The 111,825-nt window shown below is 72.6% G+C and carries 110 protein-coding genes, 3 pseudogenes and 1 riboswitch (1 of these 114 only partly in view); of the genes and pseudogenes, 72 read left to right on the forward strand and 41 right to left on the reverse strand.

Annotated features, from left to right (window positions below; genetic code table 11):
• Positions 1-182 precede the first annotated feature (182 nt).
• Positions 183-860, reverse strand: coding sequence for a hypothetical protein (locus ACFYML_RS29095; RefSeq protein ID WP_387423661.1), 678 nt, complete (start codon positions 858-860; stop codon positions 183-185).
• Between the two features lie 69 nt (positions 861-929).
• On the opposite strand from ACFYML_RS29095, the gene ACFYML_RS29100 reads away from it, so the two are divergent.
• From ACFYML_RS29100 to ACFYML_RS29110, 3 genes are read left to right on the forward strand one after another with little or no spacing between them, the layout of a single operon-like run.
• Complete coding sequence (locus ACFYML_RS29100) at positions 930-3,548, forward strand: valine--tRNA ligase (RefSeq protein ID WP_387423662.1); 2,619 nt, start codon at positions 930-932, stop codon at positions 3,546-3,548.
• Entirely contained in the window at positions 3,545-4,879 is a 1,335-nt protein-coding gene (locus ACFYML_RS29105; RefSeq protein WP_387423663.1) for a bifunctional folylpolyglutamate synthase/dihydrofolate synthase, read from the forward strand. Before ACFYML_RS29100 ends, ACFYML_RS29105 begins: the two co-directional genes overlap by 4 nt.
• Entirely contained in the window at positions 4,876-5,316 is a 441-nt protein-coding gene (locus ACFYML_RS29110) for a DUF4233 domain-containing protein (RefSeq protein WP_387423664.1), read from the forward strand. The genes ACFYML_RS29105 and ACFYML_RS29110 overlap by 4 nt, the downstream gene beginning before the upstream one ends.
• A gap of 30 nt (positions 5,317-5,346) precedes the next feature.
• Here the strand turns inward: ACFYML_RS29110 and ACFYML_RS29115 are convergent, their stop codons facing one another.
• Entirely contained in the window at positions 5,347-6,591 is a 1,245-nt protein-coding gene (locus tag ACFYML_RS29115; protein WP_387423665.1) for a VOC family protein, read from the reverse strand.
• A gap of 142 nt (positions 6,592-6,733) precedes the next feature.
• Here ACFYML_RS29115 and ndk point away from each other — a divergent pair, with 142 nt between their 5' ends.
• The gene (gene ndk / locus ACFYML_RS29120) at positions 6,734-7,159 is read left to right on the forward strand and encodes a nucleoside-diphosphate kinase (protein WP_357444014.1); all 426 of its coding nucleotides are present in this window, start codon (positions 6,734-6,736) and stop codon (positions 7,157-7,159) included.
• Between the two features lie 52 nt (positions 7,160-7,211).
• Here ndk and sigJ read toward each other — a convergent pair whose 3' ends face one another.
• Positions 7,212-8,099 carry an RNA polymerase sigma factor SigJ gene (gene sigJ / locus ACFYML_RS29125; protein WP_387423666.1) on the reverse strand — a complete coding sequence of 296 codons (888 nt, stop codon included), beginning with the start codon at positions 8,097-8,099 and terminating at the stop codon, positions 7,212-7,214.
• The gene (locus ACFYML_RS29130) at positions 8,096-8,536 is read right to left on the reverse strand and encodes a carboxymuconolactone decarboxylase family protein (protein ID WP_387272759.1); all 441 of its coding nucleotides are present in this window, start codon (positions 8,534-8,536) and stop codon (positions 8,096-8,098) included. Before ACFYML_RS29130 ends, sigJ begins: the two co-directional genes overlap by 4 nt.
• 468 nt (positions 8,537-9,004) lie before the next feature.
• Between ACFYML_RS29130 and ileS the strand changes: the two genes are divergently transcribed.
• Positions 9,005-12,193 carry an isoleucine--tRNA ligase gene (ileS, locus tag ACFYML_RS29135; RefSeq protein ID WP_387423667.1) on the forward strand — a complete coding sequence of 1,063 codons (3,189 nt, stop codon included), beginning with the start codon at positions 9,005-9,007 and terminating at the stop codon, positions 12,191-12,193.
• Between the two features lie 133 nt (positions 12,194-12,326).
• Positions 12,327-13,025 (forward strand): lysophospholipid acyltransferase family protein, encoded by a 699-nt coding sequence (locus ACFYML_RS29140; RefSeq protein ID WP_357444006.1) that lies wholly within the window; start codon positions 12,327-12,329, stop codon positions 13,023-13,025.
• A gap of 17 nt (positions 13,026-13,042) precedes the next feature.
• On the opposite strand, the gene ACFYML_RS29145 is transcribed toward ACFYML_RS29140, so the two are convergent.
• Positions 13,043-14,512 carry a cryptochrome/photolyase family protein gene (locus ACFYML_RS29145; RefSeq protein ID WP_387423668.1) on the reverse strand — a complete coding sequence of 490 codons (1,470 nt, stop codon included), beginning with the start codon at positions 14,510-14,512 and terminating at the stop codon, positions 13,043-13,045.
• 83 nt (positions 14,513-14,595) lie between these two features.
• Positions 14,596-16,395, reverse strand: a complete 1,800-nt coding sequence (locus ACFYML_RS29150; protein WP_387423669.1) for a hypothetical protein — start codon at positions 16,393-16,395, stop codon at positions 14,596-14,598.
• Between the two features lie 205 nt (positions 16,396-16,600).
• Between ACFYML_RS29150 and ACFYML_RS29155 the strand changes: the two genes are divergently transcribed.
• The 10 genes from ACFYML_RS29155 (at position 16,601) to ACFYML_RS29200 (ending at position 29,185) form a co-directional block, all read left to right on the forward strand.
• Positions 16,601-18,586: a TIGR03960 family B12-binding radical SAM protein gene (locus tag ACFYML_RS29155; RefSeq protein WP_387423670.1), complete on the forward strand. Its 1,986-nt coding sequence runs from the start codon at positions 16,601-16,603 to the stop codon at positions 18,584-18,586.
• A gap of 200 nt (positions 18,587-18,786) precedes the next feature.
• Complete coding sequence (locus ACFYML_RS29160) at positions 18,787-19,230, forward strand: hypothetical protein (RefSeq protein WP_357443998.1); 444 nt, start codon at positions 18,787-18,789, stop codon at positions 19,228-19,230.
• A gap of 11 nt (positions 19,231-19,241) precedes the next feature.
• Positions 19,242-20,672, forward strand: a complete 1,431-nt coding sequence (locus ACFYML_RS29165) for a hypothetical protein (RefSeq protein ID WP_387423671.1) — start codon at positions 19,242-19,244, stop codon at positions 20,670-20,672.
• 10 nt (positions 20,673-20,682) lie between these two features.
• On the forward strand, positions 20,683-22,092 hold the full coding sequence (gene mycP, locus ACFYML_RS29170; protein WP_387423672.1) for a type VII secretion-associated serine protease mycosin: 1,410 nt from the start codon (positions 20,683-20,685) through the stop codon (positions 22,090-22,092).
• 255 nt (positions 22,093-22,347) lie between these two features.
• Entirely contained in the window at positions 22,348-23,067 is a 720-nt protein-coding gene (locus tag ACFYML_RS29175) for a TIGR03936 family radical SAM-associated protein (protein ID WP_387423756.1), read from the forward strand.
• A gap of 129 nt (positions 23,068-23,196) precedes the next feature.
• The gene (locus ACFYML_RS29180) at positions 23,197-26,220 is read left to right on the forward strand and encodes an Rne/Rng family ribonuclease (protein WP_387423673.1); all 3,024 of its coding nucleotides are present in this window, start codon (positions 23,197-23,199) and stop codon (positions 26,218-26,220) included.
• Positions 26,221-26,536: 316 nt separating this feature from the next.
• Positions 26,537-26,851, forward strand: coding sequence for a 50S ribosomal protein L21 (gene rplU / locus ACFYML_RS29185; protein ID WP_073838296.1), 315 nt, complete (start codon positions 26,537-26,539; stop codon positions 26,849-26,851).
• An 11-nt stretch (positions 26,852-26,862) separates the two neighbouring features.
• Complete coding sequence (gene rpmA, locus ACFYML_RS29190; protein ID WP_073838295.1) at positions 26,863-27,117, forward strand: 50S ribosomal protein L27; 255 nt, start codon at positions 26,863-26,865, stop codon at positions 27,115-27,117.
• An 87-nt stretch (positions 27,118-27,204) separates the two neighbouring features.
• Complete coding sequence (gene obgE / locus ACFYML_RS29195) at positions 27,205-28,665, forward strand: GTPase ObgE (protein WP_387423674.1); 1,461 nt, start codon at positions 27,205-27,207, stop codon at positions 28,663-28,665.
• 70 nt (positions 28,666-28,735) lie between these two features.
• The gene (locus ACFYML_RS29200) at positions 28,736-29,185 is read left to right on the forward strand and encodes a GNAT family N-acetyltransferase (protein ID WP_387423676.1); all 450 of its coding nucleotides are present in this window, start codon (positions 28,736-28,738) and stop codon (positions 29,183-29,185) included.
• Positions 29,186-29,237: 52 nt separating this feature from the next.
• Here ACFYML_RS29200 and ACFYML_RS29205 read toward each other — a convergent pair whose 3' ends face one another.
• Together ACFYML_RS29205 and ACFYML_RS29210 are read right to left on the reverse strand one after the other, a co-directional pair.
• Positions 29,238-29,897: a DUF6766 family protein gene (locus ACFYML_RS29205; protein WP_387423677.1), complete on the reverse strand. Its 660-nt coding sequence runs from the start codon at positions 29,895-29,897 to the stop codon at positions 29,238-29,240.
• 122 nt (positions 29,898-30,019) lie between these two features.
• Positions 30,020-30,502, reverse strand: coding sequence for a DUF4383 domain-containing protein (locus tag ACFYML_RS29210; protein ID WP_387423678.1), 483 nt, complete (start codon positions 30,500-30,502; stop codon positions 30,020-30,022).
• Positions 30,503-30,713: 211 nt separating this feature from the next.
• Between ACFYML_RS29210 and ACFYML_RS29215 the strand changes: the two genes are divergently transcribed.
• The 3 genes from ACFYML_RS29215 to ACFYML_RS29225 all read left to right on the forward strand — a co-directional run bounded on the left by ACFYML_RS29215 (position 30,714) and on the right by ACFYML_RS29225 (position 34,937).
• The gene (locus tag ACFYML_RS29215; protein WP_387423679.1) at positions 30,714-31,352 is read left to right on the forward strand and encodes a cyclase; all 639 of its coding nucleotides are present in this window, start codon (positions 30,714-30,716) and stop codon (positions 31,350-31,352) included.
• A complete protein-coding gene (locus tag ACFYML_RS29220) occupies positions 31,349-32,527 on the forward strand; it encodes a zinc-dependent alcohol dehydrogenase (RefSeq protein WP_387423680.1) in 1,179 nt (392 codons plus the stop codon). The genes ACFYML_RS29215 and ACFYML_RS29220 overlap by 4 nt, the downstream gene beginning before the upstream one ends.
• A 187-nt stretch (positions 32,528-32,714) precedes the next feature.
• On the forward strand, positions 32,715-34,937 hold the full coding sequence (locus tag ACFYML_RS29225; RefSeq protein WP_387423681.1) for an NACHT domain-containing protein: 2,223 nt from the start codon (positions 32,715-32,717) through the stop codon (positions 34,935-34,937).
• Here the strand turns inward: ACFYML_RS29225 and ACFYML_RS29230 are convergent.
• Together ACFYML_RS29230 and ACFYML_RS29235 are read right to left on the reverse strand one after the other, a co-directional pair.
• A pseudogene (locus ACFYML_RS29230) lies at positions 34,934-35,173 on the reverse strand (response regulator transcription factor); the annotation flags it as partial. The gene ACFYML_RS29225 and the pseudogene ACFYML_RS29230 overlap by 4 nt on opposite strands.
• Before the next feature lie 85 nt (positions 35,174-35,258).
• Entirely contained in the window at positions 35,259-36,506 is a 1,248-nt protein-coding gene (locus ACFYML_RS29235; RefSeq protein WP_387423682.1) for a cytochrome P450, read from the reverse strand.
• A gap of 243 nt (positions 36,507-36,749) precedes the next feature.
• Between ACFYML_RS29235 and ACFYML_RS29240 the strand changes: the two genes are divergently transcribed.
• Positions 36,750-37,145, forward strand: a complete 396-nt coding sequence (locus ACFYML_RS29240; protein ID WP_387423683.1) for a hypothetical protein — start codon at positions 36,750-36,752, stop codon at positions 37,143-37,145.
• Between the two features lie 10 nt (positions 37,146-37,155).
• On the opposite strand, the gene ACFYML_RS29245 is transcribed toward ACFYML_RS29240, so the two are convergent.
• Positions 37,156-37,374, reverse strand: a complete 219-nt coding sequence (locus tag ACFYML_RS29245; protein WP_387423684.1) for a DUF397 domain-containing protein — start codon at positions 37,372-37,374, stop codon at positions 37,156-37,158.
• A gap of 66 nt (positions 37,375-37,440) precedes the next feature.
• On the opposite strand from ACFYML_RS29245, the gene pepN reads away from it, so the two are divergent.
• Entirely contained in the window at positions 37,441-39,957 is a 2,517-nt protein-coding gene (gene pepN / locus ACFYML_RS29250; RefSeq protein WP_387423685.1) for an aminopeptidase N, read from the forward strand.
• 50 nt (positions 39,958-40,007) lie between these two features.
• On the opposite strand, the gene ACFYML_RS29255 is transcribed toward pepN, so the two are convergent.
• A complete protein-coding gene (locus ACFYML_RS29255; RefSeq protein ID WP_387423686.1) occupies positions 40,008-41,207 on the reverse strand; it encodes an FAD-dependent monooxygenase in 1,200 nt (399 codons plus the stop codon).
• A gap of 157 nt (positions 41,208-41,364) precedes the next feature.
• The gene (locus ACFYML_RS29260; protein ID WP_387423687.1) at positions 41,365-42,012 is read right to left on the reverse strand and encodes a PadR family transcriptional regulator; all 648 of its coding nucleotides are present in this window, start codon (positions 42,010-42,012) and stop codon (positions 41,365-41,367) included.
• Between the two features lie 152 nt (positions 42,013-42,164).
• Here ACFYML_RS29260 and nadD point away from each other — a divergent pair, with 152 nt between their 5' ends.
• The 9 genes and pseudogenes from nadD to ACFYML_RS29305 all read left to right on the forward strand — a co-directional run bounded on the left by nadD (position 42,165) and on the right by ACFYML_RS29305 (position 49,722).
• Positions 42,165-42,761, forward strand: a complete 597-nt coding sequence (gene nadD / locus ACFYML_RS29265; RefSeq protein WP_073838284.1) for a nicotinate-nucleotide adenylyltransferase — start codon at positions 42,165-42,167, stop codon at positions 42,759-42,761.
• 110 nt (positions 42,762-42,871) lie between these two features.
• Positions 42,872-43,276 (forward strand): ribosome silencing factor, encoded by a 405-nt coding sequence (rsfS, locus tag ACFYML_RS29270; protein WP_073838283.1) that lies wholly within the window; start codon positions 42,872-42,874, stop codon positions 43,274-43,276.
• Positions 43,273-43,902 (forward strand): histidine phosphatase family protein, encoded by a 630-nt coding sequence (locus ACFYML_RS29275; RefSeq protein WP_387423688.1) that lies wholly within the window; start codon positions 43,273-43,275, stop codon positions 43,900-43,902. The genes rsfS and ACFYML_RS29275 overlap by 4 nt, the downstream gene beginning before the upstream one ends.
• Positions 43,903-43,950: 48 nt before the next feature.
• Entirely contained in the window at positions 43,951-44,802 is an 852-nt protein-coding gene (locus tag ACFYML_RS29280) for a DegV family protein (protein ID WP_387423689.1), read from the forward strand.
• Positions 44,803-44,948: 146 nt separating this feature from the next.
• The gene (locus tag ACFYML_RS29285) at positions 44,949-45,710 is read left to right on the forward strand and encodes an SDR family NAD(P)-dependent oxidoreductase (RefSeq protein WP_387423690.1); all 762 of its coding nucleotides are present in this window, start codon (positions 44,949-44,951) and stop codon (positions 45,708-45,710) included.
• Positions 45,711-45,712: 2 nt separating this feature from the next.
• Positions 45,713-46,459, forward strand: a complete 747-nt coding sequence (locus tag ACFYML_RS29290; RefSeq protein WP_387423691.1) for an alpha/beta fold hydrolase — start codon at positions 45,713-45,715, stop codon at positions 46,457-46,459.
• 88 nt (positions 46,460-46,547) lie between these two features.
• Positions 46,548-47,426: a helix-hairpin-helix domain-containing protein gene (locus tag ACFYML_RS29295; protein ID WP_387423692.1), complete on the forward strand. Its 879-nt coding sequence runs from the start codon at positions 46,548-46,550 to the stop codon at positions 47,424-47,426.
• Positions 47,423-48,232, forward strand: a pseudogene (locus ACFYML_RS29300) (ComEC/Rec2 family competence protein); the annotation flags it as partial. The gene ACFYML_RS29295 and the pseudogene ACFYML_RS29300, both read left to right, overlap by 4 nt.
• A 29-nt stretch (positions 48,233-48,261) precedes the next feature.
• A complete protein-coding gene (locus tag ACFYML_RS29305; protein WP_387423694.1) occupies positions 48,262-49,722 on the forward strand; it encodes a recombinase family protein in 1,461 nt (486 codons plus the stop codon).
• 10 nt (positions 49,723-49,732) lie between these two features.
• On the opposite strand, the gene ACFYML_RS29310 is transcribed toward ACFYML_RS29305, so the two are convergent.
• The gene (locus ACFYML_RS29310; RefSeq protein WP_387423695.1) at positions 49,733-50,203 is read right to left on the reverse strand and encodes a hypothetical protein; all 471 of its coding nucleotides are present in this window, start codon (positions 50,201-50,203) and stop codon (positions 49,733-49,735) included.
• A 388-nt stretch (positions 50,204-50,591) separates the two neighbouring features.
• On the opposite strand from ACFYML_RS29310, the gene ACFYML_RS29315 reads away from it, so the two are divergent.
• The 3 genes from ACFYML_RS29315 to ACFYML_RS29325 all read left to right on the forward strand — a co-directional run bounded on the left by ACFYML_RS29315 (position 50,592) and on the right by ACFYML_RS29325 (position 53,924).
• Positions 50,592-50,996 (forward strand): hypothetical protein, encoded by a 405-nt coding sequence (locus ACFYML_RS29315; RefSeq protein ID WP_387423696.1) that lies wholly within the window; start codon positions 50,592-50,594, stop codon positions 50,994-50,996.
• Between the two features lie 722 nt (positions 50,997-51,718).
• Positions 51,719-52,810 (forward strand): hypothetical protein, encoded by a 1,092-nt coding sequence (locus ACFYML_RS29320; protein WP_387423697.1) that lies wholly within the window; start codon positions 51,719-51,721, stop codon positions 52,808-52,810.
• A gap of 154 nt (positions 52,811-52,964) precedes the next feature.
• Positions 52,965-53,924, forward strand: a complete 960-nt coding sequence (locus ACFYML_RS29325; RefSeq protein WP_387423698.1) for a hypothetical protein — start codon at positions 52,965-52,967, stop codon at positions 53,922-53,924.
• Positions 53,925-54,179: 255 nt separating this feature from the next.
• Here ACFYML_RS29325 and ACFYML_RS29330 read toward each other — a convergent pair whose 3' ends face one another.
• From ACFYML_RS29330 to ACFYML_RS29340, 3 genes are read right to left on the reverse strand one after another with little or no spacing between them, the layout of a single operon-like run.
• Entirely contained in the window at positions 54,180-54,485 is a 306-nt protein-coding gene (locus tag ACFYML_RS29330; protein WP_387423700.1) for a hypothetical protein, read from the reverse strand.
• 5 nt (positions 54,486-54,490) lie between these two features.
• Positions 54,491-54,694, reverse strand: a complete 204-nt coding sequence (locus ACFYML_RS29335) for a hypothetical protein (RefSeq protein ID WP_387423701.1) — start codon at positions 54,692-54,694, stop codon at positions 54,491-54,493.
• A 22-nt stretch (positions 54,695-54,716) separates the two neighbouring features.
• On the reverse strand, positions 54,717-56,369 hold the full coding sequence (locus ACFYML_RS29340) for a DNA methyltransferase (protein WP_387423702.1): 1,653 nt from the start codon (positions 56,367-56,369) through the stop codon (positions 54,717-54,719).
• Between the two features lie 241 nt (positions 56,370-56,610).
• Here ACFYML_RS29340 and ACFYML_RS29345 point away from each other — a divergent pair, with 241 nt between their 5' ends.
• The 3 genes from ACFYML_RS29345 to ACFYML_RS29355 are packed head-to-tail and all read left to right on the forward strand — an operon-like array spanning position 56,611 to position 58,324.
• Positions 56,611-57,717, forward strand: a complete 1,107-nt coding sequence (locus ACFYML_RS29345; RefSeq protein ID WP_387423703.1) for a hypothetical protein — start codon at positions 56,611-56,613, stop codon at positions 57,715-57,717.
• Positions 57,714-58,046, forward strand: a complete 333-nt coding sequence (locus tag ACFYML_RS29350; RefSeq protein ID WP_387423704.1) for a hypothetical protein — start codon at positions 57,714-57,716, stop codon at positions 58,044-58,046. Before ACFYML_RS29345 ends, ACFYML_RS29350 begins: the two co-directional genes overlap by 4 nt.
• A complete protein-coding gene (locus ACFYML_RS29355) occupies positions 58,043-58,324 on the forward strand; it encodes a hypothetical protein (protein WP_387423705.1) in 282 nt (93 codons plus the stop codon). The genes ACFYML_RS29350 and ACFYML_RS29355 overlap by 4 nt, the downstream gene beginning before the upstream one ends.
• 43 nt (positions 58,325-58,367) lie before the next feature.
• Here ACFYML_RS29355 and ACFYML_RS29360 read toward each other — a convergent pair whose 3' ends face one another.
• The 4 genes from ACFYML_RS29360 to ACFYML_RS29375 are packed head-to-tail and all read right to left on the reverse strand — an operon-like array spanning position 58,368 to position 61,572.
• Entirely contained in the window at positions 58,368-60,107 is a 1,740-nt protein-coding gene (locus ACFYML_RS29360) for a helicase HerA domain-containing protein (RefSeq protein ID WP_387423706.1), read from the reverse strand.
• Positions 60,104-60,847 (reverse strand): DUF2637 domain-containing protein, encoded by a 744-nt coding sequence (locus ACFYML_RS29365; RefSeq protein ID WP_387423707.1) that lies wholly within the window; start codon positions 60,845-60,847, stop codon positions 60,104-60,106. The genes ACFYML_RS29360 and ACFYML_RS29365 overlap by 4 nt, the downstream gene beginning before the upstream one ends.
• 12 nt (positions 60,848-60,859) lie before the next feature.
• The gene (locus ACFYML_RS29370) at positions 60,860-61,027 is read right to left on the reverse strand and encodes a hypothetical protein (protein ID WP_387423708.1); all 168 of its coding nucleotides are present in this window, start codon (positions 61,025-61,027) and stop codon (positions 60,860-60,862) included.
• A complete protein-coding gene (locus ACFYML_RS29375) occupies positions 61,024-61,572 on the reverse strand; it encodes a helix-turn-helix domain-containing protein (protein ID WP_387423709.1) in 549 nt (182 codons plus the stop codon). The genes ACFYML_RS29370 and ACFYML_RS29375 overlap by 4 nt, the downstream gene beginning before the upstream one ends.
• A gap of 113 nt (positions 61,573-61,685) precedes the next feature.
• Between ACFYML_RS29375 and ACFYML_RS29380 the strand changes: the two are divergent.
• From ACFYML_RS29380 to ACFYML_RS29390, 3 genes and pseudogenes are all read left to right on the forward strand, one after another.
• A pseudogene (locus ACFYML_RS29380) lies at positions 61,686-63,287 on the forward strand (ComEC/Rec2 family competence protein); the annotation flags it as partial.
• Positions 63,288-63,416: 129 nt separating this feature from the next.
• Positions 63,417-64,397: a DNA polymerase III subunit delta gene (gene holA / locus ACFYML_RS29385; RefSeq protein WP_387423710.1), complete on the forward strand. Its 981-nt coding sequence runs from the start codon at positions 63,417-63,419 to the stop codon at positions 64,395-64,397.
• Positions 64,398-64,420: 23 nt separating this feature from the next.
• The gene (locus ACFYML_RS29390) at positions 64,421-64,888 is read left to right on the forward strand and encodes a hypothetical protein (RefSeq protein WP_387423757.1); all 468 of its coding nucleotides are present in this window, start codon (positions 64,421-64,423) and stop codon (positions 64,886-64,888) included.
• Between the two features lie 294 nt (positions 64,889-65,182).
• Here the strand turns inward: ACFYML_RS29390 and rpsT are convergent, their stop codons facing one another.
• Positions 65,183-65,449, reverse strand: coding sequence for a 30S ribosomal protein S20 (gene rpsT, locus ACFYML_RS29395; protein WP_357443940.1), 267 nt, complete (start codon positions 65,447-65,449; stop codon positions 65,183-65,185).
• A gap of 113 nt (positions 65,450-65,562) precedes the next feature.
• Positions 65,563-66,540 carry a phosphotransferase family protein gene (locus tag ACFYML_RS29400; protein ID WP_387423711.1) on the reverse strand — a complete coding sequence of 326 codons (978 nt, stop codon included), beginning with the start codon at positions 66,538-66,540 and terminating at the stop codon, positions 65,563-65,565.
• A gap of 51 nt (positions 66,541-66,591) precedes the next feature.
• Between ACFYML_RS29400 and ACFYML_RS29405 the strand changes: the two genes are divergently transcribed.
• From ACFYML_RS29405 to ACFYML_RS29440, 8 genes are all read left to right on the forward strand, one after another.
• A complete protein-coding gene (locus tag ACFYML_RS29405; RefSeq protein WP_387423712.1) occupies positions 66,592-67,203 on the forward strand; it encodes a DUF4240 domain-containing protein in 612 nt (203 codons plus the stop codon).
• Positions 67,200-67,736 (forward strand): DUF4240 domain-containing protein, encoded by a 537-nt coding sequence (locus ACFYML_RS29410; protein WP_387423713.1) that lies wholly within the window; start codon positions 67,200-67,202, stop codon positions 67,734-67,736. Before ACFYML_RS29405 ends, ACFYML_RS29410 begins: the two co-directional genes overlap by 4 nt.
• 93 nt (positions 67,737-67,829) lie before the next feature.
• Positions 67,830-69,707: a translation elongation factor 4 gene (gene lepA, locus ACFYML_RS29415; protein WP_357443935.1), complete on the forward strand. Its 1,878-nt coding sequence runs from the start codon at positions 67,830-67,832 to the stop codon at positions 69,705-69,707.
• Positions 69,708-70,021: 314 nt separating this feature from the next.
• The gene (locus tag ACFYML_RS29420) at positions 70,022-70,303 is read left to right on the forward strand and encodes a GlsB/YeaQ/YmgE family stress response membrane protein (protein WP_073839853.1); all 282 of its coding nucleotides are present in this window, start codon (positions 70,022-70,024) and stop codon (positions 70,301-70,303) included.
• Positions 70,304-70,532: 229 nt separating this feature from the next.
• Complete coding sequence (locus ACFYML_RS29425; protein WP_387272690.1) at positions 70,533-71,825, forward strand: sugar ABC transporter substrate-binding protein; 1,293 nt, start codon at positions 70,533-70,535, stop codon at positions 71,823-71,825.
• Entirely contained in the window at positions 71,822-72,805 is a 984-nt protein-coding gene (locus tag ACFYML_RS29430; RefSeq protein WP_387423714.1) for a carbohydrate ABC transporter permease, read from the forward strand. Before ACFYML_RS29425 ends, ACFYML_RS29430 begins: the two co-directional genes overlap by 4 nt.
• On the forward strand, positions 72,805-73,635 hold the full coding sequence (locus tag ACFYML_RS29435; protein ID WP_387423715.1) for a carbohydrate ABC transporter permease: 831 nt from the start codon (positions 72,805-72,807) through the stop codon (positions 73,633-73,635). The genes ACFYML_RS29430 and ACFYML_RS29435 overlap by 1 nt, the downstream gene beginning before the upstream one ends.
• A gap of 97 nt (positions 73,636-73,732) precedes the next feature.
• Positions 73,733-74,377 (forward strand): MOSC domain-containing protein, encoded by a 645-nt coding sequence (locus ACFYML_RS29440; protein WP_387423716.1) that lies wholly within the window; start codon positions 73,733-73,735, stop codon positions 74,375-74,377.
• Positions 74,378-74,476: 99 nt separating this feature from the next.
• On the opposite strand, the gene ACFYML_RS29445 is transcribed toward ACFYML_RS29440, so the two are convergent.
• Positions 74,477-75,343, reverse strand: a complete 867-nt coding sequence (locus tag ACFYML_RS29445) for a hypothetical protein (RefSeq protein WP_387423717.1) — start codon at positions 75,341-75,343, stop codon at positions 74,477-74,479.
• Positions 75,344-75,474: 131 nt separating this feature from the next.
• Positions 75,475-76,260, reverse strand: coding sequence for an enoyl-CoA hydratase-related protein (locus tag ACFYML_RS29450; RefSeq protein ID WP_387423718.1), 786 nt, complete (start codon positions 76,258-76,260; stop codon positions 75,475-75,477).
• A 19-nt stretch (positions 76,261-76,279) separates the two neighbouring features.
• Between ACFYML_RS29450 and hemW the strand changes: the two genes are divergently transcribed.
• The gene (hemW, locus tag ACFYML_RS29455) at positions 76,280-77,503 is read left to right on the forward strand and encodes a radical SAM family heme chaperone HemW (RefSeq protein ID WP_387423719.1); all 1,224 of its coding nucleotides are present in this window, start codon (positions 76,280-76,282) and stop codon (positions 77,501-77,503) included.
• Positions 77,504-77,546: 43 nt separating this feature from the next.
• On the opposite strand, the gene ACFYML_RS29460 is transcribed toward hemW, so the two are convergent.
• Positions 77,547-78,185, reverse strand: coding sequence for a DUF4870 domain-containing protein (locus ACFYML_RS29460; protein ID WP_387423720.1), 639 nt, complete (start codon positions 78,183-78,185; stop codon positions 77,547-77,549).
• Positions 78,186-78,444: 259 nt separating this feature from the next.
• On the opposite strand from ACFYML_RS29460, the gene hrcA reads away from it, so the two are divergent.
• The 3 genes from hrcA (at position 78,445) to ACFYML_RS29475 (ending at position 81,419) form a co-directional block, all read left to right on the forward strand.
• Positions 78,445-79,467: a heat-inducible transcriptional repressor HrcA gene (gene hrcA, locus ACFYML_RS29465; RefSeq protein ID WP_387423721.1), complete on the forward strand. Its 1,023-nt coding sequence runs from the start codon at positions 78,445-78,447 to the stop codon at positions 79,465-79,467.
• 73 nt (positions 79,468-79,540) lie between these two features.
• Positions 79,541-80,683, forward strand: a complete 1,143-nt coding sequence (gene dnaJ / locus ACFYML_RS29470; RefSeq protein WP_387423758.1) for a molecular chaperone DnaJ — start codon at positions 79,541-79,543, stop codon at positions 80,681-80,683.
• A 1-nt stretch (position 80,684) separates the two neighbouring features.
• The gene (locus ACFYML_RS29475; RefSeq protein ID WP_387423759.1) at positions 80,685-81,419 is read left to right on the forward strand and encodes a 16S rRNA (uracil(1498)-N(3))-methyltransferase; all 735 of its coding nucleotides are present in this window, start codon (positions 80,685-80,687) and stop codon (positions 81,417-81,419) included.
• Between the two features lie 24 nt (positions 81,420-81,443).
• Here the strand turns inward: ACFYML_RS29475 and ACFYML_RS29480 are convergent, their stop codons facing one another.
• Complete coding sequence (locus ACFYML_RS29480; protein ID WP_387423722.1) at positions 81,444-82,205, reverse strand: SDR family NAD(P)-dependent oxidoreductase; 762 nt, start codon at positions 82,203-82,205, stop codon at positions 81,444-81,446.
• 92 nt (positions 82,206-82,297) lie between these two features.
• Here ACFYML_RS29480 and ACFYML_RS29485 point away from each other — a divergent pair, with 92 nt between their 5' ends.
• The 8 genes from ACFYML_RS29485 (at position 82,298) to ACFYML_RS29520 (ending at position 89,855) form a co-directional block, all read left to right on the forward strand.
• On the forward strand, positions 82,298-82,648 hold the full coding sequence (locus ACFYML_RS29485; RefSeq protein ID WP_387423723.1) for a histidine triad nucleotide-binding protein: 351 nt from the start codon (positions 82,298-82,300) through the stop codon (positions 82,646-82,648).
• 21 nt (positions 82,649-82,669) lie between these two features.
• Positions 82,670-84,040, forward strand: a complete 1,371-nt coding sequence (locus tag ACFYML_RS29490; RefSeq protein WP_387423724.1) for a serine hydrolase domain-containing protein — start codon at positions 82,670-82,672, stop codon at positions 84,038-84,040.
• 138 nt (positions 84,041-84,178) lie between these two features.
• Entirely contained in the window at positions 84,179-85,237 is a 1,059-nt protein-coding gene (locus ACFYML_RS29495) for a PhoH family protein (RefSeq protein ID WP_387423725.1), read from the forward strand.
• Between the two features lie 18 nt (positions 85,238-85,255).
• Positions 85,256-85,729: an rRNA maturation RNase YbeY gene (ybeY, locus tag ACFYML_RS29500; RefSeq protein ID WP_357443910.1), complete on the forward strand. Its 474-nt coding sequence runs from the start codon at positions 85,256-85,258 to the stop codon at positions 85,727-85,729.
• Positions 85,705-87,111 carry a hemolysin family protein gene (locus ACFYML_RS29505; RefSeq protein WP_357444030.1) on the forward strand — a complete coding sequence of 469 codons (1,407 nt, stop codon included), beginning with the start codon at positions 85,705-85,707 and terminating at the stop codon, positions 87,109-87,111. The genes ybeY and ACFYML_RS29505 overlap by 25 nt, the downstream gene beginning before the upstream one ends.
• Entirely contained in the window at positions 87,104-87,490 is a 387-nt protein-coding gene (locus ACFYML_RS29510) for a cytidine deaminase (protein WP_387423726.1), read from the forward strand. The genes ACFYML_RS29505 and ACFYML_RS29510 overlap by 8 nt, the downstream gene beginning before the upstream one ends.
• Before the next feature lie 91 nt (positions 87,491-87,581).
• Positions 87,582-88,481 carry a GTPase Era gene (gene era, locus ACFYML_RS29515; RefSeq protein ID WP_357444028.1) on the forward strand — a complete coding sequence of 300 codons (900 nt, stop codon included), beginning with the start codon at positions 87,582-87,584 and terminating at the stop codon, positions 88,479-88,481.
• A 207-nt stretch (positions 88,482-88,688) separates the two neighbouring features.
• The gene (locus tag ACFYML_RS29520; RefSeq protein ID WP_387423727.1) at positions 88,689-89,855 is read left to right on the forward strand and encodes an acyltransferase; all 1,167 of its coding nucleotides are present in this window, start codon (positions 88,689-88,691) and stop codon (positions 89,853-89,855) included.
• 109 nt (positions 89,856-89,964) lie between these two features.
• On the opposite strand, the gene ACFYML_RS29525 is transcribed toward ACFYML_RS29520, so the two are convergent.
• On the reverse strand, positions 89,965-90,738 hold the full coding sequence (locus ACFYML_RS29525; protein ID WP_387423728.1) for a DUF4097 domain-containing protein: 774 nt from the start codon (positions 90,736-90,738) through the stop codon (positions 89,965-89,967).
• A 102-nt stretch (positions 90,739-90,840) separates the two neighbouring features.
• Here ACFYML_RS29525 and recO point away from each other — a divergent pair, with 102 nt between their 5' ends.
• The 4 genes from recO (at position 90,841) to ACFYML_RS29545 (ending at position 93,249) form a co-directional block, all read left to right on the forward strand.
• The gene (recO, locus tag ACFYML_RS29530) at positions 90,841-91,713 is read left to right on the forward strand and encodes a DNA repair protein RecO (RefSeq protein WP_387423729.1); all 873 of its coding nucleotides are present in this window, start codon (positions 90,841-90,843) and stop codon (positions 91,711-91,713) included.
• A gap of 8 nt (positions 91,714-91,721) precedes the next feature.
• The gene (locus ACFYML_RS29535) at positions 91,722-92,522 is read left to right on the forward strand and encodes an isoprenyl transferase (protein WP_387423730.1); all 801 of its coding nucleotides are present in this window, start codon (positions 91,722-91,724) and stop codon (positions 92,520-92,522) included.
• A gap of 68 nt (positions 92,523-92,590) precedes the next feature.
• A complete protein-coding gene (locus ACFYML_RS29540) occupies positions 92,591-92,776 on the forward strand; it encodes a hypothetical protein (RefSeq protein ID WP_357443898.1) in 186 nt (61 codons plus the stop codon).
• Positions 92,777-92,964: 188 nt separating this feature from the next.
• Positions 92,965-93,249, forward strand: coding sequence for a thioredoxin reductase (locus tag ACFYML_RS29545; RefSeq protein WP_387423731.1), 285 nt, complete (start codon positions 92,965-92,967; stop codon positions 93,247-93,249).
• An 81-nt stretch (positions 93,250-93,330) separates the two neighbouring features.
• On the opposite strand, the gene gndA is transcribed toward ACFYML_RS29545, so the two are convergent.
• Positions 93,331-94,773: an NADP-dependent phosphogluconate dehydrogenase gene (gene gndA / locus ACFYML_RS29550; protein WP_387423732.1), complete on the reverse strand. Its 1,443-nt coding sequence runs from the start codon at positions 94,771-94,773 to the stop codon at positions 93,331-93,333.
• Between the two features lie 395 nt (positions 94,774-95,168).
• Here gndA and ACFYML_RS29555 point away from each other — a divergent pair, with 395 nt between their 5' ends.
• Positions 95,169-95,411 carry a hypothetical protein gene (locus tag ACFYML_RS29555; RefSeq protein WP_387423733.1) on the forward strand — a complete coding sequence of 81 codons (243 nt, stop codon included), beginning with the start codon at positions 95,169-95,171 and terminating at the stop codon, positions 95,409-95,411.
• Between the two features lie 190 nt (positions 95,412-95,601).
• Here ACFYML_RS29555 and ACFYML_RS29560 read toward each other — a convergent pair whose 3' ends face one another.
• Positions 95,602-96,297 (reverse strand): hypothetical protein, encoded by a 696-nt coding sequence (locus tag ACFYML_RS29560; protein ID WP_387423734.1) that lies wholly within the window; start codon positions 96,295-96,297, stop codon positions 95,602-95,604.
• A gap of 154 nt (positions 96,298-96,451) precedes the next feature.
• Here ACFYML_RS29560 and ACFYML_RS29565 point away from each other — a divergent pair, with 154 nt between their 5' ends.
• Positions 96,452-97,651, forward strand: coding sequence for a sensor histidine kinase (locus ACFYML_RS29565; protein WP_387423735.1), 1,200 nt, complete (start codon positions 96,452-96,454; stop codon positions 97,649-97,651).
• Positions 97,648-98,298, forward strand: coding sequence for a response regulator (locus tag ACFYML_RS29570; protein ID WP_387423737.1), 651 nt, complete (start codon positions 97,648-97,650; stop codon positions 98,296-98,298). The genes ACFYML_RS29565 and ACFYML_RS29570 overlap by 4 nt, the downstream gene beginning before the upstream one ends.
• A 9-nt stretch (positions 98,299-98,307) precedes the next feature.
• On the opposite strand, the gene ACFYML_RS29575 is transcribed toward ACFYML_RS29570, so the two are convergent.
• The 3 genes from ACFYML_RS29575 to ACFYML_RS29585 all read right to left on the reverse strand — a co-directional run bounded on the left by ACFYML_RS29575 (position 98,308) and on the right by ACFYML_RS29585 (position 101,271).
• Positions 98,308-99,108, reverse strand: coding sequence for an energy-coupling factor transporter transmembrane component T family protein (locus tag ACFYML_RS29575; protein ID WP_387423738.1), 801 nt, complete (start codon positions 99,106-99,108; stop codon positions 98,308-98,310).
• A 34-nt stretch (positions 99,109-99,142) separates the two neighbouring features.
• The gene (locus tag ACFYML_RS29580) at positions 99,143-100,558 is read right to left on the reverse strand and encodes an ABC transporter ATP-binding protein (protein ID WP_387423739.1); all 1,416 of its coding nucleotides are present in this window, start codon (positions 100,556-100,558) and stop codon (positions 99,143-99,145) included.
• 128 nt (positions 100,559-100,686) lie between these two features.
• The gene (locus ACFYML_RS29585) at positions 100,687-101,271 is read right to left on the reverse strand and encodes an ECF transporter S component (protein WP_387423740.1); all 585 of its coding nucleotides are present in this window, start codon (positions 101,269-101,271) and stop codon (positions 100,687-100,689) included.
• Positions 101,272-101,344: 73 nt separating this feature from the next.
• Positions 101,345-101,451, reverse strand: a riboswitch (TPP riboswitch).
• Positions 101,452-101,539: 88 nt separating this feature from the next.
• Between ACFYML_RS29585 and ACFYML_RS29590 the strand changes: the two genes are divergently transcribed.
• From ACFYML_RS29590 to ACFYML_RS29610, 5 genes are all read left to right on the forward strand, one after another.
• Positions 101,540-102,364: an alpha/beta fold hydrolase gene (locus ACFYML_RS29590; protein WP_387423741.1), complete on the forward strand. Its 825-nt coding sequence runs from the start codon at positions 101,540-101,542 to the stop codon at positions 102,362-102,364.
• The gene (locus ACFYML_RS29595) at positions 102,361-103,173 is read left to right on the forward strand and encodes an aminoglycoside N(3)-acetyltransferase (RefSeq protein WP_387423742.1); all 813 of its coding nucleotides are present in this window, start codon (positions 102,361-102,363) and stop codon (positions 103,171-103,173) included. Before ACFYML_RS29590 ends, ACFYML_RS29595 begins: the two co-directional genes overlap by 4 nt.
• A gap of 82 nt (positions 103,174-103,255) precedes the next feature.
• Entirely contained in the window at positions 103,256-103,999 is a 744-nt protein-coding gene (locus tag ACFYML_RS29600; RefSeq protein WP_387423743.1) for a sugar isomerase domain-containing protein, read from the forward strand.
• A 228-nt stretch (positions 104,000-104,227) separates the two neighbouring features.
• The gene (locus tag ACFYML_RS29605; protein ID WP_387423744.1) at positions 104,228-104,731 is read left to right on the forward strand and encodes a DUF6328 family protein; all 504 of its coding nucleotides are present in this window, start codon (positions 104,228-104,230) and stop codon (positions 104,729-104,731) included.
• 120 nt (positions 104,732-104,851) lie between these two features.
• Positions 104,852-106,900 carry an acyl-CoA dehydrogenase family protein gene (locus ACFYML_RS29610; protein ID WP_387423746.1) on the forward strand — a complete coding sequence of 683 codons (2,049 nt, stop codon included), beginning with the start codon at positions 104,852-104,854 and terminating at the stop codon, positions 106,898-106,900.
• A 199-nt stretch (positions 106,901-107,099) separates the two neighbouring features.
• Here the strand turns inward: ACFYML_RS29610 and ACFYML_RS29615 are convergent, their stop codons facing one another.
• The 8 genes from ACFYML_RS29615 to ACFYML_RS29650 all read right to left on the reverse strand — a co-directional run bounded on the left by ACFYML_RS29615 (position 107,100) and on the right by ACFYML_RS29650 (position 111,755).
• Positions 107,100-107,270: a hypothetical protein gene (locus ACFYML_RS29615; RefSeq protein ID WP_357443870.1), complete on the reverse strand. Its 171-nt coding sequence runs from the start codon at positions 107,268-107,270 to the stop codon at positions 107,100-107,102.
• A 9-nt stretch (positions 107,271-107,279) separates the two neighbouring features.
• Complete coding sequence (locus ACFYML_RS29620; protein WP_387423747.1) at positions 107,280-107,885, reverse strand: hypothetical protein; 606 nt, start codon at positions 107,883-107,885, stop codon at positions 107,280-107,282.
• Positions 107,886-108,096: 211 nt separating this feature from the next.
• Positions 108,097-108,489 (reverse strand): Fur family transcriptional regulator, encoded by a 393-nt coding sequence (locus ACFYML_RS29625; RefSeq protein ID WP_387423748.1) that lies wholly within the window; start codon positions 108,487-108,489, stop codon positions 108,097-108,099.
• Positions 108,490-108,532: 43 nt separating this feature from the next.
• Complete coding sequence (locus tag ACFYML_RS29630) at positions 108,533-108,835, reverse strand: metalloregulator ArsR/SmtB family transcription factor (RefSeq protein WP_073839383.1); 303 nt, start codon at positions 108,833-108,835, stop codon at positions 108,533-108,535.
• Positions 108,836-108,878: 43 nt separating this feature from the next.
• Positions 108,879-109,751: a metal ABC transporter permease gene (locus ACFYML_RS29635; RefSeq protein ID WP_387272632.1), complete on the reverse strand. Its 873-nt coding sequence runs from the start codon at positions 109,749-109,751 to the stop codon at positions 108,879-108,881.
• A gap of 1 nt (position 109,752) precedes the next feature.
• Complete coding sequence (locus ACFYML_RS29640; protein ID WP_387423749.1) at positions 109,753-110,517, reverse strand: metal ABC transporter ATP-binding protein; 765 nt, start codon at positions 110,515-110,517, stop codon at positions 109,753-109,755.
• Positions 110,514-111,452, reverse strand: coding sequence for a metal ABC transporter substrate-binding protein (locus ACFYML_RS29645; RefSeq protein WP_387423750.1), 939 nt, complete (start codon positions 111,450-111,452; stop codon positions 110,514-110,516). The genes ACFYML_RS29640 and ACFYML_RS29645 overlap by 4 nt, the downstream gene beginning before the upstream one ends.
• A gap of 54 nt (positions 111,453-111,506) precedes the next feature.
• Positions 111,507-111,755, reverse strand: a complete 249-nt coding sequence (locus tag ACFYML_RS29650) for a DUF6703 family protein (RefSeq protein ID WP_387423751.1) — start codon at positions 111,753-111,755, stop codon at positions 111,507-111,509.
• A gap of 27 nt (positions 111,756-111,782) precedes the next feature.
• On the opposite strand from ACFYML_RS29650, the gene ACFYML_RS29655 reads away from it, so the two are divergent.
• Positions 111,783-111,825: the 5' end (the start) of an antibiotic biosynthesis monooxygenase gene (locus tag ACFYML_RS29655; RefSeq protein ID WP_073839388.1), read on the forward strand. The gene runs 299 nt beyond the window's last position; the window shows 43 of its 342 coding nt (coding positions 1-43); it begins with the start codon at positions 111,783-111,785; the stop codon falls past the right edge of the window.

Below are 111,825 nucleotides of genomic sequence, written 5' to 3' on the forward strand. Positions count from 1 at the left end.
CGGAAGCTAAGCCCTCCAGCGCCGATGGTACTGCACTCGGGAGGGTGTGGGAGAGTAGGACACCGCCGGACAAACATTCCAGTCAGGGTCACCCGATTTCGGGTGACCCTGACTGCGTTTTCGGCGCGGGAATCGCCGTGCCGCCGGACGCCCGCCGTGAACGGTGTCCCGCAGCGCCCTGGTCAGCGGCTCTGCATACCCTCGCGCAGCTGCCGGAACAGCACGGCCGAATCGTCCACCGGACGGCCCGCGAACATCGCCATCACCACGCTGCCGTGGTCGGCCCAGCCGCAGACCGCGAAGTCACCGCCGTCGCCGCTGGTCGAACCGCACTTCATCACCCCGCCCAGGCGGCCGGCGTCCACCTCGTGCAGCCTGCTCACCTTGCCGGTCTCGTCGGCCATCAGCCCGAAGAGGGTGTCCAGGTCCCGCTCCGGCTGCCAGAGCAACGTGGTGCCGCCGAACACGAGCACCGCCCGCTTGGCGTCGGCCGGGTCGCTGTAGACGGTGCCGAAGCTCCGGTCCAGGTCGATGTCGGCGGCGAAGCCGTTGCGGAGGTAGTCCGCGGTGGTGCGGGCGCCCTCGCTGTCGTCTCGGGTCAGCCCGGCGACCTTCGCCGGCGTATCCAGCGTGGTGTCCTTCTGGGCCAGCACCCGCCAGCCGCCGACGCCGAGCGCCCCAAGACCGGCCAACCCGACGGCCAGCGCCGCGCCCAGCACGATCCGGCGCCGGCGCGAGGCGGGACGCCGTTCGGGCTCCATCGCCGGATCCCGGCGGCTCAGCTGGATCGGCTCGTCGGTCAGGTCGACCGGCTCGGACCCGTCGTCCACCGGGCGCTCGGTGAGATGTGCGTCGGACATGTCCGCCACCGTACGCGAACAAGAGGTGGCGCACGTCAGGTCTCCAGAAGCGCTCCGTAGACTTTCAGGGTGACCGAGAGACTGGATGCCCGACGCCCCGACGCCCCTGCCCTTGCCGGCCAGTACCAGCCCGGCGAGGTAGAGCAGCGACGGTACGAGCAGTGGGTAGCCGCCGGCCACTTCCGGGCGTCGGCGGAGAGCGACAAGCCGCCCTTCACCATCGTCATCCCGCCGCCGAACGTCACCGGCTCGCTGCACATGGGCCACGCGTTCGAGCACACGCTGATGGACGCCCTCACCCGCCGCAAGAAGATGCAGGGCTTCGAGGCGCTCTGGCTGCCCGGCATGGACCACGCCGGCATCGCCACCCAGAACCTGGTCGAGCGGCAGCTCGCCACGCAGGGCCTGTCCCGCCACGACCTGGGCCGGGAGAAGTTCGTCGAGCGGGTCTGGCAGTGGAAGGCGGAGTCCGGCGGCGCCATCCTGGGCCAGATGCGCCGGCTCGGCGACGCGGTCGACTGGGACCGCGAGCGCTTCACCATGGACGCGGGCCTGTCCCGGGCCGTGCAGACCATGTTCAAGAAGCTCTTCGACGCCGGGCTGATCTACCGGGCGAACCGGATCATCAACTGGTGCCCGCGCTGCCTCACTGCGCTGTCCGACATCGAGGTGGAGCACACCGACGACGAGGGTGAACTGATCTCGATCCGCTACAGCGACGAGGTCGTGGTGGCCACCACCCGGGCGGAGACCATGCTCGGCGACACCGCGGTCGCGGTGCACCCGGAGGACGAGCGCTACCGGCACCTGATCGGCACGACCGTGGCGCTGCCGCTCACCGACCGGCGGATCCCGATCGTCGCCGACGAGCACGTCGACCCCAGCTTCGGCACCGGCATGGTCAAGGTGACCCCGGCGCACGACCCGAACGACTTCGAGATCGGGCAGCGGCACGACCTGCCGGCGCTGACGATCATGGACGAGCGGGGCATCATCACCGCGCCGGGCCCGTTCCAGGGACTCGACCGGTACGAGGCCCGCCCGGCGATCGTCGCCGCGCTGCGCGAGCAGGGGCTGATCGTGGCCGAGAAGCGGCCGTACCTGCACGCGGTGGGGCACTGCTCGCGGTGCAAGACCACGGTCGAGCCGCGGCTGTCGCTGCAGTGGTTCGTCAACACCGCCCCGCTGGCCAAGGCCGCCGGCGACGCGGTCCGCGACGGCCGGGTGCGGATCGAGCCGGCCGAGCTGGCCAAGCGTTACTTCGCCTGGGTCGACAACATGCACGACTGGTGCATCTCCCGGCAGCTCTGGTGGGGCCACCGCATCCCCGTCTGGTACGGCCCGGCCGGCGAGATCGTCTGTGTCGGCCCCGACGAGGAGCCGCCAACCGGCGAGGGCTGGCGGCAGGACGAGGACGTCCTGGACACCTGGTTCTCCAGCGGCCTGTGGCCGTTCTCCACCCTCGGCTGGCCGGAGCAGACCCCTGACCTGGCGAAGTTCTACCCGACCAGCGTGCTGGTCACCGGGTACGACATCCTCTTCTTCTGGGTCGCCCGGATGATGATGTTCGGCCTGTACGCGATGGACGGCGTGCAGCCCTTCGACGTCGTCGCGCTGCACGGCATGGTCCGCGACGAGCACGGCAAGAAGATGTCCAAGTCGTTCGGGAACGTGGTCGACCCGCTGGACTGGATCGACCGGTTCGGCGCCGACGCCACCCGGTTCACCCTGGCCCGGGGCGCCAATCCGGGTCAGGACGTGCCGGTCAGCGAGGAGTGGTGCCAGGGCTCCCGCAACTTCTGCAACAAGCTCTGGAACGCCACCCGGTTCGCCCTGCTGAACGGCGCACACACCGAGGGGCCGCTGCCGGCGGCGAGCGGGCTGTCGACGGTCGACCGGTGGATCCTGTCCCGCCTGGCGCACGTGACCGCCGAGGTGGACGAGCAGTTCGAGGCGTACGAGTTCGCCAAGGTGTGCGACCTGCTCTACCACTTCGCCTGGGACGACGTCTGCGACTGGTACGTGGAGCTCAGCAAGCCGGTGCTCGCCGAGGGCGGGCCGGCGGCCGACGCCACCCGCCGGGTGCTCGGGCACGTGCTGGACCAGCTGCTGCGCCTGCTGCACCCGGTGATCCCGTTCGTCACCGACGAGCTGTGGAGCGCGCTGACCGGCGGGGAGACGGTGCTCACCGCGACCTGGCCGGTGGCCGACCGTACCGGAGTCGACGACGCCGCGGAGAGCGAGGTCGGTACCCTGCAGCGGGTGGTGACCGAGATCCGGCGGTTCCGCTCCGACCAGGGGCTGCGCCCGACGCAGCGGGTGGCGGCCCGGCTCGACGGCCTCGGGCCGGCGGGCCTTGCCGCGCACGAGCCGCTGATGCGGTCGCTGGTGCGGCTGGACGCCCCCGGCGACGAATTCCAGGCCAGCGCCACCCTCGCCATGCCCGGCGAGGTGAGTGTCGCGCTGGACACCCGGGGCTCGATCGACGTGGCCGCCGAGCGGGCGCGGCTCACCAAGGACCGGGCGGCCGCCGAGAAGGAGGTCGCCCAGGCGCGGGCGAAGCTGGACAACCCGGCGTTCGTCGGCAAGGCGCCCGAGCCCGTGGTCGCCAAGATCCGTGAGCGGCTCGCGGTGGCCGAGGCGGACCTGGTCCGGATCGACGCCGCGCTGGAGGCGCTTCCCTCGTGACCGACCGTACCGAATTCGCCGCGGTGGAAGCCGCGCTCGGCGAGCGCGGCTTCACCCGCATGCATTTCGAGCTGGAGAAGATCGAGAGCCTGCTCGACCTGCTCGGCAGCCCGCAGCGGGCGTACCCGTCGATCCACCTGACGGGCACGAACGGCAAGACCTCGACGGCCCGGATGATCGACTCGCTGCTGCGGGCGTTCGGGCTGCACACCGGCCGCTACACCAGCCCGCACCTGGAGACCGTCCGGGAGCGGATCAGCCTGGACGGGGAGCCGGTCAGCGAGGAGCGGTTCGTCGCCACGTACCGGGAGGTGGCGCCGCTGGCCGAGCTGGTCGACCAGCGCGCCGCCGAGCCGCTGACCTACTTCGACATGACCACGGCGCTGGCGTTCGCCACGTTCGCCGACGCGCCGGTCGACGTCGCGGTGGTGGAGGTGGGGCTCGGCGGCGCCGAGGACTCGACCAACGTGATCCAGGCCGGGGTCGCGGTGATCACCCCGATCGGGCTGGACCACACCGAGTGGCTCGGCGACACCGTCGAGGACATCGCGCTGCACAAGGCGGGCATCATCCACAAGGGGGCCACCGTGATCGCGGCGGCGCAGGAGGAGGAGGCCGCCCGGCCGATCCTGGAGCGCTGCGCCGAGGTCGGCGCGACCGTCGCCCGTGAGGGCGCCGAGTTCGGCGTGCTCCGCCGGGCGGTGGCGGTCGGCGGCCAGGTGCTCACCATCCAGGGCCTCGGCGGGGTGTACGAGGAGATCTTCATCCCGCTGCACGGCGCGCACCAGGCACAGAACGCGGCCGTGGCGCTCGCCGCGGTCGAGGCGTTCCTCGGCGCGGGCGCCAAGCGGCAGCTCGACATCGAGGCCGTCCGGGAGGGCTTCGCCTCGGCCACCTCGCCGGGACGGCTGGAGAAGGTGCGTACCGCCCCGACGATCCTGCTCGACGGCGCGCACAACCCGCACGGGATGGCCGCCACGGTCACCGCGCTGCAGGAGGAGTTCGCGTTCAGCAAGCTGGTCGGCGTGCTCGCCGTGCTCGGCGACAAGGACGTGGCCAGCCTGCTGGAACTGCTGGAGCCGGTGCTCGACTCGCTCGTGGTCACCCGCAACAGCTCGCCCCGGGCCATGCCCGCCGACGCGTTGGCCGCGCTGGCCCGGGAGGTCTTCGGACCGGACCGGGTGCAGGTCGCCGAGGAGATGCCGGACGCCATCGAGTCGGCCGTCGCCGAGGCCGAGTCCGACGTACCGGGCGAGCTGGCCGGGGTCGGCGTGCTGATCACGGGATCGGTGGTGACCGTGGCCGACGCCCGCCGGCTGCTCAAGCGATGACCGGCCCGGTGGAGGAGCGCCCCGGCGCCGAGGACCACCCGGCCAGGCCTGCCCCGTCCTCGCCCGGTCCGGGTGACGGCGAGCCGGGCCCGGGGGAGCGGCGGTCCGGGTTGCGGAACCCGGACAAGGCCGTCCGCGGGCTCGGCGCGGGGACGCTGGCGCTGGAGGCGTTGGTGCTGCTGCTGGCCATCCAGCCGATCCGGGTGGTCGGCGGGCACCTCGGCGGCACCGCGGTCGGGGTGATCGTGGCGCTGGCGGTGGCCTGCGTGGTGCTGGCCGGACAGATGAAACGGTCGTGGGCCTGGCACGCCGGGACCGTGCTCCAGGGGTTGCTGATGCTGTCCGGGCTGCTGCACTGGTCGCTGCTCGTGCTGGGGGTCATCTTCGCCCTGGTCTGGGCGTACGCCCTGCACGTGCGGCGGGTCGTCCTCGGCTGAGCGCCCCGGCCGGACCCCGCTCGGCGCGACTCAGGCGTCGGCGAGGGTGCGCCACTGGGTGAGGGCGACGCCGTGGCCGTCCGGGTCGCGGAAGGCCGCCGCCCACACCTCCAGCTTCGTGCCCCGGTTGACCACCCGTGGGGCGTACGTGAAGCGCACGCCGGACCCGCGCAGCCGCTCGTACGCGGCCTGGATGTCGTCGACCTCCAGGTTGACGTGGACCAGCCGGCGGCTGATCGGCGCGGCCCCGCTCACCTGGCGCAGCACCAGGCGGGTCGCCCCGGAGGAGAGGACCGCGTTGCCGGTGCCGCGGTCGAGCTCCTCGAAGCCGAGGCGTCGGTAGAAGTCCAGCGACCGGTCCAGGTCGGTGACGAGCAGGGTGATCCCGACCCCGCTGATCGGGGTGGCCAGCTCGGCCGGCTCGTCCCCGGCCGGGCCGAAGATGGCCTCGTCCAGCTCCTCCGGGGTGGGCGGCACCTCGGCGGCCGGCTCGTCCAGCGGGACGTCGATCGGGTCGACCGGCACGGTGTCGAACCGCTCATCGGCCGGCGTGCGCGGGGCCGGGGTGGCCCGGCGCGGCAGCGGGCCGCCGGCCGTCGGCTCGACGAGTTGGCCTTCTAGCACCACCGGGCCGCCCGGGCGCTGCTGCACCACCACCGGCTCGCGCGGCTCCGGCGGCGCCGTGACGTCGTCGAGGACCGGGTCCGGCGCGGGCGGGAAGTCATCCCGGAAGTCCTCCTCCGGGCGGTCCGCCCACGGCGGGGCCTCCTGCGCGATCAGCACCTCGTCGACCGGGTCGGGACCGGCGTACTCGGGCGGGAGGTCGGCGACCGCGGCGGCCGTCTCGGCGTGGGTGGGCACCTCGTCCCACAGCACGCGGACGTGTCGCTGGTCGTCGAGGGCGACGCGGACCGGCAGGGCCTGGCCCAGGGAGGGCCACTTGGCGACCGGGACCCGCGGCTCGATGATCTTCTTGGACCGGGGTGGCAGCCCGGGCGCGTCGATCACCAGCTGGAGCTCGCAGCGGCCGAACGCGTACTGGGTGGGCGGCTCGGAGGCGCTGTGCACGTGGCCCAGGCCGACCACCCAGGTGCGCCCGCCACCACGGACGGTGGCCAGGGCGATCGCCAGCACGAGCAGCGCGATGCCGAGCGCCACGATCGCCCAGCTCGTCATGCCCAGACCGAACAGCACGATGAAGGTCGCCACGGTGCCCAGCACCGCGCCGATCAGCTTGCGCACCGGCGCGATGGGTCGGTTCCCGCCATTCGCCACAGTGGACCTCCCGGGGTCTAGGGCCAGGCTAGGCCGTGTCGGCGACCGGGGGAAAGAGCGGCCGCCGCGTCGGTGCCGGGACCGGGTCGCTACGCTGACCGTACCCAGCCCGACCCGCTTCCGCGCACAGGAGGAACCCAGCGTGTCCAGCAGCAGCCCGGACGAGCGCACGCTCGTACTGATCAAGCCGGACGCGGTGCGCCGCGGTCTGGTGGGCGAGATCCTCGGCCGTTTCGAGCGCAAGGGCCTGCGGATCGACGCGTTGGTCTCCCGGACGATGGACGGCGACTTTGCCGACCAGCACTACGCCGAGCACGTGGACAAGCCGTTCTACCCGCCGCTGAAGACGTTCATGACCGGTGGTCCGCTGGTGGCCCTGGTGCTCTCCGGCGACCAGGTGATCGAGGTGGTGCGCGGGATGATCGGCAGCACGGACGGCCGCAAGGCCGCCGCCGGCACCATCCGCGGCGACTTCTCCCTCTCCAACCGGGAGAACCTGGTGCACGCCTCCGACTCGGTCGACAGCGCCAAGCGGGAGATCGCCCTCTGGTTCCCCGAGCTGGGCTGACGTCCTCGCCGACGGCCCTCGTCCCCGCTGGGACGGGGGCCGTCGCGTGTGTTCAGCCGGGGACGCGGGTCAGCTTGTCGGGGTTGCCGACCAGGTAGACGCCGGTGATCCGGCCGTCGGCGGCGGCCACCGCGAGCGTGTAGCGGGTCCCGGCCGGCCAGCGCAGCAGCAGCGCCGGCGCGCCGTTCAGCTCGGCCGGCGTCGTCCGGATGCCGGGGGCGCGATCGCGGGCGTAGATGCCGGCGAAGAAGCGGGCGATCCGGTCCGCGCCGTGTACCGGGTTGCGCGCCGCGCGGACCCGGCCGCCACCGTCGGACCAGGCGGTGGCGTCGGCGGCGACGAGGTCGGTCAGGCGGGCCAGGTCGCCGTCGCGCGCCGCGGCGAGGAACGCCTCCAGCAGCCGCCGCTGCTCGGCCGCGCCCGCGGTGAACCGGCGCCGGTCGTCGGCGATCCGCGCCACGGCCCGGTGGTGCAGTTGCCGGCAGTCCGCGGCCGACCGGCCGAGCAGGTCGGCGATCTCGGCGTACGGCAGAGCGAACGCGGTGTGCAGCACGTACACCGCCCGCTCCGGCGGGGTGAGCCGCTCCAGCAGGTGCAGCAGCGCGGTGGAGAGGGTGTCCCGCAGTTCGACGGTGTCCAGCGGCCCGAACGGCGACGGTGCGGTCGGCACCGGCTCGGGCAGCCACGGACCGACGTACGTCTCCCGGGCCGCCTGCCGGGCGCGTAGCCGGTCCAGCGCCAGCCGGGTCACCACCCGGGACAGGTAGCGGCGCGGCTCGGCGACCGACTCCCGGTCGACGTCCAGCCAGCGCAGGTACGTCTCCTGCAGCACGTCCTCGGCGTCGTGCAGGCTGCCGAGCAGCCGGTACGCCAGCCCGAGCAGCATCGGCCGGTGCGCGGTGAGCGCACCGGCCGCCTCCGCCGCCCCGGTCGTGGTCACACCTCGAGCGGGGGTTCGTTCCGGGTGCTCACCGAGATTCGGTTCCACACGTTGATTGTGGCGATCGCGACGAGCAGGTCGGCCAGTTCCTTCTCCGACCAGACCTTCGCGGCGGCGTCCCACACGTCGTCCGGCACGCCGTGCTCGCCGAGCCGGGTGACCGCGTCGGTCAGCGCCAGCGCGGTCCGCTCCCGCTCGTCGAAGAACGGCGCGTCCCGCCACGCGGCGACCGCGAACAGCCGCCGGCTGGACTCGCCGGCGGCGAGCGCGTCGCGGCTGTGCATGTCGACGCAGTACGCGCAGCCGTTGAGCATCGACGCCCGCAGCTTCACCAGTTCCAGCACGGTGTGGTCCAGGTTCTCCCGGACGTACTTCTCCAGCCCGAGCACCGCCTGGTACGCCCCCGGCGCCACCGCTGGCATGTTGATCCGACTCATCCCGGCCTCCTCGTGTCGTCGATTCGCCTACCCGACGGATACGGCGCCGGCCGGCGTGACGACGCGGCCCTGTGACGCTGCTCATGCGAGCTGCGCCGGGCCGGCTGACCCTCGTCGATCATGAGGTTGGCGGCGGTGACGATCTCGGGATCCGCCGCCAACCTCATGATCACTGGGGGTGGGGTGATACTCGGGGGCGGAGCGGCCGCGGGGTCGAGTACGCTTGTCGGGACACAGGCGACGACCCGGCCATCACCGGCGAGCCTCCGGAAGAACGGCCGGGTGACCGGCCCAGTAGAACCGGACGGGACCGGCCCGTCACAGCCGGCCAACGAGCGGGCGGTCGCACCTTGACCGCCAAGCGGGGTGGTACCGCGGGCCTTGCCCGGCACGCCGGTGACGGCGTATCGGAAGGGTTCGTCCTCGCAGACCACACGACGAGTGAGCTGCTGAGGAGAGCGACCCCCGATGGCCTATCCGTTGCACGACCCGACCGCCGCCGGTGTCCCGGCGAGCCCGGACCTGCCCGCGGTGGAGCGCCGGGTCCTGGAGCACTGGACGGCCGACAAGACCTTCGAGGCCTCCGTCGAGGCAAGGCCGGCCTCCGGCCGGCAATCGGAAACGGCGGCGGGCTCCGCCGGCGGCGGCGGAGCCGCCGACAACGAGTACGTCTTCTACGACGGCCCGCCGTTCGCCAACGGCCTGCCGCACTACGGCCACCTCTTCACCGGGTACGTCAAGGACGTGGTGCCGCGCTACCAGACCATGCGCGGCCGCCGGGTGGAGCGGCGCTTCGGCTGGGACTGCCACGGCCTGCCGGCCGAGGTGGTGGCCGAGAAGCAGCTCGGCATCACCAGCAAGGCCGAGATCCTCGACCTGGGCGTGGCCCGGTTCAACGAGGCGTGCCGCACCTCGGTGCTGGAGTTCACCCAGGACTGGGAGCGGTACGTCACCCGGCAGGCCCGTTGGGTGGACTTCGCCAACGACTACAAGACGCTCGACCTGGACTACATGGAGAGCGTCATGTGGGCCTTCAAGACCCTGCACGACAAGGGTCTGGTCTACGAGGGCTTCCGGGTGCTGGCGTACTGCTGGCGGTGCGAGACGCCGCTGTCGAACACCGAGACCCGGATGGACGACGTCTACAAGGACCGGCACGACCCGACCGTGTCGGTGTGGTTCGAGCTGACCCCCGACGAGGGCGCGCCGGAGTTGCTGCGCGGCCCGGTCCGGGTGGGCGTCTGGACCACCACGCCGTGGACCCTCCCGTCGAACCTGGCGCTCGCCGTCGGCCCCGACATCGAGTACGCGGTGCTGGAGCGCGACGGCGCGCGGTACGTCGTCGGCGCCGCCCGGCTCGGCGCGTACGCCAAGGAGCTGGAGGGGTACGCGCAGGTCGGCACGGTGTCCGGCCGCGATCTGGTCGGGCGCCGCTACGTGCCGCTCTACGACTTCCTGGTCGAGCAGGCCGGGCCGAACGCGTACCAGGTGCTCGGCGCGGAGTTCGTCACGACCGAGGACGGCACCGGGATCGTCCACCTGGCCCCGGCCTTCGGTGAGGACGACCAGAACGTCTGCAACGCGGCCGGCATCCCGACCGTCGTCACCGTGGACGACCACACCCGGTTCACCGCGCTGGTCCCGCCGTACCAGGGCGAGCAGGTCTTCGACGTGAACAAGTCGGTGATCCGGGAGCTGAAGGAACGGGGGGTGCTGCTCCGGCAGGACACCTACACCCACTCGTACCCGCACTGCTGGCGCTGCGACACCCCGCTGGTCTACAAGGCGGTGTCGTCCTGGTTCGTGGCGGTGACCCAGTTCAAGGACCGGATGGTCGAGCTCAACCAGCAGATCAACTGGACGCCGGGGCACATCAAGGACGGCTCGTTCGGCAAGTGGCTGGCCAACGCCCGCGACTGGTCGATCAGCCGGAACCGGTTCTGGGGCTCGCCGATCCCGGTGTGGAAGTCCGACGACCCGAACTACCCGCGGGTGGACGTGTACGGCTCGCTGGCCGACCTCGAGCGGGACTTCGGCGTACGCCTGACCGACCTGCACCGGCCGGCGGTGGACGACCTGGTCCGCCCCAACCCGGACGACCCTACCGGTGCGTCGATGATGCGCCGGGTGCCGGAGGTGCTGGACTGCTGGTTCGAGTCCGGCTCGATGCCGTTCGCCCAGGTGCACTACCCGTTCGAGAACCGCGAGTGGTTCGAGCACCACTACCCGGGCGACTTCATCGTGGAATACATCGGGCAGACCCGCGGCTGGTTCTACACCATGCACGTGCTGGCCACCGCGCTGTTCGACCGGCCGGCGTTCCGCAACTGCCTCAGCCATGGCATCCTGCTCGGCTCGGACGGGCGCAAGATGTCCAAGAGCCTGCGCAACTACCCGGACGTGTACCACGTCTTCGACTCGTACGGGTCGGACGCGATGCGCTGGATGCTGATGTCCTCGCCGGTGCTGCGCGGCGGCGACATGTCGGTCACCGAGGCCGGCATCCGGGACGCGGTACGCCAGGTGCTGCTGCCGTTGTGGAACGTCTGGTACTTCTTCTCGCTCTACGCGAACGCGGAGGGCTACCAGGCGAAGCGGCGGGTGGATTCCACCCACCTGCTCGACCGGTACGTGCTGGCGAAGACGAACGAGCTGGTGTCGACGGTCCAGACGCAGATGGACGCGTACGACATCTCCGGCGCGTGCGCCACCGTCCGGTCCTACCTGGACGCGCTGACCAACTGGTACGTGCGTCGCTCGCGGGACCGGTTCTGGTCCGGTGACGCGGAGGCGTTCGACACGCTGTGGACGGTGCTGGAGACGCTCTGCCGGGTGGTGGCGCCGCTGGCGCCGCTGACCGCCGAGGAGATCTGGCGCGGCCTCACCGGCGAGCGGTCGGTGCACCTGACCGACTGGCCGGCGGCGGCCGAGTTCCCGGCCGACCACGAGCTGGTGACCGCGATGGACGCCACCCGGGCGGTCGCCTCGGCGACCCTGTCGCTGCGCAAGGCCAAGGGGCTGCGGGTGCGGCTGCCGCTGTCGAAGCTGACCGTGGCCTCGTCGCGGGCGGACCAGTTGCGGCCGTTCGCCGACCTGGTCGCCGACGAGGTGAACGTCAAGCAGGTGCAGTTCACCGACGAGGTGTCCGCGTACTGCCAGCAGGTGCTGACGGTGGTGCCCCGCGCGCTCGGCCCGCGGGTCGGCAAGGCGGTCCAGCAGGTGATCAAGGCGGTCAAGGCGGGGGAGTGGGAACTGGTCGACGCCACCCCGGTCGCCGCCGGGGTCACCCTCGCCGAGGGCGAGTACGAGCTGCGCCTGGTCGCCGCCGACGCCGAGCACTCCGCGCCGCTGCCCGGCGGCGAGGGCGTGGTCGTGCTGGACACCGAGGTCACCCCGGAGCTGGCCGCCGAGGGGCTGGCCCGGGACGTGGTCCGGGTCGTCCAGCAGGCTCGCCGGGACGCCGACCTGGACGTCTCGGACCGGATCGTGGTGGCGCTGTCGGCGTCCGACGAGGTGCGCGCGGCGGTGTCCGCGTACACCGACTTCGTTGCCCGGGAGGTGCTGGCCGACACGGTCGACTTCGCCGAGGGGGTCGAGGGCTTCGCCGGCGAGGTCGGCGAGGGCGAGCGGGTGACGGTCGCCGTGCGGCGGGTATGACCTGCTGAGGGTGGTGGTCCGGCGGGCTGAGATCCGGCGGACCACCACCCGGGCGGCCGGCCACCCGAGAGGGCCGGCATGGGGCCGTCCGCTACCGTGACACCGCCTGTCCCGTACGACCGCCGGAGGACCCGTGCCCCTGCTCTACACCATCGGCAAGCTCGCCGTGGCGCCCACGATCCGGTTGGCCTTCCGTCCAACCGTCGAAGGGCTGGAGCACATCCCGGCGACCGGTGGCGCCATCTTCGCGGGCAACCACCTGTCGGTTGCCGACGAGCTGCTCCTCGGCACGGTGGTGCCGCGGCACCTGGCCTTCTGGGCGAAGTCGGAGTACTTCAAGGGCACCGGCGTGAAGGGTGCGTTCTCCAAGTTCGTGCTCACCGGGCTGGGCGCCATCCCGGTGGAGCGGGCCGGCGGCCGGGCGGCGCTGTCCGCGTTCGACGCCGCCATCCCGGTGCTCAAGGCCGGTGACCTGGTCGCCGTCTACCCGGAGGGGACCCGCTCCCCGGACGGTCGGCTCTACCGGGGCCGCACCGGCGCCGCCCGGCTGGCGGTGGCGGCCGGCGTGCCGATCATCCCGGTCGGCGTGACCGGCACCGACAAGGCGCAGCCCATCGGCACGCGGGTGCCCCGGCCCGGCCGGGCCGAGATCGCCATCCGGTTCGGCAAGCCGCTGGACGTCACCGGCCGGTCGGACGACCGGACCTCGCTGCGCGCCATCACCGACGAGCTGATGAGCGAGATCCAGAAGCTCACCGGCCAGGAGTACGTGCCCCGCTACGCCCCGCCCCGCGCCCAGCCGGCGGTCAGCGGCGAGCCGCCGACCGCCTGAGCCGTCCGGCGGGGCCGTCACGGCGGGTCGTTGCCGCGGCGCTTCTCCTGAACGACCACGGCGGCCAGGTCGCTGAGGCCTTCCAACTGCTTGATGGTCCGGGCCAGCCGGGCGTTGGCCGGGATCCGGGGGCGGTTGGTGGACAGGAACGCCCAGTAGCCGGCGGTGAACGGGCATGCATTCTCGCCGAGCCGCTCACTCGGGTCGTAGCGGCAGCCGCCGCAGTAGTCGCTCGTCCGGTTGAGGTACGCGCCCCCGGCGACGTACGGCTTGGTGGTCATCCGGCCCAGGTCGGCGTACTGGCTCAGGCCGATCACGTTGCCGGTCATCACCCACTCGTAGCCGTCCACGAACCGGGTGTGGAACCACTCGGCCAGCTCCGCCGGGCGCCAGCCGCGCTGCAGGGCGTAGTTGCCGAGCACCATCAGCCGGGGGAGGTGATCCGCCCAGCCGCGGTCGCGGACGCCGGTGAGCACGTCGGACAGGCAGTGCGCGTCGACCACGTCGGCGTCCAGCTCGTTCCACCAGGCCGGCAGCGACCGCCGCGTGGCCAGCTCGTGGCGGTTGCGCCGGGCCGGCTCGAAATACCAGTACATGTGCCAGACGTAGTCCCGCCAGCCCATGATCTGCCGGACGAAGCCCTCCACGCCGGCCAGCGGCGCGCCCTCCGTGCGGTACGCCTGCTCGGCACCCCGGACCGCCTCCATCGGGTCCAGCAGGCCGAGGTTGAACGCGGCGGACAGCACGCTGTGCGCCTGCCAGGGGTCGCCGGCGAGCATCGCGTCCTCGTACCGGCCGAACGCGGCGAGCCGGTGCCGGAGGAAGTGCCGCAGCCGGGCCTCCGCCTCCTTCGCGGTGGCCGGGAAGTGGCGGGGACCGTCCCGGCCGACGAACCGGATGCCCTCCCGCTCCCAGCGGTCCAGGTCGGCCCGGACCTCCGCGTCGATGTCGTCCTCCCTCGGTCTCGGCGGAGCCGGTACGCCCAGCGCGCCGCCCTTCGGCGGCGGCTCGCGGTGCTCCGGGTCCAGGCTCCACCGGCCGCCCACCGGGTCGCCGCCGGTCATGAGCACCCCGTGCCGCTCCCGGGCGAAGCGGTAGAACGCCTCCATCCGCAACGCGCCCCGGCGGCCGTCGGCCCAGTCGGCGAAGTCCGCCAGGCTGGTCACGTAACCCCGGGCCGGCAGCACCGTGACCCGGTCCAGGTTGCGGACGAACCCCAGCGCCCGACGGGAGGTCGGGTGGCACACCTCCAGCGGCTCGCGGACCTTGCTGAGCGCCTGCCCGTACGTCTCGGCCCGCAGGAAGATCGCCTGGTCACCCAGCTCGGCGGCCCGGTGCCGCAGCGCGGAGAGGATCAGATGGGCCTTCTGCCGGTGGTAGACGCGACGCCGGAAGACCGCCTTCGACTCGATCAGCAGGACGGGTTGCTTCCGGTCGTCGAGGAAGTGCGGCCCCAGCTGATCGGCGAAGAGCCAACGGCGCGACATGTCGCGATTGTGAGTCAATCACCCATTGTGAGCGGCGCGACGCGAGGAGCTTTATGTGATCGATACCTTGCGCAGCGTGAGACTCACTGCTTCGGGGTCACCACCTGCTGTCGTAGGTCGTTCAGCAGGCGGCCGCTGTCGTCCACGGAGAGCCGGGTGAAGACACCGGTGGTCAGGCTGCCGTGATCGACCGAGGTGCACACCACCACCGCGTCGCCGTCCGACCGGCCGACCGCGCAGCGCTCGTACCGGCCCCGGACACCGGTCTCCACCGTCACGGCGTCGCCCAGCGCGTACCGGTCCCGGAGGCGGTCGATCTCGGCGTCGGCGTCCGCCTCGGGGCTCAGCCGGAACCCGGTGCCGCCGAAGAGGGTCACCCGCTTGCCGTCCTTGTTGGTGTAGATCCCGGCGAACGTGTCCTCGGCGAGCAGGTGCGCCTGGCGTACCTGGGTCTCCAACTCGGCCGCGTCGGCCTGGCTGCGCTGGTCCTGCCGCAGCCGCAGGTCCCTGATCTGGTCCGGCAGGGCCGCGCTGGCCGGGTACTGGGTGCGGAGCGGCTGGGCCCACCAGAGGGGCAGGCCGCAACAGCAGGCGACGGTCAGCAGCAGCACCCAGGGCCAGCGGCGCCGGCGGCGGACCGGGACGGGCACGTACCCCTTGGGTGGTTGGAATCCGGGCGGCGGCGCGGCCGGCGGTGCGGCCGGGCGGCGGCGCTGCTTCGGCGGCGCGGGCCGGGGCGGCGACACCGGGGCCGGCGACGGCGACACCGGGCGGGCGGCGACCGGCGGCAGCGGGATGACCGGCGGGCGGGCCTGCGGGTACGGGGCGTGCGGGTGCGCGACCGGTGGGTACGGGGCGTGCGGGTGGGCGACCGGCGGCGCCGGACTGGCCGGCGGCGCGGCCGGATAGGGCAGGGTGTGGGCCGGCGGCGGGTAGGACAGGGTCGGCGGCAGCGCCGGGAAGTCGGCCGAGTGCAGGTCCCAGCCGGTGGTGTCGACACCCTCCCAGGGGTCCACCGGGACCAGGTGTTCGGGCGAGTCCACCGGCGGCGGCGGGGTGGGCTCGGCGGACTCGCCCCAGGACCGCCTGCGCGGCGGCGGGGCCGGCACCGGCGCGGACCCGCTCCACCGGGGCGCGGGCGGCTCGGCGCGGGTCTCCATCCGGGTCGGGTCCGGTCGGTCCGCCTCCCGCGCCGGGTCGGGGCGGTCCGTCTGCCGCGTGGCGTCGAGGCGGCCGGGGACCGCTGCCGAGCCGGCCGGCCGGTTCGCAGTGGCCGGGCGGGGCGGTACGGCGGCCGAGCCACGCGCCGGGGAGACCGGCGCGTCGGCCGGCGGCGCCGGTGCGTCCTCGGCGCCCGCCGACGCGTCCTCGCTGCTCGTCGGCGCCCCGGCGGCCCGGTCGTCGGTGTCCGGGTCGCTCGACGCGGGCCCGTGCGGGTCGGCCGGCGCCGGTTCGTCGGTGGCCGGTGCCGGTTCATGGGAAGCTGCCGGCGGCATTCCTGGCCCCGGCTCGGACCGGTCGCCGACCGGGCCGGTCGTGGCCGGTTCGTTGGTGGCCGCCGGGGTGGCGGTCGGTGCCGGTTCGCGGGGGGCCGCGGGCGGCTCGCCGGGCCCCGGCTCGGCAGGATCGCCGGCCGGGCCGGTCGGTGCCGGTTCGCCGGTGGTCGTGGCCGGGTCGGTCGGGGCCGGTTCGTCGGTGGCCGGGGGCGGCTCGTCGGCGGGCGTGCCGCCGTCCGGTGCCGGCGCCGGCGGCGCGACCGGATCGGTGGCCGGGGTGGCCGCCGGTACGGGGGCTCGGCTCGGCCCGTCGGTGCCCGGATCCCCGCCGGTGGCCGGGGTGCTCCCGTCGGCCGGCCGGTCGGTGCCCGGCTGCGGCTCCGGCATCGCGGCTGTCTCCTCTCGCGCCGGTTGCGAGGCTAGTACCGGCGTGCCACCGCCGACGAATCCGCTCGTCAGCCCGTCCCGTCGCCGATCTCGGACGGCTGCCGTGCGCTGCGGACGGGACGTATCCAAGATCCAGAAGAGCCGAGCGGTGGGCTGCTGTGGTGCGCCGTGGTGTCCGGTGGCCCACCGCGTACCCTTGGGCATCATGAGTGCCCCGTCCACGGCGCCGCGTCCCGTCGCGGCTCATTCCGTTTGGCCCCGGCTGGAGCCGCTGCTGCCGCAGGTGACCAAGCCCATCCAGTACGTCGGTGGCGAGCTGGGTGCGGTGATCAAGGACTGGGACGCCGCGGTCGTCCGGTGGGCGCTGATGTACCCGGACGCGTACGAGGTGGGCCTGCCCAACCAGGGCGTGCAGATCCTCTACGAGGTGCTCAACGAGCTGCCCGACGTGCTCGCCGAGCGGACGTACGCGGTCTGGCCGGACCTGGAGAAGCTGATGCGCGCCCACGGCGTGCCGCAGTTCACCGTTGACGCGCACCGCTCGGTGCGCGACTTCGACGTGTTCGGCGTCTCCTTCGCCACCGAGCTGGGCTACACCAACCTGCTCACCGCGATCGACCTGGCCGGCATCCCGCTGCTCGCCGCCGACCGCACCGACACCGACCCGGTGATCGTGGCCGGCGGGCACGCCGCGTTCAACCCGGAGCCGATCGCCGACTTCGTCGACGCCGCCGTGCTCGGCGACGGTGAGGAGGCGGTGCTGGAGATCACCGGCATCGTCCGGGAGTGGAAGGCCGAGGGCTGCCCGGGCGGGCGGGACGAGCTGCTGCTGCGGCTGGCCCGCACCGAGAGCGTCTACGTGCCGCGCTTCTACGACGTGGACTACCTGCCCGACGGCCGGATCCAGCGGGTCGTGCCGAACCGCCCCGACGTGCCGTTCCGGGTGCACAAGCGCACGACCATGGACCTGGACGCCTGGCCGTACCCGAAGAAGCCGCTGGTCCCGCTCGCCGAGACGGTCCACGAGCGGTACGCGGTGGAGATCTTCCGGGGTTGCACCCGCGGCTGCCGGTTCTGCCAGGCCGGCATGATCACCCGCCCGGTGCGGGAGCGCTCGATCACCACGGTCGGCCAGATGGTGCAGCAGGGGCTGGAGTTCTCCGGCTTCCACGAGGTGGGCCTGCTGTCGCTGTCGTCGGCCGACCACTCCGAGATCGGCGACATGTGCTCCGGCCTCGCCCAGCAGTACGAGGGCACCAACGTCTCGCTGTCGCTGCCCTCGACGCGGGTGGACGCGTTCAACATCGACCTGGCGCAGGAGCTGTCCCGCAACGGCCGGCGTACCGGGCTGACCTTCGCCCCCGAGGGCGGGTCGGAGCGGATCCGCAAGGTGATCAACAAGATGGTGTCGGAGGACGACCTCATCCGCACCGTGGTCACCGCGTACACCAACGGCTGGCGGCAGGTGAAGCTCTACTTCATGTGCGGCCTGCCGACGGAGACCGACGAGGACGTGCTGCAGATCGCCCGGATGGCCCACGAGGTGATCAAGGCCGGCCGGGCGGCGACCGGGTCCAAGGACATCCGGTGCACGGTCTCCATCGGCGGGTTCGTGCCGAAGCCGCACACCCCGTTCCAGTGGGCGGCGATGGAGCGGCCGGAGGTCATCGACGCCCGGCTCAAGCTGCTCAAGCAGGCGATCAACGCCGACCGTTCGCTGGGCCGGGCGATCGGCTTCCGCTACCACGACGGCGAGCCGTCGCTGATCGAGGGCCTGCTGTCCCGAGGTGACCGCCGGGTCGGCGCGGTGATCCGCAAGGTCTGGGCGGACGGCGGCCGGTTCGACGGCTGGAGCGAGCACTTCTCCTACCAGCGGTGGGTGGACGCCGCCGCCGAGGTGCTGCCGGCCTTCGGGGTGGACCTCGACTGGTACACCACCCGGGAGCGCGACGAACTGGAGGTCCTGCCCTGGGACCACCTGGACTCGGGCCTGGACAAGGACTGGCTCTGGCAGGACTGGCAGGACGCCCTGTCCGAGTACGAGCAGGACGACTGCCGGTGGACCCCGTGCTTCGACTGCGGGGTCTGCCCGGCCATGGACACCGAGATCCAGATCGGCCCGACCGGCCGAAAGCTGCTGCCGCTGACCCCGGTCAACGGCCTGAAGCTGCCCACCGGCGCCCCGCAGTAGCGCCGCCGACGCGTCCGGAGCGCCGGGACCTCACCAAGGTCCCGGCGCTCCGCCGTTTCCGGCACCGGTCAGCAGGCCCGTCGCCGGCGATCCCATCTGGTGCCGTGACCCCGGGGTGGGGGTGCCTGGATTGGCGGCGACTCGATACGCTGCGTCCGACATGGACCGATCGGCGGGTCGGCAACGGGGAGGACAGCAACATGGGTGACATCAGGCCGCCGGCCACCGGCGACCTCCACGTCAGTGTCGAGGACCTGGACGCCGCGGCGGAGTACGTCGAGCGCTTGAAGCAGTACGTCGACGACACCATCGGCTACGAGATGGAGCGCATCAAGGAGCGGATGAAGGGCGACAGCAACAACGCCCAGACCGTCCCGAACGGCACCCCCTTCGGCGCGTACGAGGACGCTCGCATGCAGTGGCAGGCCCTGACCAGGTCGACGGCCAACATGGAGCTCCATCTCAAGGCGATCTCCAACAAGCTGGCCGGGCTCAAGAAGGGCACCGAGGACATCGCCAAGGCGTTCCGGGACGCCGAGGCGCGCAACGCGGCCAACGGCAAGGAGATCGAGCGGATGCTGGAGTCCGCCACGCCGCCGCCCGCGCCCGGCGGCACGCCCACCACCTACCCGTACACGGCCTGAGGGGAACGGTCATGGCAGGAGGAACCTGGGAGCGCTGCGTCCGCGAGGTGACGCTGTCCGCGGACCCGGAGACGGTCGGCTCGGTGAGCGTGGGGTGGAACAACCTCTCCACGGCGCTGGGCCACCTGCGGGACTCGCTGGTCGGGCGGTCGTTCGTCGGCCCGATCGCGCCGGGCACCGAACGCCCGCACGTCGACGGTCTGCCCGCGATGCTCGCGGGTTGGAAGGGCAGCGGGGGTGACGCCTACCGGGAGCACCTGGGTGACATCGGCAAGGACATCGAGAAGCTGATCACCGACGCGAGCAACGTCAGCGGCGCGCTGTCCCGGATCGAGGGCGACATCCGCAAGTCGGTCGCCAGCATCCCGATCCCGCTGATGGACGACTTCGGCTGGAACGAGTGGAGCCTGCCGAACGGCACCGAACTCGACGACGCCCGGGACGGCGAGAGCGCGTCCGGCTTCCTCGCCGCGCTGCGCAAGGACTACCAGAACAACCCCGCCTCCTACGCCGACGGCGCGTTCCGCGACAAGGCCGACGACCTCGAGGCGACCATGAAGATCGACGGCAACGCCAACGACAACAAGCGGGGCGGCTGGTGGGACACCAAGTCCCACCTGGACAACTGGTACCGCGACAACCAGCAGGCCGCCAACACCGCGATGTCGCCGCTGCCCACCGCGGTGGAGACCGAGCGGCCCAGGCTGGTCGTGTCGGCGCCCGAGGAGACCGGTTCGGACGGCTACACGCCCGACGACCGGAAGACCCCGTCCAGGTACCCCGGTGGGGGTGGCGGCGGAGGTGGCGGCGGCTTCGGTGGCGGCGGCCCCTCCATCGGCAGCACGGGCATCGGCGGCGGTGGCGGCGGTTCGTACGGTGGCGGCACCTCGTCCATCGCGCCGCCCACCGGTGGCGGCTTCGGGGGCGGGGGAGGCGCGGGCTCCCTGACGCCGCCGTCGACCGGCTCCGGCTACCCGGGCACCGGCAGCCCCGACTACGGCAGCGGCCTGGCCGGCGCCGGTGGCCCGACCACCACCGCCGGCAGCGGGTACGGCGGCCCGAGTGGCCTGGGCAACCCGGCGCTCGGCGGTGGCAGCGGCTTCAGCGGAGGCGGACCGGGCTCGGCCGGCGGCTTCGGTGGTGGCGGCGTCGGCGCGGCCGGCGGGATCGGCATGGGCGGCATCCCGGGCATGGTCGGCGGTGGCAACGGCAAGGTGCCGCCGATGACCAGCGCGGCCAGCGCGCTGCGCAACGCGGCCGGCGCCGGCGGCGCGGGTGGCCCGCGGGGCGCGGGGATGATGGGCGGCGGCATGATGGGCGGCGGCATGGGCGGCCATGGTGCCGGCGGGCATGGTAGCGGTGCGGAGCACTCGTCGTGGTTGACTGAGGACGACGATCCGTGGGGCACCGGCGACGCCGGGTCCCCGGGCATCCTGCGGTGAGGACGGACGGATGAGGTTGCACGTCGGCGCGCTCCGGCCGGCCGTGGCCGGCCTGCTGGCCGGGCTGATGGTGCTGGGGGCCGCCCAACCGGCGGCCGCCGCGCCGCGCCGGGCCGAGCAGTGGTATCTGGACGAGCTGCGGATCGAGCAGGTGCACAAGCTCTCCACCGGGCGGGGCGTCATCGTCGGGGTGGTGGACAGCGGTGTGGACGCCACCCACCCGGACATCCGGGGTCAGGTGCTGCCCGGTGGCCGCAGCTACGGCGCCTCCGGCGAGGGGCGCGCCGACGAGGAGGGTCACGGCACCCACATGGCCGGCATCATCGCGGCCACGAACGCCAGCCGCGACGGCGTGGACGGCGTCGCCCCGGGCGCGAAGATCCTGCCCATCAAGCTCAAGGCGGGTAAAGGCGCCAACCCCACAGGTGCGTCGGCCCGCGGCATCCGGATGGCCGTCGACGGCGGCGCCAAGGTGGTCAACCTCTCCTACGGCGGGCCGGGCTACGCCGAACCGGACGTGGAGAGCGCGATCAAGTACGCGCTGGACCGGGACGTGGTCGTGGTGGCCGCCGCGGGCAACACCGCCAAGGGGAGCGTCGACGTCGACCAGCCCGCCAACGTCCCCGGCGTGATCGCGGTGACCGGCACGACCCGGGGCGGCGCCTTCTGGAGCGGCTCGGTCCGCGGACCGGAGGCGGTGATCGCCGCGCCCGGCGACGGCATCTACAACATCGGTCCCGAGCACGGCTACGGCTGGGGTGACGGCACCTCGGACGCCAGCGCGATCGTCTCCGGCATCGCGGCGCTGATCCGGTCGAAGTACCCGAACCTCGACGCGCCCAACGTGATCAACCGGATCATCCGTACCGCCCGGGACGCCGGCCCGCCCGGTCGCGACCCGCAGTACGGCTTCGGGCGGATCGACCCGGTCGCCGCGCTGACCGCGAACGTGCCGACCGTCTCCGCGAACCCGCTGCTCGAGGCGGCCGCCCCGACCAGCCAGGCCCCCGCCCAGGCGGCCGAGGACGACAACTTCGACGTGACCAAGTACGGCGACCGGGGTGGCCCCACCGACCAGCAGGTGATGGTGATCGGCATCGGCATCGCCGTGGTGCTGGTGGTCCTGCTGGCGCTGGCGATCTTCCTGATCTGGAATCGGCGCCGGTACCGGCGCGACGCGGCTCGCGCGGCCGGCGCGGCGGACGAACCGCACGACGGGATCCCGCCCGGCGGCGGCTACGGCCCGCCCGGCGCCCCGCCGGTTCCGGCCGGCTACCACCCGCCGGGCGCTACGGCCGCCCCCGGCTACCCACAGCCGGGTGGCGCGCCCGCCCCGGGCGGCTACGCCCCGCCCCCCGGCAACATCCCGCCACCGGGACCCGGGACGTACCCGCCGCCCGGGGGCGGCAACCGCTCCTGATCGGCGCACCTTGTCGTGGCCGGCCGGGTGACCTGCGCGTCACCGGCCGGCCACCGGCGTGTCCGGGCTGGGCGGTAGGGGCCCGGCTGCCCGGTTCGGACCGGCCTTCCGGACTCCTCCGGCCGCCCCGGCTGCGTGCCGCCCGCGGGGCTGCGCCAGGATGGGACGGACACGCAGGCAGCACCCGAGGAGTTCACGATCGCCAGAAAGCCTCAACCCGAGGGCGGCCAGGCGCCGGTCGTCCAGCGGGTCCGGATCCGGTACGCCAAGCGCGGGCCGCTGCGGTTCACCTCGCACCGGGACTTCGCCCGAGCCTTCGAGCGCGCGCTGCGCCGGGCCGGCGTACCGATCGCCTTCTCCCAGGGCTTCACCCCGCACCCGAAGATCTCGTACGCCTCGGCCGCGCCGACCGGCGTCGCCAGCGAGGCCGAGTACCTGGAGATCGGCCTGCGCGAGCCGGTCGATCCGGAGCAGCTGCGGATCGCCCTGGACGCCGCGCTCTCGCCCGGGCTCGACGTGCTCGACGCGGTGGCGGCCACCGGCGGCAGCCTGCCCGACCGGATCGAGGCGTCGCGCTGGCGGATCGAGCTGCCCGAGGTCGACCCGGCCGAGCTGGAGCGGGCGGTGGCAACCTTCACCGCCGCCGGGGAGATCCAGGTCGAGCGGATGACCAAGCAGGGCCGGCGGACCTTCGACACGCGGGGCGCCGTCATCAGCATCGATGTGCTGGCCCCGTCCGAGACGCCTTCCGGGGCGACGGCCGTACCGTGTGCGATACTCGAAGTGGTCGTACGGCAGGTCACCCCGTCCGTGCGACCCGATGACGTCCTTTCCGGCCTCCGCGTGGTGGCCGACCTGGAGCCGCCGGTCTCACCGAGGGTGATCCGGCTGGCACAGGGCACGCTGACCGCGCAGGGCGAGATCGTCGATCCGTTGGATGCGGATCGCGACGGGGCAGCCATCGGAGAGCGCTGACCGACGGTCGGCGCTCTGGCAGGCAGACTTCGGCGGTCGCGCACCTGCGCCCGGCGGAAACACCTTTTGCGGCGACCCTGCGTGGCAGCGCTCACCCGCGCCCGGGGTAGCCAGAACTGGAGAACGTCCATGCTCGAGAACGAGCCCGAGGGCGGCGAGCGGACCGGTTCGGAACCGGCCGAGGCAACCGCCAACAGCACCGACAGCACTCCCGAGGCCAAGCCGGCGCGCAAGCGGACCAGCCGGCGCAAGGCCGCCCCGCTCAACCAGCCGGAGCAGACCGATGCGCCGGCCGAGGCCCCGACCGCCGCCGGCACCACCAGCGGGGAGGCTCCGCAGGCCGAGGTCTTCGCCCCGGTCGCCGGCGAACTGGACGCCACGCCCAAGACCACCCGGCGGCGCCGCAAGGCGACCAGCGCGAAGGCGGTCGAGGAGCCGATGGTCGCCACCGGCGTGGAGGCGACCTCCGACGAGGTCGTCCCGCCGGTCAAGGTGACCCGCAGCCGTCGACGGAAGGCCACCCCGCCGCCCGCCGAGACCCTCGAGGAGTCGCCCACCGAGGCGCCGGCCGAGGCCGCCGAACCCGAGCCGCAGCGGGACGAGGAGGGCGGCGAGCCCGCCGAGCCCTCGGCCGTCGCCACACCGGCCGAGGAGGCCGAGGACGAGGAGGTCGAGGGCGAGCCGGCCCCGGCCCGCGAGCTGGCCGGCGCACCCACCCCGACTGCGGAGGGCGTGGCCGAGGTGCCGCCGGCCGCCGAGGCGACGCTGGCCCGCGCCGGTGGGCCGGAGGACCGGACCGGCGAGATCGCGCCAGGTGCCGCCGTACCGGGGGCCGGGCAGCCGGCCGAGGAGGAGCCCGCGCCGACCACGCGTCGCCGCCGGGCCGCGCTGTCCGCGCCGACCGTCCTGTTCATGGCGCCGCAGCCCGAGGAGGCGCCGGTCGTCCGGACCACCGCCCCGGCCGTCGAGGAGCCGGCCGAGGAGCCGGTGGAGACCGGCCGGCGGCGCCGGCGCGGCCGCCGCGAGGCGGAGCCGGTCGAGGTCGAGGCCGAGGTCGAGGAGGAGCCGACCGCCGAGGCCGAGGAGGCCGTCGAGGCGGAGGAGGACGAGGAGGAGACGGCCGCGGGCCGTCGCCGCCGCCGTCGGGGCCGCCGCGGCCGGGGCCGGGGCAAGGGCGGCGTGGAGGACCTCGAGGAGGAAGAGGCCGAGGAGGCCGTCCAGGCCGAGAGCGCCGAGGCCGAGGCGGACGAGGCCGAGGAGGAGGAGACCGAGGGCGACGGGATGACCCGGCGCCGGCGTCGCCGTCGCCGCCGTGGCGCGGGCGACGTCGAGGTCGCCGCCGAGGACGGCGTCCCCACGGTCGTCAAGATCCGCGAGCCGCGCCGCCCCGTGGACGAGGTGCAGGGCGTCTCCGGCTCGACCCGGCTGGAGGCCAAGCGGCAGCGCCGCCGGGACGGCCGGGAGCAGCGGCGTACCCGGCCGCCGATCCTCAGCGAGTCGGAGTTCCTGGCCCGCCGGGAGGCGGTCGACCGGGTGATGGCGGTCCGCCAGCGCGGCGACCGGACCCAGATCGCCGTCCTCGAGGACGGCGTGCTGGTCGAGCACTACGTCACCCGGAACTCCGCCGGCACCATGGCCGGCAACGTCTACCTGGGCAAGGTGCAGAACGTCCTGCCCAGCATGGAGGCGGCGTTCGTCGACATCGGGCGCGGCCGCAACGCCGTGCTGTACGCCGGCGAGGTCAACTGGGACACCACGGGCCTGGAGGGCCGGGCCCGCTCGATCGAGCAGGCGCTCAAGTCCGGCGACTCGGTGCTGGTGCAGGTCACCAAGGACCCGATCGGGCACAAGGGCGCGCGGCTGACCAGCCACATCGCGCTCTCCGGCCGGCACCTCGTGTACGTGCCCAACGGCAACGCCTCCGGCATCAGCCGGAAGCTGCCGGACACCGAGCGCAAGCGGCTGCGGGACATCCTCAAGAAGCTGGTGCCGGACGGTGCCGGGGTGATCGTGCGGACCGCCGCCGAGGGCGCCAGCGAGGACGAGCTGGCCCGGGACGTCAAGCGGCTCCAGGCGCAGTGGGAGGACATCCAGGCCAAGTCGGCCGAGGGCGGCGCCCCGGTGCTGCTCTACGAGGAGCCGGACCTGGTCATCCGGGTGGTCCGGGACCTGTTCAACGAGGACTTCCGCGATCTGGTCATCGAGGGTGAGCAGGCGTACGGCATGGTCGAGTCGTACCTGTCGCACGTCTCGCCGGACCTGGTCGCCCGGCTGCGCCGGCACGCCGGCACCACCGACGTCTTCGCCGAGTACCGGATCGACGAGCAGATCCTCAAGGGGCTGGACCGCAAGGTCTTCCTCCCCTCGGGCGGGTCGCTGGTGATCGACCGGACCGAGGCGATGACCGTCATCGATGTCAACACCGGCAAGTACACCGGCTCCGGCGGCAACCTGGAGGAGACGGTCACCCGCAACAACCTGGAGGCGGCCGAGGAGATCGTGCGCCAGCTGCGGCTGCGCGACCTCGGCGGCATCGTGGTCATCGACTTCATCGACATGGTGCTGGAGTCGAACCGGGAGCTGGTGCTGCGCCGGCTCACCGAGTGCCTCGGCCGGGACCGGACCAAGCACCAGGTCACCGAGATCACCTCGCTGGGCCTGGTGCAGATGACCCGAAAGCGGATCGGCGCCGGCCTGCTCGAGGCGTTCAGCGAGACCTGCGAGTGCTGCAAGGGCCGCGGCGTGATCATCCACACCGAGCCGGTGCCGGAGAAGCCGCGCGGCGGCGGTGCGGGGGAGAAGGTCAAGGCGGTGGCCTCGGCCGTCACCACCCCGGCCACCGAGGAGAAGGGCGGGCCCTCCCGGCGCCGGGGCCGCAAGGCCGCGCCGGAGAAGACCGTCGCCGAGGTGACCGACGCCCAGGCGGACGCCGACTACCACGACACGATGGGCTACGACCTGTCCCGGTACGAGACCGAGATGCCGGCCGCCCCGGCGGTGGCGGACAGCCAGGAGGGCGACTCGGCCCGGCTGGCCGCGCCGGACGACCCGGACGCGCTCGGCGAGGGCGAGACCGACGAGGAGGGCGCCGAGACCGGCCTCGGCCGGCGGCGCTCCCGGCGGGGCGGTGCCCGGCGGCGTACCCGCCCGTGAGGCGCTGACCAGCGCGGCGTACGGCAGGGCCCCTTTCCCGGCGACGAGAGCCCGGGAGAGGGGCCCTGCCGTTCCGTCGGCCCGGTCCGGACGGCGCCGAGGTGCGTTCGACCGGCTCCGGCAGCGCCGCGACGAGCTGTGTGCGGGCTGACGGGCGGCCCGGTTTGGGTGCCGGGCCTGGTATGGCGTACGCTGGCCTGCGGCGCACTTTGGTGTGCCGAGTTCCCGCGTGCCCGCGCCGCCGGTGTCACAGCTACCCGGCGAGTCGCCGTGGGAACGACCGCCAGCAGCCTCAACGACAGGGAGTCCGCCTCCGATGTACGCGATCGTCAAGACCGGCGGCAAGCAGTACAAGGTCGCCGAGGGCGACGTGATCGAGGTCGAGAAGCTCGCCGGTGTCCCCGGCGACGCGGTGAAGCTCACCGCGGTGCTCCTCGTCGACGGTGACGACCTGGTGACCGACGCGGCGCAGCTTGCCAAGGTTGCGGTGTCCGGCGAGATCGCCGCGCACACCAAGGGCCCGAAGATCCGGATCCACAAGTTCAAGAACAAGACCGGCTACCACAAGCGCCAGGGTCACCGCCAGCCGCTGACCCAGGTCAAGGTGACCGGCATCTCCAGCGGGAAGTAGGTCGTCCTCCAATGGCTCACAAAAAGGGTGCGTCCAGCTCGCGTAACGGTCGTGACTCCGCGGCCCAGCGGCTCGGCGTGAAGCGCTTCGGTGGTCAGGTCGTCAACGCCGGCGAGATCATCATCCGCCAGCGTGGCACCAAGTTCCACCCCGGTGACCTGGTCGGGCGCGGCGGCGACGACACGCTCTTCGCGCTGGCCGCCGGTGCGGTCCAGTTCGGCACCAAGCGCGGTCGCAAGACCGTCAGCATCGTGCCGCAGCAGTAGTTCGCAGGCGTCGCGGGCCGTGGACCTCGGGTCCCGGCCCGCTTCGCTTTTCTCATGCGGGGTGGCCCCGCTGGAAGGATTGAGATCGTGGCGATGTTCGTTGACCGGGTCGTCCTGCACCTGCAGGCCGGCGACGGCGGGCACGGCTGTGTCTCGATCCACCGGGAGAAGTTCAAGCCCTTCGGTGGCCCGGACGGCGGCAACGGCGGCCACGGCGGCAGCATCTCGCTGGTCGTCGACCCGCAGGTGCACACGCTGCTCGACTTCCACTTCCGGCCGCACGTGAAGGCCGAGAACGGCAGGGGCGGCGCCGGCTCGAACCGGGACGGCGCCAACGGCCAGGACCTGGTCATCAAGGTGCCGAACGGCACCGTCGTGCAGACCCCCGACGGTGCGGTGCTGGCCGATCTGGTCGGCGCGGGGACCACCTTCGAGGCGGCCCGGGGTGGCCGGGGTGGCCGGGGCAACGCCTCGCTGGCCAACGCCCGGCGCAAGGCACCCGGCTTCGCCGAGCTGGGCGAGCCCGGCGACCGGCTGGACGTGGTGCTGGAGCTGAAGAGCGTGGCCGACGTCGGCCTGGTCGGCTTCCCGTCGGCCGGCAAGTCGTCGCTGATCTCGGTGATCTCCGCCGCCAAGCCGAAGATCGCCGACTACCCGTTCACCACCCTGGTGCCGAACCTGGGCGTGGTCCGGGTGGACAACCACACCTTCACCGTCGCCGACGTGCCGGGCCTGATCCCCGGTGCGGCCACCGGCAAGGGGCTGGGCCTGGAGTTCCTCCGCCACATCGAGCGCTGCGCCGTGCTGGTGCACGTGATCGACACCGCGACGCTGGAGCCGGGCCGGGATCCCCTCGCGGACATCGACGCCATCGAGGCCGAGCTGGCCGAGTACGGCGGCCTCGCCGACCGGCCCCGCCTCGTCGCGCTCAACAAGATCGACGTACCGGACGGCCGGGACCTCGCCGAGATCGTCCGGCCCGACCTGGAGGCGCGCGGCCTGCCGGTCTTCGAGGTCTCCTCGGCCACCCGCGAGGGGCTCAAGGAGTTGACGTACGCGGTGGCCGAAGTGGTCGAGCAGGCCCGCAGCGCGGCGCCGCCGGCCGAGCCCACCCGGATCGTGATCCGCCCCAAGGCGGTCGACGACGCCGGCTTCACCATCGAGGCGGAGGAGGACGGCTCGTTCACCGTCCGCGGCACCCGCCCCGAGCGGTGGGTCCGGCAGACCAACTTCGACAACGACGAGGCGGTGGGCTACCTGGCCGACCGGCTGGCCCGGCTGGGCGTCGAGGAGAAGCTGGCCAAGGCCGGCGCCAACCCCGGCGACCTGGTCCGCATCGGCGACCGGGAGTTCGACTGGCAGCCGACCCTCTACGCCGGCGTCGACTTCGTCCCGGGCAACCGGGGCACCGACATCCGGCTGGAGGAGAAGTCGACCCGCGCGTCGGCGGCCGAGCGGCTGGAGGCTCGCAAGGCCCGCCGGCGGCGCCCGGCCGACGAGATCGAGGCGGCGGCGCAGGACGCGGACGACGACGAGGACTGGGAGTAGTCCCTTTCCGTCCGTGATCGGGTCGTTGGCCGGAAACCTCCGCGAAAGCCGGCCGACCTACCGTGACGGAATGCTGATCGAAGCCCGTCCCGCCAACGATCCCGAGCTTGCCGCCCTGGTCGCCGCCCAGCAGCGTGAACTGCGGGACGTCGACGGGGGGCCGACCGGCCGGGTGACGGTCACTCACGACGACATCCGTTACCTGGTGGTGGTGGCCGGCGGGCGGGCAGTCGCCTGCGGCGGGATCCAGTCGCTGGATGCCGAGACCGGCGAGCTGAAGCGGATGTACGTCCGGCCGGCGTACCGGGGGCGGGGCATCGGGCGGCAGTTGCTGGCCGCCCTGGAGGAGTTGGCCTTCCGGCAGGGGCACACCACGCTGTGCCTGCAGACCGGCACCCACCTCCCGGCCGCCATCGGCCTCTACCGGTCCTGCGGCTACCAGCCCATCCCGGGGTACGGGGAGTACGTCCACAACCCGTACCGCGTGTGCTTCGCCAAGCAACTGCCGGTGGCTGCCTGACGGCTGGCGGCGGTGGCCGCCGGACGGCTGGCGGACCCGCGCGGCGGCCCGGTCAGGCGCCCGTCTCGGCGTGCGCGGCGGTGACCGGCTTCGACTCGGGGCTGGCGTGCTGGCGCAGGACGACGCTCAGCAGGATCAGCACGCCCACGGCGAGGAACTCGCTCTGCCAGTTCTGCATGGACTGGAACCAGAAGTCGCTGGTGCCGAGGAACTGCCAGGCGCTGATCGGGGCGGCCCCGCTCTGCAACGCCTGCTCCTCGTTGTACTGGGCCACGCCGCCGAACAGGTGGCCGAGGAACGAGCCGACGAAGATCAGCAGCAGGGCGAGGGACAGGCTGTTGCGGTAGACCACGAGTGGGAGGCCCCCGGCGCGGACCGGCCAGGGCGAGTCGGGCGTGGCCCGGCGCTCGTCGTCCTCCGGGCGGTCGCCCTGGTCCTCCGGCTTCGACTCGGCCGACCCCTTCTGCACCAGGTACGCGGTGAGCAGCACGTAGCCGCCCATCTGGAGGAACTCCGACTCCCAGTTCTCGAAGACCGCCTCGGCGAAGTGCCCGGTGCCCAGGTACGCCCACCAGCTCAGCGGCGCCGCCCCGTACTGGGTCAGCTCCTCGTTGTGCGTCTGCCAGCCGAACACGCTCTGCAACAGCAGGAAGATCAGGAACGCGCCGAGCATGGCGACTGTGAGCGAGTTCTCCCGCAACCACCGCGGCATCGCTGGACCTCCTCGTCCCGGGGGCACTCCCCGTGGCGGTCCTCCTGCCCCGGCCGATGGCCGCGCAAACCCCGCGGAGGGTGTCGCGCCAGCCGCCGTCCCCAATCGGGTGAACGCACAGGTCAGGGCTGGTCGAACGGGGTGTCCAGCCGGCCGCCGGTGCCCGCGCGGGGGGACAGCAGCAGCCCCAGGAGCAGCATGCCGAAACCGAGGAACAGGTGCAGCCAGTTGTCGGCGTCGTTGAACGGCACGAAGTTCGCCGGGCTCTCCCGGTCGACGCCGAAGCCGTACAGCCAGACCACCAGATAGACGGCGCCGCCACCGGCGAGGAACAGCCGCGCCCCGCCGACCCGGCGGGCCAGCACCAGCCCGACCAGGCCGAAGACCAGATGGATGAGGTTGTGCAGGATCGACACCTGGAACAGGTAGAACAGCTTCGCCTGGGAGTGGTGGCCGGCGAACGCCAGGTCGCCGGAGCGCTCGGTGACACCGGGGATGAAGCCGAGCACGCCGACCAGCACGAAGACGGCGGCCACCAGGAGGGCGACCTTCTGGATCGCCGGCCGCTGCCGGGCCGGGGCGCGTCCGCGCGCGTCACGTGCCATCGCTGTCACCTCCGTTGCTCAGCCGCCGCCCGCGCGGGGCAGACCCACCATTGTGAGATCGGGGCGGGGCGGCTCCGCAGAGAAATGACGAATCAGGCAGGGGCCGGACGCCGGGTAGGTCGATGGCACATCGCCCGCCGTTTCGACGCCTTCTCGCCGGGTAGCGCTGCGGGACGCGGGCGCGCTCCGGCGCCCGGGTGGAGGAGGCGTGATGACCAGCAGTGGGATGAGGTGGGTGCTCGGCGGCGCCGCCACCGTGACCGGGTTCGGGGTCGGCCGGATGGTGGCCCGGCGGCGGCGCCGACACCAACCCGACCGGGAGGGGGGCTGGTACGTCGTCCACCGGGGGATCACCGTGCACCGGCCGAGGGATGCGGTGATCGGCTTCTGGACGGATCAGGAACGGCTGGACCGCGGGCTGGCCGAGTGGGCGACCCTGGAGCGGCTCGACGACAACCGGTGGCGCTGCGTGGCCAGCGACCCGGCGGGCGGCGGCACCGAGTGGCGCGCCGAGCTCACCGTCGACGGTCCGGGCCGGCTGACCTGGCGGGTGACGGCGGGGCCGGTCGCCCAGCGGGGCCGGGTCGAGCTGGTCCCGGCGCCGCAGGACCGGGGCACCGAGATCCGCGCCGAGCTGCGCTGGCGGTCCGGCCGGATACGCAGAGTGCTCGGCCTGGCCAGCCGGCACGATCCCGACCTGGCCCTGCGCAGCGCACTACGCCGGATCAAGTCGCTGATCGAGACCGGCCAGGTGCTCGACACCCGGCACGACCCGTCGGGACGCAGCCCGAAGCAGGAGCAGGCGACGGACCGGATCCGGGAGACGCTGATGGTGGGGGGCCGACCGTGAAGGCGCTGTGCTGGGAGGGCGTCCGCAAGCTGGCCGTACGCGACGTGCCGGAACCGACGATCCGCTCGACCGGTGACATCATCGTCAGGGTCCGGGCGAGCAGCGTCTGCGGTTCGGACCTGCACCTGATCAACGGCTACCTGCCGGCGATGCGGGAGGGCGACATCCTCGGCCACGAGTTCATGGGCGAGGTGGTGGAGACCGGCCCGGACGTACGCCGGATCAAGGTCGGTGACCGGGTCGTGGTTGGCTCGGTGGTGGCCTGTGGCGGCTGCTGGTACTGCCGTACCGAGCAGTACTCGCTCTGTGACAACTCCAACCCGCAGCCGGTCTTCAGCGAGAAGCTGTGGGGCCACGCGCCGGCCGGCATCCTCGGCTACTCGCACGCGGCCGGCGGCTACTCGGGCAGCCATGCCGAGTACATCCGGGTGCCGTTCGGCGATGTCGGGGCGTTCACCGTCCCCGAGGGGGTGCCGGACGATTCGGTGGTGTTCGCCTCCGACGCCATGCCGACCGGCTGGATGGGGGCCGATTTCTGTGGCCTGAAGGGCGGCGAGGTGGTCGCGGTCTGGGGTGCCGGCGGGGTGGGCCAGATGGCCGCCCGGTCGGCGCAGATCCTCGGCGCCGAGCGGGTGATCGTCATCGACCGGCTGCCGGATCGGCTCGCCGCCGCGGCGCGACGGTGGGGCGTCGAGACGATCAACTACGCGGAGACCGACGTGCTGGAGGCGCTGCGCGAGCTGACCGCCGGGCGGGGGCCGGACGCCTGCATCGAGGCGGTTGGCATGGAGTCGCACGATGTGGGGCCGAGCTACGCGTACGACAAGGGGAAGCAGGCGACCCGGCTGACCACCGACCGGCCGACCGCGGTCCGGCAGGCGATCATGGCCTGCCGCAAGGGCGGCACGGTGAGCATCGTCGGGGTGTACGGCGGTCTGGTCGACAAGTTCCCGCTCGGCGCGGCCATGAACAAGGCGCTGGTGCTGCGGATGGGGCAGATGCACGCCCAGCGCTACATCCCGATGCTGCTGGACCGGATCGCGGTCGGCGAGGTCGATCCGGGGTATCTGGCCACCCATCCGATGTCCCTGGAGCAGGGGGCCCGGGGCTACGAGATCTTCGAGAAGAAGGAGGACGGCTGCCTGCGTACCGTCCTGCACCCGCAGGCGGCCTGAGCATTTCTCTCGGTTCGATCAGGTACCGGCGGGTTGCGCAGGCGGCATGCTCGCCCAGGCCATCCCCCAAGGAGCAGACCCCTCCCACGTCGACCCCCTGGCGGGCCGATCGATCGCCCGCGCGCATGGGCAGCCCGGAGGGCAGCCCGCGTCGATACAGTTAGGGTCCGCTGACCGGGAGATGCGCATGCGGCGATTCCTTCTCGCTCTGGCCGCGGCCTCGCTGTCCGCCGTGCTCGCCGTCGTAGTCAACCTAGCCACCGCGGCGGTTCGCCTACCGTCCTGGTTGGACAAGGCCATCTGGATCCCGTGCGGCCTCGTGGTACTCGCCTATGGGGTGGTGGAGTGGCGGCGCGGTTCTGACGAGCCGCAGCTACCGGCGGCAGAGCAGCTCGTGGCGGCAGCCGACGTACTGGCCCGGGCCACCCTGTCGCTGTGGTCGGCGCAGTCCGATGCCTGGGGCATCGGGACGACCGCCGACCCGGTTCGGGTCACCTGGCACTGGGACCACGAACGGTCGCTGCCGATACACGAGGTGTTCGACCGTCTCAGTGGGAAAGATCGGCGGACTTCGCGCCGTCGAAGCGCTGGCCGCCGGAACCGGGCCGAAGACAGTCGGGGCGAACAGGGCGTGGTCAGCGACCTACATGCAGACCTCTACCGGCGGATCCAGCGCCAGCAACTGGTCCTGCTCGGTCCGGCGGGTAGCGGGAAGACCGCGGCGATGCTGATGCTACTGGTCAAGGCGGCCGAGGAGAGCGTCAAACCGATCTTGACAGGGGGGCATGCCGGCACGCCGGTGCCGGTCTGGGTCACCCTCGGCGGCTGGATCCCGGACGAGAGGTCGCTGGTTGACCACCTGGTCAGAGAGATGGAAGCAAACTTCCCGGCCCTGCGGCACCCGCGTTACGGCGCGCACGCCGCACGCCGCCTGATCGAGGAGAAACGGGTGGCGCTCTTCCTCGACGGCCTCGACGAGATGCCGGCGGCGGGGCAGCGGGACGCGCTCGCCGCGATCGCGCGCGAGGCAGCCGGGCTGCGGGTCGTACTCACCTCCCGGATCGAGGGGTACGACCGTGCGCGCGCCGGCGGGCGGTTGCCGCGCCCGGTCGTTCTCCAGCTCGACCCGGTTGAGCCAGACACTGCCGCCGAGTACCTGCGCCGTGGCCATGACAGCGACCGGCAACGTCGGCTCTGGCGGCGGCTCACCGACCAGCTGCGCAGCCAACGTGACTCGCCGGCCGCGGAAGCATTCGCCACCCCGCTGATCCTGAGTTTGGCCCGGGACGCGTTCGACGGGCCGGACGGTGCGGCATCCGACCCGGCGGAGCTGATCGAGCTCTCCTCGGTGGCGGAGGTGAAGGCGCGCGTGATCGGCCAGTTCCTGGAGCGGGCCTACCCGTCTGATTCCGGCCCGCGCGGTAGGCGCGACCGGCGGCGGAACCGGCGTCACCTGTTCTACCTGTCCTGGGTCGCCTACCACCTGCGGGGGCGCCGCGACCTGCGTTGGTGGGAGCTCCCGACCTGGGTTCCCGTCGGGCCCCTGTCGATCGCGGTCGGAATCGGATTCGGACTGCCGACGGCCGTGCTGGCTGGGGCATGCGTGGCGTTGGCCCACGGGGCTGGGTCCGACCTGTTGTGGGCGCTGCTGGGCGCGTTTCTCGCGGCCGTCGGCACCGCCGCCGTGTTCGCCCTACCGTCTACCCCTCCCGGCTCGGCGCCGGCGCCGGCCCAACCGATCGGCATGGACCTGCGGTGGCCGACCCGGGCGGAGATGCGGACGCTGTTGGTGGTCGGGTCGGGACCGCCGCTGACCATCGGCGTAGCCACCGGACTCCTCCTCGGCCCGTTCGCCGGGGTGCTGGTCGGGTCGAGTCTGATGGGCCTCTTGATCGTCGGTACGTCGATCGGCCGAGCCAACGTGGCGTCCGGTCTGCTCGGCATCTGGCTGAAGCCATTGGCCGACTCACCAGCGAGCACCCCGGACGGTACGTTCCGGGCCGACCGCCGCCGGACGGTGGTGACGGTCACGTCTGGTGTCGTCCTCGGTGGAGTCCTGTTCGCGCTGTTCAACGTCGTGGATCCGCCTCGGCCCGGGATGTGGTCGGTCGGGCCGGAGTTCGGCATCGTGGCCGGCATGATGTACGGCATCGCCAGCGGCCTCGGCCCGGCGGTCTTGACCAGCTTCGCCCAGGTTGTGCTGCTGCCGGGGCGTCCGCCGGTACGGTTTCCGGTGCTGTTCCGGGAGGCGCTGCGGCGGCAGGTGCTGCGCCAGGCTGGCGTGGTCTACCAGTTCCGGCACGCCGAACTCCAGGACCATCTAGCCGCCGCCTACCAGCGACGGCAGGATGCGGGACCGGCCCGCCGGATGACGCAGGCGGCCCCGCAGGCGCTGGTGGTGGCCGACTAGCTGTTCTGCCCAGTGCGGTTGGGGACGCGGCCGGCGGGTGGTTGGCCGCGCAGGTAGGCGAGGACTCGCCGGTTGTCCTCCTCGGTCGGTGGCAGGTCGAGCTTGGTGAAGATGCTGGTGATGTGTTTGCCGATCGCCGCCTCGCTGACCACCAGCGTCCGCGCGATCGCCGCGTTCGACCGGCCCTCCGCCATGAGCGCCAGCACGTCACGCTCCCGTTCGCTGAGCCGCTGCAACGTACTGGCTCAGCACGAGCACCGCGAGATCCGGGTACGTCGTGCGCAGGGCGATCGCCGCGCGCCGGCTCCCGCGCGCGGAGGTTCACTCCGCCCGGCGTACCCCGTCGATGAGGAACCCGCTGGGCGGCTGGGCGGGCATCCGGGTCAGGTCGAGCGCCAGGTCCTGCGGCGGGACCCGGTAGCTCATCGCACAGGTCAGGTTGATGACCGCCCGCTTCATCAGCTCGATGGTGAGCCACTCGCCGGGGCAGCGGTGGCCGGTGAAATGGTCGCCACCGCCCTGCGGGATGAAGCTGAACGGGTCGCCCCGCCAGCCGGTGAACCGCTCCGGCCGGAACTGTTCCGGCTCCGGCCACAGCTGCGGGTGGTGGTTGGTGGCATACAGGTCGAGCACCACCCGGCGACCCTGCGGGAAGTGGTGCCCCTGCCACTCGAAGGAGCGCCGGACCCGGGCGATCACCACCGGGAAGAAGGGGTAGTAGCGCCGTACCTCCTGCACGAAGTTCTCGGTGGCCGTGTCGTCGCCGCGGACCCGTTCCCGCCATTGCGGATGGTCGTGCAGGGCCAGCGCGGCGAACATCACGAAACGCCCGACCGCGACGGTCGGGCGGAGGACGTTCAGCAGCTCCACCGCGGCGATCCGGCGGGGCAGCGGCTGCCCCTGCGCGTCGCGGTGCCCGGCGACCATCCGCAGCGCGCTGCCCTCCGGCGCGGGCAGGGCCCCCGACCGGGTCCGCTCGATCAGGTCGCCGATCCAGCGTTCGGCGCGACCGCGGCCCAGCAGACCCCGCCAGTGCCGGGGACCGACCGCGGCCGGCGCCTCGATCATCGCGTGCAGGTCGGCGCTGCGGCGCACCACGTCGGCGCCGGCCAGCGGCACGCCCGTCCAGGCGCAGACCGCCCGGGTCAGCATCCGGCCGGCCTCCTCGCAGAGCGCCACCGGGCCGGCTTCCGCCCAGACCGGGATCCGGGCCCGCCACTCGTCGTCGAAGAGCTGCCCGAGTTGCCGGATGGCGGCGGACGTCATCATCGACATGAGCATCGCCTTGCGCGCCTGGTGCGCCGCACCGTCGAGCCCCTGGACGCCGCCGACCCCGGTGAGGGTGAGCTGGCCCCGCATCGGCATGGCCCCCCGGCGGACGAACCGGTCGTTGTCGTAGAACAGCTCGGCGGCCGGGCGGCCGCGCAGGCAGATGGTGGGTTCCAGCAGCAGCCGGGTCTGGAAGATGTCGCTGCCGTATTGCTCGCAGCGGTCGCCGACGAACCGGTAACCCTCGCGGAGAAAGGCCAGCGTGCTGTCCGGACTGCGGTCGGTGGGGATGGTGCTCATCTGCTGCTCCTGACGCGGCTCGGCGACGGTGCCCGTCTACCCGTGCCGGGGCGGGTGAATCCGCCCGTTCGGGCGTTGGTGTAGCAGCTGCGGCGGGCCCTGGGAGGGGCCAGCCGAGAGCACCGGAGCTGGCCCCTCCCAGGGCGCGGAAAAGCTGGTTGGCTCAGCCCGGAGACCGGCGGCGGGCCGGTCGCGGATCCGCCGGGCGCGACCGGCGGTGGTCACCGGCGACGGGGAGGACGGATGCGGGACAACAGGGCGGCGCACTGGCGGCAGCGGCGGGCGGTGACCGGGCTGAGCGGGCGCCCCGGCGACCGCGAGGAGTCACTGGTCGCACCGCCCCGGCGGTCCGGGGCCAGACCGCCCCGGTTCTTCACCGTGCACCTCGGCTTCGAGGCCGTCGATCCGGCTGTCGCCCGGGAGTTGGCCGTCGCCTACGCCGAGGCGCTGGGGCTGCTCCGCCCGGAGTTGGCGCTCGGCGCCGCGGCGCTCTCCCCGGCCGACGCCTGGCACCGCGCGGAGCGGCTGTTCTGCGGGGCGCTCGGGCCCGACGGCGAGCGGTGCGCGGACGTGGCCGGCCATCCGGGCTTTCACCACGCGCCCGGCCCCGGCGGTCTGGGTTGGGGCGACGGTGACTGAGCGCCGGGGCTCACTCCAGGTCGAACTCGCCGTCCCGGGCACCCGCGACGAAGGCGTCCCACTCGCCCTGGGTGAAGACCAGCACCGGCCCGTCCGGCTCGGCCGAGTTGCGCATCCCGATCAGGTCGTCGACGAAGGCCACCTCGACCGCGCCTTCGGAGGCGTCACCCTCGGCCCGCTGCCAGATCGCCCGGGAGAGGTCGAAGTCGCCCTTGGGGTGCTGACCCATGTCGTTCCTCCATCGCCACGCGTCACCGGGGAGCCCGTCCGGATCCCCATCGGGCAGGATAAGCGGATGCCGAGCCTGACCCGTGTAGAGGCGACCGCGCGTGGCGCGTTGATTACCGTCGAGTCCTACCAGGTGGACCTCGACCTGACCGGTGCCGGCGAGCGGTTCCGCTCGACGGTCACGATCCGGTTCCGGGCGACCCCCGGCGCCGACACCTTCGCCGAGGTGAAACCCGTGAACCTCCTCGGCGTACGCCTCAACGGCCGGGACCTCGACCCGGCCGTCCTCGACGACAACCGGTTGCCGCTGATCGGGCTGGCCGCGGAGAACACCCTGACGGTCAGCGCCGAGATGGCGTACTCGAACACCGGCGAGGGCCTGCACCGGTTCGTCGATCCGGCCGACGGCGAGACGTACCTCTACGCCATGTCCTTCCTCGACGACGTGCAGCGCATCTTCGCCGCGTTCGACCAGCCCGACCTGAAGGCGCCGGTGACCCTCTCGGTCACCGCCCCGCCGGAGTGGACCGTGGCCGCCAACGGGCGGCTCGCCGAGCGGCCGGCGCCCGGGCGCTGGGAGTTCGCCCCCACCGAACCCCTGGCCACCTACTTCTTCACGCTGATCGCGGGCCCCTGGCACGTCCGCCAGGACGAGCACGACGGCATCCCGCTCGGCCTCTACTGCCGGCGGTCGCTGGCCGCCCACCTGGACGCCGACGCCGACGAGATCTTCACGGTCACCCGGCAGTGCTTCGACCGGTTCCACCAGCTCTTCGCCGAGCGCTACCCGTTCGGCAAGTACGACCAGGCGTTCATGCCGGAGTTCAACGCCGGAGCGATGGAGAACCCGGGTCTGGTCACCCTGCGCGACGACTACATCTTCCGCTCCGCGGTCACCGACACCCAGCGGGAGCTGCGGGCCACCACGATCGCGCACGAGATGGCGCACATGTGGTTCGGCGATCTGGTCACCATGCGCTGGTGGGACGACCTCTGGCTGAACGAGTCCTTCGCCGAATACCTGGGCACCCGGGTCACCGCCGAGGCCACCCGGTTCGACCGGGCGTGGACCACGTTCGCGATGCGCCGCAAGGCGTGGGGGTACGCGGCCGACCAGCGCCCCTCCACCCACCCGGTGGCCCCGGCGGAGGTGGCCGACGCCGCCCAGGCCCTGCTCAACTTCGACGGCATCTCCTACGCCAAGGGCGCCAGCGTGCTGCGCCAGCTCGTCGCCTGGGTCGGCGACGACGCCTTCCTCACCGGCTTGAACGCGCACTTCGCCAAGCACCGGTTCGGCAACGCCACCCTCACCGACCTGCTGGAGAGCCTGAGCACGGCGAGCGGGCGGGACCTGGCCGACTGGGCCGCCCGCTGGCTGCGCCGCCCGCAGGTGAACACGCTGCGGATGGTGACCGCGGTGGACGCCGACGGCCGGTGGAGCGAGGCGGCGGTGGTGCAGACCGCGCCGGAGGCGTACCCGGTGCTGCGTCCGCACCGCATCGGCGTGGCGCGCTACGCTCCCGACGCCCCGGTGCACCGCCTCGAGGTGGACCTGGACCCGGACGCCGACGGCGGCCGCACCGAGCTGACCGAGCTGATCGGGCAGCCGGCCGCCGGCCTGCTGCTGCCCAACGCCGGTGACCTCACCTTCGCCAAGATCCGGCTCGACCCCGCCTCCGCGGACGCGGTGCCGATGCTGCTCGCCGGGCTGGACGACCCGCTGGCCCGGGCGCTGCTGTGGGGCGAGGCCCTGGACGCCGCCACCGACGGCGAGCGTCCGGTGGCCTCGGTGGTCTCGCTCATCGCGGCGGCGCTGCCGGCCGAGACCGAGGTGATCATCGCCGAGGACGTGCTCACCCTCAGCCGTGGCCTGGTCGACCGCTACCTGGAGCCGCTGGCCCGGGACGCGGCCCTGCTCCGGATCGCGGAGGCGTGCGCCGCGCTGCTGGCCGGCGCTCCGGCCGGGGGCTCGCTGCAGCTCGCCGCGGCCCGGGGCCTGATCGGCGCCACCGCCGACGCCGGGCTGCTCGCCGGTTGGCTGGCCGGCGACGGCGTGCCGGAGGGGCTGGCCGTGGACGCCGACCTGCGCTGGGCGCTCCTGCACCGGCTGGTCGTGCTCGGCGCGGCCGGCGAGCCAGAGATCGCCGCCGAGGCAGCCGCCGACCGCAGCGCCACCGGCGCCGAGCGGGCCGCGAGCTGCCGGGCCGCGCTGCCCGACGCCGACGCCAAGCGGGCCGCCTGGGAGATCATCACCAGCAACATCGAGCTCTCCAACCGGCTCGTCGAGGCGACCGCGGAGGGCTTCTGGCAGCCGGAGCAGGCCGAGCTGACCGCCGGATACGTCGAGCGGTACTTCGCCGACATGCCGGCGGCGGCGCGGCTGCGTACCCCCTGGATGGCCGACCGGGTCGCCACCCTGGCCTTCCCCCGCTACGCCGTGGCGCGGTCCACCCGGGACCTGGCCGCGGCGCTGCTGGCCCGCGACGACCTGACGCCGGGCCTGCGCCGGCAGGTCGTCGACCGGGACGACGATCTGCGCCGCGCGCTGGTGGCGCGCACGGCGGTGGCCGCCGCCTCGGCCTGACCGGTTCGTGGGCGGCGCGCCGAAACGGGCGCGCCACCCACGGCGCGGGTTCAGCGTGCGGCCGTCGTCACGGGGGCGTCCCAGTCGATGACGTACCGCTGCTCGGGGCCGAGCGTCTTCTCCGGGTTCATCGCGATCCGCATCAGCATCGGCATGAGCACCGGCATCAGCGCCCGGGCCACCGGGCCCGGCGCCTTCGTGCGGTTGATCTTCGCCGCTCGCGCGGCGACCGCTTCCACCCGGCCGCGGCGCAGCTGCTCGTAGGCGGCGAACGCGGACGGGATGTCGGGCAGGTCGCGCAGGCAGCGGGCCAGCTGCACGGCGCTCTCGATGGCCAGCGAGGCACCCTGGCCGGAGCTGTTCGACGGCGCGTGCGCCGCGTCGCCGACCAGCACCATCCGCCCGCGGTGCCAGTGCCGCACCGGCGGCATGATGTGCAGCGAGCCCACCACCTGCAGTTCGTCCTCGCGGCTGGTGAGCATGAGCTCGCGACCCGGGTCGTCGTCGGCGTACGCGGCCCGCAGCGTCCGCATCCAGTCGGCCGGTGGCAGGGCGCGGGCCTCGGTGAGGCTCATCGGCCGTTGCTGCGGCAGGTTGACGCCCCACCGGGTGCCGCCGCCCGGCTCCGGCCAGTAGAGGTAGTAGCCGCCCCGGCCGAAGGCGAAGGTCATGGTGCCTGGTTCCACCTCGACCTCGTGCCGGGCCACCGCCTCGAAGCCGAGCAGCCCGGTGAACTTCGGTCCGACGGCGTCCGGGTCGATCAGGGCGCGCACCGCCGACCGGATGCCGTCGGCGCCGATGAGGACGTCCGCCGTCGCCGTGCTGCCGTCGGCGAACCGGGCGGTGATGCCGCTGCCCGTCTCCCGCACGTCGACCAGGCGCTTCCCGTGCTCGATGACCACCCCGTCGGCGTGGGCGCGGTCGTGCAACACGCGGTGCAGTTCGTTGCGGTGCACCACCTGCAACGGCGGCACACCCGCCAGCCCCGGCAGGGCGATGCGCTTGCGCCCTACCGCCATCACCATTCGAACCATCGGATTACCGTTCGCGGTCACAGCCCGGTCCGCGTCGACGGCGCGCAGCGCGGCGACGCCGTTGGGCGCGAGCCCGAGCGTGCCGCCGGCGCCGTCGGTGGTGCTCGGGTACGCCTCGTACACGGTCGCGGTGATGCCCGCCCGGTGCAGCGCCAATGCCGTCACCGGGCCGGCGATGCCGCCGCCGATCACGATCGCTGTTCGCACTGTGGTCACGGTTCCCTCCCAGGGATCGTCGGTTGCGATGCGTACGAACCGACTGGGAGGGAGCCCAGCTATCCTCGTGGTTGCCGCTTCGGGCCGGGCACCTTCGGGTGTCGGTTCGAGGTAAGGGCCCCGGCCTGGTGTTGGCGCACCGTGCCGGGGCCGTCCATCACGGTGCGGAGCCGCTCCTCTCGCCGGGCCCGTCCGGCTCGGCCGGCAGCACGCCGGTCTCGTGGAAGGCCCGCCACTCGGCCAGGCCCGGGTAGCTGCCCGAGCCGAGCTCGGCCAGCAGGGCGCGGACCCAGGCCACCTCCGCCTCCCGGATGGCCAGGTCGTATTCCGACTCGACCAGGAACAGGCGTGGCAGGGTGCGCAGGTGCTCCGCGAGGGCGGCGCGTTCGGCCCCGACCTCCTCCTCCAGCAGCGCCAGCCGCCGGCGCAGCAGGGCCGTCGCCTCCTCGGGATGCAGCACGGCGAGCACCGACAGGCCGGCGCGGAAGCGGGACTGCTCGGCGACCGGGGTCGAAACGAGCTCGCGGGTCCAGTCGACCAGCTCCGCCCGGCCGGCGTCGGTGATGCGGTAGACGGTGCGCTCAGGGCGCCGCCCCGCGCGGACGCTCTCCACGGCCGCGATCAGGCCGTGCCGCTCCAGGTTGCGGACCACGGTGTAGAAGGACCCCCACTTGATGCCCATGTCGTGGTCCTTGCCCCAGCCGCGGAGCGTGGTGGCGATCTCGTACGGGTGCATGGGCCGCTGGACGAGGGCGGACAGCACGGCCAGCGCCAGCAGGTTGCCGACCTTTCGCCGCCCCGACATGCCGCCCTCCCACGATGCTCGCTTCCGATTACTCGCAGGCGAGTATATGGCCAACCGGACGATCGGGGAACCCCCGGCCGGAACCGCCCCGAAGCGCGGGCGCCGGCAAGGGGCGAGACTGCCGACGTCCCGCACCGGCCTACGATCGCGGGGTGGAGGAAGACATCAGGCGGATCGGGATCATGGGCGGCACCTTCGACCCGATCCACCACGGTCACCTGGTGGCGGCCAGCGAGGTGGCGGACCGGTTCGGCCTGGACGAGGTGGTCTTCGTCCCCACCGGCCAGCCCTGGCAGAAGGCGGACGAGGTGGTCAGCTCCGCCGAGGACCGCTACCTCATGACGGTGATCGCCACCGCCTCCAACCCCCGCTTCCAGGTGAGCCGGGTCGACATCGACCGCGGCGGCCCGACGTACACCGTCGACACCCTGCGCGACCTGCACGCCGAGTACGGCCCGAAGGTCCAGCTCTTCTTCATCACCGGCGCGGACGCGCTGGAGCGCATCCTGTCCTGGAAGGAAGTGGACCGGATGTTCGAGCTGGCCCACTTCATCGGGGTGACCCGCCCCGGGTTCGAGCTCTCCGACAAGCACCTCCCGGCGGACACGGTCAGCCTGGTGCAGGTCCCGGCGATGGCCATCTCCTCGACCGACTGCCGTGCCCGGGTGGCCCGGGGTGAGCCGGTCTGGTACCTGGTGCCGGACGGTGTGGTGCAGTACATCGCCAAGCGGCGCCTCTATCAGCGGTGAAATCTCCCCGAACGCGAGCGTTTGTCTGGGTAATCGGCCAGAACTGACAAGTCGTCGCGCGGCCCGGTGTGAGAGGCTTGGAGGGTCGCACGGTTGATCGAAGGAGAACGGTGACAGTTTCCGAACGCGCTCACGAGCTGGCGATGGCCGCCGCACAGGCCGCGGCCGACAAGAAGGCGCAGGACATCGTCATCATCGATGTGGGCGACCAGCTCGCCATCACCGACGCGTTCCTGCTGGCCGCCGCTCCGAACGAGCGCCAGGTGCTCGCCATCGTCGACGCCATCGAGGAGCGCCTGCTGGAGCTGCCGGAGAAGGCCAAGCCGGTCCGGCGCGAGGGCGAGCGGGGTGGCCGCTGGGTGCTGCTCGACTACGTCGACATCGTGGTGCACGTCCAGCACACCGAGGAGCGCGAGTTCTACGCCCTCGACCGGCTCTGGAAGGACTGCCCGCAGATCCCGTTCGTGGACCGGGACCTGGCCGACTCCACCGCCGGCACCGCCAGCGCGGAATGACCCGCCTGATCATCTGGCGGCACGGCAACACCGACTGGAACGCCGCCGACCGGGTCCAGGGGCAGACCGACGTCCCGCTCAACGACCTCGGTCGCGAGCAGGCCCGCGCCGCCGCGCCCGTGCTGGCCGCGCTGCGTCCCGACGCCATCGTCGCCAGCGACCTGCGCCGGGCCGCCGACACGGCCGCCGCCCTCGCCGCGCTGACCGGGCTGCCGGTACGCACCGACGCCCGGCTGCGGGAGCGCCACTTCGGCCAGTGGCAGGGGCTCGCCCTCGCCGAGGTCGCCGAGCGCTTCCCCGACGAGTACGCGCGCTGGCGCGCCGGCGACCCCGACCCCGGCGCCGGCATCGAGCACCTCGACGACCTGGGCAGGCGCCTCGGCGCCGCCATGCAGGACGCGGCCGACCTGGCCCTCGGCGGCACCGTCGTGGTGACCACGCACGGCGGCGGCGCCCGGCAGGGCGTCGGCCACCTGCTCGGCTGGGACCATGCCGTGCTGCGCAGCGTCGGTTCGCTGGCCAACTGCCACTGGACCGAGCTGCGCAACAACGACGTCCGGGGCTGGCACCTGCGCGCGCACAACGTCGGGCTCGTCACGCAGCCGGCGCTGACCGACGCGGTCTGACTCATCCGGCCCGGGCGTGCCGGGCCGGTATCGGCTAGCGTGCCGGTCATGCCCGTCGCGGTCGTCACCGACTCCACCGCCTACCTCCCGCCCGAACTGGTGCGCGCGCACCAGCTCACCCTGGTCCCGCTGACCGTCGTGCTCAACGGCGCCGAAGGGCGGGAGGGGGTCGAGACGTTCCCGGACGACGCCGCCCGGGCACTGAGCGGCCGGCGGGTCTCGGCCAGCACCTCCCGCCCGGCCCCGGAGCAGTTCGCGCAGGTCTATCGCGAACGGCTCGCCGCCGGCGCCGACGGCGTGCTCTCGGTGCACCTGTCAGCCGAGCTGTCCGGCACGGTGGAGGCCGCCCGGCTGGCCGCCGCCGAGTTCGGCGACCGGGTCGCCGTGGTCGACAGTCGCTCGACGGGGATGGGCCTGGGCTTCCCGGCGCTCGCCGCCGCCGCGGCCGCCGCCGAGGGCGCGGACCTGGCCGGGGTACGCCAGGCGGCGGTCGACGCCATCGCCCGGACCACCATCTTCTTCTACGTGGACACCCTGGAGTTCCTGCGTCGGGGTGGCCGGATCAACGCGGCCGAGGCCCTGCTCGGTACCGCCCTGTCGGTGAAGCCGATCATGCACATGCCGGACGGCACGATCGCGCTCCGGGACAAGGTCCGTACCGCCAGCCGGGGCGTGGCCCGCCTGGTCGACCTGGCCGTCGAGGCGGCCGGCGACGCCGAGGTGGACCTGGCGGTGCACCACCTCGCCGCCCCGCAGCGCGCCGAGCAACTGGTCGCGGCGCTGACCGAGCGCCTCGGCGCCCGCCTGCACGACACGTACGTCACCGAGGCCGGGGCGGTCGTGGCGGCGCACGCCGGACCGGGACTGGCCTGCGTGGTCATCCATCGCCGCCCGTCCTGACCGACGCCGCCTCGACCGGGTGCCGGCGCCACCCGGCGGGTGCGCGGCTTCGGCGAGGTGGCGGCATCCAGTGCGCCCGGACACCGCAGTTCCGCCGATGCGGCTCCGGATGGCGCGCGGCCGTCCGGGCCCGGGAGAATGATGTCGTGTCGTACGTGGTGACCGGCGGGGGCCGGGGCGTCGGGCGGGCCATCGTGGAGCGGCTCGCCGCCGACGACGGCACCGTGGTGGTCGTCGAGCAGGACCCGGACGCGCTGCGCTGGCTGGCCGAGCATCCCGCCGCCGACCGGCTGCGGCCGGTGCTCGGCGACGCCGCCGACGAGGAGGTCGCCGGGCGGGCCGCCGACCTGGCCGAGGCGGCCGAGCCGCTGGCCGGCTGGGTCAACAACGCCGCCGTGTTCCGGGACGCCGCCCTGCACACCGCGCGCGCAGCCGAGGTGTTCGAGCTGATCGCGCGGAACCTGCGCCCCGCCGTGGTCGGCGCCGGCACCGCGGTACGCCGGTACCTGGCCGCCGGCACCGGTGGCGCGATCGTCAACGTCTCCTCCCACCAGGCCCGCCGGGCGGTGCCGGGCGCCCTGCCGTACGCCACGGCGAAGGCCGCCCTCGAAGGGCTCACCCGCTCACTCGCCGTCGAGTACGGCGTCCGGGGCGTACGGACCAACGCCGTCGCGCTCGGCTTGACCGAGCGGCACGCCGCCTTCCTCACCGCACGGGAGCCGGCCGAGGCGGAGTGGATCACCGCGGAGCTGGCCCGGCTGCACCCGCTGGGCCGGATCGGGCGTACCGGGGAGGTGGCCGAGGTGGTGGCGTTCCTGCTGTCGGAGCGGGCCAGCTTCGTCAACGGGGCGACGGTGCCGGTGGACGGCGGCCGGGCGGTGTTCGGCATCGACCCCGAGGCGAGGTGAGCATGGACCGACCACCGGTCGTCCTGGTGCACGGCACCCGCTTCGCGCGGGGCCAGTGGCAGCCGCAACTGGCCGCGCTCGCCGCGGAGTTCCCGGTGGCCGCGATCGACCTGCCCGGGCACGGCCGCCGGTCGGCCGAGCCGTGGGACCTCGACCGGGCCGCCGACGTGGTGGCCGAGGCGGTCCACGACCTCGACGCCGGTCCCGCCCTGGTGGTGGGTCACTCGCTCGGCGGGTACGTCTCGCTGCACGTCGCCCGACGGCACCCGGACCTGCTGGCCGGGCTGGTGCTGATGGGCGCGAGCGTGGCCACCACCGGACCGCTGACCGTGCCGTACCGGCTGATGGCGGCACTGGTCGCGCGGCTTCCGGCGGCCCGGCTCACCGCCTGGAACGACCGGCTGCTGCGCCGCCTGTACCCGCCGGAGGTCGTCGGGGCCACCATCGCCGACGGCTACGCCTTCCACACCCTGCCGGTGGCCTGGCGGGACGTCATGGGCCGGTTCGACGCGACCAGCCTGGCTGCCGTGCGCGCCCCGGTGCTCATCCTCAACGGGGAACGGGACCGGCTGTTCCGCGCCGGGGAGCAGGAGTTCGCCCGAGCCCGCCCCGGCACCCGGATCGAACTGGTCCCGGGCGCCGGGCACCTGGCCAACTTCGACGCCCCGGCGGCGGTCACCGAGGCGATACGCCGGTTCGCCCGCGAACTGTCGCCTGCCGCCCCGCCCGATAGCACGGTTCGGGCATGATCAGGTCGTCGTCCACAGGGGATCCGCCTGTCCACAGCCTGCCTGGTCCTTCCTGAACACCGCCCGTCGTGCGACCTAGCCTCGCGCCGTGTCAGACGACGACGAGAGCGCGGTGCGCCGGCGGCTGTCCCGGCTGTTCACCCGGGACGCCCGCCGCGAGCCGGACTGGCCGACCTTCGACCTGCTCCCGGCGGCACCCGCCGCGCCCCGACCGCGCGTACCCGGGGAGCCGGGCCGGCGTCCCGATGCGGTCGTGCCGCCGGTCACCGGCTCCGCCGAGGCTGACGGGCCGGAGCCCAGCCCGGACCCGCCGTCGCGGCTCTCCCGGCTGCCCGGGCCGGGCGCGTTCGATCCCGGTCGACGGGGCGTCCGGGCGCTGGCCGTCGTCGCCGTCGTCGTGGTGCTGGTGGCCGGGGTCTGGGCCTGGCGGTCCCGCCCGCACGCCGAGCCGGTCCGGCCGGTGTCGACGGTCGCCGCCGCGGACGAGCCACCGCCGTCCCCGGTCGCCTCGTCGGGGGCGAGCGGCGAGGTGGTGGTCGCGGTCGCCGGCAAGGTACGCCGACCGGGCCTGGTCCGGCTGCCCGCCGGCTCGCGGGTCGGCGACGCCCTCGAGGCGGCCGGTGGCGCGCTGCCCGGTGTGGACGTGGCCCTGCTCAACCCGGCCCGCAAGGTCACCGACGGCGAGCTGATCCTGGTCGGCGTGGCCGCACCGCCCGGCCAGCCGGCGCAGCCCGGCCAGGCGGCGAGGCCGGCGGCCCCCGGTGGGGCGCCCGCCGGTCCGGTCAACCTGAACACGGCCACGCTGGCCCAGCTCGACGCGCTGCCCGGCGTCGGACCGGTGCTCGCCCAGCGGATCCTCGACCACCGGGAGCGGCACGGCGGCTTCCGGTCGGTCTCCGACCTGCGCCAGGTCGAGGGCATCGGCGACGCCCGGTACGAGCAGCTCAAAGAACTGGTGACGGTGTGAACCCCGCGACCCACACCGAGGCTCGCGAGATACCCGATCTGCGGCTGGCCGGGCTGGCGGTGGCCGCCTGGCTGGCCGCCCTGGCCGGCCTGCACCTCACCGCGGCGGCGACGGCCACCGTGGCCGCCGTCGCCGGCGGCCTGGCCACCCTCCTCGGTCTCCACCTGTGCGGCCTGCTGGGCCGGCCGGCCGCCCCGGTCCGCCGGCTCGGCTGGCTCGCGGTGGCCGTGCTGCTCGGGGTGGTCTGCGGCGCGACCGCCACCGCGGCCCGGGTCGCGGTCCGCGACGCCGCGCCGGTGCGGGCGCTCGTGCAGGAGCGGCCCCTGGTCACCGTCGAGCTGGTGGTCCGGGACGACCCGCGCCCGATCCGGGGCGTCGCCGGCCGGCCGGCCATCGTGCTCCTCCGCGCCGACCTGCTCCGTCTGACCGACTCCACCGACCGGCAGGTGGCCGGATCGGTGCGGGGCCTGGTGCTGGCGAGCGATCCGGCCTGGCGGACGCTGCTGCCGGGGCAGCGGGCGACCGCGCGGGGACGGCTGATGGCCCCGCGCGGCGGGGACCTGACCGCAGCGGTGCTCTCGGCGACCGGGGCGCCCACCCTGCACGGCCCGCCGCCCTGGGTGCAGCGGGCCGCCGGCGCCCTCCGGGCCGGGCTGCAACGCGCGTGCGAGCCGCTCCCCGACGAGCCGGGCGGGTTGCTGCCCGGCCTGGTCGTGGGCGACACCAGCCGCCTGCCGCCGGCGGTGGAGGAGGACTTCCAGACCACCGGGATGACCCATCTGAATGCGGTGTCCGGTGCGAACGTGTGATAGGGGTAGTGATACTCTACCACGCCATGAGCGGGGTGAAGCCAGGTCTGCGAGCCGTCGTCAACGCGGTCATCTATGCCCGAGTGAGCGAAGACGACAAGAAGCAGCGTCGCTCTGTTGGCGAGCAAGAGCAGGAGTGCCGCGAGGCTGCGACCGAACAGACCTGGACTGTCGCCAAGGTGTTCGTCGACAACGACCGGTCGGCAAGTCGGTACGCCAAGAAGACGCGCGAAGAGTACGTCAAGCTACTCGACTACCTCGCCACTGAGCACGTGGATGTGCTGATCCTGTGGGAGTCATCTCGTGGCGGTCGAGAACTCGAAGGTTGGGCAGGTCTGCTCAACCTGTGCCGGCGGCGCGGCGTCCGCATACACGTCGTCACCCATCGCCGGACCTACGATCTCGACAACCCGCGTGACTGGCGCACCTTGGCAGAGGACGGGGTTGACTCAGCGTACGAGAGCGAGAAGACCCGAGAGCGCATCCTGCGGTCTGTGCGCGCCAAGGCGGCGAGCGGTAAGCCACACGGGAAGCTGCTCTACGGGTACCGGCGGACGTACGACGACCGAGGCAACTTCATCGCCCAGGTGCTACACGACGAGCAGGCGGCTGTGGTCCGCGAGGCAGCCAAGCGGGTTGCAGGTGGGGAGGCCTGCTACTCGATCGCTCGGGACTTCAACGCCCGGAGCATCCCCACACCGCGCGGTGGCGAGAAGGGGTGGACGCTCAGCCAGATCAGCCGCATGTTGCAGAACCCTGGATACATCGGGAAGCGCGTACACAACGGCAAGATCGTGGGTCAGGCTGACTGGCCGGCGATTCTTGATGACGAGACGTACGCGGTCTGCCGGTCGATCCTGACCGACCCACGGCGGAAGACTCAGAGAGACACCGCCGTGCGCTACCTGCTGTCCGGTGTCGCTGTCTGCGACGTGTGCAACGGACGGATGAGAGTGCAGAAGAACCGCACCCACTACGCCTACCTGTGCGCCGATCGGTTCTGCGTGAGCGTGAAGACGACGGTTCTCGAAGACTTCGTGACGGCCGTTCTGATGGCTCGGCTTGCTCGCCCCGACGCTCTCGACCTGCTCAACCCTGAGCAAGATGCGAACAGCCGTGCCCAGGCAGAGCAGGAAGCCAAGGAGAAGCGGGCACAACTCGCTGCCTGGTACGCCGCTGCGGCACAGAACAAGCTGACGCCAGACGGGCTGGCAGCCATCGAGGGTCCGTTGCTTGCTCAGATCGAGGATGCCGAGCGACGGGCAGAGCACGTTGATGTGCCCCCGCTGGTGCGGGACCTCGTCGGGCCCGGCGTAGAGCAGAGGTGGGAGCGGCTGACCATCGGCCAACGGCGCGAGGTGGTGGCACTCGTGCTCGACTTGCGGGTGGGGAAGACGTACCGGGGCGCGCGCACACTCGACCCTCGCCGGCTCGGCAACTCCCGCTGGCGGGGCGACAGCAAGACGTGGGGCGAGGGCGGGCTGTAGGCCGTCCAGGTCAACCCTGCCTCTGCCTGCGCCGGGCGGTTGCGAGCTGAGTTCGCACGGTGTTCTTGGGTAGCTTGAGCCGCTCGGCAAGCCAGTTGATGGGTTCGCCAACCCCCGCCTCTTCAAGCCGCTTGAACGTGGCGAGCAGTCCCCCGTAGTAGGCGTCTGGCTGCTCACGTGGTGATTCCGGCATGGCGCTGAGTGTCTCCTTCAAGGCTCGGGCGCTGATGCCGGACAGGTGGTGCGCCTGCTGCTTGCCCCGCACCTCCTCCTGCATCTCGACGAGGTGCCGCTCGATCCGGCGCATGATGCCGGACGTCATGCCGCGAACTCGCGTCCTTGGGTCGGCATCGTCGGCGAGCCTCAGAAGCACCTCGCTGGGTCCTTGGGAGATCGGCTGACCCTCATCGAGGTGCCAGCGAGCCGTGATTACCCAACCCGCTTCGGCGCGGTTGCGCTCGATCATGTGCTTGTCGGTCATGGAGTCCATCGTTTCAACCGCAGCGACGAGACGTCAAGTCCGGGTCTGACAATCCAGGGTTGACAAGATGGGACTGATTCCCCTAACCTGTGCTCCTGCCGCTGGTGCGGCGAACAGCGACGGCTGCGCCCAGCGGTAGGGCAGCGGCGAAGGACAACAGGAAGGAAGCGATGAAGAGCCCGACCGGCGGGCTCACCTCAACGAAGGGGGATGGTCCCCATCTCCAGCAAGACCGAGACGCCGCGCCCCAAGGAGTGGCAGGACTACATCGACAGGATCGTGGCGGAAGCGCCTCCACTCTCGCCGGAGGTACGCGCCCGACTGCGTCGTCTGCTTGCACCTGCATGAGGGCGAGGACTGCGCTCGGCGGTGCGGCCGGCGAGGGCTGATGGCGCGCAAGCTATGGGAGGGCGGTGAGCAGTTCCTCATGCTTGGTATCGAGATGTGTGACGAGCTTGCCGTCAACCCAGCGATCAGACCGCTCTACGTTCGCCTCGTCTTCGGGGCGTACGCCAGGGCGAACGACATCGGGCACGCCGAGTTCGACCCAGGGGAGATGTCGCGCGTACTTGGCGACGTCACCCAGCAAGGCGAGCTGATCCCGGCGAACCGGCAGACGTTGTACTCGGCTCTCCGTCAGGCTGAGTCGTTCGGGATGATCCTGCCCGGCTCCGGCGTGCGCTGCGTCGTTCTGCCTACAGGGTTCAGGCGGGGTGGTGCCGGGCGAAGCTGCCACTGGCACAAGGTCGGCCTCGACCGTCGCAGGCGACGAGTATCGCCACGGCATACATAACTACGGCAGTTCGTATGCCGCTGACGTACCTCACGCCATCAGTTGTATGACTCGGTCGGCAACGCAACTCACTGAGCTGCGACGTTGCCGGCTCCTCTTGATCTATCTCAGGCGAAGTCGCCATAGCTGCGTGCGTCATGCGCTGGCAACGGCGAGCCCGAGCTGTCAACTGATCTCGCTCGCCGGCCGGAGGCCGGCTCCCATCACTGCCATCAACACAAGCCGGCCGGAGGCCGGCTCCTTCCTCATGCCTTCAAGGAGGCAAGAACCAGTGAACGTCCTAACCCCTGCCGGTGCTCGGCAGGCTCGGGAGCTTGCTGAACAACGGTTCGCCCTAGCGTTCGACGCCAAGGCGGACGCCGCTGCTCGGCTCGCTCGGGCCCACCAAGCCGGCGAGCCTGACGACGTCATCGCCGCTGCCCGCACGGACGTCGTCAGAACCAAGCGGCTCTACGCCGGCGCTCGGGCAGCGCTCGACCAAGCGATCAGGGCCGAGCGCGATGTCCTTGCCAGGCACCGCATCACCTGGCGGGAGCCTCGCCCGTGAGTCTGCTCGCCATCCTGCCGGCGCTTGCCCAGGCAAGTCCGCCTCGTGCGCTCTGACGGCTTGCCCCACCCCTACTCCTCGCCTTGACCGCTGCCCATAGCGGTCTCAGCACCAGTAACCCACTCCGTGGCCGGATGCCCGGCCGACGACCCATCAGAGAGAAGGTTCACCACCCGTGGCTACTGCCAAGAAGAACACCACGCCCAACCCCGTCGAGGCCCTGGCCCAGGCTCGCGCTCTAGTCAGCCAGTGGGAGGCCGAGCACGAGCAGGCCAAGGAGGCTGCCGAAGATCTGTTCGCTCGGCTCGACGGCGGCGACGAGACCGTGACCGGACTCGATCTGGCCACCGCTGAGGCGGAGATCAAGCGCACGGAGCACCTGCTCGGCATGGCTCGCAAGCGCATCCCGGCGGCGGAGCGCGCCGTCAAGCTGTACGAGGGCCGCACCAACCCGGTGCTCGCCGAGTACCTGCACGGGATCATCGAGGAGCACCGGTTCAGTTTCGGCCTCTTCGGCATCCCGGTCGAGGTGGTACCGCAGCGGCCGGAGAAGGTGACCGCCCCGGCGGCGTACCTGTGGCAGACCGAGGGAGCCGACTACGACTACAAGACCGGCAGGCAGACCGGCATGGTCAACCTCCTGGTCGCTGTGCCCTCCGATGGGCTCGACCATGTCCGGCAGGCTTGCAGCGCGGCCGTCCACAAGCTGATCCGCGATGCCGGCCGCGCCGACGTGCGGGATTCGGTGGCGACATACCCGGACCACTTCATCCTGAGCGTCCACCTGGTGGACCTTGAGCCCTTCATGCCCGTGATCAGCGAGGGGTCGACCACGACCGGCAACGACCTCGCGCGGGAGGTAGGCGGACTCGCGGCCGTGCGGAGCAAGCAGTGGATCGATGACCCGCGCACTGGTCGCATGGCGAACACCCACACGATCATGTACCGGAAGCCATCGGGTGAGGTCATCGCTCAGACGCGCGACGGCGACACGGTGCGGCGCAAGGTGCGAGTGAACTTCACGGTGCACGGCATCCATCGCAACATCGACGCTGGCGAGCTGGCCAAGTTCGTTGACGACGCGATCGAAGACGTGAAGGGCACCTTCTCCGCCGGCCTCGGTCGGGTCGAGTCGGCCAAGGTGACTGACCGAGAGTTGACCAAGGTGAACGCCGAGGTGGTGGCCATCGTGAGCGGCGGCTACGTCGCGCGTCCCGCCCTGGCGGTGACGGCTGAGCTGATCCTGATCAGCAAGGCCGCTGCCTGACGGAGGCAGTGCGGGCAGGGGCACCGCGGAGTGCCCCTGCCCGGCCCCGTAGGCGCCACCCCTAGCCCCAGCCATCCCTGATCAACAACAGGCGCTCTCCGTGGCTCTCAGCGGGCTACGGGGAGCGCCCTAGCTCTGTATGGAGACAGACCGAGTGAGCGAGACTATCGAGCAACAGCGCCGCCAGCGAGGCGAGTGCATCGAGTGTGGCAACCAGCTCCCCGAGGACCGGAGCGGCAAGCGGCTCTACTGCGACGAGGCGTGCCGACGCCGGCAGGATCGAGCGGAGCGCCGAGCGGAAGCGGCCAAGGCGGACCGGCGGAAGTGCGAGCACTGCGGCGGCGCGATGACCGGCAAGCGGGCGGGAGCCCGCTACTGCTCCAAGCGATGCACGGGCTCAGCCGCGCGTCTCCGCCAGCCGGCGGCAGAGCCAGCCGGCGCGTGCGGGCACTGCGGCGCGACGCTGCCGCCCAAGCCTCGCGGCAGGCGTGGGCCGGCACCGGCCTACTGCGGGCCGACCTGCAAGGGCAAGGCCAGGCATGTCCGCACGTACGTCCCGACCCCACGGCAGACAAGCAGGCCGCAGGCGCAGAAGTACAAGCCGGGGCACCGGTTCGACGACCTGGTCCTGATCGAGCGGCGGGGCAAGGTCAACGGTTCCTGCCGAGTCATCTGCCGATGCGAGTGCGGCAACGTCAGGGACTACAACCTGAGCAACCTCCGCAACGGCGTGACGACCAACTGCGCCGACCGAAACCGCCACCCTGACCCGAGAGCCAGGCAGGCACCACCGGCTGACTACGACTCTGCGCACAAGCTGGTGCGCCGGCTCAACGGCCGCGCCTCGGCGCATCTCTGTCGGTGTGGCAAGCAGGCTGAGCAGTGGGCGTACTCGCATGCCGACCCGGACGTGATGCGCGACGGCGAGGGGCGAGAGCATGGCCAGCCGTTCAGCACTGATCCCGCCCACTACTCGCCGATGTGCCGTAGCTGTCACGCGCGATTCGACCGGGCGCACGCCCGGCACTTCGGAGACCGGCTCTCGCTGTTCCATCACGCGCTCTGGCTGGCCACAACCACCGATGCGACGTCGTACGACACCATCGAATCCTGATCGATAAACGCCGATTGACCCTGAAGCCGTGGCACCAGATATCTCGGGGACTATCCCTGGTCATGCCTGGGAATCAGGGTCGATAGGCGTCCTGATCACATGTACACCGTGGCGCGATGGCTCCTGCTATCACACGGCGGTCGGGGCGACGGGTCGAGGGGGTCGTACCCCCAGGTACCGTGCCGCCCGACGAGCCGCACGCGGGCAGGACGGCGGGCGCTCGGAGAAGCCTCAAGGAAAAGCCATATGAGCGGGCTACTCGTCGTCCTTGCTCTCAGGCGGATCTGCCAGTCTCCAGATGAACTGCGGGATGCGAGCGCCGCCCCACAGCGCCACGCCGTATGTCACGCGCGGACTGAGTTCATAGAGTCGATCGCGGATGTACGTCATGCTCCAACGGTCGTAAATGGTGACGTGCTCGTTGCTGGCGAGTACCCTGCGCCCGGTCGTGACTAAAGAACACACTTTCCAGGTCGGCATCTCGCCGTGCTGGTCGAGTAGTTCGAGGATTTCGCGCTCGACGGCCTCTTGCATCTCGATTGCCGATCGTCTCTTGCCCACGGTTGTTAGTCTTCCCCGGCCTCTCCCGTCGCCTGCTCGCGACGCGTGACCTTGATGCCGACGATGGCATTAATACTCTCCCACCGCTCCCACGTCATCGGTGGGGACTCGGCGAGTTGGCGCTCAACCCACGCATCCACGGCTGCATCCAAGGCTGCATTCTCGGCTGCCTCCCGCTCTTCGCGGCGTCGCTCCTTGGCGGTGCTCATGGTTGCACTCCTTGCCAGTTGGTTAGCCGAACAGCGTCCCTTGATCGCCCTTGTTGACTCGCTTCTGCGCCTGGAAGTAGGGCAGCAGGGTGTTGGGCAGGTTGGGGCGCTTGCCTTGAAGCAGCTCCTCAACGGTGATTAGTTGCACCCTCGGGAACTTCTGGCCGTTGGCAGGGTGGGAGTAGAGGCCGCTATGGTTCGCAGCTTCGATCATCGCCTTGGTGGGCTTCTGCATGCAGATGAAGACACCCATCCCCGCCCGCTGGGACTGCACGGTTCCGATCAGGTCCCGTACATGTGCCGGGTTGGTCGCGCCGCCCTTCACTGAAACGAGGATCTTGTCAGAGTTGCCCTTGCCGTCGATCGGGAACCTGATCACGCCATCGATGCCGCGATCCCCCACCTGCTTCTCGTTCGGCTGACCGTCGATGGTCATCACGCACCAGCGCTCGAACTCGAACGGCGAGCGCTTGAAGAGGGCTTGGGCCCCTGCCAGGTCTCGGGGGATGCCGAGGACCTCGTAGGTCTTGCGGACTCCCTCGCCGTAGGTATGGCGCAGCCGGGCATCGATCAAGTCGATAGCAAGCGTTGTCACGTCGATGCCGACCCATCGGCGGCCGAGCTTCTGGGCGGCATCGATAGTCGTGCCGCAGCCTGCGAAGGGGTCTAGGACAACGCTCCCCTCGCTCGACGCCATGGCGAGGATGCGCTCTAGAAGGGCTAGAGGCTTCTGGGTGGGATAGCCGAGACGTTCTGCTGCCCGCGAATTGATCGGCAGGATGTCGGTCCAGATGTCGCCGATGGGACGACCGCGCTGCTCTTCCAGGTAGCGCTTCATCTGTGGAACCCGGCCCGGGGCGGTCTGGACTACGATCCCTTGCTCGTACGCCTCCTGCATCCGCTCTCTGGTCCACCTCCACACCCGCGTAATCCCGAGAAATTCATAGGTAAGGTTGGGGCGATCCGGGTTGGGGTTTAGGAGGCTTGCGAGCCGGTAGAGCCGACCATCGGGATCACGGTAGCGGTACTTCGACTTCGTGCGTTCGTCCAGGTCGTTCTCATCGTAGGGCTGGAATACAGCATCTTCGTTCCAGAGGCTATCTTCCGACTTCGCATAACCCAGGATGACATCATGGTTGTTGGGCAGCCTGCGAGTCATCAACCCCTTAGGATTGGTGCGCTGCCAGATAATCTCGTTACGGAAGTTTCGAGCATCGAAGATGGCATCAAGCAGGATCTTGAGGTAGTGGCTGGCTGTTGGGTCGCAGTGCAAGTAGAGCGAGCCGGTCGGCTTCAGGACGCGGCGCAGTTCGATAAGCCGAGCAGTCATCATGACCAAGTAGGCGAGAACGTCGTTGTCGCCGAGCAGCTTGCGCATAGCCTCTAGCGCATCCTTGACCGCGTTAGGCGCATCCCCGTTCAGCAAGTCGATGTACAGCGCCTCGGCCTCATGGCTCCAAGTCCACGTGTCGTCGAACGCTTCGATCTGCGCCTGCGCCTCGTCGCCGCCCTTCTCCTTGAAGAGGACGTTGTATGAGCGATTCGAGTTGAAGGGGGGGTCAAGGTATACGAGATCTACGGATTCCGACGGTATATGTTCGCGCAGTACATCGAGGTTGTCGCCGTAGTAGAGCTTGTTCAACCACTGCCCCGTCTCGATCTTGCGTCGCGCCATCGCGCGAGCGTGCCACAGCTGCCCGCCACACGGTAGCCCGCTGTCGGGTTTCGGCTGCGGAGGCGTGCGGGTTGCGCTGGCTGATCTTGGGTGCTAAAGGCAGTTACGGGTATGCATAGATGCGGACACCTTGCGTAAGCTGCGTCCGACTAATCACGCTCGGTAGATGTCGAGCGGGAGGTGCCAAGGGGGAGGGCATGTTAAGCGCGGCGCAGATCATCGCTCAGTTGGTGGAGGCGGCGTGAGCGGCTTCTACGTAGACCCGGCGGGCATGAACGGTCTGTACAACTTGCTTCACCGGGCGTCTGAAGACGCCGCAGACATCCTGGGCTACACAACCCGTCACTGCGATCTGACGTTCGACCAAGAGGGCCTGCTCTTCATGCTTGCCGGCCCGCACCATATGGCCTACCGCCGGATGACCGAAGGGCTGGAACGGCTCAAGACCCTGACCCAGGGTGCCGCCACTCAGGTCAACTTGGCGCAACGCGAGTACGCCACCTCCGACACATCTGCCGCAGCTCATCTGGACAAGAGCTATCCCGGTGCCCGCGACCCTTCCAGCCTTCGTGGCACGCTTGCCGGTCCCAGCCGGCCGGACCTGTGGCCCACTACGTCTCGCGCGGCCTTCGCTGACACCGCTGAGCCGACGGCGCGGCTGGTGCCACCCAACTACGCCACCGGCATCGAGATGTTCCAGATCAATCCACTGGCGGATCTGGTCAGCCCAGCGGCGTGGCTCCGGCAAGTCAGCGTGTGGCTGTTCGGAGAAGACCCGTTCGAGGGCTGGGGCAAGGCGTTCAGCGGCGACTGGGACTCCTACGTCCACTGCGCCGCCGCTTGGCGGATCATCGGCAACGCGCTGGACGACCTTGGCCGCAACCTGATCACCGGTGCTGCGGACGTGCCCGAGGTGTGGCGAGGCAACGCGGCAGAGGCAGAGCAGGAGTACCAACTATCGCTCGCCTCGGCAGCCCGCGCGCTGCATCCTGTCTGTGACCAGTATGCGGATCTGTACACCCGGGCAGCCGAGGCGGCCAAGCAGCTCTATTCCGTGGTTACCGGTCTGATCAGCAAGCTGATCGACGTGCTCATCGTCATCAACGTCGCCTCGGCGGTAGGTACGGCCACGATCGAGACCGGTGTTGGTGCCGTAGTCGGCTACGGGGTGGCTGCCTACTACGCCTGGCAGGCGTACGACCTGTACAACGAGATCTCGACCTTCTATGGCAACGCCGAAGCGACCTTCAAGGGCATCGCCGGCTCGATCGAGATGGTCAAGGCCGGCATGGAGGTTTCGTCACTGCCCGACCTGAAGCCGTACCAGCACCCACAGGTGGCACGGTGACTGACGACATCACCCGGGAGCCCCTTGCTCGCGCGGTTCTCGCCCAGCTAGCCCGCACCCGAGGCCCTAACGATCCCCTTGGCTCACTCGCCCATACTGTTCTCAGCGGTGAGGCAGACCTTCGCACCGCCGCGTCCATGTCTTGGCACGGCTCGGCATTACATGCCTCCTTCGCCGAGGCTGTTGCCGACCGTGACGCGCTCTCAGCCGAGGAGCGGGCCGAGTTCGAGCGACAGGCTCGGCTGCTACACGATGCGGGCGACCTTGCGATGCTGGACGTGGATGACGCAGACGACGGAGACCGCCGCGAGGAGGGCCGACAACGGTGAGCATCTGGACGCGCTGGAAGATCGCCATCCCGCTGCTCGGGCTCAGCCTGCTGTTGCTCGTTCCCTCGGTGTTCGGTGCGTGGGCCTGGTGGTCAGTGAGTGGCCCGGCATACAAGGCGATGACTGTGCTCATCTGCTTGGTCGTCGCTGGCTGTGTGGGTCTGTCCCTGTCGATCGGGCTCAAGCAGACGAGAGACGTGCCGTGGCTGCGTATCGGCCTCGTTGTGGTGGGGATGCTCGCCACCTGTGGCCTAGCGATCGCCCGCAACTCGGTGTGAGCCTGAGGGCCCGGTCTGATAACCGGGCCCTCTCGGACGACCGTCAAGCAGCTCCGGCCCACTCAGCGAGATCCTGCCGCGCGTATAGGTCGGCGTTCCCGCTCTTGCCTCGGGGAGTGGGAACCTTCCCGACTCGCCGTTGGAGGCGCTTCTTCGCTGCGTCGAGCTTCCACGGGATCACTCCGGCGTCTACCGCCTCGCGTAGCGTCAGGAAGTCCCCGACAGGGCTTGATAGGCCGTTGACCTGCGATGTCTCCGGGGACCGGGGACATGCAAGCTGGCGCGCCTCGCTCGCGGTCAGGTAGGCAACCTGCGTCTCGGTGGCCTGTCCGCCGACGACTACCTGCCACCGGCCGAGGGTCCGCGATGGCCGGGGCATGGCTGCCTCGGGTACGAGCATTTTCCAGTTGTTGGCGGTGTACCGGGCGAGACACCGGATGCCGAAGTTCTCCCGCGCCTCGGGCCCACCGATGGCGCGAGCGGTCAACATCTGCGCGATGGCCAGCACGTTGACCTTGGCGCTGCGGCCCATGAAGAGAAGGTCGGCCAGCGCCGACACGGCAGGGGACCGCTTCGGGTCACCCTTGCTGCGAGCCTCGGCCCAGAAGTTGACCAGTTGCCCGATGGTCGCGTTCAACTCCTCGGCGATGACCAGCACACGGGGACCGCAGTCCCAGTCCTCAGCCTCGTGCATGGCCAGCGTGTTCCGCTCATCGGCGAGCACCGCCAGTCGCACGAGCGCGTCATGCATATGCGCGGGCTTGGTGCAGTAGTCGACGCCAGCCAGGCCGAGGGCCCAACGGTGCGAGCCCTTCCGGTCGAGGATCACCACCCGCCCACCTCGGGCGAGCACCTGCACGGCGACCAGCTCGGCGAGCACGCTCTTGCCTGCGCCGGTCCCGGCGCTCACGGCGATGTGCGGGGAGTCGTCGCGCAGAGACAGGATCACGGGCTGATCGCCTGCACCCTGCCCGATGTAGAACTCCCACTCAGCCAGCCGGGGCAGGTGCTCGGCGACCTGGTCGACACCGACCCGAGCCGGCGGACGCTTACGCACCGTCCACGTGGCGGTTACCCGCGGACCGACCTGCTGCCAGGTCTCGACCAGGTCAGAGACAGGAATCTTGCTGCCGATGATTGAGGAGACAAGCTGCCGCTGTTCCCTGGTCAGGTACGGGGTGTCGGCGACCAGCTCGATGCGCGGGCCCTGGTCGGGACCGGCCGGCCGGCGGAACATAGCCAGCCTCGATGTGATCGGCTCGGCGGCACGCTGCACCGACCAGGCTGCCCGCTGAGCACGCTCAGGCAGCCACCGGATCACCGGCTCCACCCGCTCGCCGTACCAGGTACGTACGGCCACCTCAGCCGGCGACAGAGGCTTGGCCAGCCGGGGCGTGAGGTTGCCCAACCTCGGGTCAACGTGCAGGCGTACGCCGCTCTGCATGCCGAGCGCGGGCGTGAGCGCAGCTAGCGTCGGCGCGATGTACTCGCGGTTGAACCGGCGCATGGTCACCTTGCGCCTGAGCCGGTAGCTCACGACCAGAGCAGCCGAGCCAGCCAGTGAGCCGACCTGCTCAGGGTGAGCCGCCGCCAGCACAGCCGTAGCCGGTGCGGCGAGCCGGATCACCTGACGCTGCCAACCGCTGAGCCGGCCGGCACCCCGGCTCAGGTACGGGTACCCGGTCTTGCCGCTGAGCGGCCTACCGGAGACGTACCGGTAGGCCACCCGCGACACGGTGTGCTTGCGCCGTAGCCGGCGGATCGCACGCTCAAGCTCAGTCACGCCGCCACCCCGGCAAGCTCAGGGGTACGACCGTTGGCGGCAGTCTCCGCAGGCTGCGCCGGGGACGGCGAGCCAGCCGAGCGGGTAGGCCGGTACCGCTTCACGGTCGCCAGCGAAACCCCGGCAAGCTCAGCGATCCGAGCGTGAGTCGCGTCCGGCTCGGCGAGGTGAGCCGACATGATCCGGTCAGCCGACGTGAGCGAGCGGGGGACAGGCTTGCGGCTCGGTTCGCTGGTCCGCTTGGCCGGCTGAGCCTTGACCGGCTCAACCGCCGCTGGCTCAGGCTGGCTCGGCTCAACGGTCGGCAGGCTCACCGGCTCAGGCTTGGCCGGCGCGATGGTCGGTCGGCTCACCGACTCAGGCTGACTGGCGAGCACCTTGCCCCGGCGGCTCAGCACCTCGACGGCGATCAAGAACGCCAGCGGCGGCACAGCGGCAACCGCCCGTGCAATCCACGTCGGTTCGGCGCTGGCAACGTTGGCGGCAAGGGTGGCGACTACGCCGAACGCGATAGCCAGCCGCGCGGAGAGTCGAGGCTTCCGGCCGTTGCGCTTGTCGTCGAGCACGGCGAGCGAGCCGACCAGGACCAGGCCGTCAACCGAGAGCGGGAGCACGGAAGCCACCGAGGGGTGCTCGCCAGCCTCGCGGGCGACGTCGTAGATGTGGGTGAACGATGCGTAGCCAGCGACCAGGGCGACCAGGGCGGTAGTCAGGCGAGACGTAACGGAAGTGAGGTTCACTGGGAGGACTCCTCAGAAGCGGGTGGGGACGCTCGGGACGTCCGAGAGGTGGGCGATGCCGTCGGCTACCTGCTCCGCGTGCTGCTCAGTCAGTCGGCGAGCGATGACGAAGGGCGCGAGCATGGCGAGCGGTCCGCCGATCAGGACCAGGGCGAGCGCGTAGGCGGCAGTGGTGTTCATCGGTCACCCGCCAGCGCCTCCGAGCGGCAGGGGATGCACCGGCCGGCAGGCTGGCCAACGTGCCCCGGCTTGTGGCACCGGTCGCCACCGGCAGTCATCGGAAGGGCAGCGCCTCGCCGCTCGACGTAGGCCGGAGCGGGGGCGTGCTTGTTCTTCGGAAGGAATCGACGCCAGTCACGCGCGCTTGCGCGCGTCTTCTCCTTCGATTGGTCTTCAGAACTTCGGGTGACACTCTGGCTGTCACCCCCGGCGGCCCGATCTGTCACCCCGGCCGGCGGATTCGTCACCCCCGAGGCGGAATCCGTCACCCCCTGGCCGGTCACCAGCCGATAGACGCGGGTGGCGATGCCAGCCACCTTGGACACGACCAGGCGACCGAGCTGCACCAGCTTGGCAAGGCAGCGCTGTACGGTCCGCTCGGAGCAGCCGGCGTAATCGGCGATAGTGGCGACCGAGGGCCAAGCGTTGCCCTCGTGGTTGGCGTGAGCGGCGATGGCGATAGCCACGGCACGCTCGTTCTTCCCGAGATCCTTCGTGGCCAGCATGGCGGCCTTGACAGCTACACTCACAGCGGGCGGACCTCCTGTGTCCGTCAAGAGCCCGGACCACAGGTGTTGGCGCACCTGCCGGGCTCGTTCTCTACTCACCTCGCTATCTCGCGTTCACTGGCTCGAACGTGGCCATCGTCGTCGGGGCGGTGCTGCTGCTCGCCCGATGGGCCCGGGCCGGTCCCCGGACCGCCGCCGCGCTCTGCGTAGTCGCCCTGATCGGGTTCGTGATCCTGGTTCGGCCGTCGCCGAGCGTGGTCCGCGCGGCGGCGATGGGAGCCATCGGCCTGGCCGCGCTCGCCGCCGGGCGATCCCGAGCCGCGCTGCCCGCCCTCGCCGCCGCGGTCACCGTGCTGGTGCTGGTCGACCCGGAGCTGGCCGGGGACCCCGGTTTCACGCTCTCCGTGTGCGCCACCGCCGGGCTGCTGCTGCTCGCTCCCGGGTGGCGGGACGGCCTGCGCCGGCGGGGCGTACCGGCAGGGCTGGCCGAGGCGCTCGCCGTGCCGGCCGCCGCCCAGCTCGCCTGCGGTCCGGTGATCGCCGGCCTGTCCGGCACGGTGAGCCTGGTCGCGGTGCCGGCGAACCTCCTGGTGGTGCCGGCCGTCGCGCCCGCCACCGTGCTCGGCGTGCTCGCCGCCGTGGCGTCGCCGGTCTGGCCGGCGGGTGCCGAGTTCGCCGCCTGGCTGGCGAGCTGGCCGGCCTGGTGGTTGGTGACGGTGGCCCGGCAGGGGGCCCGGTTGCCCGCCGGGACGCTGCCCTGGCCGGGCGGGGTGACCGGCGCCCTGCTGCTGGCCGCCCTGAGCGTGGCCCTGCTGCTCGCCACCCGCCGGCCGCTGCTCCGGCGGCTCGTCGCGGTCGGCGCGGTCGCGGCGGTGCTCGGCGCGCTGCCCGTCCGGCTGCTGGCCGCCGGTTGGCCACCGGCCGGCTGGGTGGTGGTGGCCTGCGCGGTGGGGCAGGGCGATGCCGTCGTGCTGCCGGTCGCCGCCGGCCGGGCGGTGGTGGTCGATGCCGGCCCGGACCCGGCCGGCGTGGACGGGTGCCTGCGCCGGCTCGGCGTACGCGAGGTCCCGCTGCTGGTGGTCAGCCACTTTCACGCCGATCACGTGGGTGGCATCGCCGGGGTGTTCCGGGGCCGGCGGGTGGCGGACGTGGTGACTCCGCAGTGGGCGGAGCCGCCCTACGGCGTGTCCCAGGTACGCGCCGCCGCGCGCGATGGCGGCGCCACGCTGCGTGCCGTGCCGGCGGGCTGGCGGTGGCGGGCCGGGGGAGCGGAGCTGGCCGTGCTCGGTCCGCCGTATCCGCTGCGGGGCAGCCGGTCGGATCCGAACAACAACTCCCTGGTGCTGGCGGCCACGGTGGCCGGGGTGCGGATCCTGCTACCCGGCGACGCCGAGACGGAGGAGCAGCGGGCCCTGCTGGAGAGCCTGCCGCCCGGTGGTGTCCGGGCCGATGTGCTGAAGGTGGCCCACCACGGGTCGGCCTATCAGGATCCGGAGTTCCTGGCGGCGGTCCGGCCCGCCATCGCCCTGGTGTGCGTGGGCGCGGACAACGACTACGGGCACCCCAACCCGGGCCTGCTGGACCGGCTCACCCGGGCCGGCGCGCGGGTGCTGCGGACCGACACGGACGGGGACGTCGCCGCGGTCCGGGACGGCTCCGGCCTCGCGGTGGTGGCCCGGGGCGTGGGGCCGGGGCGCCGGGGTGGCCGGTGACCGGCTGATCGAAGCGGATTGTTGGGATAGCAGGCGGATCGACTCAAATGTCTGGATTAGCGCTGAGTGCAGGCTGTGCCATCACAGTCACCGATGAGCAGGCACGATCCGGTCGGGGGCCGTGCGAATATGGGCGACGTGACCCCCGCCAGCCTGCCTCCTATTCTGCTCGTTCTCGGCGACGAGGAGCTGCTCGCCACGCGAGCGGTCTCCGAAGCCGTCGCCCGGGCCCGCAGCGTCGACCCGGACGTGGACGTCCGCGAGTACCAGGCCGGCTCCCTGACGGTGGGCGAGATCGCCGAGATGCTCAGCCCGTCGCTGTTCGGCGGCCACCGGGTGCTCGTGCTCCGCGCCGGCCAGGACGCCCGCAAGGATCTGGTCGCCGCGCTGCTGGCATACGCGAAGAACCCGGACCCGGACGTGCAGCTCGTGGTGTTGCACCTCGGTGGCGCGAAGGGGAAGGCGTTCGCCGACGGGCTGCGCGCGGCGGGCGCGACCGTGGTGCCCGCGGCGAAACTCAAGGGGCACCGCGAGCGGGTGGCCTTCGTGCGGGACGAGATCCGCCGCAGCGGGGGCAGGTGCACCGAGGACGCGGCCGAGGCGCTGATCGCCGCCGTCGGCACCGACCTGCGGGAGCTGGCGGCCGCCTGCGCCCAGCTCGTCGCCGACACCGACGGCCGGATCGGGGCGGACACGGTGGCCCGCTACTACCGGGGCCGGGTGGAGGTGACCGGCTTCACCGTCGCCGACGCGACCATGGTCGGTGACGTCCCGGCCGCCCTGGAGGCGTTGCGCTGGGCGCTGCACGTCGGTGTCGACCCGGTGCCGATCGCCGACGCGCTCGCCGACGGAGTTCGGACGGTGGCCAGGGTCGCCTCCGCCGGGCGGGGCAGCCCCTATCAGCTGGCCAGCAGCCTGGGCATGCCGGCGTGGAAGATCGAGCGGGCCCAGCGGCAGGGCCGGGGCTGGACCCCGGAGGGCCTGGTGGCGGCCATGCGGGCGGCCGCCGAGTGCAACGCGGCCGTCAAGGGCGGCTCCGACGACCGGGCGTACGCGCTGGAGCGGGCGGTCTTCTCGGTCGCCGCGGCCCGCCAGGGTGGCGCCCGGTGACCCGACCCGCCCGGTCCTGGGCGATGGTCCCGACCGACGCGGAGCGGTATCGCCCGCTCTACGCCCGGGTCCTCGGGCTGCGCTTCGTCAACCCGGGCGGGGTGCTCTGCTTCCTCTTCTTCGAGGGGGCGGTGGCGCTCGCCGTGCTGCTCGCCCTCGCCGAACTGGTCACCTGGTGGGCCGTGCTGGTGCTGCCGGCGGCGGTGGCGGTGATGGTGAAGCTCAACGACATGGTCGCCGAGGTGGTGATCCGCACCGCGGCCCAGGTGCCGGAGCAGGAACGGGACCGCTTCCGCCGGCAGATCGAACCGGTGGTGGGGCGGGCCCGCGTGCCGTCGACGGCCCGGGCGCTGCCCGGCGCGGCCCACCCGGGCGACCCGGCACTGCGAGCGGCCCACCCCGGCGACCCGGCGCTGCGAGCGGCCCACCCCGGCGACCCGCTGCTCCGCCCGGCGGGAGCGGACCCCACCCGCCCCGACCCGTTCCGCTGACCAGCCGCCCGCCGCGCCAACTCACCCCGACTCCGCCGCCGCGCCGCCCGCCGGCATTCGGGCAAGATCCGGGCAACTCGCCCGAACCTGCTGCCTCCCAGCATGGTGAGACGGCAGGTTCCCTGATGTTGCGTCCCGCTGAGGCGGCACGTGCCCCGACCCTTGCCGCGTCCGCCGAGACGGCGGCAGGGTCCGGTGAGGTGGGTGGAAGGCCGCCGAGGGCCGGGAAACGCGGACAGCCGGAAGCCCCGGGGCGGGTGCCCCGGGGCTTCCGGTCAGGTCTGAAGGCGCTCGTCAGGCCGAGAACGAGGCGACGCGCTGGGCGATCGCCGACTTCCGGTTGGCCGCCTGGTTGGCGTGGATGACGCCTTTGCTGGCAGCCTTGTCCAGCTTGCGGGTGGCATCCCGCATCAGGGTGGTGGCCAGCTCGGTGTCGCCAGCCTCGGCAGCCTCGTGGAACTTCCGGATGGCGGTCTTCAGCGACGACTTGACCGACTTGTTACGCAGCCGGCGCTTCTCGTTCTGCCGGTTGCGCTTGATCTGGGACTTGATGTTCGCCACGCGACAGCCTCGTCTTGATAGCTCGGGTTGGTCTGCTTTCGCGCACGACGAGCATGCGTCATCGCCGCGCGAAAGGCCAGGTTACCAGGTCGGCCGGGACGAGCCAAAACGGCTCAGGCCCAGCCCCGCCGTGCGGCCAGCCAACCGAGTGCCTGCTCGCCGCTCCACCGCTGGTGGACACGGATGTGCGGGGAGGCGGTCGACGGGCCGGCGGCGGCGCTGGTCAGGAAGTATCCGGACAGCGCCGCGAGGGTCACGTCCAGCGCGTCGGCGGGGGCGTCGGCGGCCGCCGGGTGGGTGGCGAAGGCGACGTCCACGGCCAGGCCGCTGGCGTACCCGGTGATCAGCAGGCTGACCAGATCGAACCAGGCCGGCCCGTGACACAGCCAGGTCCAGTCGCAGAGCCACGCCCGGCCGGCCGGGTCGATCAGGAGGTTGTCCACCCGCAGGTCGCCGTGGACCAGCCCGCCGGTGGCCGCGTACCCGGGAAGGCGGGACTCCAGCGCGACCAGCTCCGGGAGCGGGGCCCAGGCCGGCAGCTCCGGCGCGGGCTCGCGGCCGGCGGCCACCTCGCCCCACCAGAGGATGTCGTCCCGGGCCAGGTCGGCGAGGCGGGGCAGCCCGAGCGCCACCAGCTCCGCGGGCGGCTCGGCGAGCGCGGCGGCCACCTCGGCGTACGCGGCGAGGGCGGCGTCCAGCTCGGCCGGGTCCCAGGGCAGCCGGGGGATCCGGCCGTCGACGGCGTCCAGGGCGAGCGCGTACCAGCCGGCCTCGGCCAGCGCCCAGCGCGGGCGGGGGACCGGCAGCCCGGCGGGGAGCCGGGCCAGGATCGCGGCCTCGTGGAAGTACCAGTCGGCCAGCTGCCGCTGGGTGTCCAGCGCCGCCGCCTTGATGAAGATCCGGCCGCCGTCGGGACCGGTGAGCACCGCGGCGAAGCCTCGGGTGAAGCCGGCGCCGGCCACCCGGACCGCCATCGGGGGCCCGCCGAGCCGGGCGGCCACCGCCGCCCGCAGCCCGGCCGGCAGCCCGGCCCAGTCGGGGCGGACGGCGGTCGCCTCGTACGGCACCGGGGGCAGCGAGATCGGTGGCACGTTCCCATGCTGCCGGACGGAGTGTCGTACCACGCTGGCAGCATCCGGGCCGTGGAGACGGACGAGTTCTGGGCGCTGGTCGAGGCGTCCGCCGACGGCGCTCGGACGCCCGACGAGCGGCTGGCCTGGCTCACCGACCGGCTGGCCGGGCGGCCCGCCGCCGAGGTGGTCGACTTCGCGCTGCGGCTGGACGAGCTGCGGGGTCCGGTCGACACCTGGCGGCTCTGGGGCGCCGCCCTGCTCATCTTCGACGGATTCTGCTCCGACGACAGCTTCTTCTACTTCCAGACCTGGCTGATCGGCCGCGGCCGGGCGGCCTACCACCGGGTGCTGGCCGACCCGGACGCGCTCGCCGACCTGCCGGAGGTGCGCCGGCTCGCGGGCCGGCCGATGCGGGACTGGGCCGAGGACGAGCTGCCGGACTGGGAGTGCCTGGACTACGTGGCCGACGAGGCGTACGAGCGGATCACGGGCGAGGAGGAGGGCCTGGACGACGCGGTCGAGGCCCGGGGGCGGGAGCTGCGCTGCTCGCCGGAGCCGGTGGACGAGGCGTGGGACGTGCGGGACTCGAATGAGCTGGCCCACCGTTACCCGCGACTCGCCGCGCTGTTCCCGCTGCCCGGCCGGGGCCGGGCGCCGGTCTGGGAGACTGCCACGCCATGAGGACCGACGACTTCTGGCAGCTGATCGACCGCGCCCGCACCGGCGGTGGGGGAGAGTCCGCGGCGGTCGCCGCCCGCGCGGTCGCCCTGCTCGCCGAGCGGGACCCGGCGGAGATCGTCGGGTACGCCCACCACCAGCGGCGGGTGCTCGCCGCCTCCTACCGGGTCGACCTCTGGGGCGCGGCGTACCTGATCAACGGGGGCGCCTCCGACGACGGTTTCGAATACTTCCGGGGCTGGCTGATGACCCAGGGCCGGGCGGTCTTCGCCAAGGCCGTCGCCGACCCGGACTCCCTGGCCGAGCTGCCGCAGGTCCGGGCCGCCGCGCTCAGCGGCGAGGAGTTCGAGTGCGAGGACATGCTGGCGGTGCCCTGGGAGGCCTACCGGAAGGCGACCGCGACCGAGCTGCCGGCGGACCGTGACCCGGTGCCCGTGCCCGACCTGAACGACTTCTGGGACTTCGACGACGAGGAGGAGGCGCGGCGGCGGCTGCCCCGGCTCGCCGCCCTCTTCGTGGAGCCGCCGGAGGAGTGACGGGGGAGGACCGGCTTTCCCGGCGACGTGGGAGCATAGAGGGGGCCGGCGTCGCGCCGGCCCGCTCACGTCAGCCGACCAGAACGGACCGCTGTGCCACCGACGCTCGATCCCGGCGCGAACGCTCCTGGTGCCACCGACCCGGCGCGCATCAGGAACTTCTGCATCATCGCCCACATCGACCATGGGAAGTCGACCCTGGCCGACCGGATGCTGCAGCTCACCGGCGTGGTCGATCCGCGGCAGATGCGTGCCCAGTACCTCGACCGGATGGACATCGAGCGCGAGCGCGGCATCACCATCAAGAGCCAGGCCGTCCGCATGCCGTGGACCATCCGGGAGGGCGACCGGGCCGGCGAGACCGCCGTGCTCAACATGATCGACACCCCGGGCCACGTGGACTTCACCTACGAGGTGTCCCGGTCCCTCGCCGCGTGCGAGGGCGCGATCCTGCTGGTCGACGCCGCGCAGGGGATCGAGGCGCAGACCCTGGCCAACCTCTATCTGGCCCTCGAGAACGACCTGCACATCATCCCGGTGCTCAACAAGATCGACCTGCCGGCCGCCCAGCCGGAGAAGTACGCCGAGGAGCTGGCCCACCTGATCGGTGGCGACCCGGCGGACTGCATCAAGGTCTCCGGCAAGACCGGCGAGGGCGTGCCGCACCTGCTGGACGAGATCGTCCGGCAGTTCGTGCCGCCGGTCGGCGAGGCCGAGGCCCCGGCCCGCGCGATGATCTTCGACTCGGTGTACGACGTCTACCGGGGCGTGGTCACCTACGTCCGGGTGATCGACGGCCGGATCGAGGCCCGCGACCGGATCAAGATGATGTCCACCGGCGCCGTGCACGAGCTGCTGGAGATCGGCGTCATCTCGCCGGAGATGGTAAAGGCCGGCGCGCTCGGCGTCGGCGAGGTGGGCTACCTGATCACCGGTGTGAAGGACGTGCGCCAGTCCCGGGTGGGTGACACGGTCACCATCAACACCCGGCCGGCGACCGAGGCGCTGGGTGGCTACAAGGACCCGAAGCCGATGGTCTACTCGGGCCTCTACCCGATCGACGGGTCCGACTACCCCAACCTCCGTGAGGCGCTGGACAAGCTCAAGCTCAACGACGCGGCGCTGACGTACGAGCCGGAGACCTCGGGCGCGCTCGGCTTCGGCTTCCGCTGCGGCTTCCTCGGCCTGCTGCACCTGGAGATCATCCGGGAGCGGCTGGAGCGGGAGTTCAACCTCGACCTCATCTCCACCGCGCCGAACGTGGTCTACCGGGCCATCCAGGAGGACGGCGAGGAGATCGTGGTCACCAACCCCAGCGAGTACCCGACCGGCAAGATCGCCGAGGTGTACGAGCCGACGGTCCGGGCCACCGTGCTCACCCCGAACGACTACGTCGGCGCGGTGATGGAGCTGTGCCAGGGCCGCCGGGGCAGCCTGCTCGGCATGGACTACCTCTCCGCGGACCGGGTGGAGCTGCGCTACACCCTTCCGCTGGCCGAGATCATCTTCGACTTCTTCGACCAGCTCAAGAGCCGCACCAAGGGGTACGCCTCGCTGGACTACGAGCCCTCCGGCGAGCAGGCGTCCGATCTGGTCAAGGTGGACATCCTGCTGCACGGCGAGCCGGTGGACGCGTTCAGCGCCATCGTGCACAAGGACAAGGCGTACAACTACGGCACGACGATCGCGGCCAAGTTGCGCACCCTGATCCCGCGCCAGCAGTTCGAGGTGCCCATCCAGGCCGCCATCGGCAGTCGGGTGATCGCCCGGGAGACGATTCGCGCCATCCGTAAGGACGTGCTCGCGAAGTGCTACGGCGGTGACATCAGCCGTAAGCGCAAGCTGCTGGAGAAGCAGAAGGAAGGTAAGAAGCGGATGAAGATGGTCGGCCGGGTGGAGGTTCCGCAGGAGGCCTTCATCGCCGCCCTCTCCTCCGACTCCGGGGACGGCAAGCCCGCCGGCAAGAAGTAGGCCCTCGCCGTACGCCGACGCATGGCCGGCGCCCCGCCACGGTGACCCGTATCCGGGTCCCGCGGTCGGGGTGCCGGCCTTTGCGCGTACCCGGAGGTGAATTTCCGTCCTGGGACGCCGCACCGTCCGATCGGGTCGGCACCCCGCGCCACCTGTGCAATCGTCCCGTCGGGGAAACGGATCCGGGCCCGGGCATCGACCGGGTGCCATCGGTCGGGCGGCAGATCGGTTTGGGTTTTCGGCCGGTCGGGAACTTAGCGGTCACGACAGACAACACACGACAACGTGTGGCAGATCTTAGGAGGAGAGCGACCATGACCGTCACCGGAATCATCACCGCGCTCATCGTCGGTCTGATCGTCGGCGCGCTGGGTCGCCTGGTCGTGCCGGGCCGTCAGAACATGCCGATCTGGCTGCACATGCTGATCGGCGTGGGCGCGGCGCTGCTCGGCACCGTGCTGGCCCGGGCCCTGGGCATCGCGACCGAGACCGCCGGCGTCGACTGGATGGAGTTGCTGGTCCAGGTGGTGCTGGCCGCGATCGCCGTGGCCCTGGTGGCCGGGATCGGTGGTCGGCGCAGCGTCTCGCGCTACTGACCCACACCCTCGACCCCCGACAAACGCTGAAGCGGGCGCCCGACCAGTTCGGGCGCCCGCTGGCGTGTCCGGCCTGACCTGCCCGGGCGTCACCCCTGCCGCCGGAGCCGCGGGCTGCGATACCGTCGCCAGGCCCCCGCCCACACACTGCCCCCTGTCGTAAAGGAATTTTTCCTACTAAGGTGCGGCGGAGAAGGTTAGTGCCAAACGGCGCGAGGGAGATATAGGCGTGAACAGGTGGAAGCGGCTGGCGCCGGTCACCGCCATCGTGGCCTCGGCCGCGATGGTGCTCGCCGGTTGCGGTGGCTCCGGGGACGACGAGAAGGCCGCGGACAACAGCAAGCTGACGGTCTGGATGATGGGCGAGGGCGGCGACGCCCAGACCAAGTTCCTCGACAGCGTCGAGGCCGAGTTCAAGAAGAAGCACCCCGAGACCGACGTGGTGGTGCAGTACATCCCCTGGCTGGAGGCGCCGAAGAAGTTCCAGGCCGCCCTGGCCGGCGGGGAAGGACCGGACGTCACCGAGCTGGGCAACACCGAGACCCAGGGCTGGGCGGCCCAGGAGGCGCTCGCCGACGTCACCGACAAGTTCAACGGCTGGGCCGAGGGCAAGGACATCCTGCCCGACCTGGTGAAGAACGCCCAGCTCGACGGCAAGCAGTACGGCGTGCCGTGGTACGCCGGCGTACGCGCCATCTACTACCGCACCGACTGGTTCGCCGAGGCCGGCGTGCAGCCGCCGACGACCTGGGAGGAGCTGGTCGCCGCCGCCAAGACGGTGCAGGCCAAGAAGCCGGGCAAGTACGGCATCGCCCTGCCGGGCAACTCGGAGCTGCCGTTCTACTCCTTCCTCTGGGCCGCCGGCGGGGAGATCGCCACCAAGCAGGGCGACACCTGGAAGTCCGGCTACAACACCCCCGAGGCGCAGCGGGCGGTCAAGTTCTGGACCGACCTGGTGACCGTGCACAAGGTCGCCCCGCCGGCCGCCGCCGGCTGGAACGAGGTCGACGCCCGGACCCAGTTCGCCACCGGCAACGCCGCCATGGCGTTCGCCGGTAGCTGGCAGGGCGGCGCGATGAAGAAGGACAACCCGGACATCGAGAAGGTGTGGGGCACGTTCCCCATCCCGGGTCCGGACGGCAAGCCGGCCCCGGCCTTCGCCGGCGGTTCCGACATCGCGCTGTGGAAGGACAGCAAGCGGCAGGCCCTGGCCTGGGACTACCTGACCGTGCTGCTGAGCAAGCAGAAGGACCAGGAGTTCGCCAGCAGCCTCGGCTTCTTCCCGGTCTACAAGGACCTCGTCGGCGGCGGCAACTACGCCAACGACAAGGTGATGGGGGCGTTCGCCACCGCCATGCAGAACACCAAGCTGACCCCGCTCACCCCGAAGTGGGTCGAGGTCAGCCGGACCAAGACGGTGACCCAGGCCATGAACAGCTCGGTCATCAAGGGCCAGAAGACGGTCGAGAAGGCCACCGCCGACGCGGCCACCGAGATGGAAAGCATCCTCAACGCCAAGTGACGACGCTGACCGAGGCCACCGGGACGGGCGCCGCGCGGGAGACCCCTGCGCGGCGCCGCCGCCGGGTGGACCATCTCCCGTACCTGTTGCTCCTGCCCTGTCTGGCGGTCATCGCGGTACTGCTGCTCTGGCCGCTCGGTCAGGTCGTGATGATGTCCTTCTACAAGTTGGACAGTGTCCGACAGTTGCGGGGGGACCGCGAGTGGCCGTGGGTGGGCCTGGCCAACTACGCGCAGATCCTCGGCGATCCGTTCTTCCGCACCGTGCTGCGCAACACCGTGCTCTTCGCCGTGGCGACCGTGGTGCTCACGATGATCATCGGAACCCTGGTCGGGCTGCTGCTCAACCGCCTCGGCAAGAAGATGGCGACCTTCGTCGCCAGTTGCGTGATGCTCGCCTGGGCCACCCCGGCGCTGACCGGCACCATCGTCTGGAAGTGGATTTTCGACGACACCAGTGGCCTGGTCACCTGGCTGTTCAACAAGCTGCCGGACGGGCTCTCCACCACGCTCTTCGGGCGCAGTGACTGGACCGGCTACGGCTGGTTCAACGACCCGCTGCTGTTCTTCGCGATCCTGACCCTGGTGGTCGTCTGGCACTCGTTCCCGTTCATCGCGGTGAGCGTGCTGGCCGGGCTGAAGAGCGTGCCGAGCGAACTGCAGGAGGCGGCCCGGGTGGACGGGGCCGGGCCGTGGCGGGTCTTCTGGTCCGTCACCTTCCCGATGCTGCGCCCGGTCTTCGGCATCCTGGTGGTGCTCTCCACCATCTGGGACTTCAAGGTCTTCACCCAGCAGTTCGTGCTGGCCGGCGGCACCCAGGACCGGTCGACGTTCATGCTCTCGATCTACTCGTACGCGGAGGCGTTCTCGCCGCCGCCCAAGTACGGCCTCGGGTCGGCGATCGCGGTCATCCTCACCCTGATCCTGCTCGCGGTGACCGCCCTGTACGTCCGCATGGTGCTCCGGCAGGAGGACGAGTAGTGAAGAAGATCGCCCTCAACGGTGCCGGCCTGCTGGTCGCGCTCTTCGCGGCGTTCCCGGTCTACTGGATGGTGGCCACCTCGCTGAAGCCCAACCGGGAGATCTTCTCGGCGACCCCGCGTCCGGTGCCGGCCGAGCCCACCCTGGAGCACTACCGGGAGATCCTCACGGGGAACCTGATCCCGGGCGTGACGTTCACCGACTTCTTCCTCAACAGCGTGCTGGTCGCGGTGGCGACCGTGCTGCTCAGCGGACTGGTCGCGCTGCTCGCGGCGACCGCGGTGGCCCGGTTCCGGTTCCGGCTGCGGACCACCTTCCTGATCCTGCTGCTCGTGGTCCAGATGATCCCGCTGGAGGCACTGGTCATCCCGCTGTTCCTGATGATCCAGCGGCTCGGGCTCTACAACACCCTGCCCAGCCTGATCCTCACGTACCTGGGCTTCTCGCTGCCGTTCGCGGTGTGGATGCTGCGCGGCTTCGTGGCCGCGGTGCCGAAGGAACTGGAGGAGGCGGCGGCGATCGACGGCGCCAGCCGGGCCCAGACCTTCCGCCGGATCCTCTTCCCGCTGGTCGCGCCCGGGCTGGTGGCGACCAGCATCTTCTCCTTCATCACCGCCTGGAACGAGCTGATCTTCGCGCTGACCTTCGTCAACGACCAGCACAAGTACACCCTGCCGGTGGCGATGACGTTCTTCTTCGGTCGGGACGACACCGCCTGGGGTTCGGTGATGGCCGCCTCCACACTGTTCACCCTGCCGGTGATCGTCTTCTTCCTGCTGGTGCAGCGCCGGATGGTCTCCGGCCTGGTCGCCGGGGCGGTCAAGGGCTGAGGTGCCCGGAACGGGCCCGGCTTGACGCGTCCCGTCGAGCAGGGGCCCCGCTCGGCGCGGTTCCTGCGCCCGGCGTGGTGCCCGTAGGCTGACCGCCATGACGGGCAGGCTGGCGGCGGTGAACCTCGGCGTGGTGACCGAGGCGGAGTGGGCGGGCGACCCGAGCGGCCGCAGCGGGATCGACAAGCGGCCGGTCGACGGCCCGGTGCTGGTCCGGTTCGACGGGGTCGCCGGCGACTTCATCGGCGAGCGGGCCCACCACGGCGGCCCCGACCAGGCGGTGTACGCGTACGCCGCGGAGGACGCCGGCTGGTGGGCCACCGAGCTGGGCCGGCCGCTGCGTCCGGGCGCCTTCGGCGAGAATCTCACCACCTCCGCGGTGGACGTCACCGGGGCGGTCATCGGCGAGCGGTGGGCGGTCGGCTCCGCCCTGCTTGAGGTGACCAGGCCGCGCACCCCGTGCACCACCTTCGCCGGTTTCTGGGGCGTACCGGACCTGATCAAGCGGTTCACCGTCCGGGCCGCGCCCGGGGCGTACCTGCGGGTGCTGCGCGAGGGGGAGACCGGCGCGGGCGACCCGGTGGAGGTGGTGGAACGCCCGGCGCACGGGGTGACCATCGGCGAGGTGTTCCGGGCGACCACGCTGGAGCCCGAGCTGCTGCCCCGGCTGGCCGACGTGCCGGAGCTGCCCGAGCCGATCCGGGCGAAGGTCCTTCGCCGCCTCGGCGCCGCCCGCCGCTGACCGGCGCGCCCTCGCCGGCCTGCAACCGCTCACCGACGGCCACCTGGCGCTCGCCGGCGGCGTCGGCACCGGCTGGCGGCCGCGCTGCCCGGGCCCGGGTCACGTGGCGGCGAAGACCTCCGCCAGCACCTGGGTCGACGCGGCCCGGCTGCCCTTCACCTTGTCCCAGGTGCCGTGCTCGGCGGTCCACTCCAGGTCGCCGAAGCGGACCCGCTTCACCCCGTGGTCGTCGGCGTGGGAGACCAGCCAGTGGGCGTACCGCCAGCCGTTGCGGCTGTCCGCCGCCGGGACGGCGAACCCGGTCAGATCGGTCGGTGGGGTGAGGCCGGACAGCCCCCAGTCCAGGGTCAGGCTCTCCACCAGGGCCGTCGCCGCGGCCGGCCCGCGCATCGTCGGCGTCAGCCCGACGGTGCAGGCCACCGCGGCGGTAGCGTCGCCGAGCAGCGCGCGGGTGAGGACCTCCGACTCGTCGGCCCACTTCTGGTACGCCTCGGGGTAGGCCGACCGCTGCACCCGCTGCGCGGCCTCGGTGACCCGCATCTCCTCCCAGCCCCGGACCTTCTTCAGCGCGGCATAGAACTTCCGCGCCGCGTAGCGCGGGTCCTGGACCTGCTCGGGGGTGCCCCAGCCCTGGCTCGGGCGCTGCTGGAACAGGCCCAGCGAGTCCCGGTCGCCGTGCGCGATGTTGCGCAGGTGCGACTCCTGGTACGCGGTCGCCAGCGCCACCACCACGGCCCGCTCGGGCATCCGCCGCTGCACCCCGATCGCCGCGATCGTGGCCGCGTTGGCCATCTGCTCGGCGCTGAGCACCACCCGCCCGTCGGCCTGCACGGTGCAGGTCCGGCTGGCCATCGGCAGGCGGAGGTGCTGCCCGAACTGCTTCGTGACGAACCAGACGCCGAGCAGGGCGACGACCGCCACCACCACACCGCCTGCCACGACCGCAACCCGAGTTCGCACCCGCACCCCCTGTCCCGACAGTCCGACAAGCGTACGTCCCGTGCCGCACCAACCGGGTCGTCCGACCGGTTGTCTCCCGTTCCGTCACCGCCCCGCCACCGACCGCGTTCGGCCCCACGTGCGGAGACCCGTCGGCCTCAGTCTCCGGTGGGCACCCAGGCGGCGGGCCGCTTCTCCCGGAACGCGGCCACGCCCTCCCGGCCCTCGGCCGAGAGGAAGTACCCGGTGGACCGCGTGCCCAACTCGGCGATCTCCGCGCGCAGGTCGGTCGCGGCCGGCCGGCGCAGCAGCTCCTTGGTGCCGGCGAGGGCGTTCGGCGCGCCCTTCACCAACGAGGCGCAGTAGCGGCCCACCGCGGCGTCCAGGTCGTCCGCCGGCACCGCGGCGGTGACCAGGCCGATCTCGGCGGCCCGCCGGCCGTCGAAGATGTCGCCGGTCAGGTACAGCTCGGCGGCGGCCCGGGGGTGCAGCCGCGGCAGCACGGTCGCCGAGATCACCGCCGGGATCACGCCGATCCGGACCTCGGTGAAGGCGAACGTCGCCGCCTCGGCGCAGACCGCCAGGTCGGCCGCGGCGATCAGCCCCAGCCCACCGGCCCGCGCCGGCCCGGCCACCTTCGCCAGCACCGGCTTCGGGCACTCCCGGACCGCCACCAGCACGTCGCCCAGCATCCCGGCCGGCACCGTCCCGCTGGCGTACGCGGCGGCGGTCTCCTTGAGGTCCGCCCCGGAGCAGAAGACCGGCCCGGTGTGGTCCAGCACGATCACCCGGACCGCGTCGTCGGCGACCGCCGCGGCGAGCCCGGCCAGCAGCTCGGTCATCAGCGGGGTGGAGAGCGCGTTGCGGTTGTGCGGGCTGTCCAGGGTGAGGGTGGTCACCCCACGGGCCGTGGCGACCCGCACGAGAGCGTCCGGAGAGGTCATGCCGGGCACACTAGTGGCCATGCCCGGCGTCCTTCCAGAAGGCGAATCCGTCCCGCGGGACGGATCGCTGCCCCCTGCCGCCCGCCGCGCCGTCGGCGCCCGCGGCTTCGGGGTGTACGTGCACGTCCCGTTCTGCGCCAGCCGGTGCGGTTACTGCGACTTCAACACGTACACGGCGGCCGAACTGGGCGGCGGGGCCAGCCGGGAGAGCTACGCCGACACGGTCCTGGCCGAGCTGGCCCTCGCCGGCCGGGTGCTGGACGACAGCCCGCCGCCCCGGGTGGACACCGTCTTCGTGGGCGGCGGCACGCCCACCCTGCTCCCCGCCGACGACCTGGCCCGGATCCTGGACGGCATCGACCGCACCTGGGGGCTGGCCGCCGACGTCGAGGTGACCACCGAGGCCAACCCCGAGTCGGTCACCCCGGAGTCGCTCAAGACGCTGCGGGCGGCCGGCTACACCCGGATCTCGCTCGGCATGCAGTCCGCCGCGCCCGGGGTGCTGGCCGTCCTCGACCGGCGGCACAGCGCCGGCCGGGCCACCGCCGCCGCCCTGGAGGCGCGGGACGCCGGATTCGACCACGTGAACCTGGACCTGATCTACGGCACGCCGGGGGAGACCGCCGAGGACTTCGCCGCCTCGCTGGAGCAGGTGGTGGCGGCGGGCGTGGACCACGTCAGCGCGTACGCCCTGATCGTGGAGGACGGCACCCGGCTGGCCGCGCGGATGCGCCGCGGCGAGCTGCCGTACCCGAGCGACGACGTGGCGGCGGACCGCTACCTGGCCGCCGAGGCCGCCCTCGACGCGGCCGGCTTCTCCTGGTACGAGGTCTCCAACTGGGCGCGCTCCGCGGCGGCCCGGTGCCGGCACAACCTGCTCTACTGGACCGGTGCCGACTGGTGGGGCCTCGGCCCGGGGGCGCACAGCCACGTCGGCGGCGTGCGCTGGTGGAACGTCAAGCACCCCACCGCGTACGCGCAGCGCCTGGCCGCCGGGGAGTCGCCCGGCCTGGCCCGGGAGTTGCTCACCCGGGACGAGGCGCACATGGAGGACGTGATGCTGCGGCTGCGGCTCGCCGCCGGCCTGCCGCTGGACGTGCTGGGCTCGGCCGGCCGGGCCGGCGCCGAGCGGGCGCTGGCCGAAGGCCTGCTGGCCCCCGGCGCGTACACGGCCGGCCGGGCCGTGCTGACCCTGCGCGGCCGGTTGCTGGCCGACGCGGTGGTCCGCGACCTGCTGCCCTGAGCGATGCCGGACCCGGCCGACCCGGAGGTCGGCCGGGTCAGGGTCACTTGATCAGGCTGAGGCTCATCGGATACTGGTAGAGCTGGCCCTCGTTGGCCTTGACCCCGGCGAGGATGCCGAACACCACCCCGAGGATGACGGCCGCGCCGACGCCGAGGAAGCCGATCAGGATGCAGCTCAGGATCCAGCCGACGAGGCCCACGATCGACCAGAGCAGCTGGAAGTTGAGCGCCGCGACCGCGTGCTGGCGCACGGTCGGGGACTGGTTGCCCCGGGCCAGCATCGAGACCAGCGGCGGGAGCCAACCCAGCACCCCGGCGCTGATGAACATCGCCGCCGCGCCGCCGAAGTGCGCGACCAGGGCCCAGGTCTTGTCTTCGTTGTTGGCGTAGCCGGCGGGCGGCCCATACCCGCCGCCGGTCGGGTAGCCGGCGCCGGGCGCGGCGTGGCCGCCCGGCGGAGGATGAGCGCCCGGAGGTGGGTAGCCACCCGACGGCGGCTGGCCGCCGGAGGGCGGCGGATAGCCACCGGGCGGGGGATAGTCGCCCCCCGCCGGTGCGCCGGACAGTGGTGCGGTGGGGGGCTCGTCCGCCGACGAGCCGAACGGTGCCGACGGCGGGGTCGCCTCCGGCGGCTGGGCGCCGGAGTCCCCCGCTCCCGGAGGGCGAGGAGGTTCAGTCATGGACGTCACGGTAGGTCCCGTGGGCAAGGGCGCGCCAGGGGGAGATCGCCCGGGATGTCCGGCTGTTCGGCCCAGGGGGCGTGACTGCGTGGCGGCCCGCACCGGGGGTCCGTCGCTGATCATCGCGTCGGCGGGCACGCCGACGTAGACTGGCACTCGCTACAGTCGAGTGCCAGACGCTCAGTCGGCACCGCGTGCCGTTGATCCAATCGGGTGGCGACGCGCGCCGGCGGGCCGAGGCGCGTCAGGAGGTGGGGAGATGGGTCTCGACGACCGCAAGCTCGCCGTGCTGCGCGCGATCGTCGAGGACTACGTCGCCACGCAGGAGCCCGTGGGCAGCAAGGCCCTGGTCGAGCGGCACCAGCTGGGCGTCTCCCCGGCCACGGTCCGCAACGACATGGCGGTGCTGGAGGAGGAGGGCTACATCCGGCAGCCGCACACCAGCGCCGGCCGGGTGCCCACCGACCGCGGCTACCGGCTCTTCGTCGACCGGCTCTCCCGGGTCAAGCCGCTCAGCCCCGCCGAGCGCCGGGCCATCGAGCGCTTCCTGGTCGGCGCGGTCGACCTGGACGACGTGGTGCACCGCACGGTCCGGCTGCTGGCCCAGCTCACCCGGCAGGTCGCCGTGGTGCAGTATCCGAGCCTGGCCCGCTCCAAGGTGCGCCACCTGGAACTGGTGCCGATCTCCACCACCCGGCTGATGGTGGTCATGATCGCCGACACCGGGCGGGTCGAGCAGCGGCTGGTCGAGCTGCCCGGGCCGCTCCCCGCCGACGACGTCACCGACCTGCGCCGGCTGGTCAACGAGAAGCTGGTCGGCACCCTGCTGGCGGACACCCCGCCGCTGGTCCAGGCGTTGGTGGACGAGTCCTCGCCGCAGCTGCGCCCGGCCATGGCCACGCTCTCCAGCGTGCTGCTGGAGACGCTGGTCGAGCGGCACGAGGAGCGCATCGCGCTGGCCGGCACCGCCAACCTCACCCGGGGTGGTCTGCTGGACTTCCAGGGTTCGCTGCGCCCCATCCTCGAGGCGCTCGAGGAGGAGGTCGTGCTGCTCAAGCTCATCGGTGAGGCCGAGCCGAGCACCACCCGGGTGCTGATCGGCGACGAGAACGAGATCGACAACCTGCGCGCCGCCTCCGTGGTCAGCACCGGCTACGGCCCCGGCAGCACCATCGTCGGTGGACTCGGCGTGCTCGGACCGACCCGGATGGACTACCCCGGCACCATCGCCACAGTGCGGGCCGTGGCACGCTACGTGGGCGATCTGCTGGCCCAGAACTGACCAGTCAGGGCCGCCGGCCGGAAAGTGGCCGACGACCGCGCAACGCGAGACGAACATGAGGACACGGAACGCAGTGGCCAGGGACTACTACGGCATTCTCGGCGTGAGCCGGGACGCCTCCGACGACGAGATCAAGCGTGCCTACCGCAAGCTGGCGCGGCAGTTCCATCCGGACGTCAATCCGGATCCGGAGGCACAGGAGAAGTTCAAGGACATCAACGCCGCGTACGAGGTCCTCTCGGACGACCGGAAACGGCAGATCGTCGACCTGGGCGGCGACCCGCTCGCGCCCGGCGGTGGGGGCGCGGGTCCGGGCGGCCCGGGCGGCGCCGGCCCGTTCGTCGGGTTCCAGGACATCATGGACGCGTTCTTCGGAGGGGCGGCCGGCGGCAGCCGGGGGCCGCGCCCGCGTACCCGGCCGGGCGCCGACGCGATCCTGCGGCTGGAGCTGGACCTGCACGAGACCGCGTTCGGTGTCGAGGCGCCGATCACCGTCGACACCGCGGTGCTCTGCACCACCTGTTCCGGCGCGGGCACCGCGGCCGGCACCCACCTGGCCACCTGCGAGGCGTGCGGCGGCCGGGGTGAGGTGCAGTCGGTGCAGCGGACCTTCCTCGGCCAGGTGGTCTCCGCCCGGCCGTGCACGGTCTGCCAGGGCTACGGCACCACCATCCCGCACCCCTGCCCGACCTGCGCCGGCGACGGCCGGGTGCGGACCCGCCGCTCGCTCACCGTCAAGATCCCGGCCGGGGTCGAGGACGGCATGCGGATCCGGCTGGCCCAGCAGGGCGAGGTCGGCCCCGGCGGCGGCACCGCCGGCGACCTCTACGTGGAGATCCACGAGCGGCCGCACGACGTCTACTCCCGCAAGGGCGACGACCTGCACTGCCGGGTCACCGTGCCGATGACCGCCGCCGCGCTCGGCACCCGGCTGACCATCAAGACGCTGGACAGCGAGGAGACGGTGGACGTCAAGTCCGGCACCCAGCCGGGCAGCACGCTGCGGCTGCGCGCCCGGGGCGTACCGCACCTGCGCGGCACCGGCCGGGGCGACCTCTACGTCCACCTCGACGTGCGCACCCCGACCAAGCTCGACGCCGACCAGGAGCGGATGCTGCGCGAGTTCGCCAAGACCCGCGGCGAGGAGGTCGCCGAGCTGACCAAGCAGGGCGGCTTCTTCTCCCGGATGCGTGACGCCTTCAACGGGCACGCCTGAGGTGTCGGCGCCGCTGTTCCTGGTCGAGGCGCTGCCCACCGGTGACACGCTGACGCTCGACGGCCCGGAGGGGCACCACGCCGCCACGGTGCAGCGGCTGCGGGTCGGCGAGGAGCTGCTGCTCGCCGACGGCCGGGGCGGCACCGCCGCCGCGGTGGTCACCGCCGTCGGCCGGGGCACCCTCGACCTGGCGGTCACCTCCCGGGGGTACGTCGACGCGTCCGTCCCCCGGCTCGTGGTGGTGCAGGGCATCGCCAAGGGCGACCGGGGCGAGCTGGCCGTGCAGGCGATGACCGAGGTCGGGGTGGACGAGATCGTGCCCTGGGCGGCGTCCCGCTCGGTCGTGCAGTGGCGCGGCGACCGGGGCGTACGGGCCCGGGAGAAGTGGGCGGCCACCGCCCGGGAGGCGGCCAAGCAGGCCCGCCGCGCCTGGCTGCCGATCGTGGCCGGTACGCCCGACGAGTCGACCCCGACGGTGGCTCTGCGGATCGCCGGGGCGGCCGCCGCGTTCGTGCTGCACGAGGAGGCCGAGGAGCGGCTGGCCAGCGCCGAGCTGCCGGAGACCGGCGAGATCGTGCTGCTGGTCGGCCCGGAGGGCGGCATCGCCCCGGCCGAGCTGTCCGCCTTCCGCGAGGCCGGCGCGCGTACCGTCCGGCTCGGTCCCTCGGTGCTGCGTACCTCCACCGCCGGCGTCGCCGCCCTCAGCGTGCTCGCCGCCCGACTCGGCCGCTGGTAGATCAGGGATCGGGCTCTGCCGTCGTCAGCTGCGCAGGTAGGAGGCGCCGTTGAGGTCGACGATGGTGCCCGAGGCCCACTCGGCCTCGGGGCTGGCCAGCCAGTGCACCGCGGCGGCGATCTCCTCGGGGCGCGCCACCCGCCGGAACGGGCTCTGCGCCCGGATCGCGTCGCCGCGCTCGCCGCTGAGGTGGGTGGTGGTCATGTCCGTCTCGACGAAGCCGGGCGCCACCGTGGCCACCGCGATGCCGTACGGGGCCAGAGCCAGCGCCAGCGACTGACCGAGCGCGTTCAACCCGGCCTTGCTCGCCCCGTACGCGGGCTGCTCCGGCTCGCCTCGGAAGGCGCCCCGCGAGGAGACGTTGACGATCCGGCCACCCCCCGCGCGCATGTGCTGGGCGGCGCACCAGGTGGCGTTGGCGGCCCCGGTCAGGTTGGTCTCCAGCACCAGCCGCCACTGCTCGCGCCACTGCTCGTAGGTGTTGCCGAAGACCGGGTGCGGCAGGTCCCGGGGGCCGTACACGCCGGCATTGTTGACCAGCACGTCCAGCCCACCCAGGCGTTCCGCCGCCGCGTCGACCATCGCCCGGACGGCGTCCGGGTCGGTCAGGTCGGCGCGTACCACCACGTGGCCCTCGCCGGGCAGTTCGGCGCGTACCCGCTCGGCCAGCTCCGCCGAGTCCCGGTGGTGGATCGCCACCCGGTCCCCGCCTGCCGCGAACGCCCGCGCCACCGCACGCCCGATGCCGCGCGAGGCCCCCGTCACCAGTACCGCCCGTCCCGTCATGCGCGCCATCGTGCCGCACCGGGCCGCGCCGGCTGACAACGGGCCCGCCCAGGCGGAACCCGTCAACAGGGCCGCCTCCTTACACTGCCCGAATGGGAACCGACTGCCTGTTCTGCCGGATCGTCGCCGGGGAGATCCCGGCCACCATCGTGCGGGAGACCGCCACCACCCTCGCCTTCCGGGACATCAACCCCCAGGCGCCGACGCACGTGCTGGTCATCCCCAAGGAGCACTACGCGGACGTGGCCACCCTGGCCCAGGGCGACCCCGGGCTGGCCGGCGAGGTGCTCGCCACGGCCGCCACGGTGGCCGAGGAGGAGGGGCTGCTCGCCGACGGCTTCCGGCTGATGTTCAACACCGGGGCGTACGCCGGCCAGGAGGTCTTCCACGTGCACGCGCACGTGTTCGGCGGGGCGCCGCTCGGCCCGATGCTCTGCCACTGAGGCCGTCCCTAGACTGCACGCATGATCACCGTGCATGACCGGCTCGACCGGATGGTGCGGCAGGCGCAGGTCCAGGGGCGGATCCCAGCGGTCTCGGCCGCCCTGCACCGGGCGGACCGGCCGCTCTGGACCTGCACGGTCGGCGGGACCGGCAACGACCGCCCGCTCGGCCCGGAGACGGTGTTCCGGATCGGCTCGGTCACCAAGACCTTCACCGCCGTGCTGGTCATGCAGTGCCGCGACGACGGGCTGCTCGACCTGGACGACCCGATCGGGCGGCACCTCGACCTGCCGGCGCACGGCGAGCTGACCGTACGCCGGCTGCTGTCGCACACCGCCGGCCTGCAACGTGAGCCGCACGGCGACGTCTGGGACAGCCTGCGGGCGCCCGGCGTCGACGAGCTGCTCGCCGACCTGGCCCGGGTGGAGCGGGTGCTGCCGACCGGCCGCCGTTACCACTACTCCAACCTGGGTATGGCCCTCCTCGGCGAGCTGGTCGCCCGGCTGCGGGGCGGCACCTGGGCGGAGGCGCTCGCCGAGCGGGTGCTCGTCCCGCTCGGGCTGACCGGGACCGGCCTCACCCCGGGCGAGCGGGCGGCCACCGGGTTCCTGGTCGACGCGTACTCCGACGAGGCGCACCCGGAACCGCCGACCGACTTCGGCGCGGTGGCCCCGGCGGCGCAGATGTGGAGCACCGCGCCGGACATGGCGCGCTGGGCCGCCTTCCTGGCCGACCCGGCGGCGCTGGACCCGGCCGGCGCGGTGCTCGCCCCGGCGACCCTCGACGAGATGCGCTGGCCGCTCACCACGACCGACGAGACGGTGTGGGCCGCCGGCTTCGGGCTCGGCCTGATCCTGGTGCCGCAGCCGCAACGGGTGGTGCACGTGGGGCACGACGGGGCGATGCCCGGTTTCCTGGCCGCCGTGTACGGCCGACGTGGTGGGGACGGCACGGCCGGCGCGATGGGCTGCGCCGTGCTCGGCTCGTCCGGCACGGGCGTGCCGGTGTTCGAGCTGCCCCACCAGCTGCTCGCCGCCGCCGTTGAGCACGACCCGGCGGAGATCGAGCCGTGGCGCCCGGGCCCGCCCGCCCCGGCGCACCTGCGCGGGGTGCTGGGCCGCTGGTGGGGTGAGGGCTTCGAGTACCTCTTCTCCTGGCACGACGGGACGCTGCGGGCCCGGGGCGCGGACGACCCGGCCGGCAAGCCGCCGGCGGTCTTCGCCCCGCTCCCGGACCGGCCGGACGTGTTCCGGACCGTGGCCGGCCGGGAGGTGGGCGAGCTGCTCCGGCTGACCCGCGACGAGCGGGGCGCGGTGGTCCGGATGCACTGGGCCACCTACCGCTTCACCCGCCACCAGGAGACCTTCGACCGGTACGACTTCCGCCGGTAGTTGATCTCCTACCGGCGGAAATGCACGCGGTGCGGCCGGTGTTGACCCGATACGATGGGCGTAACGTCCGACCGCCGTGCCAGCAGGGCCCGGCACCGAGATCGAGAGCAGGTGGCGCAGGGCCCGACGGCCCGACCTATGACCGGCACCCCACCTCCCGACCCGCCCCGGGTGCAGACCAGGATCACGGTCCCCGACCAGAAGATCATGGTGAACCTGCTCGGCGCGGGCGACGAGATCCTGCGACTCGTCGAACGCTCGGTCAACAGTGACGTCCACGTGCGGGGCAACGAGATCACCATCACCGGCGCGCCCGCGGACAACGCCCTCGCCGAGCGCCTCTTCAGCGAGCTGCTCGAACTGATCGAGAAAGGCGAGACCCTGACCACTGACGCCGTCCGGCGTACCGTCGGCATGCTCGAGCAGGGCAGCACCGAGCGGCCCGCCGAGGTCCTGACGCTCAACATCCTCTCCCGGCGCGGCCGCACCATCCGTCCCAAGACGCTCGGGCAGAAGCGGTACGTCGACGCGATCGACGCCAACACGATCGTCTTCGGCATCGGGCCCGCCGGCACCGGCAAGACCTACCTGGCCATGGCGAAGGCGGTCCAGGCGCTCCAGGCCAAGCAGGTCAATCGGATCATCCTGACCCGGCCGGCGGTCGAGGCGGGCGAGCGGCTGGGCTTCCTGCCCGGCACCCTCAACGAGAAGATCGACCCCTACCTGCGGCCGCTGTACGACGCGCTGCACGACATGCTCGACCCGGAGTCCATCCCGAAGCTGATGGCGGCCGGCACGATCGAGGTGGCGCCGCTGGCGTACATGCGGGGCCGGACGCTCAACGACGCGTTCATCATCCTGGACGAGGCGCAGAACACCACGCCCGAGCAGATGAAGATGTTCCTCACCCGGCTCGGCTTCGGTTCCAAGATCGTGGTCACCGGTGACGTCACCCAGGTGGACCTGCCCGGCGGGACGACCAGCGGCCTGCGGGTGGTCCGGGAGATCCTGAGCAACGTCGAGGACGTGCACTTCGCCCAGCTCTCCAGCGCCGACGTGGTCCGCCACAAGCTGGTGGGCGAGATCGTCGACGCGTACGCCCGCTGGGACGCCGAGCGGGAGAACCAGCAGGCACAGGGCGTGCACGCCGTGCCCGGGCGGACCGCCCAGGGCGGCCGGGCCGGCCGGCGCCGCTAATCCACCAGAGGAAGACAGTTGTCCATCGAGATCGCCAATGAGTCGGGTGTCGAGGTCGACACCGACGCCGTGCTCGCCGTCGCCCGGCACGCCCTCGACGAGATGGGGGTCAACCCGCTCGCCGAGCTCTCCATCCTGCTGGTCGACATCGACTACATGGCCGAGCTGAACCATCGCTGGATGGGCGGCGACGGCCCGACCGACGTGCTCGCCTTCCCCATGGACGAGGGCAGCGTCGACCACGGTCCGGGGGAGAGCAGCCCGGCTGGCGGCGAGCCGGCCCTGCTCGGCGACATCGTGCTCTGCCCCGAGGTGGCGGCCAAGCAGGCGGCCACCGCCGGCCACTCCGCCGCCGACGAGCTGCACCTGCTCACCGTGCACGGCGTGCTGCACCTGCTCGGGTACGACCACGCCGAGCCGGAGGAGGAGCGGGAGATGTTCGGTCTCCAGGCCCGGCTGCTGGCGAGCTGGCGGTCGACCCGGTCCAAATGATGACCACCCTGGCGGCCGGCACTCCGGCGGGACTGCCCGATCTCCAGCTCATCTTCGTCGCGGCGGGGCTGGTGGTGCTCGCCGGTCTCATCGCGATGACCGAGGCGGCGCTGGCCGCCGTCTCCCCGGCCCGGGCCGCCGAGCTGGCCCGGGACGGGGCGCGCGGCGCGCGTACCCTCCAGGCGGTCGCGGGCGACGTCGTCCGCCATCTCAACCTGCTGCTCCTGCTCCGGCTGCTGGCCGAGCTGACCGCCACCACGCTGGTCGCGCTGGTGGCGGTGGACAGCTTCGGTGCGGGCTGGCGGGCCGCCCTGGTCACCGCCGGGGCGATGACCGTGGTCAGCTTCGTGGTGGTCGGCGTGGCACCGCGCACCCTCGGCCGGCAGCACGCGTACGCGGTGGGCCGCACGGTGGCGCCGCTGGTGCGCTGGCTGGGCCGGGCCCTCAACCCGCTCGCCTCGCTGCTGATCCTGATCGGCAACGCGGTCACCCCGGGGCGCGGCTTCCGCGAGGGGCCCTTCGCCACCCAGGTGGAGCTGCGCGAACTGGTCGACCTGGCCGAGCAGCGCGGGGTGGTGGAGCACGGCGAACGCCAGATGATCCACTCGGTCTTCGCCCTCGGCGACACCATCGCGCGCGAGGTGATGGTGCCGCGTACCGAGATGGTGTGGATCGAGGAGCGGAAGACCCTGGCCCAGGCGCTGGCGCTCTTCCTGCGCTCCGGCTTCTCCCGGATCCCGGTGATCGGGGAGAGCGTGGACGACGTGCTCGGGGTGCTCTATCTCAAGGACCTGATCCGGCGGATCCAGGGTGCCCCGGAGGCCCGGCAGATGCCGGTCGCCGAGCTGATGCGCCCGGCGACCTTCGTGCCGGAGTCGAAGCCGGTCGACGACCTGCTGTCGGAGATGCAGGCGGCCCGCAACCACCTGGTCATCGTGGTCGACGAGTACGGCGGCACCGGCGGCCTGGTCACCATCGAGGACATCCTGGAGGAGATCGTCGGTGAGATCACCGACGAGTACGATGTCGAACGCCCGCCGGTCGAGCACCTGGCGGACGGGGCCGTGCGGGTGGCCGCCCGGCTGCCGGTGGAGAATCTGGGCGAGCTGTTCGACACCGAACTGCCCACCGACGAGGTGGAGACGGTCGGTGGCCTGCTCGCCCAGTCGCTCGGCCGGGTGCCGATCCCGGGCGCCGAGGCCGAGGTCGCCGGGCTTCGGCTGATCGCCGAGGGCACCACCGGGCGGCGCAACCGGATCGACACGGTGCTGGTGCGCCGGGTCGCGCCGAGCGACGCGTCCGACAGCGGGGGCCGTGGCGAGCACGCCGAGCCCCGTGGCAACCACAACCGTTCCGAGGAGAGGCAACCCGCCGATGCCTGAGTCACCCGCTGTGCCGGCTGCCCGGCCCACCCCGTCCGACCCGGCCGAGTTGAGCGCCGAGGACGGCAAGCTGGTCGTCCTGGCCCGGGGCGCGCGCGGCCGGGTGGGCGCCGTGGAGGGCGCGGCGGTCCGCGACCAGGACGGCCGGACGTACGCGGCGGCCAGCGTGGCACTGCCGTCGCTGGCCCTGACCGCGCTGCAGCTCGCGGTCGCCTCGGCGGTGGCCGCCGGCGCCAGCCGGTTGGAGGCCGCCGTGGTGGTGACCGAGGCCTCGACGCTGGACGGCGCGGGGCATGCCGCCGTCCGGGACCTCTCCGCCGACGCGCCGATCCACGTGGCCGCCCCGGACGGCTCCGTCCTCGGCACGGTGGTCGAGTGAGCGAGCGTTGCGAGCGAACCATCCGGCACAGCACCTGGGAGCCGCACGCCGGCGCGGAGCGAAGCGGAGCGGTGGCGTGAGTGCGACCGGGGTGCCGGACCCGGAGGAGCCGCGCCCGTACCGGGCGGGTTTCGCCTGTTTCGTCGGCCGGCCGAACGCCGGCAAGTCGACGCTGACCAACGCGATCGTCGGCACCAAGATCGCGATCACCTCGAACAAGCCGCAGACCACCCGGCACGTCATTCGGGCCGTCCTGCACCGCCCGGAGTCGCAGCTCGTGCTGGTCGACACCCCGGGCCTGCACCGCCCCCGTACGCTGCTCGGCGAGCGGCTGAACGACCTGGTCCGGGAGACCTGGAGCGAGGTCGACGTGATCGGCCTGTGCATCCCGGCCAACGAGCCGATCGGCCGGGGCGACCGGTTCATCACCGGTGAGCTGGCCAGCCTCAAGGCGACCGTGCTGGCCGTGGTCACCAAGACCGACCTGGTGGACCGCGGGCGGCTCGCCGAGCAACTCCTCGCGGTCAGCGAGCTGGCCGACTTCGCCGACGTGGTGCCGGTGAGCGCGGTCTCCGGCCACCAGGTGGACACTCTGGTCGACGTGATGACCGGCTACCTGCCCGAGTCGCCGCAGCTCTACCCGGACGACATGCTCACCGACGACCCCGAGCAGGTGCTCGTCGCCGAGCTGATCCGTGAGGCGGCGCTGGAGGGCGTACGGGACGAGCTGCCGCACTCCATCGCCGTCGTGGTGGAGGAGATGATCGCGGAGGGTCGGCTCACCAAGATCTACGCCGACGTGTACGTCGAGCGACCGAGCCAGAAGGCGATCATGATCGGTCACCGGGGCAGCCGGCTCAAGGAGGTCGGCACCACCGCACGCCGGCAGATCGAGGAGCTGCTCGGCGCCCGGGTCTATCTGGACCTGCACGTCCGGGTCGCCAAGGACTGGCAGCGCGACCCGAAGCAGCTGCGCAAGCTCGGCTTCTGAAAACGGACGTCCGACCGGCGGCCCGGATCTTTCCGGCGCCGCCGGTGCGGCTTTTTGGGGTCTGGTGACCGGTCCTCGACGGCTGGTCCGGATCGGTCGCCTTTATGGGATGTTTCACTTTTGGCCCCGGCGCCTCGCCGTTTCGCCGCCTCGGGTCGGAGGGTAGGGAGAGGTTGATCCCCAGCCCCCGGACATAGATGCAGGCTTATGCGAAACCGATACCTGGACCTGCTCCGCTTCCTGGCCATCGTGCGAGTCGTCGTCTACCACGTGATCGGATCGGCGACCCTGACGCTGATCTTCCCGGCGATGTCGGTGATGTTCGCGCTCGCCGGCTCGCTGATGGCGGCCTCGCTGGACCGGACCGGCGCGCCGGCCGTGGCGCGCCGGCTGCGTCGCCTGCTGCCGTCGCTCTGGGTGCTCGCCCTGGTCTTCGTACCGGCCATGCTGCTCAGCGGGCTGCCGTTCAGCCCGAAGGTGCTGCTCTGGCTCTTCCCGGTCAGCGACCCGCCGGCCAACTACTGGGGCGGCCTGGCCCTGAGCCCCATCTGGTATCTCCGGGACTACCTGTGGTTCGTGCTGGCCTCGCCGCTCGCGTTGTGGCTGTTCCGCCGGGCGCCGCTGCCCACCCTGCTCGCCCCGTACGCGCTGCTCGTGCTGATCGAGATGGGCGTCTACCCGGACGCGCCGGGCGTGCTGCGGGAGTTCGGCCTGTATTTCGGCGCCTGGTTGCTGGGCTTCGCCCACCACGAGGGCATGCTGCGCCGGATGAGCAACCGGGTCCTGGTACCCGTGGCGCTCGCCCTCGGCGCCGCCGGCCTGGGCTGGATCTTCACCCACCCCGGCCCGCGCGGCTACGACCTCAACGACATCCACCTCGGCAACGCGCTCTGGTCGGCGGCGTTCATCCTGGTGATGATCGGCCGGGCCCCGGCCGAGGCGGCCTGGGTCGATCGCGTCCCCCTGCTGAGCCGGGCGGTCACCGTGCTGAACCGTCGGGCGCTGACCGTCTACCTGTGGCACATGCCGTTCGTGGTGGCGCTCACCCCGCTGGTCGGGTTGGTCGGCTGGACCCCGCGCGACCCGCTCGGCCTGGCGATCCGGGTGGTGCTGGTGTTCGCGCTGGTCGGCGTGGTCACCCTGCTGGTCGGCTGGGTCGAGGACGTGGCGGCCCGGCGTACGCCGGAACTGGTCCCCGGCCGGCCCCGGCCGGCCCTGGCCGAGCGGGCGGCCACCGCACCGGCCAGCCCCGCCCCCGCCGGGGCGGAGAGCGAGCTGGCGGCGGCCGGAGCGGCCCGCCCGACCGCCCCGCGCCGGGTTCCCGAGCCCCGGCGCGCCGGCGACCGGTCCGGCACTGAACTCGGCGCCGGTTGACCCCGCCGCCCGAAGGGCCTCATTCACGGAAAGAGTGGCCAGGCGGGAAATGGCCACCCTTTCCGCGAATTTGGGCGGATTTGGAGTTGGGGTCGGGGTGGACGCGCAGTCAGCGTCGGGCGATCGTCACGTTGCCGCTGCCGGTGCTGGCATCCAGCAGCAGGGCGGCGCCCGGATCGTCGACCACGCCGAGGTCCCGGTCGCCCGAGCCGGTGCTGCTCCGCACCCGGTACCGGCCGTCCGGCACGGTCAGCTCGACGTCGCCGCTGGCGGCGTGCACCCGGGCCGACGCCGGCTGGGCCAGCTCGACCGTCACGTTGCCGGAGGACGTCTCGGCGTCCACCTCGGCGGCGAGCCGCTGCGCGGTGATGTCGCCGGAGGTGGCGCGCAGCCGCACCGCGCCGGCCGCGTCGATCACTTCGATGTTCCCGGAGCCGGTCTCGGCGCGGACGTCGCCGGTTGCCCCGCTGACCGAGACGTTGCCCGAGCCGAGCTTGAACTCCACCGCGCCGACCCGGCTCAGCTCGACGTCCCCGGAGCCGGTCTCGCCGCGTACCGCCACGCCCTCGGGGGCGGAGATCTCCCAGGAGACGCTGCACCGGGGGCCGCATTCGGTGCGCAGCACCAGTTCGTCGCCGTTGATCTCGTATCGGGTGTCCGGCTGCCCGCCCTGGTAGCGGACCACCCGCTTGATGCGTACCTGGGGGGCGGAGCCGGCGGCGCGGACGGTGATGTCGCCCGAGCCCGGCTCCACGGTGATCCGGGTGATCTTCACCGCCTCGGTGTTGTCGTAGTCGAGCCGGCGGAACGAGATGGTGTCACATCCGCAGAGGAGGATCAGGGAGGCCGCCGCGGCGGCGGCGACGGTCCGGTGCACAGCCATGGTCAGGACGCTACGGGCGACCCCAGGGGCGGCACATCCGGGTTCGACCGCCGATCCACCCCGAACCGACCCTGAGATCGCACCCCGAGGGAGAATGACCCGATGGCCGGGTACCGCCGACAGCTCTACCGCGACGACGCGGTGGTGCTGCGCGTGCAGAAGCTGGGCGAGTCCGACCGGATCATCACCCTGCTCACCCGCCGGCACGGCCGGCTGCGCGCGGTGGCCCGGGGCGTCCGGCGCACCAGCAGCCGGTTCGGCGCCCGGCTGGAGCCGTTCGGGCACGTGGACCTCCAGCTCGCCGGCGACCCCACGGGCAACCTGGGCAGCTCGCTGCACACCGTCAGCCAGGTCGAGGGGATCGACCTCTACGGCAAACGGTTCCTCGGCGACTACCCGCGCTACACGGCGGCCAGCGCGATCGCCGAGACCGCGGAACGGCTCACCCCGGTCGAGCGGGAGCCGTCGCTGCGGTTGTTCCAGCTCACCCTCGGCGCGCTGCGCTCACTGGCCGGTGGCGAGCACGCCACCACCCTGGTGTTGGATGCCTACCTGCTGCGCGGGATGGCGTTCGCCGGCTGGGCGCCGGCGCTGGCCGCCTGCGCGGTCTGCGGCACCCCGGGGCGGCACCGGGCGTTCTCCGTACCGGCCGGGGGAGCGGTCTGCCCGGACTGCCGGCCGCCCGGCGCCGCCCACCCCGCCCCGGCCACCATCGCGCTGATGTCCGCGCTGACCACCGGCGACTGGGCGTACGCCGACGCCACCGAGACCGGCGTACGCCGGGAGTGCAGTGGCCTGGTCGCGGCGCACCTCCAGTGGCACCTGGAGCGCGCGCTACGCTCGCTGCCGCTGGTCGACCGGGGTGGCCCGACTTCCGGCACGGTCCCACCGCCGAGCGGCACGGGGCCGGGCGCGGTCCCGCCGGGCAGCGGCGTCGGGCCAGCCGCTGGTGTGAACAGGGAGAAGACCGAGTGATCCGATCGATGAGGGCCGTCCGGCGCGAGCCGGTGCCACCGACTCCGCACCCGTCCGGGGCCCGGCCGCCGGCGCTGCCGACGGAGGCCCTGCCGAAGCACGTCGCCATCGTCATGGACGGCAACGGCCGCTGGGCCAAGGAGCGGGGGCTGCCCCGGACCAAGGGTCACGAGCAGGGGGAATACAGCCTCTTCGACACCATCGAGGGCGCGATCGAGCTGGGCATCCCCTACCTGTCGGCGTACGCGTTCTCCACCGAGAACTGGCGGCGCTCGCCGGACGAGGTCCGCTTCCTGATGGGTTTCAACCGGGACGTCATCCGCCGCCGCCGGGACCAGCTCGTCGACCTCGGCGTGCGGGTGGTCTGGTCGGGCCGGGCCGGGCGGCTCTGGAAGAGCGTGATCTCCGAGCTGCAGACCGCCGAGGAGATGTCCCGGGGCAACTCGACGCTGACCCTGCAGTTCTGCGTCAACTACGGCGGGCAGGCGGAGATCGCCGACGCCGCCGCCGCGATCGCCCGTGACGTGGCCGCCGGCCGGCTCGACCCGGGCAAGGTCAACGAGAAGACCGTCGCGAAGTACCTCTACCACCCCGAAGTCCCCGAGGTGGACCTCTTCCTGCGTCCCTCCGGGGAGCAGCGCACCTCCAACTTCCTGCTCTGGCAGAGCGCGTACGCCGAGTTGGTGTTCCTCGACACCCTTTGGCCGGACTTCGACCGGCGCCACCTCTGGTACGCCTGCGAGCTCTACGCCCAGCGGGACCGCCGGTTCGGCGGCGCCTTGCCCAACCCGGTCGCCCCCGTAGTCTGAGCTCACGCTTACCGCCGCGGCTGACGGGGTACCAACCGGACAGCAGCCGATCGCGGAGGTGAACCAACATGCTGCAGAAGCGGATCGCCCAATGGGCACTCATGGCGGTCGCCGTGCCGCTGGCGGCGGCCGGTGCACGCCGGCTGAGCCACTCCCTGGAGGCCCGTCGCGGCCCGACCGGAGTGAGCCGACTCCTCACCAGGGGCGCCGACCTGCTGCGGCCGCAGAAGGCGCGGCGTCGTCGGTTCTGGTGACGACACGCGTGGACGCCGTCCCCCTGCGGTTGCAGCAGGCGCGGCGTCGTCGGTTCTGGTGACGACACGCGTGGACGCCGTCCCCCACCGGGGCGGCGTCGACGCGTTTCCGGTGGGCGGCGCGGCCTCGGCGCATACCATCGGCGCGAGGGCGCGCCGCTCGGTCGCGTCCGGCCACGGGGGTGGGCATGCGGGATCTCCGGTACGAGATGACGGCCGCGCTGGCCGGCGCGGGCCTGGTTGACGCCGCGCACCGGGAACGGGTCGCGGACCTCTGCGCCGGCGTCGCCGAGCGGTACTGCGCCGAGCTCGGGCACACGCCGGCCGTCCGCTCCGGCGAGATCGCCGAACTGGCACAGGGCGAACCGGCCGCGGACTGGGCGCCCACCCCTGCCGACGATTCCAGCTCGGCGCGTCTGGCGCCGCGCGGCGGCCTGGAGCCGTCGTCAGACGCCGCCGAACGGGCCTGGTGAGCGGCGCCACGGGAGGCGGCATGCCGCGGCGTCTCGGGCGACGAACGCGACCTGCGGCACATCGAGTGGATCAGGCTGCGCTCAGGCCTCCACCTCGGAGCGGTTCCCGGCCCACAGGGTGTGGAACGTGCCGTCCCGGTCCACCCGGTGGTAGGTGTGCGCCCCGAAGTTGTCCCGCAGCCCCTGGATCAGCGCCGCCGGCAGCCGTTCCGCGCGCAGGGCGTCGAACCAGGCCAGCGACGACGAGAAGGCCGGGGTCGGCACGCCCGCCCGGGCCGCGTCGGCCACCACCCGCCGCCAGGCCGGGATCCCGGCGCTGACCCGGTCGGCGAACCAGGGTGCCACCAGCAGCGTCGGCAGCTCCGGCTGCCCGTCGTACGCCTCCCGGATCCGGTCCAGGAAGCGGGCCCGGATGATGCAGCCGCCCCGCCAGATGGTCGCGGTGCCGCCCAGGTCGATGCCCCAGTCGTACTCCCGGCTGCCGGCCCGGATGTGGTCGAAGCCCTGCGCGTACGCGACGATCTTGCTGGCCAGCAGCGCGCGCCGGACGTCCTCGACGAAGGTCTCCCCGTCGTCGACCGACCACTTCGCGCCCGCGTCGGGGAAGGCCCGGCGGGCGGCGGCCCGCTGGTCGGCGTGGCCGGACAGCGACCGGGCGAAGGTGGCCTCGGCGATGCCGGTGATCGGGACGCCGAGGTCGAGCGCGCTCTGCACGGTCCACCGCCCGGTGCCCTTCTGCTCGGCCTGGTCGAGCACCACGTCGACGAAGGCCCGGCCGGTCGCCGCGTCGGTGTGCGCCAGCACGTCGGCGGTGATCTCAATGAGGAACGACTCCAGCTCGCCCGTGTTCCACTCGCGGAAGATCTCCGCGATCTCCGCCGGGCTCGCCGACAGGCCCGCCCGCAGCAGGTCGTACGCCTCGGCGATGAGCTGCATGTCGGCGTACTCGATGCCGTTGTGGACCATCTTGACGAAGTGGCCCGCGCCGTCCGGGCCGATGTGCCGGCAGCACGGGGTGCCGTCCACGTGCGCGGAGATCTTCTCAAAGATCGGGCCGAGCTTCCGGTAGGACGCGGCCGAGCCGCCCGGCATGATGCTCGGGCCGTGCAGCGCGCCCTCCTCGCCGCCGGAGACGCCGGTGCCGACGAAGTGCAGCCCGTGCCCCCGCAGCGCCTCCTCCCGCCGGCGGGTGTCGGCGAAGTGGGCGTTGCCGCAGTCGACGACGATGTCCCCCGCCTCGAGCAGGGGCACCAGCTCGTCGATCACCGCGTCGGTCGGCGCGCCCGCCTTCACCATGACGATCACGGCGCGCGGGCGTTCCAGCGAGGCGACGAAGTCGGCCAACGACTCCGACGGCACGAACCGGCCCTCGTCGCCGTGCTCGGCGACCAGACTGCGGGTGCGCTGCGGCGAGCGGTTGTGCAGTGCCACGGTGAAGCCGTTGCGGGCCAGGTTCCGGGCCAGGTTGCGGCCCATCACCGCCAGGCCCGTCACGCCGATCTGCGCCGTCGCCTGCTCTGCCATGCGTACCGCCACCTCTCGTCCGGCTGCCCGTCCTGCGACGGTATCGCGGTCGATGCGAGCGCGGGCGGGGACGCCGACGGCGGGTGGGGGCCCGGTCGCGGTCCGTCCTCAACCCTCCGCCGGGCGGACCTCCACGTGGGCGACCTTCGCGTCGGTGACGCCGAGCGTGCCGGTAAATCGGGTGCACGGTGCGGCGGCGGTGGGTTAGCCTGCCGTCATGCGTAACTGACGCCCTTCCTCCGAGCCCTGGTCCGCCGCCGTTCGCGCCGCGGATCCGTCCCGCTCCGGGCGTCCGCATCCGCACCGCCGTCGTCGCGGTGGCTTTCCTGTCGGACCTGCCGGGGCTTGCCCGCTCGCCGCGCCCACCGGGCGCCCCGACAGTCAGGAGGCAGCGTATGCCCGCCAAGCGCAGTCCGAAGAAATCCCGTAAGCCCGCGTCGGCGCCGTCCCTGGTGGACGTGACCCCGCCGGACCTCGACGAACTGACGGTGGCGTCCCCGGTGTCGGTGACCCGGCCGGGCCGGGCCGACACCCCGCCGGCACCGAAGGCCGGCCCGCCGGTCGGCCGGGACTCCCGTGTCGCCGGGCGCAGCCAACGCGCCGGCCAGACCCGGTTCTACGCCTTCCGGCGGAGCTGAGGCCCGGGCGGGCCACCTGTCACCTCGCCGATGTTGCGGTGTCCCGGCTGCCGCCGGGGCCAAGCTGTGCCGGAGCCCGCCGGCAGCCGCACCCGGATGCCGCGAGTTCGCCGAAGCGGCGGTGACAAACGGCCCGCACCGGCCGGTCCGGGGCGGGGCGGCACGAGCCGCCCCGCCCCGCTCCCGCGGCTCAGGCCGCAGCGGTCGCCGGGGCCGCCGTCCCGGTCGGCGCCTCGGCGGCACGCGACCGCTCGACGCCGAGGGCCAGGCCGACGAAGCCGGCCACCATCAGCACGCTCACCGCCGCCTTGACCGGGACGCCGGTGCCGACCAGATCCAGCACCTGTCCGGCGGTGAGGACCAGCGGCACCCAGAGCGCGACCAGCCGGGCGCGCCAGGCGCCGAAGGCGAGCACCAGGAGGCCGACCAGCCAGCCGAGCAGCCACACCGCGAACGAGGCCATCACGAACGGGTCCCCGTCGATGGCGGTGGTCACCGGCCGAGCGGCGTCGGCGTCGACGCCGCCGCCGGCCAGGGCCCCGAAGAAGGCGTTGTACTGCCACAGGTGGACGGTGGAGAAGTAGAGCCCGAGAAGGCTCGCCGCGCCGCCGACGGTGGCCACCACCGGCTTGCGCCGGCCCAGGGTAGCGGCCAGCCCGAGCATCGCCGGCAGCAGCAGCAGGTGGGCCAGGGCGAACAGGACGGTCTCCACCCGCCAGCCGCCCAGGTGCCCGGCGGCCACCGTGACGTTGTCGGCGGTGTCGGCCACGTCGTCCGGGAACATCACCCAGTAGAAGGCATTCGCGGCGCCGTACATTACGCCGCCGGTGAGCAGAGTGCCCGCCGTGAGCCGCCGGCTCCGCCGCCGCCCGGTGCTGTCGTCCATCAGTGTCTCCTTCCGAAGTCGTGGCAGGGACGCTAGGGGCAGCACCGGGGCCGGGTCGTCGGCGCGGAAGTTGATCCGCGGGTGGAGCTCCGGCCGCCCTCGCTACACCCGTGGGTGGACGCGGAAGGGCGGCCGCCGTCGCTACCCTTCCGGCATGTCAGCCACCCCCGCCGTCCGGGCCCGGTGGCGCGAGGTGGCCACCTCGCTCGCCGGTGCCGCGTTGCTCGCGTTCGGCCTGGCCGAGCTCTACGTCCCGCTGGCGGGCTACGTGGAGGGGGAGGGTCCGGACCTCGCCGCGCTCTCCGCCGGTTGGCTCGCCGTCCTGACCGTGCTGCTGGTCGGCTACTGCCTCGCGGTGGCCGGCTGCACGGCGTACCCCCGGGCGGCGGCCGTCCTCGCCGGCGCCTGCTTCACCGCGCAGAGCTTCACGCCGGTCCTGCCGGAGTGGCCGGTGGTGCCACTGCTGGCGTTGCTCGCCGCGGCCTTCGGCTGTGTCGCCGTGGGCGGCCGGGCTGCCTTCACGGTCGCCGCGGTCAGCTATTTTCTCTCGCTCGGGATCGAGAACGCGGTGGCCGGCGACTCCGACTGGGTGTTCATCCTGTTCGTCGGGCTCGCCGTGCTCGGCCCCGGTTACGCCGTGCGGATGCGGCGGGCGCAGGCGGCCCGGCTGGTGGCGCTGGCCGCCGAGCGGGAGGCCGCGGCCCGGACGGACGAGCGGCTGCGGGTGGCCCGGGAACTGCACGACATCGTCTCGCACGGGGTCTCGGTGATGGTGCTGCAGGCCGCCGCGGCGCAGGCCGTGCTCGACTCGGACGCGGCGCAGGCCCGCACGTCCCTCGACGCCGTGCAGGACGTCGGGCGTGAGGTGGTCACCGAGCTGCGCCGGCTGCTCGTCATCCTCCGCGGCGCCGAGCCGGCCCCGGAGGCGCTGCCCTCGCTACGCCGGCTCGAACCGTTGACCGCCGGGGTACGCCTCGCCGGCGGGCAGGTCGATGTGGATGTCACGGGCGACCTCGACATGGTCCCGGCCGCCGCCGATGTCAGCGGGTACCGGATCCTCCAGGAGGCGCTGACCAACGCCGCCCGGCACGCGGCGGGCGCGGCGGTCCGCGTGTCGATCGAGGTGACCGGCGACGCTCTCCGGCTGAGGGTGACCGACGACGGCACCGGCGGGGCCCGGCGGAGCGCCGGCACCGGGCACGGCCTGACCGGCATCCGCGAGCGGGTGGAGCTGTTCGGCGGCACGGTGACCGCCGGCCCGCGCCCGCAGGGCGGCTTCGACGTACGCGTCGAGCTGCCCTTCGACGCCGAGGCGTCGGTCGGCACGCTCGCCACGACGGGAGTCACCGGATGACCCGGGTTCTCATCGCCGACGACGAGGCGTTGGTGCGGGGCGGCCTCCGGCTGATCCTCACCGCGCAGCCCGACCTCGAGGTCGTCGCCGATGCGGCCGACGGTGAGGAAGCCGTGCAGCTCGCGAACCGGTTCGCACCCGACGTGGTGCTGATGGACATCCACATGGCGCCCACGGACGGGATCGCCGCGACCGAGCGGATCCTGGCCGCGCGTGGCGAGACCCGGATCATCATGCTGACCACCTTCGATCTCGACGAGTACGTGTACCGGGCGCTGCGCGCCGGCGCCTCCGGCTTCATGCTCAAGACCACTCCGCCCCGGGAACTGGCCGAGGCGGTGCGGACGGCGGCCCGCGGCGACGCCCTGCTCTCCCCGTCGATCACCCGGCGCCTGATCGACCACTACACCGCGACGGCGTCGGTGACCGGCCACCCGGGCCTGGCGGAGCTGACCGCCCGGGAGACCGAGGTGTTGCGGATGATGGCTCTCGGCCTGTCCAACCAGGAGATCGCCGGCCAGCTCTTCGTCGGCGAGGCGACCGTGAAGACGCATGTGAACCGCATCTTCGCCAAGCTCGGAGTGCGGGACCGGGTGCAGGCGGTCGTGCTGGCGTACCAGAGCGGCGTGGCGCAGCTCCGGCGGTAGCGGACGTGGTCAGCCGATCAGCGGGCGGAACGTGCCGAGCGCGACGCTGACCGCGAGCGCCGCGCCGGCCAGCACCGCCGCGCCGGCGACCAGCAGCCCGTCCGCCCGGGTGAAGCGCTGCCGCCGGGCGACCGTACGCGGGATGCCGGCGTCGAAGCCGCGGGCGTCCATCGCGACCGCCAGCCGGGTGCCCCGGCGGATCGCCCCGACCAGCAGGGCGAACGCCGTCGACACGAAGAGCCGCACCCTGGCGACGGGGTTGCGGCCGGCGTCCACGCCGCGGGCCCGCCGGGCCATGCTGATCATCCGCCACTCCTGTTCGAGCAGCGGTACCAGCCGGAACGCGGCCAGCGCGCCGATGGCGAACCGGGCCGGGGCCTTCGCGTTCTGGATCAACGCGTCGGCCAGGTCGGTGGGGTCGGTGGTGGCGAAGACGAGGATCCCGGGCAGCGCCACCGCGAGCATCCGCAGCACCAGGCCGAGCGCCGTGAGCAGCACCCCTTCGGTCACCAGGATCGGACCGGCCTCGGCCAGCACCCGGCCGGACCGGTCGGCGGCGAAGAGCACCAGGGTGACCAGGATGCCGCCGGCGCTGGCCAGCAGCGGCCAGCCCCGCCGGGCCAGCATCCGGTAGCGGATGCCGAACAGCGGCAGCACCACCAGCTCGATCGCGATGGCGATCGCCGGGGCCACCGGGTCCAGGGTGGCGATGAGGACCAACGAGAAGACCAGCGCGGCGGCCAGCTTCGCCACCGGGTTGCGGCGGGCCAGCGGCGCGCCGGGCCGGGCCACGGGCTCCACGCTGATCATGCGCGCTCCCCGCTACAGGTCGGGACGGTGGCGGTCATCGGCGGTCCAGGGCGACGGTGCGGTCGGCGAGCGCGGCGACGAAGTCCGGGTCGTGGGTGACCGCGACGATGCCGTGGCCGGCGTCGCGCAGCTCGGCGAAGAGGTCGACCAGTTCCGACCAGGTCCGCCGGTCCTGGCCGAAGGTGGGCTCGTCGCAGATCAGCAGGCGCGGCGCGGTGGCCAGGGCGGTTGCCACGCTCAGCCGCCGCGCCTCCCCGCCGGAGAGGGTGTACGGGTTGGCCCCGGCGAGCCGGGCCAGCCGCAGCCGGTCCAGCAGCCCGTCCACGGTGGCCCGTACCGCCGCCTCGGGCTCGCCGGTCCGGCGCGGGCCGAGCGCCAGTTCGTCGTAGACGGTGCCGGTGACGAACTGGTGCTCCGGATCCTGGAAGACCGAGCCGATCCGCCGGGCCAGCAGGGGCGCGCGCCAGCGGTGCGGGGGAGTGCCGGCGTCCTGCCCGGCCAGGGCGGCGGTGGCGGTGGCCGTACCGGTGCCGGGGCGGAGCAGGCCGCCGAGGAGCAGGGCCAGGGTGGACTTGCCGGCGCCGTTCGGGCCGAGGACGGCGAGCGCCTCGCCGGCGCGTACATCGAGGTCGACGGGGGCCAGCCGGGGCGGCAGGCCGAGCCGGTCGGCGGTGAGCAACCGGTCGCCCGGCGGTGCGGTGGCGTGCCGGGGCGGCACGGTGCGACCCGGCACCCAGACCCCGGCAGCGGCGAGCGCGTCGCCCTGCGCGGAAAAGACCGCGTCGGGCGGCCCGTCGGCCCGCACCCCGCCGCCGGCCTCCAGCACCACCACCCGGTCGACCAGCGGCAGGGCCTCGGCGACCCGGTGCTCGACCAGGATCAGCGTGGTGTCCGCGTCGAGCGCGTCCGCGACGGCCTGCCGGACCAGCGCGGCGCCGGCCGGGTCGAGGTTGGCGGTGGGCTCGTCGAGCAGCAGCAGCCCGGGCCGCGGGGCGAGCACCCCGGCGAGGGCGAGCCGCTGCTGCTCGCCGCCGGAGAGTGTCGCGGTGGGCCGGTCCCGGTGGTACGGGAAGCCGACCCGGCGCAGTGCCGCGTCCACCCGGGGCCAGATCTCCTCGGCGGGTACGCCCCGGTTCTCCAGCCCGAACGCGACGTCGTCGCCGCAACGGGCCATCACCAGTTGGGTCTCCGGGTCCTGGAAGACGATGCCGACCTGTTCCCGGGCCTTGCGCGGGTCGAGCCCGTCGATCTCGACGGTGCCCTCCTGCTCGCCGGAGTCCTCGGGCAGCAGCCCGGCGAGCGCCGCCAGCAGGGTGCTCTTGCCCGCCCCGGACGCCCCCAGCAGCAGCACCCGCTCCCCGCGCTCGACGCGCAGGTCCACCCCACGGACGGCCCACCCCTTCCGCCCGGCGTGCCGCCACCCGAACCCCCGCAGCACCACCCCACTCACACCCACACCCCTCCCACCCCACCCCACCCCGGCCTGCCCCACCCCGCCCCGTCGATCATGAGGTTGGCGGCAGTTTCAGAGATCCACATCGCCGTCAACCTCATGATCAACATGATCGGCTCGGGCGGTCAGACGGCGGCGCGTTCGCGGCCGGCGGGGAAGCGGTCGAGGACGCCGGTGTTCGCCAGGGCGCGGGTCAGCGCGACGCCGCCGAGGCCGGCCACGACCAGTGCGCTGACGGCGGTGATGAGGATGTACGGCAGCCGGAAGCTGCCCCACGCGGTGTCCGGGTACCAGACGAAGACGTCGTAGATCGCGGCGGCCAGGCCGGCCAGGGTGGCGGCCAGCAGCGAGACCGGGAGCCGGTAGGTGCGGTAACCGAAGAGCGCGAAGGCCAGTTCGCCCGCCGCCGCCTCCAGCGGGCCCTGCACCACCAGGGTCCAGCCCCAACTGCTGCCGAGCGCGACCGACACCAGCGCGGCGACGGTCAGCGTGAAGAACGCGGCGCCGGGCTTGCGGATGATCAGCGCGCCGAGCACGGCCGGCACCAGCCACACGCCGTACAGCGCCGCCCGGCCGGGCAGCGGGATGGCGTCCGCCGGCCCGTTCCAGAGCAGGCCCCACGCCCAGAAGATGACGCCGAACGCCACCCCGAGCACCGAGGCGATGACGATGTCGATGGTGCGCCACCGGTTGCCGGTTGGGTGAGTCATGGTTGCTCCCAGTTCGTCGAGGGTGAACCAGGAGAAGACGCACGCCGCGTCCGGATGCCCGGACGGCGGCGCGGCTGGAGGTCGACCGAACTCCCTGCGCTGGCATTACCCAGATCAGGTTCGAGGGTCTGCGGGCACCTGCCCGCACTCTCAGCGCTGTGCGCTCCCCTGTCGGATGTGAAGTTGTCTGCGGCAGACGCTAGCACCGGTGCCCGCCGCCGGCACAGCAGGGCGAGCGGTGCCGGTCCGGCTGGGTAGGCTGCCGATCATGCGGGTCGACGCGCGAGGTCTGACGTTCGAGGTACGCACCGGCGGTCCCGAGGACGGCGATCCGATCCTGCTGCTGCACGGCTTCCCGCAGCACGGCGGCGAGTGGGACGAGGTGGTGCCCCTGCTGCACGCGGCCGGGCTGCGCACGTACGCGCTCGACCAGCGGGGCTACTCGCAGGGCGCCCGGCCGACGTCGGTCGAGGCGTACCGGATCCCGGAGCTGGTGGCGGACGCGGCCGGCGTGCTCGACACGCTCGGCGTCGAGGCCGCGCACCTGGTCGGGCACGACTGGGGCGCGATCGTGGCCTGGAGCCTGGCGGCGGTGCACCCGGAGCGGGTCCGCAGCCTCACCGCGGTCTCGGTGCCACACCCGGCGGCGATGGCCCACGCGCTCGCCACCGACCCGCGACAGAAGGCCCGCTCCGCCTACATCACGCTGTTCCGCAAGCCCGGTAAGGCGGAGCGGGTGCTGCTCGCCCTCAACGCCGTCGCGCTGCGCCGGATGCTCGGCGGGGTGGGCGACCCCGCGCAGGTGGCCCGCTACGCCGACCCGATGTGCGAGCCGGGTGCGCTGACCGCCGCGCTGAACTGGTACCGGGCGATGACCGGGGCGGACCTGAAGGCCGTCGGGCCGGTCAGCGTGCCGACCACCTTCGTGTGGAGCGACCGGGACATCGCGATCGGCCGCACCGCCGCCGCGGCCTGCGCACCCCAGGTGACCGGCGACTACCGCTTCGTCGAGCTGCCCGGCGTCACGCACTGGATCCCGGACGAGGCGCCCGCCCCGCTGGCCGCCGCGATCCTCGCCCGGGTGGGCCGATGATCGCCGGTGCCGCGCCGGCCCGGCCGCACACCCGCGCGTCGCTCGCCGCCCAGTTCCGCGCCCTCGGCGTACGCCCCGGCGGGACCGTCCTGGTGCACGCGTCCCTGCGCCCGCTGGGCTTCCTCTGCGGCGGCCCGGAGGCGGTCGTGCTCGCCCTGCGCGACGTGCTCGGCCCGGCCGGGACCCTCGTGGTGCCCACCCACACGCCGGACAACAGCGATCCCGCGGGCTGGACCAACCCGCCGGTGCCGGCCGACTGGTGGCCGGTGATCCGGGACGAGCTGCCCGGCTTCGACCCGGCGGTCACGCCGAGCCGGTTCATGGGCGCCCTCGCCGAGCTGGTCCGCACCTGGCCCGGCGCGCGGCGCAGCGACCACCCGCACGTCTCGTTCGCCGCGCTGGGGCCGGCGGCCGACCGGGTCGTCGCCGACCACGCGCTCGCCGACATGCTCGGCGAGGGCTCCCCGCTGGCCCGCCTCTACGAGCTGGACGCCGACGTGCTGCTGCTCGGGGTGGAGCACGACAGCAACACGTCGCTGCACCTGGCCGAGTACCGGCAGCCGGCGCCGCCCCGGCAGCGCTGCGGCGCGGCCGTGCTGACCGGCGACGGCGGCCGGGCGTGGGTGTGGTGGGACGACATCCGCCTGGACGACGACGGCTTCGGCCGGCTCGGCACCGAGCTGGAGGCCACCGGAGCGGTACGGCTCGGGCCGGTCGGCGACGGGACGGGCCGGTTGATGAGGCAGCGGGTGGCGGTCGACTTCGCGGTGGACTGGCTGGCCCGGAACCGACGGACGGAGGAATCATGAGCGTGAGCGAGCGAAGCGAGCGAACCATCCGGCTCAGCAGCGCGGCGCCTCGCGCCGCCGCGGAGCGAAGCGAGGCGGCGGCGTGAGCGCCGAGGCGTACCTGGCGGTGGTGACCGAGACGATCGGCCGGGTGGCCGCCGGCCAGCGGGACGGGGTGGCGCGCGGCGCCGACCTGATCGCCGAGTCGCTGCGCGCCGACGGGGTGGTCCACGCGTTCGGCACCGGCCACTCGGAGGCCCTGGCGATGGAGATCGCCGGCCGGGCCGGTGGGCTGGTCCCCACCAACCGGATCGCCCTGCGCGACCTCGTCCTCTACGGGGGCGACCCGGCCGACGTGCTCGGCCCGAAGCTGGAACGCGAGCCCGAGGTGGCGCACCGCCTCTACGAGCTGGCCCCGATCCGCCCGCAGGACGTCTTCGTGCTCGCCTCCAACTCCGGCGTGAACGGTGCGATGGTGGAGTTCGCGTCCATCGTCAAGGAACGCGGGCACGCGCTGATCGCGATCACCTCGGCGGCGCACTCCGCCCGGATGACCTCGCGCCACCCGTCCGGGCGCAAGCTCGCCGACTTCGCCGACGTGGTGCTCGACAACGGCGCCCCGTACGGCGACGCCACCCTGCCGCTGCCCGGCGGCGGCGCGGTCGGTGCGGTCTCCTCGATCACGGCCGCGCTGCTGGCGCAGCAGCTCGTGGCGGAGGTCGTGGCCCGGCTGCTGGCGGCGGGGGAGCGGCCCCCGGTCTACCTGTCGGCGAACATCACCGGCGGCGACGAGCACAACGCCGAGCTGGAGGCCCGGTACGCGGGCCGGATCCGCCGGGGGGCGTGAGCGCGAGGAGTGAGCCGGGTTTGCGAGCCCCGCAGTCGCGAACTGAGGAGGCATCGTGAGCGCGAGGAGTGAGCCGGGTTTGCGAGCCCCGCAGTCGCGAACTGAGGAGGCACCGTGAGCCCGCATGGGCGGCAGGGTGAACCGGTTTCGCGACGGTGCGGACCGGGCACCGGCGGTAGTGCCGACGGATGCTTCCGCCGGCAGTACCGTCATCCCTGGAGGTAGCGCGTGTCCAAGGAAACCGAGAAGCAGCGGTGGCAGCGCAACTTCGCCGACCTGCTCCAGGAGCTGCGGGTGGCGCAGACCGGCGTGCAGATCCTCTTCGCCTTCCTGCTCACCCTGCCGTTCAGCAGCGGTTTCACCCGGACCACCAACTTCCAGAAGGACACCTACATCGTCGCTTTGCTGGCCGCCGCCGCAGCCACCGCGATGATCATCTCGCCGGTCGCCTTCCACCGGGCGCTGTTCCGGCAGGGCCGCAAGCCGGAGCTGGTCCGGTTCGCCCACCGGGTGGCCATCGGCGGCCTGGCCTTCATGCTGATCTCGATGGTCAGTGCGGTCCTGCTGATCACCGACTTCGTGCTGGGCCGGCTGGCGGCCCTGGTGCTGACCGGGGTCACCGGGGCGTGGTTCCTGACCTTCTGGCTGGTCCTGCCGCTCGCCGCCCGGCGCAACTGGGGCGACGACATCGACGACGAGGACGACAACCCGCGGGTGCTGCCCGGCGACTGACCGCGCCGATCCCGCCAAATCGGACGTGCACCGAACGCTACCCCTGGGTAACAACCGGGGGTAGCGTCGTTTTCGTCGCGCACGTCGACGCAGCCGGACCGAGGTCTCCAGGAGGCAGCCGTGACCACGACACAGAACAGCCGACCCGATCCCGCCGGGCACGGCGGCCCGACCGGCCGGGTGGCCCCGATCGACGACACCGATCCGCCGGCCGCCGCCGGCGACCGGGTGGACGGCGTGGGGCCGCTGCCCACCGAGGCCGGCCAGGTCTCCGAGAAGGAGGCCCGCCAGGTCGCGGAGGCGGCCCGCGAAGCGGCCTGGGACCGGCCCAGCTTCGGCAAGGAACTCTTCCTCGGCCGGTTCCGCCTCGACCTGATCAGTCCGCGGCCGCGCGCGAAGCCGGAGGACGTGGCGCGGGCCGAGGAGTTCCTCGGCGCGTTCGGGGCGTACCTGGACGCCGAGGTGGACGGTGCGGCGATCGAGCGGGACGCGCGCATCCCGGACGAGGTGTTCCACGGGCTGGCCCGGCTGGGCGCCTTCGGCATGAAGATCGACCGGAAGTACGGCGGCCTCGGGCTGAGCAACCTGCACTACTGCCGGGCGCTGATGCGGGCCGGCTCGGTCAACCCGGCGATCAGCGCGCTGCTCTCCGCGCACCAGTCGATCGGCGTGCCGCAGCCGCTGAAGATGTTCGGCACCCCCGAGCAGAAGCAGCGCTTCCTGCCCCGGCTGGCCGCCGGTGAGGTGTCCGCGTTCCTGCTCACCGAGCCGGACGTCGGCTCCGACCCGGCGCGGCTGGCGACCACCGCCGAACCGACCGAGGACGGCACGGGTTACCGGCTCAACGGGGTCAAGCTGTGGGCCACCAACGGCACGGTCGCCACCCTGCTGGTGGTGATGGCCCGGGTGCCGGCGGCCGAGGGGCGGCGCGGCGGCATCACCGCCTTCGTGGTGGAGGGCGACAGCGAGGGCATCACGGTCGAGCGGCGCAACGCCTTCGTGGGCCTGCGCGGCCTGGAGAACAGCCTCACCCGGTTCCACGACGTGTTCGTGCCCAAGGAGAACGTGATCGGCGGCGAGGGCAAGGGCCTGAAGATCGCCCTGACCACGCTGAACACCGGGCGGCTGTCGCTGCCGGCCATGTGCGTCGGCGCCGGCAAGTGGTCGCTGAACGTGGCCCGGGAGTGGGCCGCCGACCGGGTCCAGTGGGGCCGGCCGGTCGGCGAGCACGAGGCGGTGGCCAAGAAGCTGGCCTTCATCGCCGCCACCACGTACGGCATGGAGAGCATGCTCAACCTCTGCTGCCTGCTCGCCGACGACGACCGCAACGACATCCGGATCGAGGCGGCGCTGGTGAAGCTCTACGCCAGCGAGATGGCCTGGAAGATCGCCGACGAGCTGATCCAGATCCGGGGTGGCCGCGGCTACGAGACGGCCGAGTCCCTGGCCGCCCGGGGCGAACGGCCGGCCGCGGTCGAGCAGATGCTGCGCGACCTGCGGATCAACCGGATCTTCGAGGGCTCCACCGAGATCATGCACCTGCTGATCGCCCGCGAGGCGGTCGACGCGCACCTCTCGGTGGCCGGCGACATCATCGACCCCGACGCCGGGCTGGGTCGCAAGGCGAAGGCGGGTGCCCGGGCCGGCGTCTTCTACGCGAAGTGGCTGCCCACCCTCGCCGTCGGCCGGGGCCAGGCACCCCGGGCGTACGCCGAGTTCGGCCCGCTCGCCGGCCACCTGCGACACGTCGAGCGCGCCTCCCGCAAGCTGGCCCGCGCCACCTTCTACGCGATGTCCCGCTGGCAGGGGAAGATGGAGCGCAAGCAGGCGTTCCTCGGCCGGGTGGTGGACATCGGCGCGGAGCTGTTCGCGATGGCCGCGGTCTGCGTACGGGCCACCGCCGAGCGAGCGGAGCACCCGGAGCACGTCGAGCTGGCCGACCTGTTCTGCCGGCAGGCCCGGCTGCGCGTCGACGAGCTGTTCACCGGGCTGTGGTCCAACACCGACTCGGTTGACGTGGCGGCCGCGAAGCGGATCCTCGCCGGCCGGTACGCCGCCCTGGAGGAGGGCGTCGTGACCCCGCCGGCCGACCGGCCCTGGGTGGCCCGCTGGCAGCCCGGCCCGTCCACCGCCGAGGACGTCCGCCGCCGCATCCCGCCGATGGAGTGAGTCCGGTCGCGGGGCGGTGAATTCGGCAGACGGATGTTCGTGCCGAGCACCTCCGCACACGGAGCTAACCGGGTCGAGCGATATGCCGCTGGGGCATAGCTATGACTCAGAGGCATATCGCTGCCTGGATATCTGTGGCTGGGGCCAGCCGGCGGCCGCCGGCCGACAGCTGGACCCGGGTCAGCGGGAGGTAGCCGGCTCAGCTGGCGGCGATGGCCCAGGCCAGCACGCCGGCCAGGATGAGCCCGTTCAACGCGGCCAGCACCAGGTACGCGGCCGGCGGGATCTTGCGGCCCTTGCGGACGTAGCTCACCAGGACGCCCGCGTACGCCAGCAGCAGCACGGCGACGGCGATCAGGAAGTACAGCACCGCAACACCCTACCGGCCGGCCCGCAGGCCGAGTCTGCGCAGCTCCAGTGCGGCGAGCGCGTCGACGGTCGCGTCGTCGCCGCGGCGCCACGCCTCGGCCGCGTCCGGCGCGATCCGGGCCAGCCGACCGAGCGGCTGGCCGGCGAGCGCGCGCAGTGCCAGCAGGTCCCGGCCGGCGGGGGCGGCGGCGAGCGCCTGCGCCACGCCGGCCCGGCGCATCCAGCGCACCCGCAGCGGCAGCCAGCCGAAGAGCACGAGCCCGAGCGGGAAGACCAGCACCGCGATGCTCAGTCCGAGGGCCAGCTGGCCGACCAGTTCCTGCTGGTCGCGGCCGGCCTCGGCGACCGCGCGGGCGGCCTCGGCGGCCTTGGTGAAGGGGGCGGTCAGCTCGTCGCCGACCAGCGGGACCCGACCCACCTTGCCGCCGGCGTCGGCCAGGTTGTCGGCGAGGCCTCCGCCGGCCCCCTCCAGCTTCTGTCCGGGTACGGCCAGCTTCTCGATCAGGTCGTGCAGCCACAGCGCGAAGCGGATCGCCGCGTACACCCAGACGACCACGAGCAGATCGGTGAGGAGCTGGCGGAGGGCGGTCGGAAAACGGTCGGCGTAGATCTTCACGCCGGACAGCGTGCCACGGCCCGGCGACGCCGGCACGACGGCTCCAGGCCGCGGCGCGGCGACAGACGCGCCGAGCTGGAGTTGGCGCACGACGGGCTCCAGGTCGCGGCGCGGCGACAGACGCGCCGAGCTGGAGTTGGCGCACGACGGGTTCCAGGTCGCGGCGCGGCGACAGACGCGCCGAGCTGGAGTCGTCGCAGGGGGAGAATTCTCAGCCGGCGCAGGCCGGGCAGGTGCCGAAGATCTCCAGGGTGTGGCTGACCTCGGCGTACCCGTGCTCGGCGGCGACCCGGTCCGCCCAGCGCTCCACCGCCGGCCCGGCCACCTCCACGGTCCGGCCGCAGGCCCGGCAGACCAGGTGGTGGTGATGGCCCTCGCTGCATCGGCGATAGAGGTGCTCGCCCCCGGGCAGGCGCATCACGTCGATCTCCCCGGCGTCGGCGAGCCCCTGCAACGTCCGGTAGACCGTGGTGAGGCCGACCCGCTCGCCCCGCTCGCGCAGCATCGCGTACAGGTCCTGCGCGCTGTGGAAGCCCGCCACCTCGGCCAGCAGCGCGCTCACCGCGGTCCGCTGGCGGGTGTTTCGCAGCGCCCCTTCGGTCATGCCGCCACCCGGTGGTCGGCGTGGCCGCTGGTGGTCCGCGCGGTCATGCCGGTCCCTCCCCGGCGTGGCTGACCGCGTCCGCCACGATGTGCGCGACGTGCTCGTCCACCAGGGCGTACGCGATCTCCCGGCCGCGCCGGGAGCCGCGGACCACCCCGGCACCGCGCAGCACCCGCAGATGCTGGGAGACCAGCGGCTGCGGGGCGCCGAGCTTCTCCACGAGCTCGTGCACGCAGCGCTCACCCTGGGCCAGCTCGCTGACGATCGCCAGCCGGATGGGTGCCGACAGCGCGCGCAGCAGGTCACCCGCACCCTCGAAGGCGTCGTATCCGTGCGTGGTGGTCACCCCGTAACGGTAACCAATCCCAGCTGGAACGGCCCGGACGGGCTCACCGCAGCACCACCTCGTGCTCGTGCGGCTCGACGGCCGGCGCGCCGGCCGGCCGGGCCCGCCGGCGCAGCGCCCGCCAGCCGGCCGCGACGAGCGCGACCACCAGGAACGAGCCGATGGCCAGCAGCACCACCGAGGCGCCGGGCGCGGTGTCGGCGGTGGCGGCCACCCAGACCCCGGCCCCGGCCGCGAAGAGCCCCAGCGCCATCGCCGCCGTCATGGTGCTCCGGAACCCCCGCGTCACCTGCTGCGCGGTGGCCACCGGCACCACCATCAGGGCGCTGATCAGCAGCACCCCGACGGCCCGCATGGCGATGGTCACGGTCACCGCGGTGGTCACCGCGAGCAGCAGGTTGAGCGCCCGCACCGGCAGGCCGGAGACCCGGGCGTACTCCTCGTCGTGGCAGACCGCGAAGAGCACCGGGCGCAGCGCCAGCATGGCCACCAGGATCGCCACGCCGAGCACCAGGATGGTGATCAGATCGCCCGGCGACGTCGTGGTCAGCGACCCGAAGAGGTACGAGTTCAGCGACGCGCTGCTGGCGTCGGAGAGCCCGACCAGCAGCACGCCGCCGGCGATGCCGCCGTAGAAGAGCAGCGCCAGGGCCAGGTCCCCGGAGGTACGGCCGCGCGCGCGGACCAGCTCGATGGCGATCGCGCCCAACGTCGCCGTGATCACCGCCACCAGCACGGGGGAGCGGTTGAGCAGCAGCCCGGCACCCACGCCGGTGAGCGCCACGTGGCCGATGCCGTCGCCGATCAGCGCCAGCCGCCGCTGCACCAGATAGATCCCGAGCGCCGGGGCGGCCAGCCCGATGACCAGCGCGCCGACCAGGGCACGCAGCATGAAGTCGTACTGGAAGAGGTCCATGTCACATGCTCCACAGCCCGGCGGGCTCCTCGTCGCAGTGCGGGTGCACGTGCTCGTGGTCGGGGTCCGCGTGGTGGCCGGCCGGCTCCGGCACCGCGCCGTCGTGGGCGATCCCGCCCTCGTGGACCACGACCGCCCGGCTGATCAGTGGGCGCAGCGGCCCCAGCTCGTGGGCGACCAGGAGCACCGTGCCGCCGCCGTCGACGAAACCGCGCAGCGCCCCGGCGAACGCCTCCTGGCTGGTCGCGTCCACCCCGGCGGTCGGCTCGTCGAGCACCAGCAGCTCCGGCCGGCCGGCGAGCGCCCGGGCGATCAGGGTGCGCTGCTGCTGACCGCCGGAGAGGGTGGCGACCGGGTCACCCGCCCGGTCGGCGAGCCCGACCGCGCGCAGCGCCGCGGCGACCGCCTCCCGGTCGGCCCGTCCCGGTGGGCGCAGCAGGCCCCGACGGGCCAGCCGGCCCGACGCGACCACCTCGGCCACCGTGGCCGGTACGCCGCTGCCCGCGCCGAGCCGCTGCGGGACGTACCCGATGCGGTGCCACTGCCGGAAGCGGCGCTGCGCAGTGCCGAAGAGGGTGACCGACCCGGCGCTCAGCGGGACGAGGCCGAGCACGGCGCGGATCAGGGTCGACTTGCCGGAGCCGTTGGCGCCGAGCACGGCGACCACCTCACCGGCGGCCACGGCCAGCGAGACGTCCCGCAGCACGGGGCGGCCGTCGTAGCCGACAGCGGCATGCTCGACCTTTAAGACAAGGGGTGCGGTCATGAACAGTCCAAGGCGGTGCGCAGGGTCTGGAGGTTGGCCCGCATGGCGGAGAGGTAGTCGCCCTCGGCCGGCGGGCCCTCGATCGGGTCGAGCACGGCGGTCTTCGCGCCGACCTCGCGGGCGACCGTCTCGGCCACCTTCGGGCTGACCAGCGTCTCGAAGAAGATGGTGGTGGCCCCGTGTTCCCGGGCCTCCTGCGCCACCTCGGCGAGCCGCTGCGGGGCGGGCTCGGCGTCCGGGGTGAGGCCGGTGATGCCGACCTGCTCCAGGTCGTAGCGGGCGGTCAGGTAGCCGAACGCGGTGTGGCTGGTCACGATCTCCCGGCGCGGGCAGGTCCGCAGGCCTGCGGCGTAGTCGGCGTCGAGCTTCTCCAGCGTGGCGCGCAGGGTCTTCGCCCGGGCGGTGAACTCGGCGGCCCGGCCCGGGTCGGCCTTGCCGAGCCGCTCGGCCAGCCGGTCGCCGATGGTGGCCAGCCGAGTCGGGTCGAGCCACACGTGCGGGTCCTTGCCGCCGCTCTCCTCCGCGTGGCCGGACTCGCCCTCGTGCTGGTGACCGCCGTCGGCCGCGTCGCGCAGCGGCTGCACGGTGGCCACGTCGAACGCCCGGTCACCGCCGTTCTGCTGGACCGCCTCGTCGACGGCCGGCTGGAACCCGGCGAGGAAGACGACCAGCTCCGCGTCGCTGACCTGGCCGACCTGGCGAGGGTTGAGCTCCAGGTCGTGCGGCTCGGCGCCGGGTTTGGTGAGGTTGGTGACCTTGACCGCGTCCCCGCCGATCTGCTCGGCGAGGAACTGGAGGGGGTAGAAGGCGGCCACCACGTCGACCCGCTCCGGGTCGCTCCCACCGCCACCGCCCTCCGAGCAGGCGGCGGCGCCAAGGGTGAGCAGGGCTGCGGTGGCTGCGGCGAGGGCGCGCGGGGCGGAGCGGACGGTCATGTGACCAACTGTCCGCGATAACGAAATTGATTGTCAAAAACGCATGATTGCATGTCAGAGCAGCTTGGCCAGGGCCACCGCGAGCAACAGCGTCAGCATCAGGAGCCGCAGCACCCGGGTCCCCGGCGTCTGCACCGGCCAGGTGACGCTCATCAGCCAGACCAGCCCCGCGGCCAGGGCGAGCAGCAGGACGCCGCCGACCGGGCCGGGCGCGAACAGGGCGACCAACACCAGGACCAGCGTGGCCAGGAACACCGCGGTCGGGTTGAGCCGGGCCGGAAGGGGACGCTGCGTACGCTGCATGGCACAGACTCTACGAGGAGGACCCGGGTGCTGGTCACCAACCGGTTCGTGGTCGACGCCGATGTCGCGT

The organism is Micromonospora sp. NPDC007230 (assembly GCF_042869115.1).
Lineage (GTDB): Bacteria > Actinomycetota > Actinomycetes > Mycobacteriales > Micromonosporaceae > Micromonospora.

Coding starts and splice junctions, on each gene's coding strand:
- ACFYML_RS29095 (WP_387423661.1), bottom strand. CDS start 860: ATGTCCGACGCACATCTCACCGAGCGCCCGGTGGACGACGGGTCCGAG.
- ACFYML_RS29110 (WP_387423664.1), top strand. CDS start 4,876: ATGACCGGCCCGGTGGAGGAGCGCCCCGGCGCCGAGGACCACCCGGCC.
- ACFYML_RS29130 (WP_387272759.1), bottom strand. CDS start 8,536: ATGAGTCGGATCAACATGCCAGCGGTGGCGCCGGGGGCGTACCAGGCG.
- ileS (WP_387423667.1), top strand. CDS start 9,005: ATGGCCTATCCGTTGCACGACCCGACCGCCGCCGGTGTCCCGGCGAGC.
- ACFYML_RS29145 (WP_387423668.1), bottom strand. CDS start 14,512: ATGTCGCGCCGTTGGCTCTTCGCCGATCAGCTGGGGCCGCACTTCCTC.
- ACFYML_RS29150 (WP_387423669.1), bottom strand. CDS start 16,395: ATGCCGGAGCCGCAGCCGGGCACCGACCGGCCGGCCGACGGGAGCACC.
- ACFYML_RS29155 (WP_387423670.1), top strand. CDS start 16,601: ATGAGTGCCCCGTCCACGGCGCCGCGTCCCGTCGCGGCTCATTCCGTT.
- ACFYML_RS29160 (WP_357443998.1), top strand. CDS start 18,787: ATGGGTGACATCAGGCCGCCGGCCACCGGCGACCTCCACGTCAGTGTC.
- ACFYML_RS29165 (WP_387423671.1), top strand. CDS start 19,242: ATGGCAGGAGGAACCTGGGAGCGCTGCGTCCGCGAGGTGACGCTGTCC.
- mycP (WP_387423672.1), top strand. CDS start 20,683: ATGAGGTTGCACGTCGGCGCGCTCCGGCCGGCCGTGGCCGGCCTGCTG.
- ACFYML_RS29180 (WP_387423673.1), top strand. CDS start 23,197: ATGCTCGAGAACGAGCCCGAGGGCGGCGAGCGGACCGGTTCGGAACCG.
- rplU (WP_073838296.1), top strand. CDS start 26,537: ATGTACGCGATCGTCAAGACCGGCGGCAAGCAGTACAAGGTCGCCGAG.
- rpmA (WP_073838295.1), top strand. CDS start 26,863: ATGGCTCACAAAAAGGGTGCGTCCAGCTCGCGTAACGGTCGTGACTCC.
- ACFYML_RS29200 (WP_387423676.1), top strand. CDS start 28,736: ATGCTGATCGAAGCCCGTCCCGCCAACGATCCCGAGCTTGCCGCCCTG.
- ACFYML_RS29205 (WP_387423677.1), bottom strand. CDS start 29,897: ATGCCGCGGTGGTTGCGGGAGAACTCGCTCACAGTCGCCATGCTCGGC.
- ACFYML_RS29210 (WP_387423678.1), bottom strand. CDS start 30,502: ATGGCACGTGACGCGCGCGGACGCGCCCCGGCCCGGCAGCGGCCGGCG.
- ACFYML_RS29215 (WP_387423679.1), top strand. CDS start 30,714: ATGACCAGCAGTGGGATGAGGTGGGTGCTCGGCGGCGCCGCCACCGTG.
- ACFYML_RS29225 (WP_387423681.1), top strand. CDS start 32,715: ATGCGGCGATTCCTTCTCGCTCTGGCCGCGGCCTCGCTGTCCGCCGTG.
- ACFYML_RS29235 (WP_387423682.1), bottom strand. CDS start 36,506: ATGAGCACCATCCCCACCGACCGCAGTCCGGACAGCACGCTGGCCTTT.
- ACFYML_RS29240 (WP_387423683.1), top strand. CDS start 36,750: ATGCGGGACAACAGGGCGGCGCACTGGCGGCAGCGGCGGGCGGTGACC.
- ACFYML_RS29245 (WP_387423684.1), bottom strand. CDS start 37,374: ATGGGTCAGCACCCCAAGGGCGACTTCGACCTCTCCCGGGCGATCTGG.
- pepN (WP_387423685.1), top strand. CDS start 37,441: ATGCCGAGCCTGACCCGTGTAGAGGCGACCGCGCGTGGCGCGTTGATT.
- ACFYML_RS29260 (WP_387423687.1), bottom strand. CDS start 42,012: ATGTCGGGGCGGCGAAAGGTCGGCAACCTGCTGGCGCTGGCCGTGCTG.
- ACFYML_RS29275 (WP_387423688.1), top strand. CDS start 43,273: ATGACCCGCCTGATCATCTGGCGGCACGGCAACACCGACTGGAACGCC.
- ACFYML_RS29280 (WP_387423689.1), top strand. CDS start 43,951: ATGCCCGTCGCGGTCGTCACCGACTCCACCGCCTACCTCCCGCCCGAA.
- ACFYML_RS29290 (WP_387423691.1), top strand. CDS start 45,713: ATGGACCGACCACCGGTCGTCCTGGTGCACGGCACCCGCTTCGCGCGG.
- ACFYML_RS29305 (WP_387423694.1), top strand. CDS start 48,262: ATGAGCGGGGTGAAGCCAGGTCTGCGAGCCGTCGTCAACGCGGTCATC.
- ACFYML_RS29310 (WP_387423695.1), bottom strand. CDS start 50,203: ATGACCGACAAGCACATGATCGAGCGCAACCGCGCCGAAGCGGGTTGG.
- ACFYML_RS29315 (WP_387423696.1), top strand. CDS start 50,592: ATGGCGCGCAAGCTATGGGAGGGCGGTGAGCAGTTCCTCATGCTTGGT.
- ACFYML_RS29335 (WP_387423701.1), bottom strand. CDS start 54,694: ATGAGCACCGCCAAGGAGCGACGCCGCGAAGAGCGGGAGGCAGCCGAG.
- ACFYML_RS29340 (WP_387423702.1), bottom strand. CDS start 56,369: ATGGCGCGACGCAAGATCGAGACGGGGCAGTGGTTGAACAAGCTCTAC.
- ACFYML_RS29370 (WP_387423708.1), bottom strand. CDS start 61,027: ATGAACACCACTGCCGCCTACGCGCTCGCCCTGGTCCTGATCGGCGGA.
- ACFYML_RS29375 (WP_387423709.1), bottom strand. CDS start 61,572: ATGCTGGCCACGAAGGATCTCGGGAAGAACGAGCGTGCCGTGGCTATC.
- holA (WP_387423710.1), top strand. CDS start 63,417: ATGGGCGACGTGACCCCCGCCAGCCTGCCTCCTATTCTGCTCGTTCTC.
- ACFYML_RS29390 (WP_387423757.1), top strand. CDS start 64,421: ATGGTCCCGACCGACGCGGAGCGGTATCGCCCGCTCTACGCCCGGGTC.
- ACFYML_RS29410 (WP_387423713.1), top strand. CDS start 67,200: ATGAGGACCGACGACTTCTGGCAGCTGATCGACCGCGCCCGCACCGGC.
- ACFYML_RS29420 (WP_073839853.1), top strand. CDS start 70,022: ATGACCGTCACCGGAATCATCACCGCGCTCATCGTCGGTCTGATCGTC.
- ACFYML_RS29440 (WP_387423716.1), top strand. CDS start 73,733: ATGACGGGCAGGCTGGCGGCGGTGAACCTCGGCGTGGTGACCGAGGCG.
- ACFYML_RS29450 (WP_387423718.1), bottom strand. CDS start 76,260: ATGACCTCTCCGGACGCTCTCGTGCGGGTCGCCACGGCCCGTGGGGTG.
- hemW (WP_387423719.1), top strand. CDS start 76,280: ATGCCCGGCGTCCTTCCAGAAGGCGAATCCGTCCCGCGGGACGGATCG.
- ACFYML_RS29460 (WP_387423720.1), bottom strand. CDS start 78,185: ATGACTGAACCTCCTCGCCCTCCGGGAGCGGGGGACTCCGGCGCCCAG.
- hrcA (WP_387423721.1), top strand. CDS start 78,445: ATGGGTCTCGACGACCGCAAGCTCGCCGTGCTGCGCGCGATCGTCGAG.
- ACFYML_RS29480 (WP_387423722.1), bottom strand. CDS start 82,205: ATGACGGGACGGGCGGTACTGGTGACGGGGGCCTCGCGCGGCATCGGG.
- ACFYML_RS29485 (WP_387423723.1), top strand. CDS start 82,298: ATGGGAACCGACTGCCTGTTCTGCCGGATCGTCGCCGGGGAGATCCCG.
- ACFYML_RS29490 (WP_387423724.1), top strand. CDS start 82,670: ATGATCACCGTGCATGACCGGCTCGACCGGATGGTGCGGCAGGCGCAG.
- ACFYML_RS29495 (WP_387423725.1), top strand. CDS start 84,179: ATGACCGGCACCCCACCTCCCGACCCGCCCCGGGTGCAGACCAGGATC.
- ACFYML_RS29510 (WP_387423726.1), top strand. CDS start 87,104: ATGCCTGAGTCACCCGCTGTGCCGGCTGCCCGGCCCACCCCGTCCGAC.
- ACFYML_RS29520 (WP_387423727.1), top strand. CDS start 88,689: ATGCGAAACCGATACCTGGACCTGCTCCGCTTCCTGGCCATCGTGCGA.
- ACFYML_RS29525 (WP_387423728.1), bottom strand. CDS start 90,738: ATGGCTGTGCACCGGACCGTCGCCGCCGCCGCGGCGGCCTCCCTGATC.
- recO (WP_387423729.1), top strand. CDS start 90,841: ATGGCCGGGTACCGCCGACAGCTCTACCGCGACGACGCGGTGGTGCTG.
- ACFYML_RS29535 (WP_387423730.1), top strand. CDS start 91,722: ATGAGGGCCGTCCGGCGCGAGCCGGTGCCACCGACTCCGCACCCGTCC.
- ACFYML_RS29540 (WP_357443898.1), top strand. CDS start 92,591: ATGCTGCAGAAGCGGATCGCCCAATGGGCACTCATGGCGGTCGCCGTG.
- ACFYML_RS29545 (WP_387423731.1), top strand. CDS start 92,965: ATGCGGGATCTCCGGTACGAGATGACGGCCGCGCTGGCCGGCGCGGGC.
- gndA (WP_387423732.1), bottom strand. CDS start 94,773: ATGGCAGAGCAGGCGACGGCGCAGATCGGCGTGACGGGCCTGGCGGTG.
- ACFYML_RS29555 (WP_387423733.1), top strand. CDS start 95,169: ATGCCCGCCAAGCGCAGTCCGAAGAAATCCCGTAAGCCCGCGTCGGCG.
- ACFYML_RS29560 (WP_387423734.1), bottom strand. CDS start 96,297: ATGGACGACAGCACCGGGCGGCGGCGGAGCCGGCGGCTCACGGCGGGC.
- ACFYML_RS29565 (WP_387423735.1), top strand. CDS start 96,452: ATGTCAGCCACCCCCGCCGTCCGGGCCCGGTGGCGCGAGGTGGCCACC.
- ACFYML_RS29570 (WP_387423737.1), top strand. CDS start 97,648: ATGACCCGGGTTCTCATCGCCGACGACGAGGCGTTGGTGCGGGGCGGC.
- ACFYML_RS29575 (WP_387423738.1), bottom strand. CDS start 99,108: ATGATCAGCGTGGAGCCCGTGGCCCGGCCCGGCGCGCCGCTGGCCCGC.
- ACFYML_RS29585 (WP_387423740.1), bottom strand. CDS start 101,271: ATGACTCACCCAACCGGCAACCGGTGGCGCACCATCGACATCGTCATC.
- ACFYML_RS29590 (WP_387423741.1), top strand. CDS start 101,540: ATGCGGGTCGACGCGCGAGGTCTGACGTTCGAGGTACGCACCGGCGGT.
- ACFYML_RS29595 (WP_387423742.1), top strand. CDS start 102,361: ATGATCGCCGGTGCCGCGCCGGCCCGGCCGCACACCCGCGCGTCGCTC.
- ACFYML_RS29625 (WP_387423748.1), bottom strand. CDS start 108,489: ATGACCGAAGGGGCGCTGCGAAACACCCGCCAGCGGACCGCGGTGAGC.
- ACFYML_RS29635 (WP_387272632.1), bottom strand. CDS start 109,751: ATGGACCTCTTCCAGTACGACTTCATGCTGCGTGCCCTGGTCGGCGCG.
- ACFYML_RS29640 (WP_387423749.1), bottom strand. CDS start 110,517: ATGACCGCACCCCTTGTCTTAAAGGTCGAGCATGCCGCTGTCGGCTAC.
- ACFYML_RS29645 (WP_387423750.1), bottom strand. CDS start 111,452: ATGACCGTCCGCTCCGCCCCGCGCGCCCTCGCCGCAGCCACCGCAGCC.
- ACFYML_RS29650 (WP_387423751.1), bottom strand. CDS start 111,755: ATGCAGCGTACGCAGCGTCCCCTTCCGGCCCGGCTCAACCCGACCGCG.